The 115,343-nt window shown below is 58.6% G+C and carries 98 protein-coding genes and 6 pseudogenes (2 of these 104 running past the window's edge); 32 read left to right on the top strand and 72 right to left on the bottom strand.

Going from position 1 to position 115,343, the window contains the following annotated elements:
- From QM996_RS32785 to QM996_RS32700, 18 genes are all read right to left on the bottom strand, one after another.
- A protein-coding gene (locus QM996_RS32785) for a MerR family transcriptional regulator (protein WP_334141722.1) crosses the window boundary here: on the bottom strand, nt 1-5 show its 5' portion. 799 nt of this gene lie to the left of the window's left edge; the window shows 5 of its 804 coding nt (coding positions 1-5); the start codon lies at nt 3-5; its stop codon lies beyond the left edge, outside the window.
- Between the two features lie 115 nt (nt 6-120).
- Nucleotides 121-1,776: an electron transfer flavoprotein-ubiquinone oxidoreductase gene (locus QM996_RS32780; RefSeq protein ID WP_334141719.1), complete on the bottom strand. Its 1,656-nt coding sequence runs from the start codon at nt 1,774-1,776 to the stop codon at nt 121-123.
- Nucleotides 1,777-1,797: 21 nt separating this feature from the next.
- The gene (folD, locus tag QM996_RS32775) at nt 1,798-2,697 is read right to left on the bottom strand and encodes a bifunctional methylenetetrahydrofolate dehydrogenase/methenyltetrahydrofolate cyclohydrolase FolD (protein WP_334141716.1); all 900 of its coding nucleotides are present in this window, start codon (nt 2,695-2,697) and stop codon (nt 1,798-1,800) included.
- 6 nt (nt 2,698-2,703) lie between these two features.
- Complete coding sequence (gene purU, locus QM996_RS32770) at nt 2,704-3,594, bottom strand: formyltetrahydrofolate deformylase (RefSeq protein WP_334141713.1); 891 nt, start codon at nt 3,592-3,594, stop codon at nt 2,704-2,706.
- Between the two features lie 76 nt (nt 3,595-3,670).
- Nucleotides 3,671-4,603: an electron transfer flavoprotein subunit alpha/FixB family protein gene (locus QM996_RS32765; protein ID WP_334141710.1), complete on the bottom strand. Its 933-nt coding sequence runs from the start codon at nt 4,601-4,603 to the stop codon at nt 3,671-3,673.
- A gap of 112 nt (nt 4,604-4,715) precedes the next feature.
- Nucleotides 4,716-5,465, bottom strand: a complete 750-nt coding sequence (locus tag QM996_RS32760; protein ID WP_334141708.1) for an electron transfer flavoprotein subunit beta/FixA family protein — start codon at nt 5,463-5,465, stop codon at nt 4,716-4,718.
- 234 nt (nt 5,466-5,699) lie between these two features.
- Entirely contained in the window at nt 5,700-6,404 is a 705-nt protein-coding gene (locus tag QM996_RS32755) for a GntR family transcriptional regulator (protein WP_334141706.1), read from the bottom strand.
- A 122-nt stretch (nt 6,405-6,526) separates the two neighbouring features.
- Nucleotides 6,527-6,847 carry an FAD-binding oxidoreductase gene (locus QM996_RS32750; RefSeq protein ID WP_334142287.1) on the bottom strand — a complete coding sequence of 107 codons (321 nt, stop codon included), beginning with the start codon at nt 6,845-6,847 and terminating at the stop codon, nt 6,527-6,529.
- 234 nt (nt 6,848-7,081) lie between these two features.
- Nucleotides 7,082-7,525 carry a substrate-binding periplasmic protein gene (locus tag QM996_RS32745; RefSeq protein WP_334141704.1) on the bottom strand — a complete coding sequence of 148 codons (444 nt, stop codon included), beginning with the start codon at nt 7,523-7,525 and terminating at the stop codon, nt 7,082-7,084.
- A 485-nt stretch (nt 7,526-8,010) separates the two neighbouring features.
- The gene (locus QM996_RS32740; RefSeq protein ID WP_334141700.1) at nt 8,011-8,922 is read right to left on the bottom strand and encodes a dihydrodipicolinate synthase family protein; all 912 of its coding nucleotides are present in this window, start codon (nt 8,920-8,922) and stop codon (nt 8,011-8,013) included.
- A gap of 40 nt (nt 8,923-8,962) precedes the next feature.
- Nucleotides 8,963-9,382 carry a hypothetical protein gene (locus tag QM996_RS32735; RefSeq protein WP_500270541.1) on the bottom strand — a complete coding sequence of 140 codons (420 nt, stop codon included), beginning with the start codon at nt 9,380-9,382 and terminating at the stop codon, nt 8,963-8,965.
- 202 nt (nt 9,383-9,584) lie between these two features.
- Nucleotides 9,585-10,343: an ABC transporter permease gene (locus QM996_RS32730; protein ID WP_334141696.1), complete on the bottom strand. Its 759-nt coding sequence runs from the start codon at nt 10,341-10,343 to the stop codon at nt 9,585-9,587.
- Between the two features lie 40 nt (nt 10,344-10,383).
- Nucleotides 10,384-11,640, bottom strand: coding sequence for an ABC transporter permease (locus QM996_RS32725; protein WP_334141694.1), 1,257 nt, complete (start codon nt 11,638-11,640; stop codon nt 10,384-10,386).
- Between the two features lie 77 nt (nt 11,641-11,717).
- On the bottom strand, nt 11,718-12,755 hold the full coding sequence (locus tag QM996_RS32720) for an ABC transporter substrate-binding protein (RefSeq protein ID WP_500270540.1): 1,038 nt from the start codon (nt 12,753-12,755) through the stop codon (nt 11,718-11,720).
- 17 nt (nt 12,756-12,772) lie between these two features.
- On the bottom strand, nt 12,773-13,873 hold the full coding sequence (locus tag QM996_RS32715; protein WP_334141689.1) for an ABC transporter ATP-binding protein: 1,101 nt from the start codon (nt 13,871-13,873) through the stop codon (nt 12,773-12,775).
- A gap of 313 nt (nt 13,874-14,186) precedes the next feature.
- A complete protein-coding gene (locus tag QM996_RS32710; protein ID WP_334141687.1) occupies nt 14,187-14,561 on the bottom strand; it encodes a peptidase dimerization domain-containing protein in 375 nt (124 codons plus the stop codon).
- A 203-nt stretch (nt 14,562-14,764) separates the two neighbouring features.
- Nucleotides 14,765-15,004 (bottom strand): M20/M25/M40 family metallo-hydrolase, encoded by a 240-nt coding sequence (locus QM996_RS32705; protein ID WP_334141685.1) that lies wholly within the window; start codon nt 15,002-15,004, stop codon nt 14,765-14,767.
- 222 nt (nt 15,005-15,226) lie between these two features.
- Complete coding sequence (locus QM996_RS32700) at nt 15,227-16,696, bottom strand: purine-cytosine permease family protein (protein ID WP_334141683.1); 1,470 nt, start codon at nt 16,694-16,696, stop codon at nt 15,227-15,229.
- 1,263 nt (nt 16,697-17,959) lie between these two features.
- Here QM996_RS32700 and QM996_RS32695 point away from each other — a divergent pair.
- The 8 genes and pseudogenes from QM996_RS32695 to QM996_RS32660 all read left to right on the top strand — a co-directional run bounded on the left by QM996_RS32695 (nt 17,960) and on the right by QM996_RS32660 (nt 26,487).
- On the top strand, nt 17,960-18,745 hold the full coding sequence (locus tag QM996_RS32695) for an acetoacetate decarboxylase family protein (RefSeq protein ID WP_334141681.1): 786 nt from the start codon (nt 17,960-17,962) through the stop codon (nt 18,743-18,745).
- Nucleotides 18,746-18,881: 136 nt separating this feature from the next.
- Complete coding sequence (locus QM996_RS32690) at nt 18,882-20,138, top strand: MFS transporter (protein ID WP_334141679.1); 1,257 nt, start codon at nt 18,882-18,884, stop codon at nt 20,136-20,138.
- A 76-nt stretch (nt 20,139-20,214) separates the two neighbouring features.
- Nucleotides 20,215-21,732, top strand: a complete 1,518-nt coding sequence (locus QM996_RS32685; RefSeq protein ID WP_334141678.1) for an aldehyde dehydrogenase family protein — start codon at nt 20,215-20,217, stop codon at nt 21,730-21,732.
- 58 nt (nt 21,733-21,790) lie between these two features.
- Entirely contained in the window at nt 21,791-23,206 is a 1,416-nt protein-coding gene (locus QM996_RS32680) for an APC family permease (RefSeq protein ID WP_334141676.1), read from the top strand.
- A gap of 12 nt (nt 23,207-23,218) precedes the next feature.
- Nucleotides 23,219-24,022, top strand: a complete 804-nt coding sequence (locus QM996_RS32675; RefSeq protein ID WP_334141674.1) for an acetoacetate decarboxylase family protein — start codon at nt 23,219-23,221, stop codon at nt 24,020-24,022.
- Nucleotides 24,023-24,083: 61 nt separating this feature from the next.
- Nucleotides 24,084-24,416: a DMT family transporter gene (locus QM996_RS32670; RefSeq protein ID WP_334141671.1), complete on the top strand. Its 333-nt coding sequence runs from the start codon at nt 24,084-24,086 to the stop codon at nt 24,414-24,416.
- A 57-nt stretch (nt 24,417-24,473) separates the two neighbouring features.
- A pseudogene (locus tag QM996_RS32665) lies at nt 24,474-25,736 on the top strand (NAD(P)/FAD-dependent oxidoreductase).
- Nucleotides 25,737-25,857: 121 nt separating this feature from the next.
- Nucleotides 25,858-26,487 carry a helix-turn-helix domain-containing protein gene (locus QM996_RS32660; RefSeq protein WP_334141668.1) on the top strand — a complete coding sequence of 210 codons (630 nt, stop codon included), beginning with the start codon at nt 25,858-25,860 and terminating at the stop codon, nt 26,485-26,487.
- A gap of 268 nt (nt 26,488-26,755) precedes the next feature.
- Here the strand turns inward: QM996_RS32660 and QM996_RS32655 are convergent, their stop codons facing one another.
- Nucleotides 26,756-26,917, bottom strand: a complete 162-nt coding sequence (locus QM996_RS32655; RefSeq protein WP_334141666.1) for a hypothetical protein — start codon at nt 26,915-26,917, stop codon at nt 26,756-26,758.
- A 299-nt stretch (nt 26,918-27,216) separates the two neighbouring features.
- On the opposite strand from QM996_RS32655, the gene QM996_RS32650 reads away from it, so the two are divergent.
- Nucleotides 27,217-28,110: an MBL fold metallo-hydrolase gene (locus tag QM996_RS32650; RefSeq protein ID WP_334141664.1), complete on the top strand. Its 894-nt coding sequence runs from the start codon at nt 27,217-27,219 to the stop codon at nt 28,108-28,110.
- A 22-nt stretch (nt 28,111-28,132) separates the two neighbouring features.
- Here the strand turns inward: QM996_RS32650 and QM996_RS32645 are convergent, their stop codons facing one another.
- On the bottom strand, nt 28,133-28,381 hold the full coding sequence (locus tag QM996_RS32645) for a hypothetical protein (protein ID WP_500270575.1): 249 nt from the start codon (nt 28,379-28,381) through the stop codon (nt 28,133-28,135).
- On the opposite strand from QM996_RS32645, the gene QM996_RS32640 reads away from it, so the two are divergent.
- The 4 genes and pseudogenes from QM996_RS32640 to QM996_RS32625 form a co-directional block, all read left to right on the top strand.
- Complete coding sequence (locus QM996_RS32640; RefSeq protein ID WP_500270573.1) at nt 28,304-28,759, top strand: SDR family NAD(P)-dependent oxidoreductase; 456 nt, start codon at nt 28,304-28,306, stop codon at nt 28,757-28,759. The genes QM996_RS32645 and QM996_RS32640 overlap by 78 nt on opposite strands.
- 85 nt (nt 28,760-28,844) lie before the next feature.
- Nucleotides 28,845-29,591: an electron transfer flavoprotein subunit beta/FixA family protein gene (locus tag QM996_RS32635; RefSeq protein ID WP_334141661.1), complete on the top strand. Its 747-nt coding sequence runs from the start codon at nt 28,845-28,847 to the stop codon at nt 29,589-29,591.
- A 29-nt stretch (nt 29,592-29,620) separates the two neighbouring features.
- A pseudogene (locus QM996_RS32630) lies at nt 29,621-30,552 on the top strand (electron transfer flavoprotein subunit alpha/FixB family protein).
- A gap of 241 nt (nt 30,553-30,793) precedes the next feature.
- Nucleotides 30,794-30,949 (top strand): annotated as a pseudogene (locus tag QM996_RS32625) (methyl-accepting chemotaxis protein); the annotation flags it as partial.
- Between the two features lie 474 nt (nt 30,950-31,423).
- Here the strand turns inward: QM996_RS32625 and QM996_RS32620 are convergent.
- The 9 genes from QM996_RS32620 to iolG form a co-directional block, all read right to left on the bottom strand.
- Entirely contained in the window at nt 31,424-31,696 is a 273-nt protein-coding gene (locus QM996_RS32620; RefSeq protein WP_500270539.1) for a RidA family protein, read from the bottom strand.
- Between the two features lie 10 nt (nt 31,697-31,706).
- The gene (locus QM996_RS32615; protein WP_334141660.1) at nt 31,707-32,774 is read right to left on the bottom strand and encodes a DUF4392 domain-containing protein; all 1,068 of its coding nucleotides are present in this window, start codon (nt 32,772-32,774) and stop codon (nt 31,707-31,709) included.
- 12 nt (nt 32,775-32,786) lie between these two features.
- Nucleotides 32,787-33,791: a threonine/serine dehydratase family protein gene (locus QM996_RS32610; protein ID WP_334141658.1), complete on the bottom strand. Its 1,005-nt coding sequence runs from the start codon at nt 33,789-33,791 to the stop codon at nt 32,787-32,789.
- Nucleotides 33,792-33,895: 104 nt separating this feature from the next.
- Complete coding sequence (locus QM996_RS32605; protein ID WP_500270538.1) at nt 33,896-34,777, bottom strand: LysR family transcriptional regulator; 882 nt, start codon at nt 34,775-34,777, stop codon at nt 33,896-33,898.
- A gap of 539 nt (nt 34,778-35,316) precedes the next feature.
- A complete protein-coding gene (locus tag QM996_RS32600; RefSeq protein WP_334141651.1) occupies nt 35,317-36,753 on the bottom strand; it encodes an NAD(P)(+) transhydrogenase (Re/Si-specific) subunit beta in 1,437 nt (478 codons plus the stop codon).
- Nucleotides 36,754-36,772: 19 nt separating this feature from the next.
- Nucleotides 36,773-38,347: a Re/Si-specific NAD(P)(+) transhydrogenase subunit alpha gene (locus QM996_RS32595; RefSeq protein WP_334141650.1), complete on the bottom strand. Its 1,575-nt coding sequence runs from the start codon at nt 38,345-38,347 to the stop codon at nt 36,773-36,775.
- Between the two features lie 362 nt (nt 38,348-38,709).
- Nucleotides 38,710-39,924, bottom strand: a complete 1,215-nt coding sequence (locus tag QM996_RS32590) for an IS701 family transposase (protein ID WP_334141648.1) — start codon at nt 39,922-39,924, stop codon at nt 38,710-38,712.
- A gap of 45 nt (nt 39,925-39,969) precedes the next feature.
- Nucleotides 39,970-40,932: a Gfo/Idh/MocA family protein gene (locus tag QM996_RS32585; protein ID WP_334141646.1), complete on the bottom strand. Its 963-nt coding sequence runs from the start codon at nt 40,930-40,932 to the stop codon at nt 39,970-39,972.
- A gap of 45 nt (nt 40,933-40,977) precedes the next feature.
- Nucleotides 40,978-41,970 carry an inositol 2-dehydrogenase gene (gene iolG / locus QM996_RS32580; RefSeq protein ID WP_334142285.1) on the bottom strand — a complete coding sequence of 331 codons (993 nt, stop codon included), beginning with the start codon at nt 41,968-41,970 and terminating at the stop codon, nt 40,978-40,980.
- A gap of 438 nt (nt 41,971-42,408) precedes the next feature.
- Here iolG and QM996_RS32575 point away from each other — a divergent pair, with 438 nt between their 5' ends.
- Nucleotides 42,409-43,413 carry a glycosyltransferase family 2 protein gene (locus QM996_RS32575; protein ID WP_334141644.1) on the top strand — a complete coding sequence of 335 codons (1,005 nt, stop codon included), beginning with the start codon at nt 42,409-42,411 and terminating at the stop codon, nt 43,411-43,413.
- A 190-nt stretch (nt 43,414-43,603) separates the two neighbouring features.
- Here the strand turns inward: QM996_RS32575 and lipA are convergent, their stop codons facing one another.
- The 6 genes from lipA to bhcA all read right to left on the bottom strand — a co-directional run bounded on the left by lipA (nt 43,604) and on the right by bhcA (nt 50,174).
- On the bottom strand, nt 43,604-44,572 hold the full coding sequence (lipA, locus tag QM996_RS32570) for a lipoyl synthase (protein WP_334141641.1): 969 nt from the start codon (nt 44,570-44,572) through the stop codon (nt 43,604-43,606).
- Nucleotides 44,573-44,663: 91 nt separating this feature from the next.
- The gene (locus QM996_RS32565) at nt 44,664-45,650 is read right to left on the bottom strand and encodes a phosphate acyltransferase (protein ID WP_334141639.1); all 987 of its coding nucleotides are present in this window, start codon (nt 45,648-45,650) and stop codon (nt 44,664-44,666) included.
- 180 nt (nt 45,651-45,830) lie between these two features.
- On the bottom strand, nt 45,831-46,796 hold the full coding sequence (gene bhcD / locus QM996_RS32560) for an iminosuccinate reductase BhcD (RefSeq protein ID WP_334141636.1): 966 nt from the start codon (nt 46,794-46,796) through the stop codon (nt 45,831-45,833).
- Nucleotides 46,797-46,844: 48 nt separating this feature from the next.
- Nucleotides 46,845-48,008 (bottom strand): 3-hydroxy-D-aspartate aldolase BhcC, encoded by a 1,164-nt coding sequence (gene bhcC / locus QM996_RS32555; RefSeq protein WP_334141634.1) that lies wholly within the window; start codon nt 48,006-48,008, stop codon nt 46,845-46,847.
- Nucleotides 48,009-48,023: 15 nt separating this feature from the next.
- Nucleotides 48,024-48,971: a beta-hydroxyaspartate dehydratase BhcB gene (gene bhcB / locus QM996_RS32550; RefSeq protein WP_334142284.1), complete on the bottom strand. Its 948-nt coding sequence runs from the start codon at nt 48,969-48,971 to the stop codon at nt 48,024-48,026.
- Between the two features lie 12 nt (nt 48,972-48,983).
- A complete protein-coding gene (gene bhcA / locus QM996_RS32545; protein WP_334141632.1) occupies nt 48,984-50,174 on the bottom strand; it encodes an L-aspartate--glyoxylate aminotransferase BhcA in 1,191 nt (396 codons plus the stop codon).
- A 197-nt stretch (nt 50,175-50,371) separates the two neighbouring features.
- On the opposite strand from bhcA, the gene bhcR reads away from it, so the two are divergent.
- Complete coding sequence (gene bhcR / locus QM996_RS32540; RefSeq protein ID WP_334141630.1) at nt 50,372-51,181, top strand: HTH-type transcriptional regulator BhcR; 810 nt, start codon at nt 50,372-50,374, stop codon at nt 51,179-51,181.
- A gap of 10 nt (nt 51,182-51,191) precedes the next feature.
- Here the strand turns inward: bhcR and glcF are convergent, their stop codons facing one another.
- From glcF to QM996_RS32430, 22 genes are all read right to left on the bottom strand, one after another.
- Nucleotides 51,192-52,523 (bottom strand): glycolate oxidase subunit GlcF, encoded by a 1,332-nt coding sequence (glcF, locus tag QM996_RS32535; RefSeq protein ID WP_334141628.1) that lies wholly within the window; start codon nt 52,521-52,523, stop codon nt 51,192-51,194.
- 1 nt (nt 52,524) lies between these two features.
- Nucleotides 52,525-53,679: an FAD-binding protein gene (locus tag QM996_RS32530; protein WP_334141626.1), complete on the bottom strand. Its 1,155-nt coding sequence runs from the start codon at nt 53,677-53,679 to the stop codon at nt 52,525-52,527.
- The gene (locus tag QM996_RS32525; protein WP_334141624.1) at nt 53,676-55,133 is read right to left on the bottom strand and encodes an FAD-linked oxidase C-terminal domain-containing protein; all 1,458 of its coding nucleotides are present in this window, start codon (nt 55,131-55,133) and stop codon (nt 53,676-53,678) included. Before QM996_RS32525 ends, QM996_RS32530 begins: the two co-directional genes overlap by 4 nt.
- Nucleotides 55,134-55,248: 115 nt before the next feature.
- Nucleotides 55,249-55,968 (bottom strand): GntR family transcriptional regulator, encoded by a 720-nt coding sequence (locus QM996_RS32520; RefSeq protein WP_334141622.1) that lies wholly within the window; start codon nt 55,966-55,968, stop codon nt 55,249-55,251.
- Nucleotides 55,969-56,083: 115 nt separating this feature from the next.
- On the bottom strand, nt 56,084-57,793 hold the full coding sequence (locus QM996_RS32515) for an acetyl/propionyl/methylcrotonyl-CoA carboxylase subunit alpha (RefSeq protein ID WP_334141620.1): 1,710 nt from the start codon (nt 57,791-57,793) through the stop codon (nt 56,084-56,086).
- Nucleotides 57,790-59,385 carry a 5-oxoprolinase subunit B/C family protein gene (locus QM996_RS32510; RefSeq protein WP_334141618.1) on the bottom strand — a complete coding sequence of 532 codons (1,596 nt, stop codon included), beginning with the start codon at nt 59,383-59,385 and terminating at the stop codon, nt 57,790-57,792. Before QM996_RS32510 ends, QM996_RS32515 begins: the two co-directional genes overlap by 4 nt.
- Nucleotides 59,378-60,163, bottom strand: coding sequence for a LamB/YcsF family protein (locus tag QM996_RS32505; RefSeq protein WP_334141616.1), 786 nt, complete (start codon nt 60,161-60,163; stop codon nt 59,378-59,380). The genes QM996_RS32510 and QM996_RS32505 overlap by 8 nt, the downstream gene beginning before the upstream one ends.
- A 119-nt stretch (nt 60,164-60,282) precedes the next feature.
- Complete coding sequence (locus QM996_RS32500; RefSeq protein WP_334141614.1) at nt 60,283-61,821, bottom strand: sugar ABC transporter ATP-binding protein; 1,539 nt, start codon at nt 61,819-61,821, stop codon at nt 60,283-60,285.
- Between the two features lie 146 nt (nt 61,822-61,967).
- Nucleotides 61,968-62,954, bottom strand: coding sequence for a LacI family DNA-binding transcriptional regulator (locus tag QM996_RS32495; RefSeq protein ID WP_334141612.1), 987 nt, complete (start codon nt 62,952-62,954; stop codon nt 61,968-61,970).
- Between the two features lie 359 nt (nt 62,955-63,313).
- On the bottom strand, nt 63,314-64,300 hold the full coding sequence (locus QM996_RS32490; protein WP_334141610.1) for a LacI family DNA-binding transcriptional regulator: 987 nt from the start codon (nt 64,298-64,300) through the stop codon (nt 63,314-63,316).
- Between the two features lie 768 nt (nt 64,301-65,068).
- Entirely contained in the window at nt 65,069-65,362 is a 294-nt protein-coding gene (locus tag QM996_RS32485; RefSeq protein WP_334141609.1) for a putative quinol monooxygenase, read from the bottom strand.
- A 64-nt stretch (nt 65,363-65,426) separates the two neighbouring features.
- Entirely contained in the window at nt 65,427-65,876 is a 450-nt protein-coding gene (locus QM996_RS32480) for an OsmC family protein (protein WP_334141608.1), read from the bottom strand.
- Between the two features lie 64 nt (nt 65,877-65,940).
- Nucleotides 65,941-66,756 (bottom strand): putative hydro-lyase, encoded by an 816-nt coding sequence (locus QM996_RS32475; protein WP_334141605.1) that lies wholly within the window; start codon nt 66,754-66,756, stop codon nt 65,941-65,943.
- A 40-nt stretch (nt 66,757-66,796) separates the two neighbouring features.
- Nucleotides 66,797-67,207: a GlcG/HbpS family heme-binding protein gene (locus QM996_RS32470; protein WP_334141603.1), complete on the bottom strand. Its 411-nt coding sequence runs from the start codon at nt 67,205-67,207 to the stop codon at nt 66,797-66,799.
- A gap of 23 nt (nt 67,208-67,230) precedes the next feature.
- The gene (locus tag QM996_RS32465) at nt 67,231-67,986 is read right to left on the bottom strand and encodes an SDR family NAD(P)-dependent oxidoreductase (protein ID WP_334141600.1); all 756 of its coding nucleotides are present in this window, start codon (nt 67,984-67,986) and stop codon (nt 67,231-67,233) included.
- 65 nt (nt 67,987-68,051) lie between these two features.
- On the bottom strand, nt 68,052-69,170 hold the full coding sequence (locus QM996_RS32460; RefSeq protein ID WP_334141597.1) for an acetoin dehydrogenase dihydrolipoyllysine-residue acetyltransferase subunit: 1,119 nt from the start codon (nt 69,168-69,170) through the stop codon (nt 68,052-68,054).
- Nucleotides 69,171-69,175: 5 nt separating this feature from the next.
- Complete coding sequence (locus QM996_RS32455; RefSeq protein ID WP_334141594.1) at nt 69,176-70,183, bottom strand: alpha-ketoacid dehydrogenase subunit beta; 1,008 nt, start codon at nt 70,181-70,183, stop codon at nt 69,176-69,178.
- A 12-nt stretch (nt 70,184-70,195) separates the two neighbouring features.
- Nucleotides 70,196-71,173 carry a thiamine pyrophosphate-dependent dehydrogenase E1 component subunit alpha gene (locus tag QM996_RS32450; protein WP_334141591.1) on the bottom strand — a complete coding sequence of 326 codons (978 nt, stop codon included), beginning with the start codon at nt 71,171-71,173 and terminating at the stop codon, nt 70,196-70,198.
- Nucleotides 71,174-71,266: 93 nt separating this feature from the next.
- The gene (locus QM996_RS32445) at nt 71,267-72,313 is read right to left on the bottom strand and encodes an ABC transporter permease (RefSeq protein WP_334141588.1); all 1,047 of its coding nucleotides are present in this window, start codon (nt 72,311-72,313) and stop codon (nt 71,267-71,269) included.
- A gap of 132 nt (nt 72,314-72,445) precedes the next feature.
- Nucleotides 72,446-73,384: a substrate-binding domain-containing protein gene (locus QM996_RS32440; protein WP_334141586.1), complete on the bottom strand. Its 939-nt coding sequence runs from the start codon at nt 73,382-73,384 to the stop codon at nt 72,446-72,448.
- A gap of 126 nt (nt 73,385-73,510) precedes the next feature.
- Nucleotides 73,511-74,368 (bottom strand): sugar phosphate isomerase/epimerase family protein, encoded by an 858-nt coding sequence (locus tag QM996_RS32435; protein ID WP_334141583.1) that lies wholly within the window; start codon nt 74,366-74,368, stop codon nt 73,511-73,513.
- An 11-nt stretch (nt 74,369-74,379) separates the two neighbouring features.
- The gene (locus tag QM996_RS32430; protein WP_334141582.1) at nt 74,380-75,543 is read right to left on the bottom strand and encodes a Gfo/Idh/MocA family protein; all 1,164 of its coding nucleotides are present in this window, start codon (nt 75,541-75,543) and stop codon (nt 74,380-74,382) included.
- 576 nt (nt 75,544-76,119) lie between these two features.
- Here QM996_RS32430 and QM996_RS32425 point away from each other — a divergent pair.
- The 4 genes and pseudogenes from QM996_RS32425 (at nt 76,120) to QM996_RS32410 (ending at nt 79,432) form a co-directional block, all read left to right on the top strand.
- Nucleotides 76,120-77,140: pseudogene (locus QM996_RS32425) on the top strand (ABC transporter ATP-binding protein).
- Nucleotides 77,140-78,134, top strand: a pseudogene (locus tag QM996_RS32420) (carbohydrate kinase family protein). The pseudogenes QM996_RS32425 and QM996_RS32420 overlap by 1 nt, the downstream one beginning before the upstream one ends.
- Nucleotides 78,135-78,294: 160 nt before the next feature.
- Nucleotides 78,295-78,849 carry a hypothetical protein gene (locus QM996_RS32415; RefSeq protein ID WP_334141580.1) on the top strand — a complete coding sequence of 185 codons (555 nt, stop codon included), beginning with the start codon at nt 78,295-78,297 and terminating at the stop codon, nt 78,847-78,849.
- Nucleotides 78,842-79,432: a hypothetical protein gene (locus tag QM996_RS32410; protein WP_334141578.1), complete on the top strand. Its 591-nt coding sequence runs from the start codon at nt 78,842-78,844 to the stop codon at nt 79,430-79,432. Before QM996_RS32415 ends, QM996_RS32410 begins: the two co-directional genes overlap by 8 nt.
- A gap of 225 nt (nt 79,433-79,657) precedes the next feature.
- Here the strand turns inward: QM996_RS32410 and QM996_RS32405 are convergent.
- The 3 genes and pseudogenes from QM996_RS32405 to QM996_RS32395 form a co-directional block, all read right to left on the bottom strand.
- Nucleotides 79,658-79,812 (bottom strand): annotated as a pseudogene (locus QM996_RS32405) (acetoin dehydrogenase dihydrolipoyllysine-residue acetyltransferase subunit); the annotation flags it as partial.
- Between the two features lie 42 nt (nt 79,813-79,854).
- On the bottom strand, nt 79,855-82,791 hold the full coding sequence (locus QM996_RS32400; RefSeq protein ID WP_334141576.1) for a hybrid sensor histidine kinase/response regulator: 2,937 nt from the start codon (nt 82,789-82,791) through the stop codon (nt 79,855-79,857).
- 42 nt (nt 82,792-82,833) lie between these two features.
- A complete protein-coding gene (locus tag QM996_RS32395) occupies nt 82,834-84,483 on the bottom strand; it encodes a Glu/Leu/Phe/Val dehydrogenase dimerization domain-containing protein (protein WP_334141573.1) in 1,650 nt (549 codons plus the stop codon).
- Between the two features lie 713 nt (nt 84,484-85,196).
- On the opposite strand from QM996_RS32395, the gene QM996_RS32390 reads away from it, so the two are divergent.
- Nucleotides 85,197-86,132, top strand: coding sequence for a MurR/RpiR family transcriptional regulator (locus QM996_RS32390; protein WP_334141571.1), 936 nt, complete (start codon nt 85,197-85,199; stop codon nt 86,130-86,132).
- Between the two features lie 128 nt (nt 86,133-86,260).
- Here the strand turns inward: QM996_RS32390 and QM996_RS32385 are convergent, their stop codons facing one another.
- The 5 genes from QM996_RS32385 to gloA form a co-directional block, all read right to left on the bottom strand.
- Nucleotides 86,261-86,524 (bottom strand): hypothetical protein, encoded by a 264-nt coding sequence (locus QM996_RS32385; protein WP_500270537.1) that lies wholly within the window; start codon nt 86,522-86,524, stop codon nt 86,261-86,263.
- 48 nt (nt 86,525-86,572) lie between these two features.
- A complete protein-coding gene (locus QM996_RS32380) occupies nt 86,573-87,508 on the bottom strand; it encodes an electron transfer flavoprotein subunit alpha/FixB family protein (protein WP_334141567.1) in 936 nt (311 codons plus the stop codon).
- Between the two features lie 26 nt (nt 87,509-87,534).
- Nucleotides 87,535-88,284 carry an electron transfer flavoprotein subunit beta/FixA family protein gene (locus QM996_RS32375; RefSeq protein ID WP_334141565.1) on the bottom strand — a complete coding sequence of 250 codons (750 nt, stop codon included), beginning with the start codon at nt 88,282-88,284 and terminating at the stop codon, nt 87,535-87,537.
- A 337-nt stretch (nt 88,285-88,621) separates the two neighbouring features.
- Nucleotides 88,622-89,575, bottom strand: coding sequence for a C-terminal binding protein (locus QM996_RS32370; protein ID WP_334141562.1), 954 nt, complete (start codon nt 89,573-89,575; stop codon nt 88,622-88,624).
- Between the two features lie 143 nt (nt 89,576-89,718).
- Entirely contained in the window at nt 89,719-90,129 is a 411-nt protein-coding gene (gene gloA, locus QM996_RS32365) for a lactoylglutathione lyase (protein WP_334141559.1), read from the bottom strand.
- Nucleotides 90,130-91,214: 1,085 nt separating this feature from the next.
- Here gloA and QM996_RS32360 point away from each other — a divergent pair.
- From QM996_RS32360 to QM996_RS32340, 5 genes are all read left to right on the top strand, one after another.
- Complete coding sequence (locus tag QM996_RS32360) at nt 91,215-92,327, top strand: ABC transporter ATP-binding protein (protein WP_334141557.1); 1,113 nt, start codon at nt 91,215-91,217, stop codon at nt 92,325-92,327.
- Between the two features lie 32 nt (nt 92,328-92,359).
- Nucleotides 92,360-93,856 carry an extracellular solute-binding protein gene (locus tag QM996_RS32355; RefSeq protein ID WP_334141554.1) on the top strand — a complete coding sequence of 499 codons (1,497 nt, stop codon included), beginning with the start codon at nt 92,360-92,362 and terminating at the stop codon, nt 93,854-93,856.
- Nucleotides 93,853-94,818, top strand: coding sequence for a carbohydrate ABC transporter permease (locus QM996_RS32350; protein WP_500270536.1), 966 nt, complete (start codon nt 93,853-93,855; stop codon nt 94,816-94,818). The genes QM996_RS32355 and QM996_RS32350 overlap by 4 nt, the downstream gene beginning before the upstream one ends.
- 55 nt (nt 94,819-94,873) lie before the next feature.
- Nucleotides 94,874-95,743 (top strand): carbohydrate ABC transporter permease, encoded by an 870-nt coding sequence (locus tag QM996_RS32345; RefSeq protein WP_334141549.1) that lies wholly within the window; start codon nt 94,874-94,876, stop codon nt 95,741-95,743.
- A 543-nt stretch (nt 95,744-96,286) separates the two neighbouring features.
- Nucleotides 96,287-97,645, top strand: a complete 1,359-nt coding sequence (locus tag QM996_RS32340) for an IS5-like element ISRsp18 family transposase (RefSeq protein ID WP_334141523.1) — start codon at nt 96,287-96,289, stop codon at nt 97,643-97,645.
- Between the two features lie 145 nt (nt 97,646-97,790).
- Here QM996_RS32340 and QM996_RS32335 read toward each other — a convergent pair whose 3' ends face one another.
- The 7 genes from QM996_RS32335 to QM996_RS32305 all read right to left on the bottom strand — a co-directional run bounded on the left by QM996_RS32335 (nt 97,791) and on the right by QM996_RS32305 (nt 107,457).
- Nucleotides 97,791-98,723: a MurR/RpiR family transcriptional regulator gene (locus QM996_RS32335; RefSeq protein WP_334141547.1), complete on the bottom strand. Its 933-nt coding sequence runs from the start codon at nt 98,721-98,723 to the stop codon at nt 97,791-97,793.
- 193 nt (nt 98,724-98,916) lie between these two features.
- Nucleotides 98,917-99,804 carry a fumarylacetoacetate hydrolase family protein gene (locus tag QM996_RS32330; protein WP_334141544.1) on the bottom strand — a complete coding sequence of 296 codons (888 nt, stop codon included), beginning with the start codon at nt 99,802-99,804 and terminating at the stop codon, nt 98,917-98,919.
- Nucleotides 99,805-99,946: 142 nt separating this feature from the next.
- Complete coding sequence (locus QM996_RS32325; RefSeq protein ID WP_334141541.1) at nt 99,947-101,533, bottom strand: GMC family oxidoreductase; 1,587 nt, start codon at nt 101,531-101,533, stop codon at nt 99,947-99,949.
- Nucleotides 101,534-101,608: 75 nt separating this feature from the next.
- On the bottom strand, nt 101,609-102,028 hold the full coding sequence (locus QM996_RS32320) for a nuclear transport factor 2 family protein (RefSeq protein WP_334141538.1): 420 nt from the start codon (nt 102,026-102,028) through the stop codon (nt 101,609-101,611).
- A gap of 57 nt (nt 102,029-102,085) precedes the next feature.
- A complete protein-coding gene (locus QM996_RS32315; RefSeq protein WP_334141536.1) occupies nt 102,086-103,825 on the bottom strand; it encodes a hydantoinase B/oxoprolinase family protein in 1,740 nt (579 codons plus the stop codon).
- 112 nt (nt 103,826-103,937) lie between these two features.
- The gene (locus QM996_RS32310) at nt 103,938-106,013 is read right to left on the bottom strand and encodes a hydantoinase/oxoprolinase family protein (protein WP_334141531.1); all 2,076 of its coding nucleotides are present in this window, start codon (nt 106,011-106,013) and stop codon (nt 103,938-103,940) included.
- A gap of 73 nt (nt 106,014-106,086) precedes the next feature.
- Complete coding sequence (locus tag QM996_RS32305) at nt 106,087-107,457, bottom strand: aspartate aminotransferase family protein (protein WP_500270535.1); 1,371 nt, start codon at nt 107,455-107,457, stop codon at nt 106,087-106,089.
- Between the two features lie 319 nt (nt 107,458-107,776).
- Between QM996_RS32305 and QM996_RS32300 the strand changes: the two genes are divergently transcribed.
- The 7 genes from QM996_RS32300 to QM996_RS32270 all read left to right on the top strand — a co-directional run.
- A complete protein-coding gene (locus QM996_RS32300) occupies nt 107,777-108,109 on the top strand; it encodes a hypothetical protein (RefSeq protein ID WP_500270534.1) in 333 nt (110 codons plus the stop codon).
- 282 nt (nt 108,110-108,391) lie between these two features.
- Entirely contained in the window at nt 108,392-110,050 is a 1,659-nt protein-coding gene (locus tag QM996_RS32295) for a GMC family oxidoreductase (RefSeq protein ID WP_334141526.1), read from the top strand.
- 4 nt (nt 110,051-110,054) lie between these two features.
- Nucleotides 110,055-110,489, top strand: coding sequence for a hypothetical protein (locus QM996_RS32290; protein ID WP_334141524.1), 435 nt, complete (start codon nt 110,055-110,057; stop codon nt 110,487-110,489).
- A gap of 639 nt (nt 110,490-111,128) precedes the next feature.
- The gene (locus QM996_RS32285) at nt 111,129-112,487 is read left to right on the top strand and encodes an IS5-like element ISRsp18 family transposase (protein WP_334141523.1); all 1,359 of its coding nucleotides are present in this window, start codon (nt 111,129-111,131) and stop codon (nt 112,485-112,487) included.
- A gap of 205 nt (nt 112,488-112,692) precedes the next feature.
- Nucleotides 112,693-113,424, top strand: a complete 732-nt coding sequence (locus tag QM996_RS32280) for a helix-turn-helix transcriptional regulator (protein ID WP_334142282.1) — start codon at nt 112,693-112,695, stop codon at nt 113,422-113,424.
- Nucleotides 113,425-113,631: 207 nt separating this feature from the next.
- Complete coding sequence (locus QM996_RS32275) at nt 113,632-114,699, top strand: class I SAM-dependent methyltransferase (RefSeq protein ID WP_334142280.1); 1,068 nt, start codon at nt 113,632-113,634, stop codon at nt 114,697-114,699.
- 175 nt (nt 114,700-114,874) lie between these two features.
- Nucleotides 114,875-115,343: the 5' end (the start) of a hypothetical protein gene (locus QM996_RS32270; protein WP_500270572.1), read on the top strand. Its footprint extends 767 nt past the window's final position; only the first 469 of its 1,236 coding nucleotides appear in the window; it begins with the start codon at nt 114,875-114,877; its stop codon lies off the right edge, out of view.

Here is a 115,343-nt window from a genome sequence, read left to right as displayed (position 1 = left end):
CTCATCGCTTCTTTACTCGAAACCCACTCGCCCGAGAGCTACGAAACAATGCCAAAGACTTCAACTCCCTACTTGCGAGAGCACCGTCTTGCATTGTTTTCCAAGGATTGCAGCACAAAATCACATGTTTGGATAGACCGGGCCTTCGCCGCCCAGTGGCGGCACCCAATTGATGTTCTGGTTCGGATCCTTGATGTCGCAGGTCTTGCAATGGACGCAGTTCTGCGCGTTGATGACGAAGGTCGGCTTGCCGTCCTTCTCCACCCACTCGTAAACCCCGGCCGGACAGTAGCGCGTCGACGGACCGGCATAGATGTCGTACTCGGAGCGCTTCTGCAGCTCCATGTCCTTGACCTGCAGGTGGATCGGCTGGTCCTCCTCGTGATTGGTGTTCGACAGGAACACCGAGGACAGCCGGTCGAAGGTGAGAACACCATCGGGCTTCGGATAGTCGATCTTCTGGTGCTGCGATGCCGGCTCGAGCGACTGCGCATCGGTCTTGCCGTGCTTCAACGTGCCGAAGAAGGAGAAGCCGAAGAGCTGGTTGGTCCACATGTCCAAGCCGCCGAGTGCGACGCCCACCGCCGTGCCGAACTTCGACCACAGCGGCTTGACGTTGCGGACCCGTTTCAGGTCCTGGCCGATGGCGCTGTCGCGCCAGCCACGTTCGATCTCGATCGGCTCGTCATTGGCGCGACCGTTGGCGATCGCCGCCGCCAGCTTCTCGGCCGCGAGAATGCCCGACAGGACGGCGTTGTGGCTGCCCTTGATGCGCGGCACGTTGACGAAGCCAGCCGAACAGCCGATCAGTGCGCCACCCGGGAAGGAAAGCTTCGGCACCGACTGGTAGCCGCCCTCGGTGATCGCGCGCGCGCCGTAGGACAGCCGCTTGCCGCCTTCGAAAGTGCCGCGGATCGCCGGATGGGTCTTGAAGCGCTGGAACTCCTCGAACGGGTAGAGATAGGGGTTCTTGTAATTGAGGTGCACGACGAAGCCGACGGCGACGAGATTATCCTCGAGGTGGTAGAGGAACGAACCACCGCCGGTCTTCATGCCAAGCGGCCAGCCGAAGGAGTGCTGCACCAGGCCGGGCCGGTGGTTCTCGGGCTTGACCTGCCAGAGCTCCTTCAATCCGATGCCGAATTTCTGGACGTCACGACCTTCGTCGAGCTTGAACTTGGCGATCAGCTGCTTGGCGAGCGAGCCGCGCACGCCCTCGCCGATCAGCGTGTATTTGCCCAAGAGCGCCATGCCGCGGGCGAAGTTCGGGCCCGGCTCGCCGCTGCGCTCGATGCCCATGTCGCCGGTGGCGACACCGATGACCGCGCCTTCGTCGTTGTAAAGCACTTCGGTGGCCGCGAACCCTGGGTAGATCTCGACGCCGAGTTCCTCCGCCTTGGTGGCCAGCCAGCGACAGACATTGCCGAGCGAGACGATGTAGTTGCCGTGATTGTTCATCAGCGGCGGCATCAGGAAGTTCGGCAGGCGGATCGAGCCGGCGGGCCCCAGGAACAGGAAATGGTCGTCCGTCACTTCGGTCTTGAACGGATGATCAGCTTCCTCACGCCAGCCCGGCAGCAGCCGGTCGATGCCGATCGGATCGACGACCGCACCCGACAGGATGTGCGCGCCGACCTCGGCGCCCTTCTCGAGTACCACCACCGAAAGCTCCGGATTGACCTGCTTCAGCCGGATCGCAGCGGCCAGACCGGCCGGCCCCGCGCCGACGATCACGACGTCGAACTCCATGCTCTCGCGTTCGGGCAATTCGCTCATTTTACGCTAGCTCGATGCTTTCTAAAACTTGGGAGGCCTACGGCCGGCTTTGCGATAGGCGGCAATCACCGTGTTCGCCATCAACATTGCAATGGTCATCGGCCCCACCCCTCCGGGGACCGGAGTTATGACCCCCGCGACTTGCGCGACTTCCTCAAACGCGACATCCCCCACCAGCTTGAACTTCCCTTCGCCCCGCTCCGGGGCGGAAACCCGGTTGATACCAACGTCGATCACAGTGGCACCCGGTTTAACCCAGTCGGCCCTTAAGAGATCCGGGTGGCCGGCAGCCACAACGACAATGTCTGCAAGGCGACACAGGCTTGGAACGTCCCGGGTGCTTTTGTGCGCCGTCGTCACTGTCGCATTTGCCGCGAGCAGCAATGCAGACATTGGCTTGCCAAACAGGTTCGACCTTCCGATAACCAAGGCGTGCAATCCGGAGAGATCTTCGCCATGCACATCGCGCACAAAGACCATGGCCCCGGCCGGGGTGCACGAAATGAGACCGCCGTCGAGATTCCCAGTTACGACCTTGCCCGCGTTTGCGAAATGCAGACCGTCGACATCCTTCTCAGGCAAGATGGCCTGAACAATGGCGTCTGAATTCAAATGCGCCGGTAACGGCAACTGAATTAGGATCCCGTGCACGAGAGGGTCGCCGTTCAATTCGTCAACGAGGGCCGCGAGCTCATCCTGGGCAGTGTCTTGCGGGAGCTCGTGCTTGACGGATAGAAACCCGCATTCATTTGCCATTTTCGCTTTCGACGAGACATAGGCATGACTTGCGGGGTCGTTTCCAACGATTACGACAGCGATGCCGGGCCGGATTCCGGTCTCGGCAAGCAGCGCCTCGCCTGCGTTCTTCACCTTTGCGATCACAGAAGCGGCAACCTGTTTGCCGTCGATTACTGCGGTCATAGCTCCTCACCCCATCCTTTCTGATGCATAGCTGCCAGGGCTGGCGGGAAAAACCACCGTGCGATTGCCGTTGATGAATGTGCGATGGTGAATGTGGGCATGGATAGCCCGGGCGAGAACTTGGCTTTCGACGTCGCGGCCGATGGAAACATAGTCCTCAGCCGACTGAGCATGGGTGATTCGCGCCGTGTCCTGCTCGATGATTGGACCCTCATCGAGATCCGCTGTTACATAGTGCGCGGTGGCGCCGATAAGCTTGACCCCACGCTCGTAAGCTTGCTTGTAAGGATTCGCGCCTTTGAAGCTCGGCAGAAACGAGTGGTGGATATTGATGATCCGACCGGACATTTTCGCACAAAGCTGGTCGGACAGGATCTGCATGTAGCGGGCAAGGACAACGAGCTCCGTCCCCGTCTGCTCCACGATTTCCAGCATCCTCGCTTCCGCCTGGGACTTGTTTTCCTTCGTCACCTTGATGTGATGGAAGGGAATGTCGTGGTTCACCACGACCTTCTGATAGTCGAAATGGTTGGAGACCACACCGACGATGTCGATCGGAAGCGCGCCAATTCGCCAGCGATAGAGCAAGTCGTTGAGACAGTGACCAAAGCGGGATACCATCAGCAGGACTTTCGTCCGCTTGTCGCCGCGATGAAATTCGTAGTCCATCGAGAGGCTCTTCGCCACGTCCGCAAAACCTTCACGGATTTCGCGCTCGGATATGCCGGCCTCCGACATGAAGCCGATTCGCATAAAGAACTTTCCAGTCTCCATGTCGTCGAATTGTGAACTATCGACGATATTGCACCCCTTCTCCGCAAGGTATCCCGAAATTGCAGCCACAATGCCTCTGGTCGATTTGCAGGAAACGGTTAATACGAGATTGTCATTGGACACGTGCTACTCCATCAAACGGAAGTGGAACGGAAGCCGTCCATTCGGCACCCGTGACGTAGGATTTCTTGAATCTGCGCTACAGGGCCTTCTCAAGCTCCGGCAGAACTTCGAAGAGATCGGCGACGAGGCCGTAGTCGGCGATCTGGAAGATCGGTGCCTCTTCGTCCTTGTTGATCGCGACGATGACCTTGGAGTCCTTCATGCCAGCGAGATGCTGGATCGCACCGGAAATGCCGCAGGCGATGTAGAGATCGGGCGCGACCACCTTGCCGGTCTGGCCGACCTGCCAGTCGTTCGGGGCGTAACCGGCGTCGACCGCGGCACGCGATGCGCCGACGGCGGCACCGAGCTTGTCGGCGACCGGCAAGATCACTTCCTGGAACTTCTCCGAGGAACCGAGTGCGCGACCGCCGGAGATGATGATCTTTGCCGAGGTCAGCTCCGGACGATCGGACGACGACAGGGCGTCGCCGACGAACGTAGAGAGCTCGGAAGAAAGGGCTGCCACCGAGATAGGCTCGATGGCAGCAAGTGGGCCTTGAGAGGCCGGGGAGAAAGATGCGGTGCGCACGGTAATGACGCGCTTGGCTTCCGTCGTCTGCACCGTCTGGATGGCGTTGCCGGCATAGATCGGGCGCTTGAAGGTGTCGGCGGAGACGACCTCGATGATTTCCGAGACCTGGCTGACGTCGAGCAGGGCTGCGACGCGCGGCATGACGTTCTTGCCGACCGAGGTCGCGGCGGCAACGATCGTGTCGTAACTGCCGGCGAGCGAGACGATCAGCGCCGCTAAGGGTTCGGCGAGGTTGTTGGCAAGCGAGGCGTCGTCGGCGACGAGTACCTTCGATACGCCGGCAAGCTTGGCGGCCTGTTCGGCGGCCGTCTTGGCGCCGGCACCAGCAACCAGCACATGCACGTCGCCGCCGATCTTGGTGGCGGCGGTCAGCGCCTTGGCGGTCTGGTCGGAAAGGTGGTTGCTGTCGTGGTCAGCCAGAAGAAGAATGGCCATGATTTAATCTCCCTTTGGTTTGAGCTCAACGGTCCGTTCCGGACCGGAGCGCCAGGATTGTGGTTCATTCGTTTGACCGGAAACCGGTTCCCACTTTCCGGACGCATGAAACTTAGAGGACGCCGGCTTCGGTCTTGAGCTTTTCGACGAGCTCGGCGACCGACTTGACCTTGATGCCGGCCTTGCGGCCCGACGGCTCCTCGGTCTTCAGCACCTTGAGGCGGGCGGCGGTGTCGACGCCGAAGTCGGCCGGCGACTTCTTGTCGAGCGGCTTCTTCTTCGCCTTCATGATATTCGGCAGCGACGCATAGCGCGGCTCGTTCAGGCGCAGGTCGGTGGTAACGACCGCCGGCAACTTGATGTCGATCGTCTGCAGGCCGCCGTCGACTTCGCGTGCGATCCGCGCCTTGTCACTAGAAAGCTCAATAGCCGACGCAAACGTGCCCTGAGGCCAGCCGAGCAGAGCGGCCAGCATCTGGCCAGTCTGGTTCGAGTCGTCGTCGATCGCCTGCTTGCCGACGATGATCAGGCCCGGTTGTTCGGCCTCGGCAATTGCCTTGACGATCTTGGCGACGGCGAGCGGCTCGACATGATCTTCCGTTTCGACCAGGATGGCGCGATCGGCACCCATGGCGAGCGCGGTGCGTAACGTTTCTTCAGCCTTCGCTGGGCCGATCGAAACAACTACGACCTCGTGGGCGCCTCCCCCTTCCTTGATTCGAATAGCTTCCTCGACGGAAATCTCGTCGAACGGGTTCATAGACATCTTCACGCCACCGAGATCAACTCCGGAACCGTCCGCCAAGACGCGAACCTTCACATTGGAGTCAATCACTCGCTTCACAGGCACCAGAATTTTCATGAGCTAACCTCGTCGGGACAGAGCAGCGGCATGCGATACAAACCTTGCACGATTTCTGTAAATTCAAACCTTGCATAATTTCTGCAATGTTTGTAGTCAAGCGCTTTGTTGTAAATTTCGATTCACAATGTGGATTTTGATCAATGAGCCGCCCTTGATCACAAAGGCACGCAAAACCCAGGACTTCGACGCCTTGGATCAACATCGGATCAGCGGTTGGAGTGTGCAAGAAAGCTAGGTCGCCGTCCCGGCGAGACGAGGATCGGAATCATCTGCGAAGCTTCCATGAACGAGCAGGAATTCCAATCCCGAGCGTATGTCCCTCGATATCGCGGCGCTCGCACTGCGGGCATCCCGCGCCACAAGAGCATCGACGGCTTCCTCGCAATAGGAGGTCGCGCGAACCTTGCTGGGATCGGTGCTGAGGTGTCTCAGGAACGGACCACATTGCAGCCATAGCAACTCTATGTGTGACCGCAATGTCTCCGAGCTGCAGTACCGATAGATCCCAAACTTGAGCTTCTGGTTGAAATCCAGGTACCGCTCGAGATTGTTCTCTTCCAAAGCTCGTGCCAGGCCGTCTCGGGAACGGCGAAGTTCATCGAGACCATGATCGTCGATGCGATCGCACGCTTGGAACGTCGCGTGTCCTTCAAGCAATTCACGTAGCTCCATGACCTCTTGAAAACGCCGCCGCGTAGCGATCGGGACTGCAAAGGTCCCATTAGATTTCTGAACCAACGCTCTCTCAGCCAGTAGTCGTCCCAGGGCGGCGCGAGCCGGCATTTCGCTCGTTCCCAGAGCTTTGCCGACCATCCGACCACTGATCTTCTGGCCCGGCTCAAACCCGCCCCGCATCAGCACGGTGCGAAGCTGGTCGTAAACCTGATCATGCATCGATTGGAAATCAATCGGTTCTAGCGCAATTCCTGTTTTCATATTTTCCCAAATCAGACGTCTAAGTTAACGTTATAGCACCAACAAGTTTAGTCCGCCCGGTCAAGCCGAGCTTGCCCAGCCCGGCTTTTAGAACACGAATTTGGTCGATCAACGCTTTGCAATCAAGGTAACACTTTTCCGGGGTTCATGATGTGGCGCGGATCGAGTGCCCTCTTCAACGTCGCCATGGTATTGATAGCGTTTCCATGCTCCCACTCCATGTACTTTGTCTTTCCGTAGCCGATGCCGTGTTCACCGCTACACGTGCCACCGAGACTTAATGTCCGCTGGATTAGCCGGTCGTGGATTTCTTCGGCGAGTTCGAACTCTGCAGGAACGTCGGGATCGATCACCATGCCTAGATGGAAATTCCCATCGCCGACATGTCCGATAACGCTCACGAAAAATGGGACGCGCTCAAGATCCTCTCGCGTGAGCCTAATGCATTCCGCCAGTTTTGAAATTGGTACGCACGCATCCGTCCCGTAAACGCGCGAGTTGCTAGTACACCGGCAAGGACGATCACGATGAGCGTCAGCAAAACAGTGTTACCCAGTCCCTGCAACAAAACGAATCCGTAAGATCGGATCACATCAAGGTTCAAGAGTTCCATCTTGTTTCCCGTCGACTGATATCGACCGGACGTCGCCCGGCCGATATCGAGGTCGCTCCTTTAATCAGTTCACTTGCAGGGGAAAGACGAAGAGGTTTCGATCCGAGAGACCATTCTTCCGAAGGATCTCCGACATCGCGCCCGACGCCCTTACCTCTGCGAGTGATTGATTGAACGCCACGCGGAGGCTGCAGTCTTCCTTTCGGAGTCCAAAACGAGCGTAGCCGTAACCGTTCTTCAGCAGATCGTCAGGAATCGGGAAACTCGAAAGCACTTCGACCTTAGTGTTCGGGTTGGCTTTCTTGAATTCTGCCGCGAGCAGGTCGTACTCGACGTCAACTTTGTCCTGCTGGATGGCCGCGAACTCTTCCGCGTAGCTCTGGTAGCGGGTGGCCTCGACCCCCACTTTTTTCAGATACTCATCTGTGCCCGTCCCGAGCAACACGCCAACTCGGAGCTTCGAAAGATCGTCGAAGGACTTCACCTCCTTCGGGTTGCCGGGCTGCACCAGGACCGCCGGTCCATAAGGCGATCGTCTTCATGCGTCCCGGGGTCACGTGAAGGTCGGTGACAACCATGTTGATACGCTTCGAGAGCATTGAAGTTGAGAGAGTTGAATGCGCCCGCCTCGTAGGTGATTTTTGTGATGCCCATATGCTTCAGCACTTCGGCATGTAACTCGACATCGACTCCGATCGCCTTCCCGCTGGCCGGATCGATTCCCGACCATGGCATCGCAGCGGCGACACCAAGCTTGACCCCGCTGTCAACGGCACGCTGATAGGAGTCGTCCGAGCAAACGGGATATTCCGCCGGCAACTCGTAGTAGGGCTCGGCTGCATGCGCACCAAATCCGAGGCTCCTGCGAAGGCGACCGCAGCGCAAACGGCATGCACGTAGTTTGCTTTACGCGTCATTTCTCTCTCCAGTTGATTATGTTCCCAGTATTCTTCCCGGCAGGGTCGAATTTCGTATGTTGTTTGATCTGCGTGCCTACACGGCCAACGCCTTCTCGTATGCGAGAAGCTCGGTCAGTTGCTCTCGCATCGTGCTCACAAGTGCAGCGTCCGGAGCCTTGTTCGGAAGACGAACGGGACCGACGTCGAATCCTGTGAGAGCCTGTGCTGCCTTCATTGGGCCAGGGTTTGGCTCGGCATATACGGTGACGAGGAAATCGTGGAGACGAGCGATCTGCTGTTGAGCGAGCGCGAGCTCGCCGGCGCGTGCTGTCTCAAAAATTTGTACCCACGTCTTTGGCAGTAAGTTGGTTGATGCAAGAACGCCACCTACAGCGCCTAATGCGACTTGCACAGCGAAGAGATGCTCGTCCCCGGACATGATTGCGATCTTATCGCCAACCAGTTCGACAAGCCAGGTGAATGCCGCTTGATCAGGATTCGATGCCTTCATGGCAAAGATCGACCCATCGTCTGCGATCTCGCTAACAGTCTCGGGCTTGGTCGCCACCAGGGTCAGGTATGGGATGTCATACAACATCACCGCCCGCCCTACTCCGTCCGCCACGGCCTTGTAGTAGTCCCGAATGCCCGCTTGGCTGGGTGCCGTTCCATAAGGCGTGATGACCATGAGGCCTTTGGCTCCCGCTTCGAGACAAGCGCGGCCGAGTGCCAAGGTGTCCGGGAGGCCGGGCGTCGTGACTCCGGCAAGTACCGGAACCCGTCCTGCGACGGCCTCGACGGTAGCGCCTACTACATCCACGCGTTCCGATACCGAAAGGGCGGATGCTTCACCGGTGCCACCAACAGCCACGATTCCGGCGATGCCGGCGCGCAGTTGGCGATCAACCTGGGCGCCGATCGCCGACAGGTTCAGCTTTCCGTCCGAAGTCATTGGGGTAGTGGTGGCCGTATACAGGCCGCGGGTCGACTGCTTAGCCAGCGCCATTCGACTGATCTCCGATGGGGTTGGGTGCGGTACGCACGCGTCAGCGGGCTTCCGACGCCGCGATGAGCAATTTCAGAACCCATTCCCCGGACGATGTCAAGCGTGCGATCTGCGATCTGCGATCGCACTTTTGGGCGGCAAAATTTACGACGGCGTTGTTTTTGCGGGAAAAATACCCGTGCACCCTGTTCAACAAAATCGCATAAACGTTGAAACTTTTTAACACAGCGTTGCAACGCTGAAAGGTCAGGTCTCGGAACACATCAGTCAGAGCGGCATCGAAGAGTTGATCCAGCACTGTATGGCCGGAGCGCTTGGTGGCGCATCGGGGAGAAGCTATGCCCGTCCCTGCAGGCACAAACGGAGCCACACGAACGAATGACATCGGGATCGCGGCCAGTGCAATCCTTCGCGGCAGGCGCCAGGAGATCTGCTCAGCAAGATCATTGCGGCCCCCCACTATCGACGGCCGAAAGCGCCGGGGTGTTCTGCGCCATTTATGATTTTTGCGGAGCTCTTAGGCCGATCGATTTGAGTAACGAAACCATCGACAAGAAAACTGTTGAACCGGCCGAATTTTTCCGCTTTGGCCCAAGCTGCGCTTGGTACAGAAATCGCCTGCCGCCACCGTTTGATCGATACCCATGGGCTTTCGCGGCTGTCTATCTGTGCGTCCGTCGGAGAACTTGCACGCATGCGATTAGGGCGATGGCGAAGAGCGTCATCACCGAGGCTGCTGCTGCGATCGTTGGCGACAGATTCTCTCGAATCGCGGAGAACATCTCGCGCGGCAACGTTCGGTGCTCCGGTCCTCCTATGAGCATTACCACGACCACTTCGTCGAATGAGGTGGCGAACGCAAAGACGGCCCCAGAAAGAACACCAGGTGTAATGAGCGGAAGCATCACGCGACGGAACGCGTACAGGGGATTGGCGCCAAGACCGAGCGCGGCCCGCGTGAGATTCCTGTCGTAGGATGCCAACGCTGCGCCGACCGTGATCACTACGAATGGGCTCCCCAGCGCTGCGTGCGCGAGGATGATCGAGGTGTACGACCTCACGAGGCCCAAAGGCCCTAAGAATAGAGACAGACCGACGCCGAACACCACCACCGGAACGACCATCGGACTGAGCAGGAAGGCGGTTAGCAACGCCTTGCCCCGGAAATCAGTCCACCATAGTCCAAGCGCCGCGATCGTCCCAAGAATCGTGGCCACGATCGCTGCTGCCGAACCTATTAGGAGACTGTTCCAAATCGCGTGGGACCACTTGGGCGAAGAGATCAGCTCAGAGTACCACTGAGTGCTCGTCCCGCGCATCGGGTAAGCCAGGAACTGACTGCCATTGAACGATAGGGGCAAGATAGCCAGGATAGGCATTACCATGAAGAAGACGACGACCCCGGTGGCGACATAGAGCAATAGAGTCCAGCCTGCGGCTCGTCTGCGAATGGATGAAAGCCTATGCAAAGCTTGCCCCCTTCGTACCGGCGATCCTGGAGTAGAGCACGTAAAGGATCGAGGTCGCCACTAGGAGGACGAGTGCGAGTGCGCCTGCAAGCCCCCAGTTCACGGCTTCCGAGGTGTAGTAGGCGATGAAGTAGGAGACCATCTGGTCGCTCGCACCACCTACCAGCGCCGGCGTGATGTAGTAGCCGAGCGACATAATGAACACCAACAGGCAGCCGGCGGCTACTCCAGGTGCCGTTAGCGGCAGATAAATCCGCCTGAACACTAGGAAAGGCGTCGCGCCAAGTGACTCACCAGCTCTCATGTAATCTGGCTTGATCGTGGCCATCGTCGCGTAAAGCGGCAAGACCATGTAAGGCAATGACACGTGCACCATCGCGATGATCACTCCGGGTCTATGAAAGATCAAATGCAGTGGCTGGGACGTGAGATGGAGCCACTGCAGCGCTTGATTCAGGAGACCCTGATCCTGCAGCAGCACGACCCAGGCGGCGGTTCGAACGAGCAGTGACGTCCACAGCGGAAGCAATACCAGTCCCATGACCACGCTACGCCACGCCTTCGGACCGTTCGCAAGAAAATAGGCGACAGGGAAGGCGAGCAGTAGACTTACGAACGTGACAAGCGCGGCTATGCCGAATGTCCGCTGTAGTATCGCCAGGTACACGCTATTGTCCGCGGGCGCATGCACGACCTGGCCGTCGGCGTTCATCGCGCGGTCGAATGCGGCAAGTATATAGAAGCTCGATACCGGACCAGACGCCTGATAAAGCGCCTGCCATGTCTCAAGATCGCCCCAGGCCGGGTCGATCTGCAGAAACGTTTCTCGCCAGCCATTCGGGGGAACGTCGACGGCGGCAATCTTGCGAGCCGTTGAACTGATCAGCGTTCGTCCGCTCGGCAGCGCATAGTTGACGCGACGCGCGACCAACGGAGTCGTGCGGGCTTCCTGAGACGTTTTCATGTCCTGAGCAAGTGCTGAGAACATCCGCTCCGACGGAGGCGTCCGATCCCATCCACGCAGCTCGCTTGATACGTGGGGCCAGATGGGAGGCAGATCATCATCCTTGACGCTGAGAGACAAGATCTTCCCCAGTGGAACGATGAAAATAATCAGTAGGAAAATAAGCAGCGGCAGTACAAGCAGAATTGCCGTGAGGCTTTTCCGTCTCGGTCCTTGACGACCTTCACCGTCTCTCTTGGCATCGATCTTCTTCAAAGCGCTCATCCAGCCGGAAACGATTTTCATCCCTTATGCCCGGCCGCGCCGAATATTCGACCCGACCGGGCAGCCTTGGGAGGGCACGCCGCAAATAATTCAGGTTGTCACTTCGCTGACCAGGCTTGTAGGCGCTCGGTCAGTCTGTCGTTGTTCTCCAGCCAAAAATCGCTGTTTGGTGGGATCGAAACCTCGAGGTTTCTCGGGTTCGACGGAATGTCGACCAAACGTTCGGGCTTGATAGACGCGCTCGCTTCCCTGCGCACGACGCCGTAGGCGATCGCGTCTGGTAGCTTTGCCTGGTTTTCCGGCTGGTTGATATAGTTCAGAAACTGATAGCCCTTGTCCTTCCGAGGCGAGCCCTTAAGCATTACCCAGTAGTCGAAGGTCTGCATGCTTCCGTTCCAAACAAAGGCGAAGTTCCGCTTATCGTTGCGATTAGCGGCGTCGATACGACCGTTGTAAACCGTCGTCATGACCACCTCACCTGAGGCGAGGAGCTGCGCAGGTTGCGCGCCGGCCTTCCAGAAAATGAGGTCGCTCTTTATCGTGTCGAGCTTGGCAAACGCCCGATCAACGCCCTCCTTCGTCGAGAGCACCTTGTAGACGTCCTCAGGCTTCACCCCATCGGCAAGGAGGGCTCCTGGTAGCGCTACGTTCGGGGAAAGGCGAAGTGCGCGTTTTCCTGGAAACTTCGCGACGTCGAAGAAGTCCACCCAGCCCGTCGGAGCGGTCTTCAATTTGTCGCGGTCATAAGCAATGCCTTCGTTGTACAGGATCGCCCCAACGCCGCATTCTTCGGCGGCGCCGGGAATGTAGACGTCCTTCCCGCCAAGCTTCGACCAATCGATCGTCTCGAAGAGACCTTCTTCACACCCCAGCAGAATATCGCTGGTTTCGACCTGTATGACATCCCAACCTGGATCGGCTGAGGATGCGCGGGAACGAAGCACTCCAATCCCGCCATCCCAGGATTCGTCTGCAAGATCAGTGCCGGTGGCCTTTTTGAAAGGCTCGAAAAAGACCTTACGCTGAGCGTCCTGATAAGCGCCACCCCAGGACACTACTGTGAGGTCTCCAGCTTGCGCGCCGAACGCCATAAGTCCGACTACCATCGATGTCGAGAAAGCGAATTTTCTTAACATGTTGTTCCCTTTTGTTATCAACGCGATTTCAGTCCGATAGCGTCGCGCCTGCTCCAGCCGACAGACACGACGTCTCCAACGGTGGGCAATTCATAGGCCCTAGCGTTTGGAATTTTTGCGACGATCGGGCCAAGGGCCGCGTCGTCGAAGCAGACCCTGATGTGATCGCCGTGGTAGATGAGATCGGTGCACTCAGTATGAACCACCGTCGTATCGTCGGTAGTTGCTGGCTTAACGGCAACTCTCTCTGGGCGAACGGAAATGATTGCATTCCTATCCGACGATACGAGATCACCGGTCCGAACTGTGACCACTGTGCCGTTGCGCAATGCGATGTCGGAATGCTCCGCGCCCCAGCCGACCAATTCACCAGCGATCGTGTTATTCTCGCCAATAAACGAAGCAACGAACGCGTTGGTAGGCGCTTCGTAAAGTTGTTCCGGCGACGCCAACTGCTGTATTCTGCCCGAGCCGAAGACAGCGACACGGTCGGACATCGTGAGAGCTTCGCTTTGATCGTGGGTCACGTAGACCATCGTGATTCCGAGCTCACGATGAAGCGCGCGGATCTCTCGCTGCATGTGCTCCCGCAATTGCTTGTCGAGAGCCCCCAGAGGCTCGTCCATAAGAACGATGGTCGGTTCGAATATCAGTGCGCGTGCAAGCGCGACGCGCTGTTGTTGCCCACCGGATAGCTGGCCCGGCTTTCGGTCTTTAAGATGAGAGAGTTGAACAGTCTCCAGCGCCCGAACGACCAGTCTGTGCGTCTCGGCCTTCGCTAACTTTCGAACTTCGAGCGGAAATGCGAGGTTCTCACCAACGGTCATATGCGGAAAAAGCGCATAGTTCTGAAAGACCATGCCGATGCCCCGCCTATGTGCCGGTGTATGGGAAATAGGAGTGTCATCGAGATAGATTTCGCCGGACGTCGCCTGCTCAAAACCAGCCAACATCATAAGCGACGTGGTCTTCCCAGAACCCGAGGGTCCAAGCATCGTCAGGAACTCCCCTTTCGCGATCGAAAGGTCCAGATCTTCGACGATCAGGTTTACCCCGTCGTAGCTCTTGCTTACGCGTTCGAAACGAACAAATCCCGGCTGAAGCCCTCGAACGGACATTCCTAACTCCCGGAGCGCGCAGAACAAATCGCACGCCGGCTAGCTTAGTGCCGGTCGCCATCATCTGCCGCTTTTGTAAATCGAACACGAAGTTCGAGCCCTGTTCCCATTCGGCAATTCTATTAGCCGTTATGCAAACCTTACATACTTTCTGCAAGTCGTCAAGGACATTCGGCTGCTGTGGAAAGCCACGGTCGACGGCATCTACTAGGCGCTGCGGAGCGACACAGACAGCAGTCATCGCTTACCAGCGATGGCTGCTCAACTGGCTGAGGGCGCGCATCAACCTAAGTTAGCAGATCTATAGCCATGACTAGTGATGGCCGCCGCGCTCCTCGCGATACAAGCCTCGCCCGAATATGAGGGGCGCTTCGCCGAAGTGCTGTGTAAACGCCTCAGTCGCCCGCGTCACGAGACCCTCGTCATCCATTACACTCGGCACACCGCGGACGTAGTCTATGTCCACTGCGACGTTCAGTGTCTGCCCTGCGCCGTTGCAGATCGTTCGGAACGCGTCTTCGACGATATCTCTTGCCTCGGGGCTTCTGCATCGCACCGTTCCTTCGAAGATGCATGCGTCCGGGATGATGTTCTGCGTTCTACCACCATGAATTGACCCGACGGTTAGCACCGCTGAGTTTGCTGGATCGACTTGGCGCGATACAACGGTTTGGAGCTGCGCGACCATGTAGGCGGCGGCCACAATCGTGCCGCATGTCCCCAGACGCCGCGTACGACGACCTTGAATTCGTCGCTCGAAGCAGTACTGGCCCCGCGCGTGAGTTGCACCTGCCCCGCAGGAAGGTCCGGCATGTTGTGGAACCCGATGGCAAAGTCGGCACCTTCTGCTGCGCCGTCTCTGATCATCGCGACGGCGCCACTGTCGGCAATCTATTCCGCGGGCTGAAACATCAGCCGAACATTGCCGCGCAGGCGCGGCTTGAGTGCCAATAGGGCTTGGGCGGCTCCAAGCAACGAAGCTGTATGCAGATCATGCCCGCAGGCGTGCATGCTTCGTTGCACCGTCGATGCGAACGGCAGGCCAGTCGCCTCTTCGGTCGGCAGTGCATCCATATCGGCCCCGATAATCACGCACGGTCCCGGGTGTTGGCCAGCGATTTCAGCAATCACTCCGCTACGCCCGACGACCGTTTTTTACCTCCAGCCCCATCGCCGTCAGTTCGTCCGCTACGATCTGCGCAGTCCGCGTCGTCTCGAAGCCACGAAGCCTCGGGATGTGCGTGCAGGTCGCGCCGGATCTCGATCCCGAAAGGGGGTGCAGTTCACAGACATTGAACCAAGGCTTTCCATCATTCGCGCGGTCCTTTAATTTCTATATGCGCAACGCCGCCGTCAGGATACGGGATTTGCAAGCTCGTCGAGATCCCTGTCCGCAACGGCGATGATTGCAAACTCCCGCTTCAGGTCAAGGTTCAAGCAGAACAGCCAGTAGAGCACTGCCCCCACAGGAATCCCAACAAAGAACGCAAAGTCGACGCCACCGAGAGAGACCGCAACGGGCCCGTGGTAAAACGACAGATACATGAACGGGATCATGGAAATGAAGGCCAGTGTGTACGCTGCAATCCCGCGCCAGTTCCACCTGCCATAAATCCCCCTGGGATTGAAAATCTCGGTGATTGAGTATCGGCCCTTCCGTACGACGAAGTAGTCGACAAGGTTGACGGCCGTCCAGGGAGCCATGAGATAGGCGAGCACCGCGAGGATCGTGTAGAACGTCGTATTGATAAAGTCCGTGGGGAGCAGTACGCCGACGATCGTTGCAGTGATGCCAATGACGGCAATGGTTTTGATCCGAAGGCTACGGGTGGGAGACGTTGCGACGACGCTGTCCATCGAGGTGATTAGAGTAAGAGCTCCGCCGTATACACACATGCCGTTGAAGATCAGCAGCGCGAGTCCACCCACCACCAGGAGCACTGCTCCAAAACCCGGCATGACCTGATCGCCAGATTGTTGAAGAGCCAATGTGAGGCTGTCGTTGGGGAAGAGCGCGGCGCCCACGGCTCCTACGGCCTCCATCGCGAAAACGCCCGCACCCGCGCCGAAGGCCGTGTAGAGGATGATTGAGCGGTGACTGGTGGTCGGAGGCATATAGCGGGAATAATCCGACACGAAAAACGCCCAGGAGAGTTGGTAGGCGAGCGATGCAGAGACGACCATCAGAAAGGGCGTGAACTGGAAGGTCCCATTCATGCTCAATTGCTCTGGGGGAAAACCCACGCCGAAAACAATCCCAAGTGTAAAGATCGCGAGAACAACGAGAAGGATCACGGTGGTGTAGCGCTGACCGATGTGAAGCCAATGATATCCGAAAATCGCAAACACGATTGAGGCCATCCCGAGAACCATTCCGGACGTTCGGGCGGAACCTATTCCCAATTGTTCTGCCGTTGCGCCCATCAGGTTGACGTTAAGGACGACGTAGCCCCAATAAACCATCACCGCTACGAGCCAGATGAAAATGGCGCCGTAGCGCCCGAACTGCGGGCGCGTCTGCACCATTTGCGGTAGTCCGAGGTGCGGTCCCTGACTTGCATGAGCGGCGACCGGAATCGTTCCAAGCACGGTCCCTAGCAATAGGCCTATAAGCGTCCAAGTAAGGTTAAGTCCCAACGTGATGCCGATTGCGCCGGTCGCAAGACTCAACAATTGCGCACTCCCGGCAAACCAGATCGTCGCCTGATCCGAAAGCCGGCCGTGCCTTTCTGCTAGTGGCACGTAGTCGATAGATCTATGCTCGATCGCAAGTGCATTTCTTCCGATGCTCGACCTTTGAGCAGCTTCTGATTGTAGACTCACTTTATACCCCTCCCCTTCCCGCGCTTGGCGCGCAACAGCCTGCCAGCCGAGAAATTCATGTCTCTCCGGCCGCTAATGTTTCTGTCGAAAAAAACTGTTCCGCCTGGCACCCTATATTTGCACTTGTTTGCTAGGCAGCGGCGGCAACTTACGTCCGATTTTTTCAACATTCAATACGTTTTTTCAAACACCTTGAGGCGGATTACGCTCGGCTTATTCTCATAGCCGCGCACTTTCGCTTCAACTCACTAAAGAGCGGAGAGCGCCCGCTATCCTCTCTCCCCACAGCGCTAACTGGTCTCCGCATGTCCGGCCGTCGGCCTCAGCACCAGCCTCGTGGCTGGCCTTGGGGGGACTCCCCACCGTTTATCAAGTGGTGATTTTCGCATGAGTGAGGCGTTTAAGGGGTTCCGGTCTTGAGCATGACGCATGTGACGTTGAGGAGGCGGTCGGCGACGGATTGGGGCGGGCGACCATGACAGTGACCTCGACTCTCGGCTTTTGATGTCGTGCTGAACGGCCACGCGCCCAATGGTACATGGCGTTGGAAAGCGGTCGCGGCACGCCTGTCGCTCGCAGGATATGCAACTCTTGCCCGAGCTCTTGGCTACTGGCACGGCCCCTGTCAAACTGCGTAAAGCGCGACTGTATACCAGCCTCGGCCCTGCGGTTTGATATCGAAACCTTCCTCTGCAGCCAAAGTCTTCGCCAACCTGGAGGCCTCGACTGCGAAGAGGCGTTGCTTCCTCAAGTCCAAATCGACGCACGAGTTGCGCCACGCTGAGCTTGCTTGCGGGCATGTTCACAGATCCGCCGTGTCTCCCGGATGCGCCCCAACCTATCGAGCCAGCTTCGTGTACAGCAGCTTTGATGCCGTGGTCTCTCGCGAGATGTAGAGCCACCGGCCGGTGAAACCTCCTCCGATGATCGCCACCTCTGTGTTGACCGTCGATTGGAGATGCGCTCTGCCGGCCTACTTAGTAGTGGCCTCCCAGTAGGAAGGTCCCGCTTATCAAAGCGGTAGAGTGATTTGTCCGGTATCGTCAACACTGTTCGAAAAAATAGGTTGAATGTTCGAAATTTTTAACATAGCGTGATGAAGCTGGGCTGCTGCATTAAAAAATGACAAGGGAAAACGGCTCCTGGCAAAAGTCAAATTAAAGCAAATTGCCGTGTGCAGCGCGTACAAACGCGGTGCGAACTGGGGGGGCGAAGCTAGGTGCTTTTTCTCAGCGCGGCTCAGAGGATTAGAGGAGAAATGCAATGAGCTTCGTCAAAACAGCTGAGCAGGTCAGGGAGATCGAGGACCTGATGGCGCGAGGCCAGTTCACGACGGAATCGGTAACCGTCGAGTTCACAACAACCAAGGAATTCGTTCGTTCGGTCCTGGCCCCCTGCTTCGAGCCTGCCGACGAACCGATCGCCTATGCCAACGTGTCCCGCTGGCAGAGCGCACTTTGTGGAGAATTCGACTGCGGCATCATATACCTCAAGTGCAAGTACGGAGAGCATGAGGGCACGACCATGCTGACGCTCTTCGTCAGCGGGGACTCGCCGGTTACGATTGGCCGGGAGCTTTGGGGAGAAGGTAAGAAACTGGGGACCGCTCAGCTCTACTTCGACGGTCAACAGGCATACGGGTACTCGGAGAGGAATGGTGTTCGGCTCATCGAGATCAACGCGGAGTTTGGTCCGGACCTGGGTCCGTCGAAATCCAATGGCCTCCTTGACTTCGAACTGAAAGCCCAGCCCCATCCGTCTGGCCGAGGTTTCCAGAACGGCGTGAACCTCGTGTGCCTGGAAATCGAGGAAGACTACAGAGTTACGCGCGAAGGCACCGCAACCTTGAAGCTCGCTGGCAGCCAGTTTGACCCGCTCGACACGATCCCAATCGTCTCGGTCGGAAAGGCCTACTATGCGGAAGGCGGCTCTTGCTGGACCGTGCCTTTCGTGCACGAACTGGAAAATCCCGACGCTTACAAGCCGTTTATCTACGGCCAGAAATACGACGACTTCCGTCTCTTCCCGAAGGCCGCGCGCTTTAAGTAAGCGAGCCTCGGCAACTGCCCAAAATTTGAGGTTGGCGAGCGGCTTTCCCTGTGGCTAGCCGCGAGCCCCTTGGCGTGCCGAAAGGTAGCTTATCGCACCAGCGCTGCTGAACCATATCGCGGAGGAGGGTTCCTAAATGACAAATCTCAAACATAATACTGGAGCAGATCAGTGGGGCGCGCTTGCTCTCTGCTTCGCAGTTACCCTGGCGATTTTTATCCCTTACGTCGGGTACGCCACCCAGATTCCTGCGATGATGCAGGATCTCGGCATGACCTATACGATGGTTGGAACCCTTGCGTCCGCCTCGGCTCTGGCGGGAGGGATAGTGGTGGCCGTCGCCGGCGTGTTGGTCGACCGGTGGGGAGCAAAGAACGTCACGGTCCTGGGACTTGCAATCAATGTGTTCGGACAGATCGCATTTTCCTATGCGCCCACTTACGAAACGATGCTCCTTGCCCGACTTCTGCAGGGCGCCGGCATTCCTCTTCTGTTTCTTGGCCCCTACACTCTTGCCATGCGCTGGGCGGAAAGCTCCAATCGGCTCGGTATCTTTATGGGGGCAATGTTGGCTACAGACGGCATTGGCACGGTGGCCGCGCTTTATGGTTATGCGATCATTCTGCAAGATTATGGTTGGCGTAACGGATCACTGATCGGCGCGGCGATTCTCGCATTTGCTACCATCGTCGCTTTTGCGATGCTGAAGGAGCCCCCGGCTTACCAGCAGCCAAGCCCGGCACGAGCCGCTACTTTCGGTGAGACAGTGGCTAATTATGTCGGCGTAGTCAGCCACCGAAACGTTATCATTGCTGCCCTGTTTCTGACCGGTGTGTGGGGGACGTATTCGATCGCCATTTACTGGGTACCAACGATCCTCATGGAAGAGAACGGCTGGACGGAGCAGGCGTCCGGTATGGTGGGCTCACTTTACCCACTAGTCGGCATGATCTGCGCAGTCGGCTTCGGGCTGATCTCTGACCGGGTGGGACGCCGAAAGCCGCTGATCTTGATCTCAGGTATCGGGATGACCGCCTCTTTTGTTGGCGCAGCATTCGCACTTTGGTCGCATCAGTACTGGCTGCTCGCAACCATGCTTCCCATTTCGGGTCTTTTCGCCTATGGCGGCCTTCCATTGGCCTATTGCCTCGCGGCCGATTCCGTCGGCGTTGCCCTGGCCGCAACCGCCAATGGCTTCATAATGGGCGTTGGCTTCATTGTCGGCGGTGTCCTTTATCCCCTCGTTCTGGGTTATGTGAAGGATGTCACCTCGCTTTATACGGTCGGTTTTATCGCGGCGGCGGCATCACTGATCCTGCTGAACGTTGCCGCTGTTTTGGCTGCCAAAGATGCGAAGTCCGTGGGCACTGAGACGCCTCACGCACTCGCGTAATTACTATTTTTCCAAACAGAAAATGGCGCAAGCCAAAGGAAAAAATCCAGGAAGCTGGATTTCGAAAGGAGCATACATGACACTTCACCAGGAGTTCGACCGTCTTTCAGGGACACTCTACGTCGAGGGCGCCTATCTCCAGAGCCACTCATCGGAACGGATTTCGGTTATCGATCCTGCAACCGAAGACCGGATTGCGGAGATCGCGAACGCGGCGGAAACCGAAGTTGAGAACGTTATCGACATAGCCAACATCGCCCGCAAACGGTGGCTGTCGATCGACCCCCGCACGCGCTCCACGATGCTCCACGAAGTGGCTGCTCGCATCCGCCGCGACAAGGCGATCTACGGCTACTTTATGACGCGCGAAGAAGGTAAGCCGTTCAAGGAGTCCGTCGACGAAACGTCGTGGTGTGCGACGGCAATCGACTATTACGCGGAACTCGGTCGTCACGAAGTTGGTCGGATTGCGGGAGCTACTGTCCCTGGCCAATTTCATTTCTCGATCAAGGAACCGCTCGGAACGGTCGTCATCATTCTCCCTTTTAATTTCCCGCTCGTCCTGCTGTGCTGGGAACTTGCTGCTGCTCTTGCCGCCGGAAACTCGGTAATCATCAAGCCGCATGAGCAGACCAGCATCACAACGCTCAAGTTCATGGAGGTGTTCGCCGACCTGCCCAAGGGATTGGTCCAGGTTGTTACCGGCGGCCCGCGCGTTGCCCAGCAGTTGGTGAAAAGCAAGAAGACGCATTGCATCGCTTACACCGGTTCTGTTCCGATCGCGCAGGAAATCATGAAGGTGTGTGCAGAGACCTTCAAGCCCGCTCTGATCGAGGCTTCCGGCAACGACCCCTTCATTGTCATGCCATCGGCACCGCTCGATGTTGCCGTTCGTGCTGCTGCCTTCGCCGCCTATCTGAACTGCGGCCAGGTGTGCACTTCCGCCGAACGTTTTTACGTGCACGACAGCATTCACGACGAATTTGTCGAGCGTTTGGTTTCCGAAACGAAAAAGCTCCGCATTGGCAATGGGCTTGAGAACGTCGACATCGGTCCAATGGCAACCTTCCGCCAGAGGGATCGCTTCGAGGCGCTTCTCGCGCGCGCGCGGCAAGAAGGGGCAAAGTTCGCGACCGGCGGCGTTCGCCCTTCAGGTCTCAATCACGGCTGGTTCATCGAACCGGCTGTTCTGACAGATGTTTCACCGGACGCCGAGATCTTGAATGGCGAGTCGTTTGGTCCCGTCGCTCCGATCTGCAGGGTAAAGAGCTTTGACGAAGCTCTCGAACTTGCGAACCGGTCCGAATTTGGGCTCGGTGCAAACCTCTACTCGCGAGACATGAACGAGATGATGCGCGCGGTCAATGAGGTTGAATCGGGAATTCTTTGGATCAACGCTCCTGTTCTCGATAACGACGCGTTGCCGTTCGGCGGTCGGAAGCTCTCCGGTATCGGTCGCCAGCTCGGCCCGGAGGGCCTTGCCCAATTCCAAACCTCCAAGTTCGTGATGATCGATCCGGCTGCGGCGCCGCAGGATTTCTGGTGGTTCCCGTACAGTGAAGAAGAAGCATACGAGCACGCCAAGGCGAAGTAGTCGCCACACACGGCCAGTCGTCAACGGCTGGCCGTGTACGCGCAAGGGGGGTAAGACAATGAATGCTGATTCCACCGGACTGGCACAAGAGCTGCGTCAAGAGACTTTAGTGCCGGCCACCGCCAGCAAAGTCGGTGTCGCGAGTGTCGTTCTACTCGGATTGTCCGGTCAACAGATCATTCCGTCGGCGCTCATTGGCGCCGCCTACATGCCATTGGAAAGCGGGAACGGAGCATGGTTGTCGATGCTCCTGGCGATGTGCGCGACGCTGTGCGTAATGGCCGCTGTCAATATCTTCGCCCGCCGCTACGTCGTCACCGGTTCAATGATGTCATACGTCGGCCTGGCTTTTGGCCGCCGGCTGGAAAGGCTGGTCGCGGCTTCATACCTCATAGGGTTCCTCGTCGCGTGCGCCGCTGTCACGGCAAGTACAGTCATGTTCACGAGCAGCTTCCTGCACAGCATTGGCCTCGAGTACGCTAACGCAGGATGGTTCCAGGCGCTTTCTGCAATCACAATTGCTGCATTGGCGGGTTCTTGCGCGTGGCGTGGCCTGGACGCGTCGATTTCACTGACTGCGTGGCTCGCATTCCTGTCCCTCCCGCTCGTTCTAATCGCGACCATTGCATCGGCCGCCAATACAGGTTTCGACCTTCGTTCGCAATTCGCGCTGGCTGACACGGATTGGCATAGCGTCGTCCGAGGCGCAATTGTCGGGCTTGCCTATTTTGTCGGCGTCGACGCGCTTGCATCGCTCGCCGCGGAAACGAGAAATCCGAAGAAAAGTGTCCCCATCATCCTGAATAGCGTACTCCTTATAACTGGCGTCGCATATGTCGGCATCTTGTTAGTCTGCACGCCGATGATGAATGCACACGTTGCCGAGTTGAATGAAGGTATCTCTCCAACGGCAATCATCACCCAGGTCGCAGGAATGGCCTATCTTCAAAAACCAATTGATATCCTGCTGATCGGCGCAACCTTCGCGAGCCTTGTCGCTTTCCTTAACTATGGTAGTCGAGTTTTCGCGACAGCTGCGCAGAACGGGTTCTTGCCGCAGATTTTCTCAAGGATCCATCCGAAATTCGGCTCTCCGACGGGCGCGACGGTGTTGATGGCAGTACCTGCGGCGAGCGTTCCGGTCGCCCTCCAATACCTGGCGGCATCTCCTCCGCTACAGTCCACCGCGTACCTGTCGACACTCTACTCCTTGTTCTGGGTAGGTCCCTACATCATCCTGTGCGTCGGTGCCATTAAGGAGGTGTTCAGGGAGACGACGCGGGCGCCAATGCAGGTCGCCGTCGTGTTGATCGGAATGATCGTTTTCCTTTGTTTGTTCGTCGACAGCTTTATGTCCGGGGCCGAGGGCGTGATGCAATGGCTCCCCTACATCATGCTCGCGCTTACGATCGCCGGATACATCGTCTTCAACATGAACGAAGCTTTCACCTGCTCCCGAAAGCATAAGCAGTAAAGGAACCATCGCATGGGTTATGTTTGGACACCTGAGCAAATCGACCGGTACCGCAAGTACTATGACGACATCAGGACACATCACACCTACACCTATGTCAGGTTTCGGACCACAGAGCGCTTTGTGCGAAGCGTGCTGCCACCGTGCTTGGCACCAGCCGATGAACCCATCGCAACAATCGGCTTCATGTCTTTCATGGAATGGATCGAAGGTGTGTCGAACCGCGCGGGACGTGACCGCGCGATGATTATCGGTGTCAACGCAAAACATGGCGCTATTGAAGGCAGCTACTATCTCACGGTTCTCGAGACGGAGGAGGTCAATATCATCACGGGACGCGAGTTCTGGGGGATGCCAAAAAAACTTGGCACGGTAGACTTCTTTGATGATGGTGAGGAGTTTCACGGCTTCGCGTCCCGAAAGGACTTCAGCCTGGTCGAGTTAACAGCAAGTCTGGGTGATCAACTGCCGACGACGCCGGAAGACGAAAAAGAATACTACTTCGATCTGCGTGGTTATTTCGGTGTCAACGCATCGGATGTAACCAGGCCTCAGCTGGTCGTTTTCGAAAACTCGACGGCGACCAAGCGATCGCGCCAGATTACCGGAGCAAAGCTGAAGCTTAGTGGATCTTCCTGGGATCCCGGCGTTTCCACGATACCGCTTGGGGAGTTCATCGATGGCGGCCATCTTGGCGGCGAAACGTCCTACATCATCAAGGAGGTCGTCGAGCTTGAGAACGACGGCAACGACTACACACCGTACCTGATGGGCCGTCTGTACGACGACTGGCCGGACGTCCGTTCACCCCGATAACTTGATTGACGCAGACGTCGATGACAGTCGTCGACGTCTGCTGGACGTCCGAGGTCAAAATATGCCGCCGTATCTCGTTCTGTTTTTTGCAATTGCCGCTGAAGTCACCGCAACCACTGCTCTCAAATCCAGCGACGGTTTCAGGAACGTCTGGCCTTCGGTGATCGTCGTCATCGGATACTCCCTGTCGTTCTACCTCCTGTCCATCACGTTGAGGTCGATTCCCGTCGGCGTCGCCTACGCGATTTGGTCGGGCGTTGGGACTGTGCTGATCGTTTGCCTTGGATGGTTGGTTCACGGCCAACGGCTCGACAGCTACGCCTTAGCCGGTATCACGTTTATTTCAGCCGGAATGATTATGCTCAATCTGCTTTCGAGCTCTGGCAAGCACTAGTCTCGGATCTCTGGAGCACAGCCGTTTCGCGGGCAGTCAGACAGAAGTGGTCGTCTTATGTCAAATCATCACGTCGTTGTTGTCGGCGGCGGCTTCGCTGGCATTCAGCTTGTACAAAAACTGCGCAAAGTAAACGTGTAGATTACCCTTATCGACCGTCGCAATCATCATCTGTTCCAGCCACTACTCTATCAAGTCGCCACCACAATCCTTGCCACGTCGGAGATTGCGTGGCCAATTCGGCGACTGTTTGCTGCCAGCAGGAACGTCAAAACACTTTTAGGCGAGGTAGTGGCGGTCGATCGAAGCGAGAAATCCGTTCGGTTGAAGACAGGTCACACCGTAACCTACGATACCCTTGTCGTAGCGACAGGAGCGCGCCATGCATATTTTGGGCAAGATGACTGGGAATCCTTTGCACCTGGTCTAAAAACGCTCGAGGATGCCACGACCATTCGCCGTCGGCTGCTCCTGACCTTCGAACAGGCCGAGCTCGAATCCGATGAGGAACGGCAGCGGGCACTGTTAACTTTTTGTATCATCGGCGCAGGACCAACTGGAGTTGAGCTTGCTGGTATCATCGCCGAACTTGCTCATCGAACTCTCCAGCGAGAATTTCGCACGATTGATACCAAGAGTGCGAAGATCATTTTGGTTGAAGCAGGTACTCGTCCGCTCGCAACGTTTGCCCCTGAGCTTTCGCAATACACCGTAACTGCGCTGAACAAGCTTGGGGTAGAAGTTCGAACCGGAGACCCGGTCACCCAATGCGACGGTAATGGGATTGTCGTCGCCGGCGAGATTATCCCCTGCAGGACGATAGTATGGGCGGCCGGCGTTAAGGCGTCCGATGCGGCTATTTGGCTATCCGCTGATGCGGATCGAGCTGGCCGCGCAATCGTTGAGCCTGACCTCACGGTTAAAGGCGACGCAAACATATTCGTCATCGGGGACACCGCGCTGGTGCTGGATGCAGATGGCAAACCTGTCCCTGGGATTGCGCCCGCTGCGAAACAGCAGGGCGCTTACGTTGCGGACGTAATCCGCCGTCGACTGCACGGTCGACCTAAGGCGCCACCGTTTGCCTACAAGCATCTCGGAAACCTTGCGACTATTGGTCCTGGCGCAGCAGTCTTGGATTTTGGTTGGGTTAAGCTCCGCGGTAGCGCGGCTTGGTGGGTCTGGGGTACCGCCCACATCTTCTTCCTGATCGGTGTGCGCAACCGTTTTGCAGTCGCTCTCAGCTGGCTGTGGGTTTCTCTTCGGCGTCAGCACAGCGCTCGCCTGATCACGCAGAAAGAGACTTTGAAAGATGCGTGATCACGATGAGCGGAATTCTGATCGCCCCCCCCAACGATCGATTTTTTGAACACTCAACTTTTTTTCGTTGTCGCGACCTTATATAGGGATTCTCGTGAATAGATAGAAGCGGAGAATACTTGTGAAGGCACGTAAGGTCGCTAAAGGTCGCTCGGAGAGCGAAGAAACGACGGCCGCCAAGCCGCAACCAAAGAGTGAGGCGAACGAGCTTGCGGTCGGTGCGCGTTTGAAGGTGGTTCGGGAGCAGGCCGGTCTATCCCAGCGCGAGCTCGCCAAGCGGGCAAAGGTCACGAATTCGACGGTCTCGTTGATCGAGCAGGAGTCACACGCTCCATCGCTGGCTTCGTTGCACAAAATTCTCAACGCAATCCCGATCTCAATGGCGGATTTTTTTGCCCTGCCCGTGTCGAAGCAGAATGTCCTTTGCTACAACGCTGAAGATCTGGCCGTGATATCACGCGGAGAAGTTGATATGCGCGTCCTCGGCGGCGAACGGCGAGACAAAAAGCTTCAGATGTTCATAGAACACTATGCCCCCGGCACGGACACCGGGGAAACAGCAATCACTCACGACGGGGAGACCGCCGCGATCATTCTTGAGGGAACGGTTGAGCTGGAAACCAGCGAAGGCGTTCGAAAAATCGAGTCGGGCGGAGGCTTTCAACTTCTCGGGCCTGAACCGTATCGGCTCAAGAACATTGGAACGACGACCGCTGTTGTAGCGTGTGCTGTCACGCCGCCAATGATATGACCTGAAGCGTCCGCACTCACTAGCCCATTATCTTTGATCATCGACGGATCCTGTGTGCCCTCAGGTGGAGGGTGACATTGATCTCACTCATGAGACCGCCGCCGGCCATGTAGGTACGGTCTGCTGAAGACGCGAAGCATGTGGCTCAATTGAGCCACATGCTCACACAGTGGATTACGGAGCACTTCTGCTGAGGAGAAGGTTCCATGCTTCAGCCCTCTCACCTTGCTTGGCCTCCGAGGTGTCGACCTCAATGCCCCAGCAACTCTCAGCGGCCGTCGGTGTCGACGCCGACGCCGATGTGGGTGGCGACGAAGCGACTGCGCGGCGCATCTTCAGGCACATGGAATTGACCCGCGAGTCCGGCCGGCCGCCCTCGATCGGTCGAGCGAGAAAGCTGGCGCGCGCAGGTTCGCCATGTCGCGGTCATCGGTGGTTCCTTCGGATCAGGCTGGTGTGAACAATCAACCCTCAAGGAAGATCATCGATGACCACCGCTCCGCTGCTGTCGAGCAGGACCACCCTCGCAGAACAAGACTGAATATAGAGTTGCCCTCGCGCCTAGGTGTCGTTCACACGCGTATCACTGGGCTGTGTCCATACTTGAGGGATCGTGATTTTTTCTTCGCCGTTGCGAAAGCTACCACGTGGAGCCGTTTGAAAGTGCGCCACGATTTTACTGTAGCGCTCAAGCCGGCGCCCAATACCCGATCGAAATGGAAACACAGGATGATTTCACGACGCGATACACTCAAGCTAACAGTTGCGGGTTATCTCGCCGCCACCCCGATGACCCTGGCAATGGCTGCCAACAGCAGCGTCAGATGGCGGTACTTCCAAGCGGATGAGGCAGGATTTGGCCGGACGCCGGTGCTTCTGACGGGCGAACAGGAGGCCATTCTCATCGACGGCGGTTTCACACTGTCCCTCGGACGCGACATAGCGCGGGCGGTTGAGGCAACAGGAAAGCAGCTGACCACGATTTACATTAGCCGCAATGATCCAGACTATTACTTCAGCCTGCGACCGATTGTCGAGACCTTCCCAAATGCAAAAGTGATCGCGAAATCTGTTACCGTGGAGGCGATAAAAGCTAATGTCCAGAAGAAGCTGGAAATCTGGGCGCCTCACCTGAAGGAGAACGGTCCGCGGGTGCTGGCGGACGTAGTTATCCCTCTTGTCTCGGATGAGAGCTCACTTGATCTGGAGGGCAACCGCATCGAAATCGTTGAGGTCCCGAACATGCATGATCGCCGCTATCTCTGGGTGAATTCTCTCAAGGCAATCTTCGGCGGCCCGCTAATCAGTTCGGGCATCCATGTTTGGCTTGCTGACGCCCCGACAAGTGAAACGCGCGCAGCCTGGGTCAAGGCGCTTGACGCTATGCAGGCCCGCAAACCGAAGGTCGTCATCCCCGGCCATCAACGGGACGGTGCCGAACAGGGTACGGCGGCCATCACCTTTACCCGCAACTATCTTTTAGCCTTCGAAGAGGAAATGGGCCGGACAACGGACAGTGCATCGTTGGTCGCGGCAATGATCAAACGCTATCCCGACCTGGAGCGATTGGGTTCGCTTGAACTCGGGGCTAAGGTCGCGAAGGGCGAAATTAAGTGGGGCTGAACGCAGTTCGGTTCAAGAATAGTCACGCCACCGGACTGCCTAAAGTGAGCGGTCTGTGCCGCAAGTGGGCAAGGGAGTAGTGGTGCAGTGGCCTGTTGGCGATGAGATGAAGGTGCAGCAAGTTGAGGTTAGCGGCGATTTTCGCCGCACCTTTTCTGTAAATTTGCTGAGGTATGGGGTGATCCAGCAGCACATGGTGCATGTTGACCCATTGCAATGGCGAGAACAGCGACGAACCAATCGTGCAGGCCGGCGGCCAGATCAAATCCAAGAGCGCGGTCGTGACTATCTGGCGGTTCTCATCTTTGGCCCGAGTTCATTGACCCACGCCTACTGCGCAAGCAAACACGGAGTCGTGGGCCTGGTCAAATCCATGGCCTTGGATCATGGTCCAAACGGCGTTCGGTGCAATGCGATTTGCCCGGGATTTGTTGAAACCGCAATGTTGGAACAGCTCTTTGCGGATAACCCAGCCGATCGCGCCTTTTACGAGAAAACAGTGCCTCTTGGGCGATTTGCCCGACCTGAGGATGTTGCTGAGCTCGCGGCATTCATATCGTCACCAGCGGGATCTTGCCTAAACGGAGCTATCGTCGCACTCGATGGAGGCTCCACAGCTGGATATTTCAGCTCCGCTGGCGCGAGCTAACCAGAATGGGCACGCGTTCGCGTTTCGGGCCAGCCGTGGCTCACATGCTTACCAATTCCTTGCACCAATCAAAGGGAGAACCAAGTTGAAAATACTTGTGGCGGTGAAACGGGTTGTCGACTTCAACGTGAAGATCCGGGTGAAATCGGATGGTTCTGGTGTCGACCTTGCGAACGTCAAAATGTCTATGAACCCGTTTGACGAGATCTCGGTAGAGGAAGCGCTGCGGCTTAAGGAGGGCGGAAAGGTGACCGAGGTCATTGTCGTGTCGATTGGGCCTGCCAAGGCCGAGGAGACCCTGCGGACGGCGCTTGCGATGGGCGCGGACCGAGCGATCCTGGTCGAGAGCGAGGACGAGGTCGAACCGCTTGTGGTCGCCAAGATTATCAAGGGTGTGGCAGAAGCCGAACAGCCGGGACTGATTATCGTGGGTAAACAGGCGATCGATGACGATTCCAATCAGACGGGCCAAATGCTGTCGGCACTGCTCGGCTGGGCGCAAGGGACGTTCGCCTCCAAGGTCGAGATAGGCGACAATAAAGCTCAGGTGACGCGTGAGGTCGACGGCGGTCTTCAGATGATCGAGATCAAGCTGCCAGCGGTGGTGACGACGGATCTGCGCCTCAACGAGCCACGCTATGCGTCGCTGCCGAACATCGTGAAGGCGAAGAAGAAGCCGCTCGATAGGAAGAGCCCTGCCGATTTCGGCGTCTCCATCACCCCGCGTCTCAAGATTCTGAAGACCGCGGAGCCGTCCGGCCGCAAGGCGGGCGTCAAGGTCAAGACCGTCGCCGAGCTGGTCTCGAGCCTCAAGTCGGCCGGCGTCATCTGATCAACAGCAAGGGGAAAAGGAAAACGATCATGGCTATTCTTCTTGTTGCCGATCACGATAACGCAACGCTCTCCGACCAGACCGCCAAGGCGCTGACCGCAGCTAGCCAGATCGGCGGCGACGTCCATGTGCTCGTTGCCGGCCAGGGCGCCAAGGCTGCCGCTGATGCGGCTGCCACGCTCTCGGGTGTCTCCAAGGTGCTGCTCGCCGAATGCAAAGAGCTTGCCCACAATCTTGCCGAACCGCTCGCTGACCTGATCGTCTCGCTGTCTGGCGGCTATGACGCGATCATCGCCCCCGCAACCTCGACCGGCAAAGACGTCATGCCGCGCGTGGCAGCCCTGCTTGACGTCGCGCAGGTCTCGGAAATCATCGATGTGGTGTCATCAGACATCTTCAGGCGGCCGGTTTACGCAGGCAACGCCATCCAAACAGTACAGGCGACCGACACCAAGAAGGTGATCACCGTGCGCGCCACCTCCTTTTCCCCGGCCCCCCAAGGCCCAGCTGCTGCCGTTGTGGAGATCTCAACGGCAGCTCTTTCTTCCGCGCTGTCCGCCTTTGTTGCGGACGCCCGCTCCTCATCGGACCGGCCTGAGCTGACCTCTGCCAGGATCGTCATCTCCGGCGGCCGCGCGCTCGGCTCCGCTGAGGAGTTCCAGGAGGTGATCCTACCGGTTGCCGACAAGCTCGGTGCTGCCGTCGGCGCCTCGCGTGCGGCGTCGATGCGGGCTATGCCCCGAACGACTGGCAGGTCGGCCAGACCGGCAAGGTCGTCGCGCCGCAGCTCTATATCGCCTGCGGCATTTCCGGCGCCATCCAGCATCTGGCCGGCTTGAAGGACTCCAAGGTCATCGTCGCCATCAACAAGGACGGGGAAGCGCCGATCTTCCAGGTCGCAGATTACGGTCTCGTTGCCGATCTTTTCGAAGCCCTGCCGGAGCTCCAGACGGCGCTTTGAGGCGTTCCAACAGTGAAGACCGAGAAGGCCCGTCCTGCACAAGGAAATTGAACATGTGTACTAATGTGACCTTCTGGTCCGAGGGCGACCGACTTCGGGGCTGGTTCTATCGACCGCCAAACAGCGCGCCTCCCTTTCCGAGGGTGATTTTGACCCACGGATTCTCTGCCGTACCGACGAGGCCTGACAAACTGAGGCGATCGTTGGAAACGCTATTGCATCCATCGGGTCTATAAACCGGCCGTCGCAAGAAATTACCCGAATTTCCGGTGTGATAGACGAAATCGCTTTCCAAACAAACCTTCTGGCACTGAACGCGGGGGTCGAGGCTGCGCGCGCTGGGGAGGCTGGTAAGGGGTTTGCGGTCGTAGCCCAGGAAGTTCGGGAGCTGACCCAAGATGACGTCCCAGGGCGTGGTGTAGCAGGAAGGCGGCCATCAGCCATTGCCCGTCGCGCGCCGTCGCCGCCTCGGCACAGGTGACGATCCGACGCCTAGCGAGATCCTCCCGCAGGCGCGTCAAGGGGGGCGGCCCAGACGCCGTTCAACTGCGGCGGATGTTTTGTGTGATCGCGTCGTTGACCGTCGAGGATGCCTCCATGGTGTCGGCAGATCGATCGTCCCGAAGGCACGCATCGAACGCTGTCGCATGATTGGCCTGCTCTAGAGATGCACGGGCAACTATCGGATCTCAGCTATGGCCTCAATTTCGACCGCCATGCCCGACGGGAGCGCGTTTGTGCCAGACGCAATTCTCGAATGCTTTCCAGCCTCTCCCAGAACCTCACAAATGAGGTTCGAAGCTGCATTGAGAACGCGGGCCTGCTCCTCAAAGCCGTCGGCGCACCGCACAAGACCGGCGATACGGACTATTCAAACGATCCTATCCAGATTGCCATCGCATGCGTGACGAAGTTGTCCCAGCACGTTCAGTGCGCAAAGACGAGCTGCCGCCTCACCGTCTTCGACTGACAGATCTTTACCGACCACACCTTTGAAAACGAGCTGACCCTCTCGTCGCGGGCCTTGGCCAGCGACGAAAACCAAAGAGCCTGTTCGTGTATAGGACAGATAATTACCTTGCGGTGGGTTAACATGCGGAATTTCGATTCCAAGGTCGGCCAAGCGGCTCTCGGTCGCACTCATCGCATCCTCCTCACTTCAACTGCCGCCAATCTCCGCTATCGCCTTTCCAACCGACGACCCTTCCGGCCAGACGATCAAGCGTATTGCGAAGAGTATCAACGAGGCCCTCCCATTCGCGGGCAGAAATTCCGTCGACCGCCGGTTCCGGTCCCATGAACATCCCATCGACGCCGCCGAACGAGACGCATTGCTCGATGCACCTGCGCTCCAGCTGCCCGTCGTGGAAAACCGATGGCTTTTCGAGCAATGCCGATAGCGCAGCCACCAAGCCGGTCGCCCCCCAGTTCGAGACATTGGAGACGATTAGGTGATCTGCAGCAGTTGTCGCCGCCACACCACCGCGTCCAGGGTGCCCACTGTCTCTCGCCTTTGGCGAAAAGGACCTAAGATCCTCGGCGATAACACCCATTCCGAGCTCGTTCCCACCGTCGCCAATGCCGATGAACGGAACGCCCAGATCTTTAGCGCGCAAGAAGAACTGGTCGAGATCCGCGACCAAATTGTCCAAAGGGCGCCCGCCAAGACCATGGTAGAGCCCATGATCATTGCGTCCCGGGCGCTCAATCGAGATCACGAGCGAGGGCTTCGTCACATTAAGGAGCTCGTCCGTTACCGCTTTGCAGCCCGCATCGTCTTTCGGCACGCTGCGGATGTAGACTGGCCGAACGAAATCGATCGGCTTGATCTTACCGTCCGCGGGGAACGGGAGCGGCGCAAGTCCGGCGCCACGACATGTTCCCTCCATCATTGCGACCCAGTCGTCGTCCGTCAGGATTACGGTTTCAACACCCAGTCCAAGGAAAAGAGCCCTGGCGATGAGTGCCGCGCCGACAGGACCATCGGTCTCCGGCACCCCTGCGCCTTCAGGGAAACCCGTCGCAATGACGATCGGGCCGCCGTGCTCACGCACGCGGTCGACAATGATCTTGGCAGCCAACATGCAGGCAGGCCCAGGCTGACGCTTCTGGAGGGCGTCGCAGATCTTGCCGATAAGGCCTACGCCCGTAAGATCGAGCGTCATGAAGTGTTCTATTGTGTGGGCAATGTTCTTGCCCTTGGCGCTTTCTAGGTCAAGCATTGTCGACTCCGGTCAAACGGCTGTATTGATATATGAGGCGAACTTTTCCGCATCGACGTTTCCGCCACTAAGGAGAATGGCGACATCCTTGCCTTTGACGGCGATCTTACCCGCGAGTACGGCCGCCAAGGCAACCGCGCCGCCCGGTTCGACAACCAGTTTCAGCTCCCGATAGGCAAAGCGGATAGCCGCGACGACCTCTGCATCAGACACCGCCAACCCGCCAGCGAGATGGGCCCTGCAAACGGGATAAGTGAGCTCACCAGGAATCGGCACCAAAAGTGCGTCGCAGATCGAGCTGCCAATCGCTGTCGCCTTCCGGCGCTCGCCACTTTCAAGGGAGAGGGCCATCCCGTCGAAGTGTTCTGGCTCAACGCTGTAGACCGCGGTGCGAGGCATTTTGACGTGAATGCCGCACGCGGCACCAGCAGCCAAGCCACCTCCCGAGCAGGACACCAGTGCAAGATCAAGTTCGGAACCCTGCTCCTTGACCTGTTCGGCAATTTCGGCGCCCAATGTCGCCTGTCCAGTCATTACGAAAGGATCGTCATAGGGCGGAACGATCACCGCGCCTGATTCAGCCGCGATCTGCGCGCCGATCTCTTCTCGCACTTCCCGTGTCTTATCGTATAGGCGCACGGTCGCTCCATTCGCGCGCACACCCTCAATCTTGGTTTTCGGTGCTTCCTGAGGCATCAGGATAGTCGCCTTGATGCCGAGTTCCTTGGCTACGTAGGAAATGGCCAAACCGTGGTTACCCGACGACCATGCGACGATACCGCCTCGTAGCTCGGCCGGGTTGAACTGCAAGGCTCTGTTCAATGCGCCCCGCAGCTTGAAGGAACCAGAACGCTGCAGATTTTCGGCCTTGATGAAGACCCGGGCACCAACTAGGCGGTTCAGGGCGTCACTTTCTAGTATCGGAGTGCGAACGGCAAATCGTGCAATACGGGCCTGCGCTTCCGTGATCGCGCCTGAATCCGGCTCGAAGTGGTTCTGTTTCACGGTCTCAAGCAATTCAAATCTCCCCAAGGCTAGTCGGGAGATTGAAGCGCGACACGACATTAATGTGAAATTATATAAATGGATCAAAATCCATAAGAAAAACGAATACGAGGAGATTATCCGCCTCCAGACGCTACCTCTGACGCAATGTGTGCCAGCTGTTCGAACACCGTTCCCCGCACGCCAGCCTGAAAGTATGCGTAAAAGCTCAAGGGCTGGAGCTCGACGTCACTTTTCAGGATTCGAAGCTTGTCCAGTCCATGGCCACTCAATGTACCTTCCGCCACGAGTGCTACGCCCAGGCCATCCAGCGCCATCTTCTCGATGGTTGAGATGGAGGAGTTTGTGAAGATCCGCGGAATTCGACCGAGCTCCCTGAACATTGTCTCGCGGAGGTATGTGTAAGGATAGGTATTCCGCGGATATGTGATTATCGGCGTGGGTGGCACAGAGTCTAGGGAGAAGACATCATTGGGCACAAGATCAGGGATCGCGTAAAACTTCAGAGCGTAGTCTTTGAGTTTTATGCAACTGAAACCTTCGACGATTGTTGGGCCCAGCATCAAAGCCATGTCAATTTCACCATCCCGCAGAGCGTCGAGCATCGACGGCGTCACGTCCACCGTCATGTCGATGTCGAGCTTCGGGAAGTGGTGAGCCGCCTGCTCAAGAAACGCAGCGAGCCAAGTTTGTACAATTGTCTCAGAGACTCCAAGCCTAACGGTTCCCTCGAAACGGTTACTCAGTTCCAGGTCGCGTTCCATCGCTGCAACTTGCCGCAACAATAGCTCAGCGTGTCCGAACAAGGTTCGTCCAGTCGCAGTAAGTGCAATCGGTTTTGCGGAGCGGTCAAACAACGGCGAGCCAATCACGCCTTCCATCACCCCTATGCGCTGGGAAATGGTCGGTTGCGTCGTGTTCAGCTTATCAGCTGCGCGGGAAAAGCTGCGCAAATGTGCCGTCCAGTAAAACACTTCAAGGCTTCTAAAGCTGAACATCGCTACCATTTTCCGGTTGGTTTCAGCGCGCGGCCACCATGCGGTTCTACTAAAGTCCCTGGACGCCTGTCCACGGTCGCGGATTGCCTGTGTGCACGCAGTCGTCGCCGAATACCGCTTCGCACGGGGCCTACGAGCCGGAAGACGATCTGGCGAACGATACCACCTTATGCGTTGAACCAGGTCGGTTCAGCTGCTGACCGCGCTACCGCGACGCCGCGGCAACAAGGGTCTCCTCCTCGCCAGAACCTAAGATCTGTTCGCAGATGATCTGGCTGGCTTTCAGGTCGGCTCGTCGAGAGCTTGTTTCCAACTCATCGGGTTTTCTGCATTTAATACTCAACGCAGCCAAGACGTCTCTCAGGGCGAGCGGTCGATAGTGGCTGATGAGGTCCGGAGGTGCCTCGGTCGCGCTGGAAGTCTTACTCAAGATGAGTGCTCCTTGTTTTCTGTGGCTCGAACAACTCAAAATCCCAACGATCAACGTAGATCCTTAGCGCCGTTGCACGATCTCTTGCGACCGTAGTTTTTCCGAGCGACTAACTCGCGAGGGCGGGAAGCAATTGGTCGATGCTCTTCTTCGCGTCGCCATAGAACATCCGCGTGTTCTCCTTGAAGAAAAGCGGGTTCTCGATACCCGAATATCCGGTTCCCTGCCCGCGCTTCGAGACGAACACCTGCTTGGCCTTCCACACTTCAAGCACCGGCATGCCGGCGATCGGCGAGTTCGGATCTTCCTGGGCCGCCGGATTGACGATGTCATTGGAGCCGATGACAATGACGACATCCGTTTCGTGGAAGTCCTCGTTGATCTCGTCCATCTCGAGCACGATGTCGTAGGGCACCTTCGCCTCGGCCAAAAGCACGTTCATGTGGCCCGGCAACCGGCCGGCGACCGGATGAATGGCGAAGCGCACGTTCTTGCCGGCCGCGCGCAGCTTGCGGGTAAGCTCCGAGACCGACGCTTGAGCCTGCGCCACCGCCATGCCGTAGCCAGGCACGATGATGACGCTGTCGGCATCGTTGAGGGCTGCGGCCACGCCTTCGGCATCGATGGCGATCTGCTCACCGGTGATTTCCATTGCCGGACCGGTGGTTGCGCCGAAGCCACCGAGGATGACCGACAGGAACGAACGGTTCATCGCCTTGCACATGATGTAGGAGAGGATCGCGCCCGAGGAGCCGACCAGCGCGCCGGTGACGATCAGAAGGTCGTTGCCGAGCGTGAAGCCGATGGCGGCGGCCGCCCAGCCGGAATAGGAGTTCAGCATCGACACGACCACCGGCATGTCGGCGCCGCCGATGCCCATGATCAGGTGATAGCCGATGAAGAAGGCGGCGAGCGTCATGACAAGCAGTGTCCAGGTGCCGGCACCATTGACGTAGAGCACGAGTAGGGCCAACGAAAGCCCCAGAGCGCCAGCGTTGAGGAGATGCCCGCCCGGCAGCTTCTTTGCCTTGCCGTCGACCTTGCCGGCAAGCTTGCCGAAGGCGATGACGGAGCCGGTGAAGGTGACGGCGCCGATGAAGACGCCGAGGAAGACCTCGACCTTCATGATCGACAGTTCCACCGGTTCCTTGTGGGCGAGGATCGCGGCAAAGCCGGTGAGGGCAGAGCGGGCTGCCGCGTCGAGGCCGGCGACGTCTGCCGCTTCGATATGGGCGTTGAAGCCGATGAACACGGCCGCGAGACCGACGAAGGAATGGAGTGCCGCGACAAGCTGCGGCATCTCGGTCATCTGGACGCGGGAGGCGACGAAGTGGCCGAGCACAGCACCGCCGGCAATCATCAGCAGGATGACAAGCCAGTTGCCGACCTCAGGTCCAAAGACCGTGGCGACAATAGCCAATGCCATGCCGGTCATGCCGTACCAGACGGCGCGCTTGGCGCTTTCCTGACCCGAGAGCCCGCCGAGCGAGAGGATGAAGAGAACGGCTGCCGCGATATAGGCGGCCGATACGATACCGATCATCATAGTGATTACCCCTGCCCGATCAGGATTTCTGGAACATGGCGAGCATGCGCCGTGTGACGAGGAAGCCGCCGACGATGTTGATCGTGGCGATCAGTACCGAGAGCGCCGCAAGCAGCACCACCAGCCAGTTGCCAGACCCGATCTGCAGCAGAGCGCCGAGAATGACGATGCCGGAAACCGCATTGGTGACGGCCATCAGCGGGGTGTGCAGCGAATGGGATACGTTCCAGATGACCTGGAAGCCGACGAAGCAGGCGAGCACGAAGACGACGAAGTGGCTCATGAAGGCCGGCGGCGCAAAGGCGCCGACGAGCAGCAGCAGCGCCGTGCCGACGGCGAGCAGCGCCAACTGGCTCTTCGTCTGGGCCTTGAAGGCTGCGGCCTCGGTGGCGCGTTTTTCCTCCGGCGTCGGCTCCTTCACCTTTTCCTTTGGCTTCTGCGCTGCGATTGCGGCGATCTTCGGTGGCGGCGGCGGATAGGTGATCGCCCCCTCGAAGGTGACGGTCGCGCCACGGATGACGTCGTCTTCCATGTTGTGGACGAGCTTGCCATCCTTGCCCGGCGTCAGGTCGGTCAGCATGTGGCGGATGTTGGTGGCATAGAGCGTCGACGCCTGCGCAGCCATGCGGCTCGGGAAATCGGTGTAGCCGATGATGACGACGCCGTTGTCGGAAACGACGCGCTGATCGGCGACGGTGAGATCGCAGTTGCCGCCGCGTTCGGCGGCAAGGTCGACCACCACCGATCCCGGCTTCATCGCGGCCACCATGTCGGCAAGCCAGAGTTTCGGCGCTTCACGGCCGGGGATCAGCGCCGTCGTGATGACGATATCGATCTGCGGCGCAAGCTCGCGGAACCTGGCGAGTTGCTTCTCGCGGAACTCCGGCGACGACGGCGCCGCATAGCCGCCGGTGGCCGCACCGTCCTGCTGAGCGCCGTCGAAATCGAGGTAGACGAACTCGGCCCCCATGCTCTCGATCTGTTCGGCAACCTCAGGACGCACGTCGAAGGCATAGGTCTGGGCGCCAAGCGAGGTGGCGACGCCGATTGCCGCGAGACCGGCGACGCCTGCACCGATCACCAGCACCTTGGCCGGCGGCACCTTGCCGGCGGCCGTCACCTGGCCGGTGAAGAATCGGCCGAAATTGTTGCCCGCCTCGATCATCGCGCGGTAGCCGGCGATATTGGCCATCGACGACAGCGCATCCATCTTCTGCGCCCGCGAGATGCGCGGCACAACATCCATCGCGATGACATTGACGCCTTTCTCCCTCGCACGCTCTAACAGCGCGCCATTCTGGCCAGGGTAGAAAAATGAGATCAACGTCGTTCCCGCCGGCAACAGTTCGACTTCTTCAATCGTGGGCGGGCGCACCTTGACGATGATATCGGCAACTGCTGAAAGCGCGCTCGCGTCATTCATCACGGTCACGCCCGCGGCGCGATACGCTTCGTCTGAGATCCCAGCTTTCTCGCCAGCCCCTGCCTCGACAAAGCACTCGTGCCCCAGCTTCTGAAGCTGTATCGCACTGTCAGGCGTCATAGCCACGCGAGCTTCAGCCGCATGTACTTCTTTCGGAGTTGCTATTCTCATACGTGTCCTCTCGAGAACGAGACCTTAGAAGGGTTTCACTCGCGCGGATCCGACCCATCGGATTGAGCTCGGATGGCGCGTTTGTATTCAAAGGGTAAGCAGGGAGCGGATCGATGGAGTTGCGAACTAACCTTGCCGTTCGCCGTTCTTCGGCAAGAGAACGTCAACCCATCCCCGTCCGGACTGAGGTTAAGGAGCCTCGCCCTAGCATTACAGTTGCATTTTAGTTTTCAGATGCGCTCGTCGCGCGGCCGCCTGATGGGCGCGTCTCCAGCATGACCATGCGATGACGTAGGCGGGGGTTATGCGACGCTGGGCGAGTCTGATGGCGATGCGCCGGACTTCCTGGATAGACCAGCGGATCAAATCCTGATGGTCGGCATCCGCAGTCTTTTTGGGGGCGCCACGTCATTGGCGCGGTATCGGATCACCGCCATCATGGCGAAGGCGAGCATGACCAGGGAGACGTGGCGATGCCAGCCATGCCATGACCGGGTTTCGTTGTGATCGAGTCCGAGCTCGTTCTTGGCGGTCTCGAAGCTGTCTTCGATCGCCCAGCGATGGCCTTCAACGGAAACGAGCGTCTGGATGCCAGTCCCGGCCGGGCACCATGTGGTGAAGAAGGCGAGATCACCGTCGCTGATATTGCGACGGATTAGTAGGCCACGGGTCCAAAGCCCCGATTTCGTCTCGTTATATTCGTCGGCATCGAGATCGGCGAGTTCGCAGTAGGCCCAGTCATGAAGCCGCGCGCCTTTGGTGCCCTCACCGGCGGAAAGACGTTGCCATGCACTTGGATCGAGATCACGGGCGATCTCCTGCGCTGTGCCGGCGACCGGAGGCTTACCCGACCAGGAGCCGAAATGGTGGTCCGATTTAACCCCAAGAACGTAGCCTTTGCAGGCTCGGCGGAGAGTCCCTTCGACGTCCCCGACGCCATACACCGCATCTGCGGCCACCCATGAAAACGGCACATCGGCTGCCAGCGCACGCCGTATCATATCGACAGCCAGGCCTGGCTTGGTAGCGAAGGCTGTAGCCTGAGGAACATGGGCTGCTGCGAGTCTTGCCGGATCGCCGGTCCAGCTCTTGGGCAAGTACAGGGCTCGATCGATAAAGGCATGACCGCGAGCGGACACATAGGCGGCGAACACACCGATCTGGCAGTTCGTTATCTTGCCAGCCGAACCTGTATATTGACGGGCAACACCGCACGATGTCTTGCCCTGCTTGAGGAAGCCCGTCTCGTCGATGACCAGGACCGCGTCATCCGTGGCGAGGTTTTCTACGACATACTCTCGCACGATGTCGCGAAGTGCGTCCGCATCCCAGCGCCCGCGCCCCAGAATGGCTTGTTGCCGCCACGGGCCGGGATCACCGGCCGCCTCAGCACGCATCCAACCAGTCTTCCGCCGCTCGTCACCCAGCAAACCGTCCAGGAAAAGGTTCGCAGAGGCTGCAACGCGCTCCTGCGTAAACAGTCCGCGCATACGAGCCTTCACGTCACGCAGCGATGATGCCCAAAGCTCAAGCGTCGTCTCGATCGATGCACCTGCCATCCATGACCTCCGAATCATGGAGACCCATAGATTCAGACCATAGATAAATATGCAACTGTAATGCTAGGAATAGTTGATTTCTATCCGGCGTTTCTCCTGCAAGGACCTACGTGCTGCATCCAAAACAACCGCAGCATCGTACGCATCTTCGAGTGTAGAGAGTGGCGGACTCAAGCGTGCCAAGCAGTCGTTGAGGAAGTAGCTTTGGACCTGGAGGAAACTGTCCCAGTATGTCGCGTCATCCCAGAATGGGATGGACTCGCCATCGAACTTCGTAACGTCCCACGGGATGACGCCACTACCGTTCATACCGATAACCTTGAAGTAGCAGGACCATGGCTCACGGCTTCGGTCATCGGCCGAAAAGCTGCCCCAGAGATTGGCGATCTTACCGTCCGTGTACTCTGCCGTGATCATCAACTGGTCATCGGCGGACTTGTCAGTGAAGTGGACGTTGGTGCCAGTTGCGTATACGTGCGAAGGGCGCCCCAAAAAATAGAGCATGCAATAGGCATGGTGGACCATAAGCTCACGCATCGTCAGGTCCGGTTGACCGATCGATGCATCGTGGCGCTTATTGTAGATCGCCCAGAAGTTTACGATTGCTCCGAGGCGCCCAGCGTCAATGTGGGCCTTCAGACGCCGCATGCTTTCAGCATAGACGTAGTTATGGGAAGGCATGCAAACACGGTTGTGTGCCTTCGCGATCTCAGCAAGCTCTCTGATCTGCGAGGCGACCGGGGATAGTGGCTTTTCGAGAAGCACATGCTTTCCCGCCATCAACGCCCGCTTGGCATATTCAAAGTGCGAATCCGATCCGGTCGCAACGAGAACCGCATTGACTTCTTGATCATCCAGGAGGGCTTCTATCGAGGGATAGGCGATACCGCCGAAACGAGCGCAGAAGGCTTCAGCTTTGATAGCGGATCGGGACCATCCCCCGACTAATGTATGTGGAGCGAGTTGCCGAAGGGCCTCAACATGAAGCTCGGCGACCTTACCAAGCCCGATAATAGCTACGTTCATGACGCGTACCTGCAGAAAAAGGGGAAATCCAATTGCGACGAGTAGTTAGTCCTCTATTGGGATCGGTCTGCCCTCCCGCCAGGACGTTGTTGCGGCGTCAGCAATCATTTGTGCCCGTAGACCATCCTGGGCATCGGGAGTTGGTTTCGAACCACTTGTGACCGCGTCTACGAAGTGCATCATCTCGGCAAGATAAGCTGCGCCAAATCGCTCAAGGAAGAACGGCTGCGCCCGTGCTCTTTCAAAGCCCGCATTCCCGGCGCTTTCGACAAGGTTTTCGAGGACGTTCGAAACCCTTAACATGCCCTTAGAGCCGTGCACCTCAAGGCGCTTGTCATATCCGTAGGTCGATCTGCGAGAATTCGTGATTTGGCAAACTCGGCCATTTGGTGTTGTTAGGATCACGGCTGCAGTGTCGACATCGCCTGCCGCCCCGATAGACGGATCGACCAGATTTGAGCCAACTGCAAAAACCTGCGCAGGCTCTTCTCCCAGCACAAATCGGGCCATATCCAAATCGTGAATCATCATGTCTCGGAAAAGCCCGCCCGATCCTTCGATATAGCTCACTGGCGGAGGTGCAGGATCGCGAGAGGTGATACAAACTGTTTCGACATTCCCGATCTCCCCATTCACCACCCGCTCGCGGAGCGCAGCAAAATGCGGGTCGAAACGCTGATTGAAGGCGGTCATAAAGGGCACGCCAGATCGCTCGATCTCGTCGATACAAATCCGAACCCGTTCCGAAGAAAGGTCAATGGGTTTTTCGCAAAAGATCGCCTTTCTCGAAGCGCTCGCTGCGTGAATCATATCAAAGTGCGTTGCAGTCGAGGTCGCGATAACGACCGCATCGATGTCGCTTGCCGTTAAAATGTCTGCAACGCTGCGAACCTCGACGCCGAAACGTTGAGCCCCCGCTTCGGCTGCACTCACAGACGCATCGGCAACCGCGATGAGTTTGGCTCGCGAAATCTGCTGAATCGAGGAAGCGTGCACCTGTCCGATCCGACCACAGCCTAAAATTCCAATACGCAGCATCGTCTTTCCCATCGTAGAGGAACCGTTTCGTTGGATAATGTTATCGTATACAAACGGGAAACTGACATAATGTCAACGTTTACATAAGATAAAGAAGACGAATTCAGGAGGCGCGGCCGATCGTTGCATGTCCGCAGGGAAGTCGATCAAATGACCTCAAAACGGCAGGCCCAACCTAGAGGCACCCTTTAGCCCCCGTCATGCCTACCGGACGATCCCAGATCAAAATGACGCGTGGGCGACGACTAGCGGTCGGTTTGGTACCTGCAAAATGGTCGCCTTTGACGTGTTTGCGACATGATCCGGTGCCATTGTCCCCTCCGCGTGTGAGACCAGACGTGCCTGGATCGTCGCTGCGTCTCGCCTGTCGCCATCCTGCGAAGACGTCTGGTCGAACTCTTCGCGACAGATCAACTAGATTGGAAGCTGGAGCCCCTTATGACCGCAGCCGCCCCAACAGACGTCTGCATTATCATCGCGGCAAGGAATGCCGCCGACACGATCGCCAGAGCGATCTCCTCTGCACTTGCCGAGCCCGAGACCTCTGAAGTCGTTGTCGTCGATGACGGGTCGAGCGATGAAACCGTGGCGGTTGCGAGCGCGGCCGATGATGGGACCGGGCGGCTCAATGTCGTTCGTTTCGAAGCAAACCGCGGACCGTCTGCCGCTCGCAATCATGCAATTTCGATATCGCAGTCCCCCCTTCTTGCGCTATTGGACGCGGACGATTTCTTCCTTCCCGGCCGGCTGCGGCAACTGCTTTCGCAGGACTGTTGGGACTTGATCGCGGACAACATCGCCTTCATCGATGCCGGGGGAGCGGCGAGCGCGGCTGCTAAAGTTGAGCAGTTCACGCCGGGTCCGCGCCTCATCGATCTTGCCGGTTTCGTGGACGGGAACATCTCGCGGCGCGGCGCCCGCCGCGGTGAAATTGGCTTCCTGAAACCGATTATGCGACGCGCCTTCCTCGACGAGCACGGGCTTCGTTACGATGAGACGCTGCGCCTCGGTGAAGATTACAATCTTTATGCGCGGGCGCTCGCAAAGGGCGCGCGCTACAAGGTCATTAAAAGCTGCGGATACGCTGCCGTCGTGCGCGGTAACTCCCTGAGCGGGAGGCACAGCACGATCGACTTGAAGTGTCTCTATGAAGCCGACCGGGCAATGCTTGCTGAAGCCCGACTAGGCAGCGCCGGCGAGGCTGCGCTGCGCCGGCACGAACGCCATGTTCGAGACCGTTACGAATTGCGGCATTTTCTCGACCTCAAGAACCAGGACGGCTTTAGGAGCGCCATCGGCTACTCCTTGAAGCGACCCGGCGCCCTCCCGGCGATCGTCAGCGGCATCCTTGGAGACAAATCCGAACGCTTTCGGCGCCTGCGGTCACCGGCCCCGGTAGCCCTCGGCGGGACTGGAGAAATTCGCTATCTGCTGCAAGAATAGATAGACGTGAACCGCAGAGTTCGTCTTTTCAGTCCCGCGTCGCGAATTGCCGCATGCCAATGTGCCGACGCGATCGGCGAAACGATTGCCGTCGTCGACGTGTACGGATGAGCCTGCTCGACAATTGCCATCGCAATGACAGCTTGCATCCCGCTCACCCAGAGGGGATGCCCCAGTCGAGGCTGCCAAACTATCCTGCGGCCAGGAGCTTCTTCACCCGTGCCGCCCTTAGCTGAGCGAAATCGTCGCCGGCGTGATGCGACGAGCGTGTCAGCGGGCTCGATGAGACCATCAGGAAGCCCTTCGTGTAGGCGACCGTCTCGTAGGACTTGAATTCCTCGGGGGTCACGAATTTCTCGACCTTGTGGTGCTTGCGCGTCGGCTGCAGGTACTGGCCGATCGTCAGGAAGTCGACATCGGCGGTGCGGAGGTCGTCCATCAACTGCAGCACTTCGTTACGCTCTTCACCCAGGCCGACCATAATGCCGGACTTGGTGAACATCGTCGGGTCCAGTTCCTTCACGCGCTGCAACAGGCGCACGGAGTGGAAATAGCGCGCACCCGGGCGGACCGTCAGATAGTTGCCCGGCACGGTTTCCATGTTGTGGTTGAAGACGTCCGGTTTGGCGGCAACCACACGCTCCAGCGCGCCGGGTTTGCGCAGAAAATCGGGCGTCAGGACCTCGATGGTCGTTTCGGGAGAGGCCTCGCGGATCGCGAAGATCACCTTCACGAAGTGCTCGGCGCCACCGTCGTCCAGGTCATCGCGGTCGACGGAGGTGATGACGACGTGCCTGAGCCCCATCTGCTTGACCGCCTTGGCAATGTTGGCGGGCTCCTCCATATCGAGCGCATTCGGCTTGCCGGTCGAGACGTTGCAGAAAGCGCAAGCGCGCGTGCAGATCTCGCCCATGATCATGAAGGTCGCGTGCTTCTTGTCCCAACATTCGCCAATGTTCGGGCAGCCGGCTTCCTCGCAGACCGTGATGAGGTTGTTGCCCTTCACGATCGAGCGGGTTTCCATGTATCCCTTCGAGGTCGGCGCCTTTACCCGGATCCAGTCCGGCTTGCGCAGGACTTCCGTGTCGGGCTTGTGCGCCTTTTCCGGGTGGCGGACACGCTCGGCCCTATCCGAGACGGCGTCGAAAACCGTTACCATGTGTCTTCCTTCATCGTACGTGGCGCCCAGCCAAGCCGTGATTCACTGGAGCGATCAGAGGCATTTGCTCGCCTGATAATTGATACCAGCCTTATGCACCGCTGGAAACAGAGGCCCCCGCCAACGCTGCGATGTTAAGGAGGCCTCTTGATGTAATTGATGGCGTCACGATGTGCGCCTGATTGGCCATGCCCATCAGAATCGGCCCCACCTCCACCCCTCCCGATACTCTGAGCAGGATACCCCGAGTTGCCGCTGCAGCCTCTGCACTTGCAAAAATAAACACGTTGGCCTTTAAGCCGCTCCCCAAAGCGGCATCGATGCACGTCGGCCCCAAAATCGCAAATGACGTTGCCCGCGAACCAAGTATCTCGCGCGCGGTGGACATTATACGTTGCGGGCTGGTCGCCGACCCACAATTTTCAGTATTCGCGCACAGGGCGACCGTCGGTTCGAGCCCGAAACGGCGAACGTGACGCGCAGAAGCAAGGGCGATCTCGGCCAGTTCGTGTGGTGTGGGAGCGCTATTAACAAACGCGTCAGCAAGAAACAGCGGGCCATCATCCAGCATCATTACCGACAGTGCTCCAATTGCACGCCGACGAGATGAACCAAGGATGGATTTCACTTGAACGAGATGCCAGCTATATTGGCCGGAGGTTCCGCAAATCATACTGTCGGCTTTTCCGGAACTTACAAACCGCGCCGCTACTGCCGTAAAACGAGCCCGCATTAAATAACTGGGTCGATCGGAAGGCTCCCAGCCCTTCTCTTGTGCTGTGCGGTGCGCCAACCATTGATCCCGAAACTCATGATCGTCCTGTGGCTCCACGATCTCGAAATCAGTTCCCGGCCGCAACTTAAGATCAGCGCCGTCAATTAGCTCTGCAATCCGTTCGGTTCTGCCGACGACAGCGGGTAAGCCGCAACCTTCGTCGAGAACGGCTCGCACGGCATGTAGAACCCGCAGCTCTTCTCCCTCCGCGAAGACGACCTTCCGCTGGAGCTCACGGCCTGCCTCTAGCACTCCTTGCATGATGCCGCAGGTCCGGGACGTTTCTATCTGCAACCGTTCCATGTAGCCAATCTCGTCCCCTCTTCATCCTCGTCCGACCGGCGTCTCAACTCAATGTGGATCGCGAGATGATTCGTGACTTATCTTGTCACCGAAGCCCGAGGCGGTGTGACGGCTGAGTGCACTTTGCTCAGGAACCTCTTAATACTGTCCAGTTGTCCGGCAGGCCTCCAGATTGCCGTATCAGAAATCCACCTCGATCGCCGTCCCTTTCGAGAGCGCGAGCTCGACCGCAGCTGAAGCTACAGCTAGATCCTGGAGGCCTACGCCCGTCCCATCAAACAACGTGATCTCTTCTGGTGACGAACGGCCCGCATGGCGACCTGTGATGACCGCACCGATCTCGACAATGTCGTCCTCGCTGATCAGCCCCCTTTCAATCGCATGCTGGCATTCACCGATCGTGATGGCCTGAGCGACTTCATCGGTGAACACCGTTGCTGCAGCGATGAGTTCGGCGTCCATCTCCTGTTTGCCCTTTGTGTCCGTCCCCATGCAGGCGAGATGTGTACCGGGGCGAACCTGAGAGGCCTTGAGGATCGGGGCAAACGACGAGGTAATCGAAATGATCACGTCCGCTTCAGCACCCAGACGATCGAGATCGACGGTCTCGAAAGGAAGCTCCAGTTCCCTGGCGACTCCTTCGAGACGGCTCAGCATCTCGGGGTGCAGATTCCACGCGAGGACTTTCTCAAAAGGCCTCTGCTCGACCGCAGCGCGCAACTGGTACGTCGACTGATGCCCCGCGCCGATCATGCCAAGCACCTTCGCGTCCTTACGGGCAAGATACTTGATCGAGACAGCCGAGGCTGCCGCCGTCCGAAGCGCCGTGAGCAGATTGCCGCCAACCACGGCGCGGCACCTGCCGGTATCAGCGTCAAACAGGAAGACGGTCGATTGGTGGTTCGCCAACCCCTTCTCAACATTGTTCGGCCAGAAACCACCGGATTTAAGACCGAGAGCCAGGCTCTCGCGGTCGAACCCCGACTTGAAACCATAGAGCGCGTCCGCGTGGCCGATTGCCTCGCGAATAACACGGAAGTTGTAGGCTGACCTTTTGGCCATGGAGGCGAAGACCCTTTCGACCGCCACAAGGCAATCAGCGGGAGTAATCAGCCCGGCGATCTGATTTTCCGGTACGATAATCATTGTAACTTCCGATCGGCTGCGAAGTGGGGGCAACGCCCCCTTTGATGGTCAGTAGGCCTTACCACGGGCCGAGACCGGCCACAGCGTTTCAACCCGCCCGTTGCGCACGCCCACATACCAATCGTGAACATTGCAGGTCGGGTCGCAGTGGCCAGGAACCAAACGGAGCTTTTCATTGATCTTGAGCACGCCGTTCGGGTCCTCGATGACGCCATGCTCATCCGAGCATTTCACGTATTTGACGTCAGTGCGGCCATAGACGACCGGGAGTCCGGAATCGACCGACTGCGCTTTCAATCCGGCGTCGCAAATCGCCTTGTCCGATTTCGCGTGGCTCATTACGCTGGTGAGAATGAACAGGGCGTTTTCCCATTCGCCTTCGTCAATCCTGTTGCCACCCTGATCGCGGATGCGACCGTAATCAGCATCCATGAACGCGTAGCTGCCGCATTGCAGTTCGTTGTACACACCGGAATTGCTCTCGAAATAGTAGCTGCCAGTGCCGCCGCCGCTCACCAGTTCGGGCTCCATACCCTCGGCCTTCAAAGCCGCGACCGCATCCTTCACTTGGGCAATCGCAAGGTCGAGCTTTGCCTTGCGGTCTTCGTAGCTGTCGATGTGCTGCATGGCGCCTTGATAGGCCTGAATGCCAGCGAACCTGAGACCCGGAGCGCCGTCGATGGCTTTGGCAAGCGCCACAACCGCGGCGGCAGTACTCACGCCGCACCGGCCGGCGCCGCAATCGATTTCGACAAAGCACTCGAGCGTTGTCCCGTGCTTTTGTGCCGCTGCGGACAGTTCGGCGACATTGGCGATATCGTCGACGCAAACGATGATCCGTGCGTCCTGCCTGGCGAGGTGGGCCAGACGATCAATCTTCAGCGGATCGCGAACCTGGTTCGACACCAGCACGTCCTTGATTCCGCCACGCACGAACACCTCTGCCTCCGACACCTTCTGGCAGCACACACCGATCGCGCCACCCAGTTCCTGCTGGAGACGCAGAACATCGACCGACTTGTGCATCTTGCCGTGCGCCCTGTGGCGCATGTTGTGCGCCCTGGCATAGTCGCCCATCTTGCGGATGTTGCGCTCGAGGGCATCGAGATCGAGGATCAGGCACGGCGTCTGGATTTCATCGACGCTCATTCCAGGAAGAGCCGGTACATCGTAGCCGACTTCCATGCCTGCGAAATTCGCTTCCAGGTTCATATCTCTTTCTCTCCGCTATTGCCAAGGCAACTTGTCAAGATCGACGTTGCCGCCGGTGATGATGACGCCGATACGCTTCCCGGCGAACAGTTCCTTGTTCTTCAAGATGGTCGCGAGCGGCACGGCACTGGATGGCTCCATGACGATCTTCATTCGCTTCCAGATGAGCTTCATCGCGTCGACGATCTCTTCCTCCGAGGCGGTCAGGACGTCGGTGACGTGGTTCCGGACGAAGTGCCACGTGAGGTCCTTCAGAGGCACTTTCAGGCCGTCGGCAACAGTATTCGGCGCATCGTCCGCGATGATGTGCCCGGCTTTGAAGCTTCGGTATGCATCATCCGCCTGTTCCGGCTCGGCCGCGTAGATCTTGATATGCGGCGCCAGGTTCGACAGCGTGAGGCAGGTTCCCGAAACCATGCCGCCGCCGCCAATGGGAGCAATTACCGCTTCGAGACCGATGACCTGTTCGATCAGCTCTTTCGAACAGGTCGCCTGACCAGCGATGACGCGCGGATCGTTATAGGGATGCACGAATTCCGCGCCGGTCGCGGCGACGACTTCGGCAAAAACGGCCTCGCGGGAGGACGTTGACGGCTCACACTCAACAACCTTGGCACCGTACCCGCGGACCGCGTCTTTCTTGGCTTGCGGTGCCGTACGGGGCATGACAACGGTGCAAGGTATTCCACGCCGTCCCGCCGCATAGGCAAGGCAGGTTCCATGATTGCCCGAGGAATGGGTGGCAACACCCTTTGCCGCCTGCTCGTCGCTGAGCCCGAAAACTGCGTTCGAGGCGCCACGAGCCTTGAAGGCACCGGCCTTCTGCAGATTTTCGCACTTGAAGAAGAGCTCCGCCCCGGCAAGGGAGTTGATGAAACGCGAGGTGAGAACCGGCGTGCGATGAATGTGCGGCTTGATCCGCGCATGTGCGTCATTCATGTCGGAAAGGGTCGGGATATACATCGTCATAGCCTCTCAGGCGGCTCCCTGGCCCGCTGAAACGTGGTTGTTGCGGTAATATTCCTGGGCGGCGGCAACCCCCGAACCGAGCTTGATTGCGAGGCCGAGATCCGCCATGACCATCTCCGCCGTTGCAATTCCGGAAAGGGCCATCACATCCGTCAGGCTGCCGAGATGCCCGATGCGGAACACCTTGCCGGCGACCTCTCCCAGCCCAACACCGAAGGCGACGTCATACTTCTTCGCCGCGTGGGTAACGACGGACGTAGCGTCGAAGCCTTCAGGGGTTCGAATTGCGCTGACCGTGTCCGAGTAAAGGTCCTGGCTCCTCGCGCAGAGCTTCAGACCCCAGGCACGCACGGCCGCACGGATTCCCGTTGCTATGCGGTTGTGGCGCGCGAATACGTTCTCAAGGCCTTCCGCCAGCAGCATCTCCGTCGAGACCTTCAGGCCGTTCAGCAGGCCGATGGCGGGGGTATAGGGGTAGGCGTTGTTCTCATAACTCTTCGACATATCGCGAACGTCGAAGAAAGTGCGCGGCAGCTTCGCAGTTTCGAGCGCCGCCAAGGCTTTGGGAGAGAATGCGGTGATCGCCAGCCCGGCAGGCAGCATGAAGCCTTTCTGCGAGCCAGTCACAGCAACGTCGACGCCCCAATCGTCCATGCGAAATTCCATTGAAGCAATGGAGCTGACGCCGTCGACGAACAGCATGGCCGGATGGCGGGCTACATCGAGGGCGCGCCGAACCGCGGCGATATCCGACTTGACGCCCGTTGCGGTCTCGTTGTGCGTGACCAGGACGGCCTTGATCTGGTGCGCCTTGTCGGCCGTCAGTATTTCCTCATACCGATCGACCGGGGCGCCGCTGCCCCACGGCGTCTCGATGACACTAACGTCGAGGCCATGCCTCTGGCACATGTCGATCCAGCGATGGCTGAACATTCCATAGCGCGCCACGAGAACGCGGTCGCCGGGACTAAGCGTGTTTGTGATCGCCGTCTCCCATCCACCGGTGCCGGTGGCCGGGAAAACGAAAATCGAAGCAGCTTCGGACTTCACGACCTTTTTTACGCCGGCGAGTGCGGGCCGCAAAATCTCTCCGAACAGGGGCGAGCGATGGTCGATGGTCGGCATATCCGACGCCTTACGGAGCACCTCCGGCATATTGGTCGGACCTGGAATGAAGACCGGGTTTTGCAGATACATTGGGCGTGCCTCCTAGAGCTGGGAAAGAGTGGTAACACGCCGGCGGTTTTCGGTAAATTTTTTTGAAACTGTTTTTCAAAATAATGAGAAATCAAAATTTGATAAATTATATCATTTAGTTAGAATTTTTCATTCTGAGAATTGATTTTTCATGAGTGTCATTGGATGATGGCGATGACGTTGGCGAGGTGCAAAAAATGCAGGTAGTAAAGCGGCGAAGAGGTCGTCCGAAAGCATTTAATGCTCCAGAGTCCCCGAGCGTCATTCAGTCCCTCGATCGCGCTTTGGACGTCCTAGAGGCTTTGGCCTCGCCCGAGGGACTGACACTATCGGAACTTGCCGCCCATCTCGGTCAATCGGCCGCCACAATGCATCGGGTGCTCTCAACGCTGGAACGTCGTGAATTCGTCGAGATCAGCCCCGATCGGCAGGTCTGGCACATCGGCCCCGAGGCCTATCGGCTCGGCTCCGCGTTTCTTCGTCGTACCAACGTCGTCGAACGCAGCCGCCCGATCATGCGGGAGTTGATGCTGGAGACAGGAGAAACCTCGAACCTCGGGATCGAGAAGGACGGTCATGTCCTGTTCATCAGCCAGGTCGAAACGCATGAATCGATCAGGGCATTCTTCCCGCCAGGGACACTGTCTCCGATGCATGCCTCGGGCATTGGAAAGGCGTTGCTCAGCACCTATGACGACAGCCGCCTTGCGTCACTTTTCAAGAAAGCCACGCTGGAGCGCTTCACCGAAAATACGGTGCGGTCGCTCGCTCAATTGGAAGAAGAACTGCGCGTCACGAGAGGCAGAGGCTATGCGTTCGATGATGAGGAGCGAACCAAGGGAATGCGTTGTGTTGCAGCCCCGATCTTGAATGTGCACGGAGAGGCGGTGGCGGGCATTTCCGTTTCTGGTCCAACGCATAGAATGCCGGACAGGCAGGTGCCGCAGATCGGAGAACGAGTACGGAATGCTGCGACAAAAGTTTCGCGGCGTTTGGGAGCGCCATAGCCGGAAGCCTTCAATACCAAAACACTTGCGTCTTCCCGCATTTCCGCCGTGCAGAGGTGGCGATGCTACGAGGTTTCGGCCCACCTGTGGCCCAGTCGAGCAATTCGACGGTGTGAACAAGAGGTATCTCGGTCCCGGAGCCGATCTGCATCATGCAGCCGATGTTGCCGGCACTGATCACCTCAGGGTGGGTAGCTTCGATCGTAGCTAATTTTCGAGCCTTGAGTTCAGAAGATATCGCAGGCTGCATGAGATTGTAGGTCCCAGCAGATCCACAGCAGATATGACTGTCACGAGGCTCCACGACTTCGAAGCCTGCCGCCCGAAGCAGGTCTTTCGGGGCGGAACGAATCTGCTGGCCGTGCTGCAGCGAACAAGCAGCATGATAAGCCACGCGCAGCGGCTCGGCGTGGAATGGGTCGTTCAACCCGAGTTCGGACATGATTTCGGTTACATCTTTTGCGAGGGCCACCACACGAGCTGCGTCGTCGACGACTGGATCGTCTCGCAACATATGGGCATAATCCTTCACCGTCGTTCCGCAACCCGACGTGTTGATGACCACCGCATCAAGGCCTTCACCATCGAGTTCGCGGATAATCGCACGAATGTTCGCCACGGCCATTGCATGACTTTCCCCGACCTTGCCCATGTGGTGCGTCAGGGCACCACAGCAGCCGATGCCCTTCGGGATTACGACCTCGCAGCCATGGCGGCGCAGCAGCCTGATCGTGGCATCGTTGATATCCGTGTTCAGGGCACGCTGCGCACAGCCAATAAGCAGGGCAACTCGCTTGCGTCGCGAACCGATCGCCGGAAAGCTTTGAGGTCTGTCATTCTCGCTGGTCGGTGGAATACGATCAGGGGCCATCTCCAACATGGCCCTCAGGCGAGGGTCCGGGAGCAGTTTCCTGAAAGGGCGGGCGAGTCTGGCACTGATCAGCGCCAGCCGAAACCGGCCGGGGTACGGCAGAATTTTTGCCAAAAGCCAACGCAGAGCTCTTTCGTCCCACCGGCGTTTGTAGGTCTTCTCGATATACTCGCGCGCATGATCGATCAGATGCATGTAATGAACACCCGAAGGGCAGGTCGTCATGCAGCTCAGACAACTGAGGCAGCGGTCGATATGCGTTACTGTTCGCTCGTCAGGGACCTTGTTGTTTTCCAGCATGTCCTTGATCAGATAGATGCGGCCACGCGGACTATCGAGCTCGTCGCCAAGCACCTTGTATGTCGGGCACGTCGCTGTGCAGAAGCCGCAATGGACGCACGACCGCAGAATCTCGTTCGAACGTCTCGTGGCGGGATCGGCGAGCTGTGTATCGGTGAAGTTTGTCTGCATCTCATTTATCCATCAATCCGGGATTGAGAATTCCGGCGGGATCAAAAGTCCGGCGCAATGCAACTGAGAGCCGAGCTATGGAGTCTCCTTCGGGCGGAAAACTGTCACTGTTAGGCAGCGTGCCACGGCGCAGCAGCATAGCTTGCCCCATACCGGCTGCGTGGCGGACCGCAGAGCCATTGGCACTACTCTCAAACCAAATCAACCCGCCACCCCAATCCAGCGACATGTCCCCACCGAGTGCATGCAAACGGGCCGCAACTGCCGGAGCTTCGCTGGGCTTCACCAGAATCCGCCAGAGCGGTACGTTCGAGCCGGCGAAGTGGTGCAGATCGCGCAATCCACGCCAGAGCATCCGGCTTTCAGCCTCGCCCACTATGTCGATCTCCCGATCGCGGAAGAGGGCGGACAACCGCTCGCGACGATAGTCGACCTGCGGGGAAAGCCCCTCAATCCTTAGCCAGGCAGTGCCGGACCGAAAGGCGGCGCCGGACACCTCAAAGGGAGTGGCGAGTGCCGTCGCAAAGATCTCGGTTGCTCCTTTCACGGAAATGCCATGAAAGGCCAGCGTCTGTTGGCTTTCCGCGGCAGGCAACGTTTTCAGCGCCACCTCGGTCAACACGCCGAGGGTTCCGTGGGAGCCGCAGAGCAGTTTAGAAAGGTCCAGCCCGGTGACGTTCTTCATCACCCGGCCACCATTCTTGATGACCCGCCCTCTGCCATCAACGACCCGCACGCCAAGGAGATGGTCCCTACAAGCGCCCGCATGTATTCGGCGTGGGCCTGAGGCGTTGGCGGAAACCATGCCACCAACTGTTGGAATTCCCGTTGTGTCGAGTACCTTCCTGTGGTCCATCGGTTCGAATGCGAACGCCTGGCCTTCGGCCGCAAGTGCTGCCTCGATTTCCTCGATGGGCGTTCCTGCGCGCGCAATCAGCGTCAAAGCGCCGGGTTCATAGGTCACGATGCCGCTAAGCCGTCGTGAGGTAAGGGTCTGATCAGCCGAGACAGCCTCCGATTGGAGACGGGTACTTCCGCCGACCACACGCATAGGTGCGGCCCGTGCATAGTTTTCGGCAATAAAACCAGCCAGTTCCGCTTCGCTGGTAGGGGAAACGGCTGCCGCGTCGTTGGTTTGTTCGTAATTGAATTTCATGGATATCTCGCCGCAGCGTCACGATGTGGCTGACTGACTTCGAGTGGGAAGACCTTGGCTGGATTGAGCAACCAGGCGGGATCGAAGACGCTCTTGATTTCCATCTGAATGGCAAGGTCATCGGCCGTGTATTGTTTCGTCATGAGGTCGCGCTTCTCGATTCCGACCCCATGCTCGCCGGTCAGGCAGCCCCCTACGTCGACGCAAAGCCGAAGAATATCGGCACCGAATTCTTCGGCTCGCTCGAGTTCACCAGGCGCGTTCGCGTTGAACAGGATCAGCGGGTGCATGTTGCCGTCGCCTGCGTGGAAAACATTGGCGACCTCCAAGCCATAAGCTTTCGACAGCTCGCCAATACGCTTAAGTGTGTGGGGAAGTTTCGAGACAGGCACGGTTCCGTCGAGACACAGGTAATCGCCGAGCCGGCCCATCGCTCCGAATGCCGATTTGCGCCCCTTCCAAATCGCCAAGCTTTCCTCGGCAGTTCGGCTGGCACGGAACTCCACCGGATTCAGCTCCTCGGCGATCAAACGGATGCGCTCGATTTGATGGTCGATTTCCGCCGCGGACCCTTCCACCTCGACAATCAGTACGGCTGTGCAATTCGGATAGCCGGCCTTGACGAAGGCCTCGACCGCACGCAGGCAAACGTCGTCCATATATTCGATCGCGACGGGCAGCAGACCCGATCGGATAATGCGTCCTACGCACTCACCAGCCGTTTCGGCGCTATCGAAGCCGATCAGTACGGGCCGTGCGCCTTCAGGCTTTGGCACGATGCGGAGCGTCGCTTCGGTCACAATGGCGAGCTGGCCTTCCGACCCGCAGATCAAACCGATGAGGTCAAGCCCTGAGGTACCCAGGAACTGTCCGCCAAATTCGATGATCTCGCCCGTTGCCATGACGACGCGGGCACCCATCAGATTGTTCGTGGTAACACCATATTTGAGACAGTGGGCGCCGCCGGAATTCATCGCGATGTTGCCGGCAATTGTGCAGGCAAGCTGGGATGAGGGATCCGGAGCGTAGAAGAAGCCCTCGGTTTCCAGTTCGGCGCTGACGGCGAGGTTCGTTACGCCCGTCTGCACACGAATGAAGCGGTTGGCGGTGTCGACCTCGAGAATTTCGCGCAAACGCATGGTGCCGATGACCACGCTGTCGGCTGTCGGCAAAGCGCCGCCGGCAAGCGATGTCCCTGCTCCACGGGGCACGACGGGTACGCGCAGCTCATGGCAGACGCGCATGGCGGTCGCCACTTCCTCGGTTGTGCGCGGCAGCACAACGGCAAGAGGCGGACAGCGATACGCGGTTAACGCGTCGCATTCATAGGCCCGTGTTTCCTCCGGGCTCGAGATAACAGTCCCTGCCGGCAGCACAGACTTAAGCGTCGCTATGATTTGCGGCGCTCTCGCCAGTATCCCAACATCCGGTTCGGGCATGGCTATGGTCGACATGATGGGTTCTGCCCCGTGATCTTCAGGAAAGAAATGGGATGCCTTTGCTCCAGTGGTATGCGCCGCTGCCGTGAATGCAGGCGCATACGAGTTTTATGGTGCCGAGCAGTCATAATTACGCCTTCCGCGTGGAAGAACGACCGATGGAGTCAAGGCAAGCTCTCTCACTCTTGTTGCCGTTCTTCCTGCGCTGCAAACCCGCGAGAACTGCTCTCTCCGATTTGAGAAGATCCGCCTCCAGTTGATGCGTTGCTTCACCTATGTTTTCCACTTGGAGCAACGTAACGAGGGATGTGTTCCTCTCGATAGAGAGTTGATGCAGATAGGCCGTGTCTTCCAATTGGTGAAATACCAGCCGGAGTTCAGCCAGGACCTGATCGAAACACTCGCTCAGTTTTGGGCTGTCGCATAGCTCCACCATCGCACGATGGAATTCCAAATTGATCGCTCCCACCCGTTTCCAGTCGCCGGCCTTCGTGGCGGCGTCGGCCTCATCCGCGAGCGCCCCCATGCGCGCCAGCGCTGGATGGCCTGGACTTGCAGCCTGGACTGCGGCCTTCTGTATAACGCGGCGCACGCGATAGATGTCCATAACCATAGCTTCGTCCGGAGCGACGACAAAAACGCCGCGATTGGGAATATGCGTGAGCAGGCCCTGGCTGGCGAGCAGCCGGAAAACCTCTCGAAGCGTATTGCGCGAAATCTCAAGGTCGGCGGCTATTTGCTGCTCAGAAAGCTTTTCACCCGGAGCAAGCCTGCCCTCAATCAGCATTGTCCTGATCCGTGCTGCCATTTTTGCAGTAAGCGGCTCAGCGTCTGCTTCCACTGCTGTCATAGGCTTCATCACACGAGTTCACCATTCCGTCGCTATGGGCATTTCTCGATCAAACCAGCACTGTTGAAGCAATGTCGCCATCCGACGTCTGCGGCTTTGCTCCTCCACCGGATTATCAGACAATCGTAGCCAGTTCCGCTGCGAGGCTGACGACCGCGCCCGCTTCGGCCTTGATGCGGATACGGCCCGCCTTCGGCGCGAGGATACGGGTCTCCATCTTCATCGCTTCAATAACGGCAACAGCATCGCCTTCCGCGACTTCCGCTCCGTCATTGACCAACCATTGCTGTAACGTGCCAGGGATCGGCGCGGTGACGCTGCCGTCGCCTCTAGACGGTGTCGGCTGTTGCACGAGCTGCGGGGCGCCCAGACCGGAGAAAAGGGCGGCTGGCAGGCCGATCGCGTGGCGCTTTCCATCGATCTCGATGAAGCTGCGTATCAACCCACTTTCCGCTGGATCAACGCGGGGAGAAGGCTCCAAACCGCGGAACTCCGTTTCGATCCAGTTGGTGAAGACACGGAAGCCATCCTCGCCGGTGAAACCGCGCTCATTGAGCACGGCCCGGTGGAAAGGCAGCACGGAGGCGACCCCCTCAATGCGGAACTCGGCCAGCGCCCTTCGAGCCCGGACAAGCGCTTCCTCGCGCGTGGCGCCGGTGACGATCAGCTTTGCCATCATGGAATCGTAGAAGCCGGGGATCTCTGAGCCGGTCTCGACGCCGGCATCAATGCGCACGCCAGGCCCCGCGGGGGCGCGGAAGCGCGTGATGAGGCCCGGAGTGGGTAGGAAGCCCCGCCCGGGGTCCTCAGCATTGATGCGGAACTCGAAGGCATGGCAGCGCGGCTCGGGTGTGTCCGTGACCGAAAGCGGCAGGCCGTCAGCGATACGCAACTGCTCAATCACAATGTCGACACCGGTCGTCTCTTCGGTCACCGGATGCTCGACCTGGAGACGGGTGTTCACTTCGAGGAAAGAGATCACACCGTCCTGGGACAGCAGGAACTCCACCGTCCCTGCTCCGGTATAGCCGGCCTCGGTGCAGATGGCGCGAGCGGCGTCATGGATCCGCGCCCGCTGTTCGGCGGTGATGAATGGGGCTGGAGCTTCTTCCACGAGCTTCTGGTTACGCCGCTGAAGCGAGCAGTCGCGCGTCCCGAGGACAATGGTGTTGCCGTGGCTGTCGGCGATGACCTGCGCCTCGATGTGACGGGGCCGGTCGAGGAACTGCTCCGCATAGCATTCACCGCGGCCAAAGGCTTCCTTCGCCTCGCGCACAGCTGAATCGAACAGTTCACCGACCTCTTCCAGGCGCCGCGCGACCTTCATGCCGCGGCCCCCGCCGCCAAAAGCCGCCTTGATCGCGAGCGGCAGTCCGGCTTGCCTGGCAAAGTCGACCGCCGCGGCGGCCGAAGCCAGCGGGCCGTCCGAGCCTTTGACGAGCGGCGCGCCGACCTTGGCCGCGATGCGCCGAGCCTCAACCTTGTCTCCGAGCGCTGTTATGACCTGGGGTGCGGGGCCGACCCAAATGAGGCCTGCATCGATCACGGCTTGCGCGAATTCCGCGCGTTCCGACAGGAAGCCGTAACCGGGATGGACCGCGTCGGCCCCGGTGCGGCGGGCAATCTTGAGTATCTTTTTGATGTTGAGATAGGTCTCCGCAGGGCGCCCGGGACCGAGACCGTAGGCCTCATCGGCAAGCTCGGCATGGAGCGAACTCGCATCGGCATCTGAATAGATGGCAACCGAGGCGACGCCGTAATCGCGCGCGGCCCTGGCGATACGGATGGCGATTTCACCGCGATTGGCGATGAGCAGCTTTTTCATCGGTCGGTATCCTTCACATGCGGGTCGAAAGCGACGATCGGGTTGAAACGGATGCGCGCGCCGATTGGGATCTGACCGGCGAGGTCAAGGTGATGGGCCGCCACCACGCCGATCACCGGATAACCGCCGGTCAGGGGATGGTCGGCGAGGAAGAGCACCGGCTGGCCGCTGTGTGGCACCTGTATCGACCCGAGCGCCGTGCCTTCGGAGGGAAGCTCCGCCGCGTCGCGCCGTTCGAGTGGCGCGGACCCGGATAGGCGCACGCCGACGCGGCTCGATTCAGCGGTGACTTCCCACTCCTGCGAGAGAAACGTTTGCACGCCTTTCTCCGTAAACCAGTCGGTGCGCGGGCCGAGCACCACGTCGAGGGTCACCGTCTCCCCCGTTTGTGGCAGTTGCTTGGGCTCGGGGCCATCTGGGTCGACGGCGGCGGCCGGACGGTTTGCCGGTGCGAGCACATGGCCTGCAGCAATCGGCGGTGGCCCGACTTTCGCCAGCGTGTCGGTCGAGGCCGAGCCGAGCACGGGCTCGACAACGAAACCACTGCGCAGCGCCAGATAGCTGCGCATCCCTTCGCTCGGCACGCCGAGCGTCAGCGCGTCACCGGCGTCGAGTGCAAACGGCCGGGCGAAAGGGGCGGAGACTGTGCGGCCATCCGCGGTGCGAATCTCGAGCGGGCACGGCGCACCGGTCAGCGCCAGCGTGACGGGTCGGTCGGCGCTGAGTGCAAAGCCTCCGAAAGTGATCTCGATCGCAGCAGCATCCCCCGGATTGCCGACGCAGAGATTGGCCGCGCGCAATGCGGCGCGATCGAGTGCTCCGGATTCCGAAACGCCCTGATCCGCCTGACCCGGACGGCCGAGGTCCTGATAGAGCGCCGGCCGGTCGGTTCGGATGACGCGCAGGCCCTCTGCCGGCGGCGCGGTATCCGCCTGCCGTTCGGTCACGAAGGTCGGTACGATGGCGCCCTTGGCCATATCGCGAAAGCGCACGCGATCGCCGGGGGCAAGCAGCGCCGCCCGGGCACGGGCCGTATCCCACATACGAAGCGGCGTTGTGCCGAGGAGCTGCCAGCCGCCCGGACTGTCGGTAGGATAGATGCCTCCGAACTTGCCGGCGATCGCCACGGAACCGGCCGGGATGCGCACGCGCGGCGTCTTGCGGCGCGGCACGTCGAACGCGGCATCGTCGCAGGTCATGTAAGCGAAACCCGGCGCGAAACCGGTGAAGGCCACGGTATAGGTCGCCTCCGTGTGGCGGCGGATGAGTTCCTCGACCGACCAACCGAGAAATTCGGCAACCTCGCCGAGGTCCTCGCCGTCATAGGTCAAGGGGATGTCGAACGTCTCGCCCTGGCGCGCGCTCCGCAGCGAAAGATCGATCCGCGCAACGAATGCTGCGATCGTGGGGCGGTTGGTGACGAGCGGGTCGAAGCGGATCATCACGGTGCGAGCGGCGGGAACGAGCTCTTTCACCCCCTCCGGCGGGGCGGCCCGCAAACGGTCGAAGAACGTCAGCGTCGTTTCCAGATCGTCCAGTTCGACCAGGAGAGCATCACTACCGGCGGGCAGAAAACGTTGGCGCTCAGACATCAGCCTCGTCCCGGTCCGCTCCAGCGAAGGGCTTCAGTTCGACCCCATTGGCGATGAGCCTGTCACGCACCGTACGGGCGAGTGCCACCGCAGAGGGTGTGTCGCCGTGGATGCAGATGGATTGAGCTTCGAGGGCGATCTCGGTGCCGTCGATCGCGGTGATCCGATGCTCGCTGACCAGGCGCAGCATTCGATTCGCGACAACCTCCGGGTCGTGGATGACCGCGCCGGGCAGCCGACGGCTGACGAGGCTGCCGTCAGGATTGTAGGCGCGGTCGGCGAAGGCCTCGCACACGACCGTCAACCCGGCCGCGCGGGCCTGCTCGACAATCGGGGCGCCGGCGAGCGCCATCAGAACCAGCGTCGGGTCGACCGCCTTGATCCCGGTGATCACGTCGTCCGCCTGGCGGGCGTCGCTGGCGATCGTGTTGTAGAGCGCTCCGTGCGGCTTGACGTAGCGGACCGCGGTGCCGGCGGCCCTCGCCAGTCCCTGCAGCGCGCCGATCTGGTAGATCGTGTCGCCCACCAGCTCGGCGCTCGAGGGATCCATGTTGCGCCGGCCGAATCCGACCAGGTCCCGGTAGCCGATGTGGGCGCCAGCCGAGACACCACGTCGGGCGGCTTCGCGTAGAACGGCAAGGATGCCCGCCGGATCGCCGGCATGAAAGCCGCAGGCGATATTGGCGCTGGTGACGATGCCGAGCATCGAGGCATCGTCACCCATCGGCCAGGGGCCGAAGCTTTCACCGAGGTCGCTATTCAGGTCGACGCATGCCATGTCATTGCCTGTTCGAATGGTTGCTTGATGCGGTTGATTGATCACAGCTTGCGGCGTAGTTCACGAGCTGATGCTTTGGCGCGGCTTCTCTGCCGCTGCCGCACCTGCCTGGGTGGTCATCATTGTGCTGCGAGCTCCATGATTTTGACCTGGTCGGCATCGGCGCGATCCAGGATGCCGGACAAACGACCCTGCCGTATCGTCATGACCCGGTCGCTCATCCCGAGGATCTCGGGCATCTCGGAAGAAATCATGATCACCGCTAGACCTTCGCCGGCGAGATTTGAGATCATGCGATGGATTTCCGCCTTAGCGCCCACATCGATACCCCGGGTAGGTTCGTCGAGAATGAGGATGCGCGGTTTCGTCAACAGCCAGCGGGCGATCAGTACTTTCTGCTGGTTGCCTCCGGAAAGGTTCAGGATCAACTCTTCCATGCCCGGGGTCTTGACGCGAAGCGCGCTTGTCATGGCGTCACAGTCGCGGGACAGCCGTTTTTGATCGACGAAGCCGCGCCGGACGTAGCCGCTGCGTAGCGCCGCCATTTGCATGTTCTCCTGGATGTTCAAAAGCAGAAAACAGCCGGACTCCTTGCGCTCCTCGGTGAGGAATGCCATGCCGTGTTCCATGGCGACAGCCGGCGAGTCCACAACCACCTTCTTGCCGCCGATCTCAATGGTGCCCGAGGTCGCCGGCGTGACGCCAAAGATCGTCTCGGCAATATTGGACCGACCCGAACCAACGAGGCCCGCGATACCCAGGATCTCACCGGCCCGCAGATCGAACGAGATCCCGTCGAACACTCCGGCGAGCCCGAGATTGCGGACTTTCAGCACGACGTCGCCGATCGGGGCGGGTGTCTTCGGGAACATCTGCGAGAGCTCGCGGCCAACCATCATTCGAATGACGTCATCGCGGGTGACCTCGTTGGCGGCCTTCGTCGCGATGTGCCTGCCGTCACGAAAGATCGAGACCTCATCGGCGATCTCGAAAAGCTCGTTCATCTTGTGCGTTATGTAGATGATCCCCTTTCCAGCCTCCCTGAGTGTTCGGATGATCCGGAAAAGGTGCTCCACCTCGCGCTCGGTCAGAGTCGAGGTTGGCTCGTCCATGATCAGGACGTCTGATTCATAGGAAACCGCTTTTGCGATCTCGACCATTTGTCGGCTGGCGACGGAGAGCTTACCGACTTGCTCGTCCGGGTCTATATCGATCCCGAGTCGGTCGAAGAGCTCCAGCGTGCGGCTACGCAACTCGTCGTGGTCGATAAAGCCGAACCGGTTCTTCGGCTCGCGGCGAATCCATACATTCTCCGAGACCGTCATCGGCGCCATGAGGTTGAGCTCTTGGTGGATCATCGCGATGCCGTTGTCGAGCGCATCAAGCGGGCTGTTCAGCCGGATCGACTGGCCGCGCCATTTAAATTCCCCGGCATCTGGCGTGTAGATTCCGGCAATGATCTTCATCAATGTCGACTTGCCGGCGCCGTTCTCGCCCATGAGCGCATGCACGCTGCCGCGGCGGACCCGGAAAGACACATTGTCGAGCGCAACGACCCCCGCAAATTCCTTGCGGACGTTTTCGACCTCCAAGAGATACTCGGAGTTTGGCAGCGCACCGGTTTCGCGAACGACCTTGATGGTAGATGGTGACAGCATGCTGTTAGCCTTTCACGCTCCGCCCTTCGGCATTGGACTTGATGGAAATGATGCGCCGCAACGCGGGTACCCGCTGAATACCAATCGGCAGGTTGGTGATGTACTCACTGGCATTCATTTTATGCTCCCCCCTCCTTGCTGTTCCTCTAAGCAGACTGCCGGATCGTCAGTGAAAACGGCAGGATGACGGTCCGGCTGTGCTCGTTCGTGGCGGGCGGCTCGTTGATCAGCTCCGCAATGGCAGGGCCGAAGTCGAATGCCGGAACTTTGACCGTCGTGAGCCAGGGAGCGAGCCACTCGTTCACGCGATTGTCGTCGAATCCAAAGATGCTCAGGTCCTCGGGAATCCGCATGCTCTTCTCCATGGCGGCCCGATAGACGCCGTAGGCGATCATGTCGTTGGCGCAAAAAACTGAGTACCGACGGCTGCGGTCGGCCAGAAGGAGCGAGCCTCGTCGGTAGCCCGCCTCCATCGTGAAAGCGCACTCGAACTGGAGGACCTGGCGCATCTCGCCGACACCGGCGAGAAAGCCCTCAAGGCGTCGACTGCTTCCCGGATAGTGTCGCGGCCCGTGGATTGCGACGCAGTTCTCGTAGCCTTTCTCGATGAAATAGCGTCCTACCGCGAAGCCGGCGGCGAAGTTATCAATCCCGACATAGGGAGCGACAATACCGGGTGCGGGGCGGCGATTCACAAATATCAGGTTGTTTTGCCGCTCGGCCATCTCACGCAGGCGCGGAGTATCCATTGCGCCCTGTAGAACGATTGCTCGCGCCCGCAAGCCCTGCGCATCGGCAAGCAGGCCGTCCTGCTTTTGAGCGTCTTCAGCCGTGTTCGCGAGCACCAATGAAAGACCGATGCCCTTGAGCGCATTTTCGACCGACGCGGCAACATCGGCGGTAAAGAGATTGGTGGCATCAGGCACCAGCATCACCACCACCCGGCTGCTGGCCAAGCGGAGCGAGCGCCCGATCTCCGAAGGAGTGTAACCGAGCTCTTCTGCGGCGCTGCGCACACTCTCGAGCGTCTCAGGAGCAATCGCGCTCGTCTTCCCCGTGAAGAACCGCGAAACCGTGGCGGTCGAGACCCCCGAAAGGCGTGCCACATCACGGATGGTCGGCGGCTTGGCCATTTTCACTTGCCCAGATGTCCAAGGATGCACGAGATCATCCTACCTTGATTGCTAGTGCTAGCGTTTCCATAGGCGAGCACAGGCCTTGCCGATCGGTAAACGTTCACCTTTCAACCTCCCCTGCTATCGGACCACCCAATGTGCCATTGGCGTAAGCTCATGCATGAACATCACTTCGTAATGTAAACGTGTACACCATGCAAAACTGCGATGTCAACGATTACATAGGCGGATAATTCGAGAAAAAAGCGAATAATGAATTTGGCACGCCCAAAGCGCTCCGAGCGTAGCGATCCAACGGAGAGGACTGGTTTGGCCAGCAGAAGCGGCTAGCTGCTTTTGCGAGTCCCTGCTGTCTTTTAAGCAGACTTTCTGATCGTCAGCGAAAACGGAAGAATAACGTTCTTATTTGGATCGTCCGGGGCGATCGGCTCATGAATGAGCTTGGCAATTGCAGGGCCGAAGTCGAATGCCGGAACCCTCACTGTGGAGAGCCAAGGCGCGAGCCACTCGTTCAATCGATTGTCATCGAAGCCGAAGATTACAAGATCGTCGGGCACCCGCATGTTCTTCTCCATTGCGGCTCGATGGACCCCATAGGCAATCATGTCGTTGCCGCAGAAGACCGCGTATCGGCGGCTGTGATCGGCGAGCAGCAACTGACCTTGCCGGTAGCCCGCCTCCATGGTGTACGCGCTCTCAAACTGAAACACCGGGCGGACCTGCCCCAGGCCGGTGAGGAAGCCATCAAGCCGTTCAGTGCTACCTGAGTAATGGCGCGGTCCGTGGATCGCCACACAGTTCTCATAGCCGCACTCGACGAAATATTGCCCGACCGCACGACCCGCAGCGAAATTGTCGATGCCCACGTAAGGAGCGACGATTCCCGGAGCAGGACGACGATTGACGAAAATAAGGTTGTTCTGCCGCGAAGCCATGTCACGTAGTCGCGGCGTATCTATCGCGCCCTGGAGCACGATTGCCCGCGCCCGCAGACCTTGCGCGTCGGAAAGTAGCCGATCCTGCTGTTCCGCGTTTTCGGAGGCGTTTGCCAGCACCATCGAGAGTCCGAACTCTTTCAGCGCCTGTTCGACTGACGCCGCAACGTCCGCCGTAAATGGGTTCGTTGCGTCGGGGACCACCATCACGACCACGCGGCTACGGGCCAGGCGAAGCGAGCGCCCAATCTCTGACGGCGTATATCCAAGAGCCTCGACAGCGCTTCGTACATTCTCGATGGTTTCGGGCGAAATCGCATCCGTTTTCCCGGTAAAATATCGGGACACTGTGGCGGTCGATACGCCCGAGAGGCGTGCCACATCGCGGACAGTAGGCGGCTTGCTCATCTAAACTCGCTCAATCCAAGAGAAAATCCTCGCCGGAGCCACTTTCGGGGCTTATTAAGTGCCCTATACGTAGCATGGCATTTGATCAAGTAGATTGACCAGCGTCAACGCATGCGCAGCGGGTATCGAGCGCTGCGAGCAGGTGAGCTTAAGTTTGACCGATCGGGGTCAGAACGCGAGCAGAACAAGGCGCAACAAGGTCCCTTTCACCAGCAGCGCCATTAGAGCCAGAGAATTTTACCAATTAGTGGAACTCACAGGCAGGCATCACCTCTCTGCAAATGTTAACGTATACAACGCGTGATTTTCTGCAATAAGCTATTGCCGAGATTCGTTAGTGAGCGAAAGCGCTGCCGGAAGGGACCGGATCGCCGCCGCGTCTGGTTGCCGAAAGGTTTCAAACTGCTTGGTCGAAGAATGTGCCACCGGCGCCAGTTCTCGCCTTCGCATCGGGGGAGGTCAAACCGGTTTAGTATTCCTCTTACCGATGGAAATCTGGATGGCGTTGGGCTCCCGTCGCAACGGTGTTGGCTTCGCTTTTGCGGAACCAATGCTGCAAGCGGCAAGAATGGCCTTCAAGGCGATTGGGCGATAGTGCACCGAAAGATCGAGAGCTTCCTGATGGCCTTTATTCCTCTCGAAAGTCATCCGACACCTTTAGCCTGGCACATGCGGTAACGATTGCTGTCGCCCACCGATATCTCCGCCGTCCGGCCGAACAAGACCATATTCGCATTCGCGATCCAAGCCGATGAGGGTATCCCAGGCTTAAGAGATGCGCTTGTACTTATTGAGCGTAGCAGATTGGATCCATTGGCCCGCCTTTGCACCAAATGCTTTCATTGATTCCGTATTGTTGTGCAAATCAAGCAACTGCTCATCTTCCCAGATCTCATAAAAGATGAACTCTCCGGGACGCTCGAGCGACACATGCAGGTCGTACTGAACGAAGCCCGGCTCCGTCTTTGCGATGGAAACCAGCCCCAGCAGCCCCTCTCGAAGCTGATCCTCTTTGCCTGGATGGGCTACGACGGTAGCAATGACGACAAGTTTTTCCTTCATAATTCGCCTGTTTCCTTCACGAGATTTCGCACGGCTAATTGGATGTCAGATGCGGCAGAGCGCGTCAGTCCAGTTCGATCGAGACACTGCTCTTGATGGAGTTCGCGATGAAGCATCCTTTGTGCGCGCGATGATGCAGTCGCTCCAAGGTCTCCCGGTCCGGCTGTTTTTCAGAGCTGAAAGAAACCTTGGGCCGCAGGGTGATCGATGACACCGAGTAGAAACCTTCTGGGCTTTTCGATACCTTGCCGATGCCTTCGTCGGCGTAGCTGCTGACAGCGTAGCCACTACCTTCACAAATGGCGAGGAAGTACAACATGTGGCAACTCGCAAGTGCGGAAACGAGCAATTGTTCCGGATCGGCCAGTTCACTGTTGCCCAGATAATCCGGCGCGGCCGACACAGGAATCGTCACGTGGGGGCTGATGATCGCCTTATGGTCACGACTGTATGTACCAGTTTGCTTGCTATGTTCGGTTGCGGCCCATTCAAGGCGGATGCGGTGATCAGACATTAGGTGCTCTCCGGTTGGTTCCGTAAACGGCGGGCCCGTGTCGCCGCCGGCTCACTTCAGTTTCTCAAGGCTTTTTCACCGGGCATGCCGGAAGATCCCCTGGAAGATCGGTAACGAGCATGAAACCCGGCTCATGGGTAATTGCCAGATCAAGTTTCGCCTGCTGAAGCGCCAGTTGCGGTGTTACCCCACAGGCCCAGAAACCGAGTATGTCACCCGGTTCGATGACCGGGGGATCTCCGTAATCCGGCCTGTTGATGTCTTTGATGCCAATCTCAGCGGGATCGCCTATGTGAACGGGAGCGCCGTGCGCCAGCGGGTAGCGTTCGGACAAGACGATCGCCTGGATGACGTCGGCCGGCCGGAATGCCCGCATCGACACCACCATCGAACCGGCAAACGGCCCTGCGGGGCTGGTCGGCAGGTTCGTTGCGTACATCGGAACGTTGCGATTGGCACTGATGTGCCGGATGTCGATCCCAGCGCGAAGGATCGCGCTCTCGAACGAGAATGAGCAACCAAGCGCAAAGGTGACAAGATCGTCTCGCCAGATGTCAGAGAGGTTCTCTACTGTCTCCGTGTGCGCGCCGGAACGGTAGACGCGATATCGTGCCACATCCGTGCGAATGTCAATCGAGCCTAATTCGGGCAAGCTCGGATCACCCGGCTTGCCGACGCCGAGCAACGGGCAGCTTTTGGGATTGCGATCGCAAAACAAACGGAAGTCGGACGCGTGGCGTTTGGGCAAAATCACAAGATTGGCTTGCATGAAGCCGTCGGCAAAGCCGGTGGTCGGGACGCGAAGGCTCCCTTGGCGGATCAATTGTCGAACTTCGGAAGCCGACATGGATCCTTTTGTTGCAACTGACTCCATTGACATGCGAACCTCGTAGGCAGGAGAGGACAGACTAGGTTTAGTGCTACTGCAGCGCGGACACCATCGCCTCGGCGATCGCTACGTCCGCATCCACCGGCCCCCCCGAGACGCCAACACCCCCGATGACGGTTTTGCCGTCGTGGACCGGCAATCCGCCGCCGAAGACGACAAAAGGCCTGCGTCCGCCGAGCGCATCCAGCCCATAGAGCGCTGCGCCAGGCTGCACGATTTCGAGCCAGTTTCCCGAAGGCGAGCGCAAGGCCAGGGCGGTGTAGGCCTTGCCCTGCGCGATCTCGACCGTGGAAAGCGCTGCGTCGTCGACACGCAAGAACGCGATGAGGTTGCCGCCGGCATCGACAATCGCGAGAGAAGAAGGCTCGCCAATCTCCCGTGCTTTCGCCGCGCCGACCTCAATGGCTTCGAGCGCGGATTCATGTGTGATCATCTTCGCCATTTTTATACCTTCGCCTTTGACCGTTAGTTATAAATGCCGCCATCGACATTGATCGACTGGGCAGTGACGTACGAAGCCTCATCCGAGGCGAGATAGACAAACAACGGCGCGACCTCTTGCGGCGTGGCTTGACGCCCAAGCGGAATGACCGTCGGGACCAGGGCTTCCTGCTTGTCCCTGCCACCGATATAGTCGATAGCTGGCTGGTTGAACGGAGTATCGATCCAACCGGGGCACACAGCGTTTACGCGTATCCCATCGCGGGCCAGCTCAAGGGCAAGCGTTGTCGTCAACCCGATGACGGCGGCTTTTGATGCCGAATAGGCTAGCAAACCCGGAGCGCCGCGTTTGCCAGCCAGCGACGACATCATGACGATTGAGGATTTGCCGGCCTCGCGGAGATGCTTGATAGACTCGCGCGCAAATATGAAATTGGCGCGTACATTGATCGTGAAAACCTTGTCCCAATTGCTGGTACTAAAGTCTTCTACTTTGCCGGAGAGCTGTACGCCCGCATTCAGGCACAGTGTATCCATCCCCTTCATCCAGGTGACCGATTGAGCGATCGCGGATTTGATCTCATCTTCCTGCGAGATATCTGCTTTGACGAAGTGAACCCGGTCGCCAAACCGCTTCTCGACTTCGCTGCCCTTGGCTGCATCGATGTCGACCACAGAAACTATTGCGCCTTCAGCGACGAACGCCTCAAGTATGGCGAGACCAATATTCGCTACGCCTCCCGTCAAGAGAACACGCTTTCCCGACAAACGTTCGGACATGGATTTACTCCCAATTACGTCGTTACCGCTCAACTTACACTTACACACCGCGTCCTCCGCGATGCTCACTCGCCCTGGATTGTCTTCAGAATGGCTTCGTTGACCGTTGACGATGCCTCCATCTGCGGCATGTGCCCGACGCCGGGGATGATGCGCAGCCGAGCGTTGGCGGGCAATTCGGTGGACTGCGGAACTGGGACGATCGCATCCCGCTCGCCCCACAGGATCGTCACCGGGCACGGCAGGTCTTTGAGCTGGCCGCCGATCGACTGCAATTGACCATGGTCGTCGGCAATCGTGTCGGCGATCGCCGACAGTGCCTCCGGCACGCCCTCGAGCCGCTTGAAGCGAAGCGTTCCCTCGACCATGTCGCTGGTGATCTTTGACGGATCGGCGAACAGCCGCTCCAGCACGCCCAGCAGCGGGCGGCGGCGTTCCGCGGCAACGAAATCGACGAGGAATTCCCGGCTCATCTGCCGGCTCAGCCCGATCGGGGCGATCAGCGTCAGCGAACCGACGCGGGAGGGCTCGTGGGCGGCGATCGCCGCGGCGACAGCACCGCCGAAGGAGTGCGCGATGAGGTGAATCCTGCCGGGCGCAACGGCTTTTACCGCCGCTTCGACCGCAGAAACGATCTTCTGGAAGACATCATCGCCCAGGATCGGGGATGATGCACCGTGTCCGGGCAGATCGACCGCGACTGCCCGCATCCTTTCGGCGAGCGCCGTCTGGTTGAACAGCCAGGTCGAAAGATCGCCGCCAAACCCGTGCAGCAGCACCGCCGTCTCGTCGCTCTGCGGTCCCGTCTCGAGAAGGTTGACCACGCCACCATCGACAGCGATCGTCCGCGGCACGGCGGCGCCACCTTCGCCTTCGTCGCCCGCACCAAGCCGGTCCGCATAGCTTTCGATGAAGGCATCGATCTCTTCCGGCGTGGCCGCTTCGTCGGCGATCACCCCGGCCAGGGCACCGACCGGCGCCGTCGTCCCCTCGCCAAGGACGATGCGTCTCAGCGTTCCGCTGGCGGCGGCTTCGACGACATTGGTGACCTTGGTGGTTTCGATCTCCAGGATTTCCTGACCGCGAGCGACATGGGCACCCTCGCCGACGATCCACTGGGTGATCTTGCCCTCGGTCATCGTCATTCCCCATTTGGGAACGGTAACTGCCTCGATTGACGACATATGGTCTATCTCCTGATAATGGAGGTCGCGGCCTTCACCACGGCATCGGCCGAGGGGATATAGGCGTCCTCGAGATTGGGGGCATAGGGAACCGGCGCATGCGGCGCCGTCACCAACTTGATCGGCGCCTTCAGTGCATCGAAGCACTTGTCGGCAAGCAGTGCCGAAATATCGGTGGCGACACTGCAGCGCGGATTGGCTTCGTCGACGATGACGACACGTCCGATCGTCTCGGCGAACTCCAGCAGCGTGTCCTCGTCGAGCGGCGACGTGGTGCGCGGGTCGATGATGCAGGCGGAGATACCCTCCCCCGCCAGCTTGCGGGCGGCCTCTTCGGCGACCTGGACCATGCGGCCGATCGCGACGATCAGCACGTCCTTACCGTCACGCGCCACCCGCGCTTCGCCGAAGGGGATCGTGTAGGCGCCGTCCGGCACCTCCCCCACCGTGTCATAGAGCATCTTGTGCTCGAGGAAGATAACCGGATCGTCGTCGCGGATCGCCTGCAGCAGCAGGCCCTTCGCGTCATAGGGGGTGGAGGGAATGACGACCTTGAGACCGGGAATGTGGGTGAAGATCGGATAGAGCGCTTGGGTGTGCTGAGAGCCGGAGCGGCTGCCGGCGCCATAGGTGGCGCGGATGACGAGCGGAGTCTTGGCGCGACCGCCGAACATGTAGCGGAACTTCGCCGCCTGGTTCATGATCTGATCGAGGCAGACGCCGGCGAAATCAACGAACATGATTTCCGCGATCGGGCGCATACCGGTCAGCGCTGCCCCTGCAGCCGCCCCGATAAAAGCCGCCTCGCTGATCGGCGTGTCGCGAATGCGCTCTGGCCCGAAGGCGTCGAGCAGCCCGCGGGTCACGCCAAACGGACCACCCCAGGCATCCTTCACCCCGTTGGCGCCGGCGCCGCCGGTCAGATCCTCGCCCATCATGATGACGCGCGGATCGCGCCCCATCTCAAAATGAAGGGCTTCGTTCAAGGCCTGCCGAAAAGACTTCTGTGCCATTGTTCCGGCTCCTTACAAATACTTGACGTAAACATCCGTGGTGAGTGCGGCGAGCGGCGGGAACGGCGCTGCCCTGGCCGCACTGACGGCACGGTCGATCTCGGCTTCAACCTCGGCGTCGACGGCATCGAGCTCTGCCATCTCGACCAGCGACACCTCCTTGAGGCGTTTGCGGAAGTGGGTGAGGCAATCGCGCTCGCGACGCATCGCCGCCTTCTCTTCCGGGGTGCGGTAGGTGTCGGGATCGCCGCTGTAGTGGCCGTAATAGCGCGGCACATGGACGTGCAGCATCGTCGGGCCACCGCCCGCCCGGGCGCGCTCCACCGCCTCGCCCGCCGCGGCATAGACGCTGAAGACATCGGTTCCGTCGACCTCGATAGTCGGGATGTCGTAGCCTTCGGCACGGCGGGTGAAGCTGCCGGCCGAGACGTGGGCGTTCGCCGTCGCTTCGCCGAAGCCGTTGTCCTCGATGACGAAGATGATCGGCAGCATCCAGATCTTGGCGAGGTTGAAGCTTTCCGACATCACCCCCTCGTTCATTGCGCCGTCGCCGGCAAAGGCGACAGCCACCTGCTGCGTGCCGAGCAGCTTTGCGCTCAACGCCGCACCGCAGGTGATCGGCGCCCCTGCCGCGACGATGCCGTTCGCGCCCAGCATGCCCTTGCGCAGATCGGCAATGTGTTGTGACCCGCCCTTGCCACCACAGGTGCCGCTGGCGCGGCCGAACAGTTCAGCCATCATGCCATCGATGTCGCAGCCCTTTGCGATTGAATGGCCGTGACCGCGGTGGGTCGAAGAAATGTAATCGTCGTCGCGAAGTTGCAGGCAGACGCCGACGGCGCTCGCCTCCTGGCCGGCATAGAGATGGGTGTTGCCGGGGATGTCGCCGGTACCCATTTCCTGCATCACTCGTTCCTCGAACCGGCGGATCGTCCGCATGGTTCGATAGACGTTGATGAGCTCATCATGTGATAGCTGCAAAGCAGACATTTGTCCCTCACTGACTTTTCCGGTTCGGTGGCCCGCTTTATCAAGCGATTTCCGCGACCGACATGCATGTGGCTGCGGTTGCCTTCATTACCGTCAGACCCTTGTTTTGCGCGAGCGCCTGTACTGATCGATGATGACGGCGGCGACGATGATCATCCCCTTGATGATTTCCTGGTAATAGGAGCCGATCTTGAGGAAGGTGAAGCCTGAAGTGATGACACCGAGAATGATGGTGCCGATCACCGTGCCGGTGATGCGACCGACGCCGCCGGCAAGCGAGGTGCCGCCAATTACCGCGGCTGCGATGGCATCGAGCTCATAGGCAACTCCCATGGTGGGCTGGGCGGAGGCCGCACGTGCCGCGGTCACAACTCCGGCAAGGCCTGAAAGCAGGCCAGCAATGGCGTAGACCTTGATGAGATGGGAGCCAATATCAATGCCCGAAACTCGCGCTGCCTGCGGATTGGCGCCGACCGCATAGGTGAACTTGCCGTAACGCGTATAGCGCAGAGCGATATGCGCGATGGTTGCAACGGCAATGAAAATGATCACCGGCAGCGGCAAGGGAAAGCCCAGGATGAAAAAGCTCTTGCCGAGCCAGGTGAAGTCGGGATTCAACAGCCCGATAGGCTGACCAAGCGTATACCACTTTGCGACGCCGCGGGCGCAAACCATCATTCCCAAGGTGGCAATGAAAGGCGGAATATTAGTCTTGGCGATGATCAAGCCATTGATCAGACCGGCAAGCAAACCAACCAAAAGTCCGGCCAGAATTGGCCAGATCGGAAGCAGATCCGTCAGGCCAGGATAAAGCGCGCGCACATCTGTCGAGCTTTGGGCGAGGGAGGCTGCCACCATAGCAGCAAGCCCGACCACGGAGCCCGACGAAAGATCGATACCACTGGTGATAATCACCTGCGTTACGCCAACGGCGAGAATGCCGATGACGGAGACCTGAAGAATAATGATCGACAGCCGCTGCTGGTTGCCGAGGAATGAACTTCCAACAAAGATCCAGCCTAGCAGCTCGAACATGAGAGCGATTCCGACGAGCACAAGAGCCGTCGACATTTCGTTCCCGAACTTTCTTTTCGCTAACGGTTTTTCTGCCACGACCGTGGCTCCAGAGGGTGTTGTCATTGCGAAGAAACCTCCGCGTTAAGTGTCATTGGAGATAGCTTTTTCATTTTGGTCGGCCGTGCACCTTGCACATGACCAACTCGCCTGCCCGGATGCACCGCTGCTTGCGGCACATCCGTGATCAGCGGGTGATCAGTTCTTGTTGAGGTAGGTGTCGACGTTGGCCGCGTTCACCAGTTCGAACGGAATCCAAACCGGGGATTCGACTTTCTCGCCCTTGGCAAGCTTGATGGCAGCATCGACCGAACCGGCGCCCTGCCCCGTCGCATCCTGGAACACGGTGGCGTCGAGATCGCCGGTCTTCACGTAGTGCATCGCTTCCTTGGTGGCGTCGATGCCGGCGACGATTACATCCTTCATCTCCCAACCGGCAGCCTTGAGCGAATTGACGGCGCCCAACGCCATGTCGTCGTTGTTGGCGACAACCGCTACCGGCTTGTAGCCCGCCGTGATCCAGTTGGTCATCAAGTCCTGTGCCTTCACCGGATCCCAGTTTGCCGTCTGCTCGTCGATGATCTTCATGAAGTTGCATTCCGGCGTCGCAACGACGTCGTGAACCGCGCGGCTACGCTCTTCCGCAGCGTGTTGAGCGAGAATGCCCTGAATGATCAGGATGCCGGCATCCTCAGTCTTGCCCTCTTCCTTCAGCACCCGGCAGACTTCCTTGGCCTGCAGCGTGCCCGCGTCGATCTCCTTCGAACCGATGAAGGCCGCCTTCGGGCCGAGCTTGTCGAGGTCGCTCGGCGTGTTGTTGACATAGACCAGCGGAATGCCGGCGTCGGTCGCCATTTTCGTGATCGTCGGCGTGGCGGTGCTTTCCACGACGTTGACAATGATGGCGTCGACCTTCGCGGCAATGAAATTCTGGATCTGCGACAGCTGTTTGTTGACGTCGGAGTCGGCAAACTCGATCTGTAGAGGCTGGTTGGTCTTGGCGGCCTCGTCCTTCATCGCCTGAACCATCACCGCCAGGAACGTGTCGTTCGATGCAATGGTAACCCCGATATCGCCCGCGTAAGCAGACGACGCCGCGAGAAACACCGCCGTTGTACCAATGATCATTCGCTTCATATCACATTCCCCTTTTCTTAGACGGGTGTCCGGTAGCACCCATTTCCTCCGGACCGCCCTCTTCGGACGGATTCTTCAATGGCAACGTTTACATCACCAATCGCAAGGCGCTGGGTGGCGCCCAGCTCAGCGGTGCACCGCAGCGTTGGCTGCATCGACCAGCGGCTTGAGGTATTCGAGCGAGACGCGTGCCACCCAATCCGGCTCAATGCCTCGCTGGTGAAAGCCGCATTCCATCGACAGATAGCCGTCGAAGCCAGTTTCCTTCAGCGCGTCGATGAGCGCCGGGAAGTCGCCCCTGCCCCTGCCAGGAGGCAGGCGGTTATTGTCCGAAGCGTGGATATGGACCAGGTCCTTCCCCATCGCATAGACATAATCGCTCATCACCTCCTTCTCGGTGATGACATGGTGGCTGTCGAACATCAGCCGCACGTTCGGCTCACCGACGTCCTTCATCATGTCGATGGTATTGTCGCAGGTGTTGACGATGTTGCTGTCTTCGGGCGTAGGCTCAATCACGATCTCGACGCCGAAGTCCTGCGCGAAGCGGGCGATTTCCCTTACAGCTTGCGTCGCCCAGTCCCACGCCTGCCGATACGTGGTGCCGAAGATGTACCAGCCTGGCAGGCAGATCAGCCGCTTACCCCCCCAGTCTGCGGTGAGCTGGACCATGTCCTTGTAATGATCGATAGCCCAACGACGTTCCTCGGGAATCGGCGAGGCGACATTGTTGCCAGGCCCGCCGCCATGCGCCGGCAGCATCGCTGCCAGCTCCAATTCATAATCCTTGAGCATCTTGCCGAGGTCCTTGCGCCTTTGTGCGCTCAGAGTCGGCGGAAAGACATGCGGACTGGCCGCACCGATCTCGATAGCGTCGTAACCGATCTTCTTGATCCGCTTGATCGTCTCTTCAAGCGTATAGGCCGGCAACCACGTCGGGTTGCTCGCATAGGGCCACGTGTGCATTGCAAGCTTGATCGTCATGGGACGGCTCCTTAGGCAGCAGACTGCTCGATGTTTTCCCAGTTGCCGCTTTGGCCCGAGGCGAGAATGGCCTCGGCAATGCGCTCGATCTGCAGCCCATCCGCAAAGTTCGGAGCGGCCGACGTTTTATCGGCGATGGCCTTCAGAAAATTATACCACTCGATCGACTTGATATCGATGTATCCCTGCCCCATGCCCGCGACTGGCCACAGCTTGTCACCGAACGGCTGGTTGGGTCCCGAGTAGATCGTGCGGAAGCCGAAGGCATCTGCTGGATCGTCGGCGAAGGCCACCCGCAACTCGTTCAGGCGCTGGTAATCGAAAGCGATCGAGCCACGCGTTCCATGGATCTCGAAGCCCAGCTGATTGTGATGACCCCAGGCATTGCGGGTCACCTCGATCGTGCCGTAAACGCCGTTCGTGAACTGGATCATCGTCAATGCGGCATCATCGACGTCGACCTTGCCCATTTCCGACGAGGCCGCGCCGCTCGGCCCAAAGAAACGGCCTGCAGGAAGCGGGCGCTCAGGGATGAAGGTCTTTACGATCGCGTTCACCGACGCGAATTCGCCGACGAGCAGACGCGCCGCGTCGATCACGTGCGTGCCGATATCACCCAAGGTCCCCGAACCCGCTTGGGCCTTGTTAAAGCGCCACGAAAGCGGCTTACTTGGATCGGCACCCCAGTCCTGCAGATAGTAACCGCGGAACGTCAGGATATCGCCGATCCGTCCCTCGTCAATCAGGCGCTTGGCCATCTGCAGCGCCGGCGTGTGGCGATAGTTGTAGGACACCATCGTAACCACGCCGGTCTCGTTGGCGGCCGCCAGCATGGATTGGGCGTCAGCCACAGTCATCGCCATCGGCTTTTCGCACATCACATGTTTGCCCGCTTTGGCGGCAGCGATCGCGATCGGCGCGTGGGTATCGTTCGGCGTGCAGATATCGACGATGTCGATGTCCGGACGGGAGATCACCTCCCGCCAGTCGGTAGCGTACTCGGCAAAGCCGTACTGCTTCGCAGCATTACGGGCCAACTCCTCATCGATATCGACGATCACCTTGCGCTCGATCTCAATCGGCGCACCAAACAGGATCGGCACCACCGCAGTGGCGATTGAATGGGCCTTGCCCATGAAGCCTGTACCGATCAACGCAACGTTCAGCTTTTTCAACCTTCGTCTCCCCATTCGAGCCGGCCACTCGCCGGGCTAAAGCAAATTTCGATCGACCGACCGCCGATTTCTTCATGTAAACGTGTACACCACAAAATAATTGGCATGTCAACGATTACATGATAGAAGGTTGATTAAATTATTCGGGCAGGTTTGGCCAACCGGGACTGCCGTCAACAGAGGAGGGAAATAGCTGGATGGTCGCCATCTGCGGTCGTCGTGCGATGACTCCCTCAGGCCGACAAGAAACCTTGAGGGCCACATCCACGACCTTTTGGAATAACGGGAGGATTTAATGCATCAACAACACCGCACACGCCTCGGTAGCCGCATCGTGGTCGCCATTGTGATGTCCCTTTTATTGCTCCTGGGCGGGATGGTAAACTTTCAGCCAATAATCGCGACCGTGACTCACGAGCTCATTCGAATGAGCGAGATGAGGACACAGCTGGCCGAAGCGAAGCTGTCAGCTTTCAAATATTACCTGAACTTTTCCCACTAACATGGCACGGGGCTCTTGCCGTGCGAGACGATGTAATCGTTGCCACCCGCGCAGAAGAACCACTGCGATCACGGCTGCAACGATCCCTCAAGAACGTCGTCAAGAGCTTCGGCTCGTTCATCGGCGTGAAGGACATGACCCTCGACATTGTCGACGAAGAGTTCCTGGTACTCCTGGGCCCATCTGGCTGCGGAAAATGCGGATAATTGCTGGCCTTGAACACCTGACAGAAGGCGAGATCCGCATCGGTGGCGACTTGATGAACGACATCGACGCCCGTGACAGGGACATGGCCATGGTTTTCCAAGGGTATGCCTTTATCCGAATATGTCGATCTACGAGAACATCCGCTTTCCGCTGAGGATGCGTCAGGTGCCCAAGGCACAGCATGATGAACTCATTCGGCGCGCGGCTGAAATGGTCGAATTGGGTCCCTTCCTGGATCGCAAGCCCGGTGCGCTCTCGGGGGGACTACGGCAGCGCGCGGGGCTCGCGTGCGCAATCGTGCGTCACCCGCAGGTATTCCTCATGGACGAGCCCTTGTCCAATCTGGACGCGAAGCTGCGCGCCAGCATGCGCGTGCAGATCAAGCACATGCAGCGGGAACGGAAGGTAACCACTGTGTATGTCACCCACGACCAGATCGAGGCGATGACGCTGGCCGATCGCATCGTCATCATGCACAAGGGCCAGCAAATCGGTACGCCCGACGACATCTATTCAAACCCAGCCAACACCTTCGTGGCCGGCTTTATCGGTTCGCCGCCGATGAACCTCATTCCCACGGCACAGAATGGAACATTCTCCTCCGCCGGCGTTAGGGTTCCTTGTCCTGCAAATCTCTCCGGAAACATCACGCTTAGCATCCGTCCGGAGGACTGCCAGATTGGCGGAGATAACCTTGAGGGGCAAGTCTACGGCGTGGAGCCGACTGGCGACATCACCTATCTCACTGTGCCCACGGCGAACAAGAACATCGAGATCAAGGCGGGGCGTGAATTCCGCGCCCCAATCGACAGCGCCGTTGCGGTGGGTTTCGATACAAGTCGCCTCCACTTCTTCGGTGAAGACGGCTCTCGTGTGGGGGTGAACTGATGTCTACGACATTCGATCTCAGCTGCGTAGGCTTCTACACCTTCGACGCTCTCTGCCGGCCCGTCACCAACATACCGCCGGGAGGCCAGACATATTTCGTGGAGGATTACACGCTCGCGGTCTCGGGCGCGGCGGGATCTGCCGCCATCGTCGCCGCCAAATACGGCCTGCGCGTGCAGGCGGTCGGAGGTGTCGGGTACGGCGACATGGGAGATTGGGTCCGCGTGAAGCTCAGGTCATACGGGTGGACATCCGTATGATGCAGCGCTGCGAGGGCTTCTCGACCTCCTCCTCGATCGTGACCACGCGTCCGGACGGCACGCGTCCGGCTCTGCACAAACGGGGCGCCACGGACGCATTCTACGTATCGGATTCAGACATTGATGGTTTGCTGGACACAAAAATCCTGCATATCGGCGGCGTTGGCCTCATGAATCGCATGGACGACACTGGCAGGACGGCGGAACTGATGTCAGAGGCGCGCCGCCGGGGCGTGATCACCACTCTTGATGTATTTGCTTCAACGCCGGAAGACTTTCCGAAGGTGGAGGCCCTTCGTCCCTACACGGACTATTTCCTCCCATCCGAAGAGGAGGCCAAGGCGCTATCCGGATTGACGGAGAACCGCGATCTTGCCCATTTCCTGCTGAGCAGGGGTGCCGGGTGCGTTGTCCTGACGCTTGGTGCCGATGGAGCCTATTACCTCGACCAGACGGGACTCGAGTTCCATTCTCCAGCCTTCGAGGTCGAGGTAAAATGCACGTGCGGATGTGGAGATTGCTTCAATGGCGGATTTGCAACCGGCCTCGTCAAGGGCCTTTCTCCCTACTACGCCGTCGAGCTCGGCCAAGCGTCTTCGGCGCTTAACGCGACTGGTCTCGGAAGCCAGGCGGGCGTTGCAAGTTACGAGGCCACGCGACGATTTATAGAGTCCACTCCGGGACGCGGAGGAGCTATGTTGGCGGCAGCCGGTGTAGCGAAAGCGGTGCAATAATTCATGGGGGTAGGTCATGGGCGTGCGGCCACAATTCGCTCCAGACGCAGCGCAACTGAAGGACGCGCTGCGTGGATTGCGGTATGCTTTTAGGAGAGGATGTGACGCCGTGCAGGGGACGGCGCCGACGAAGCTTCCTCCCCCTGCCTCGAGGATAGCGTTGACAGCGCTTCGGGAAATGGGGCTACTCGCCCGCAGCGTCGACCAGATGGTAAGCAGCGTCGTACATACGGTTTTCGGCGAGGTGACACTTGGATCTCACAAGCTCCAGGACATGATGGCCTCCGGCGGGCAATCAGAGGAATTCTCCGCTGTCTTCTACGAAACGATGAAAATCGTCCTTAGCCACCTGGGCGCTAGCAGGGCGCTGGTCAGCCAGAGCGCCGGGCGAAAAGCCTTTGGCCAGGTCACGTCGCGCGATGCGCCCGAGCATTTTGCCGCGCAACTAGCCCTCCAGCTTCTCAGGGAAGAGCCTGTCCGGATCGATTATCTGGACGCCCATTCCCCCGTCTCGAAGGAAGCCGTCGCGCAGGTCGCCGTCTTTTCCGTCTTGCTGTACTTGCTATCGGACCGCGAGAACGAAGATTACGCGAAGATGATTCAGGCCGCGACCAATTTAGCGACCGCGCTTCAGGACGAGATTTCGCAAGCCTTCCGGACGCAGAACGGCGCTGTGCTGTCTTCGCTCTTTGAGAGGTACGCGGCCCATGTTTGATCTTTGCCAGTTGATTTCGCATCTTCCGCCGACGAACAAGCCCTTGCGGATCGCCGCGAGACAGCTCCATTGGTTCAGAACGGCGTTCGAGGCACACGCTGCATTGTGCGGCGAGCTCATGGGATGTCGCTTTCAGATCGACGAGTTGAAACTTGCGCGTGTCTTCGTCCGTTGGCTGAAAAACATAGAGCAACAAAGGCCGGCTCAGAAAACCGAACGCCGCGAGTTCTTCGAATTTGCTCCGTCGCTCATGCTGAGCGAACTCATTGCCGACATGCCGCTAAAAACAACGAAGCCTCCACAACAGGTTGTTCAAGGCTCCGCTGCTGAGTTCTGGCCTGAAGGCTATGTCGCCACGACATTCTGCCTGACGGTATACGCCGCGACGATGGACCAAGAGTTCCATACGCAGGTCGAAATCAACAAGGTGATCGATGACCTGCGAAGTTGGTGGTCTTTCCGGGAGAACGCCAACGAGGATACGAGCTATGCGGCGGGATTTTTTCAGAGGGTTCTCGGCCATGAGCCAAACTGGTCGATGCCCGCCAACTTCAGCGCTCGTTATCAACGCAACCTGATCTAAGCGGGCACCAACGAATTTCGTCGCCTCGCCTTTGGGGGGCTCACCGCTCGGCTCTGAATGTGAAGGTCACCGGAGATGACCGAAACCCTAGGACTACCAAAGCGCCTCGGAGATTTCGTTCGCGGTTTGGAGGAGGTGGCAGGCCCGGCGAAGTGCGGCAGGCATGCGCTCGGCGGACCCGATCGCAAGATCCGGATCAGGGCCGGGCTACACCGGTTTTACAGGTGCATCGAGGCGTTCCGGCATGGCGGCCTCATCACGATGGCGCCGGCCGGCGCACCAACCAGCGCCGTCATTCCCTCGCCAAGGATGATGCGCCTCAGCGTTCCCGTCGCAGTCGCTGACACGACATTGGTGACCTTGGTGGTTTCAGGGGAAAGGCGGTCACAAAATCTGTCCTGGTTGACTGCCACCGAAACGCTCTACTCGCCGTCTGACGTCGATCGCTTGAGCAGCAGCGGCTGCAAGCGATCCAGCTCCGCAGCCAGCGCACGCCGGCCTTCTTGAACGGGTGCGAGCTTGCCCTCGCGGCCTAAATCCGCGAGCCGTTGTGCCGCAACCCCCACCCCGTCCGCGCCGATCACCTCCGCCGAGCCTTTCAAGGTATGGGCTGCGCGCCGTAATTCCGCGGCATTGCCGCTGGCATGCGCCGCGTCGATTGCAGCTGTCAGTTTCGGGTATTCGGCAAGGAACATTGCCGCCAACTCGCGCAAGAGCGCCTCGTCGCCGTCAAGATTGCGCAGGGCGCCTTCCCAGTCCAGCACGGATACTTCTGCAGCCGCCAAATGCTCTGCGACAGCGGTTGATGGCCCGGCCGGAGCCGATGCCGGCGTTGGTTCGTACCGTTCGACGACGCGGAACAGATCGGTGGCGCGGAACGGCTTCGTCACGTAACCGTCCATTCCCGCCGCGAGACAGCGCTCGCGGTCGGCCGGCGTTGCGCTTGCGGTTAGCGCGATGATCGGCACACGGGCGCTCTCGGGCCGAGCCAGCGCGCGGATCGCAGCCGTGGCGGCAAGCCCATCCATCACCGGCATGTGCACATCCATCAGTACTAGGTCGTAACCGCCACGTTCGACCGCTTCGACCGCCTCTTGACCGTTTCCCACAGCTTCTACCCGATGGCCGCGCTTCGTCAAAAGATCGAACGCGACCTGCCGGTTGACCGCCCCGTCCTCGGCAAGCAGCACATTAAGCGGCGGTGCCGTCCTCGGGCGCGCAGGCCTGGCGGCGCCCTCGCCCGCGTCATCCCGCATCGAGACGCCAAGCGCGTTGGTGATGGCGTTCAGGAGATCGGACTGTTTGATCGGCTTCACCAGCAGCCTGGAGATACCCAGTTCGCGAAGCAGCGCCTCATCGCTCGGCCGGCCGGCGGACGACATCATCACGATCCGGATCTCCTTGAGATCCGGGCGCTGTCGAATGTGTGCCGCAAGTTCGAACCCATTCATCTCGGGCATCATCACATCGAGAAGAGCGAGATCCGGTAGGGCGCCGGCGGCCTGTTCCAGTGCACTCAGCGCCGCCGCCCCGTCGGAGGCGACGATCGGGATCATGCCCCAGTTGACGACGATCTCCTCGAGAATCTGGCGATTGGTGGCGTTGTCGTCGACCAGCAGTGCGCGCCGGCCGCGCAACTCCGCCTCGCGCGCCGGCTGTGCCTTCGCTGCCTCCGGCGCAAGCCCGAAATCGGCAGCGAAGGTGAAGACGCTGCCGACGCCCGGCTTGCTCTCGAGTTGCATCCGACCGCCCATCTTCTCGGCAAGTTGCGCAGCGATCGCCAGGCCGAGCCCGGTGCCGCCATATTGCCGCGTCGTCGAGGTATCGGCTTGGGCGAAAGCCTCGAAGATCCGCTCTTGCTGCGCCTTCGGGATGCCGATGCCCGTGTCGCGCACCCGGAACTCAAGGCGTGCCCCGTTCTCTGTCGGCCCTTCCAGTGTGACATCGACCACCACTTCGCCGGTCTCTGTGAACTTGATGGCATTGCCGATAAGATTGACGATGATCTGCCGCAGTCGCGTCGGGTCTCCGACCAAATGGTCCGGCACTTCGGGGGGAATGTGGCAGGCAAGTTCGAGGCCCTTGTCGGCGGCGCGTTTGGCAAGCGTCTGCAATGTGTCGCCCAATGTGTCGCGCAGCAGGAACGGGATCGTCTCGAGTTCCAACCGACCAGCCTCGATCTTCGAAAAGTCGAGAATGTCGTTGATCAGGTTCATCAGCGTGTCGGCGGAGTGGAGGATTATTGAGACGTATCTGTGCTGCTGTTCAGAAAGCTCGGTGCCTTCGAGCAGTTCGGCCATGCCGATCACGCCGTTCATGGGCGTGCGGATCTCGTGACTCATGTTCGCGAGGAACTCTCTTTTGGCAATGTTGGCCTGCTCGAGTTCCTCACGGGACTTGCGCAGTTGCTCCGTGCGCTGCTCCAGCTTGGCCGTGCGCTTGGCAACGAGTTCCTCGAGACGATGGCGGTGCTCCTCAAGTTCGGTGATATCGGAATACACGCATACCGTTCCCCCGTCACTTGTCTTGTACTCGCTTATGCGGATGGCCACGCCATCCTTGCGGACGATCTTGAAAGGGCCGATCGGGTTGCGGTGACGCCCCATGCGCCGCGCCACCCACTCGTCGACGGTCACGCCTCCCAGGTCCATCTCCCCGCTTTCCGAGAAAGCGCGGGCCAGGTCCTCAAACCGTGGTCCCGGTGTTTCAAGAATAGGCTCCTCAGGAAATAGGGCACGTCCCGGCCAGAACAGGTCTCGGTACCGCGAATTGTACACCACCAGCTGATCGTCGGCGTTGAAGAGAGCGAAGCCTTCCAACGCCGACTCTAAGGCGTCCAGAAGCTGCCTGCGGGCCGCTGTGGCGCGCGAAGTTGCGGCTTCTGTTGTCGCGACCAGGCGCTCGAGATGCTCGCGCTGCTCCTCAAGCTCGGTAATGTCGGTATAGGCGCCGACCATGCCGCCATCACGGGTCCGGCCTTCACTAATTCGAATCCACATACCGTTGTTGAGCCTGAGCTTGAACGGCGGACCGGGATTGCGGTGCCGCATCAGGCGTTGCGCGACCCACGCCTCTATGGTGAGTTCGCCCAATGGGACCAACTCCTTCTCTGCGGCAGAGCGGATCAGGTCCTCGAACCGCATTCCGATTTCCACCGTAAGACCCGCAGGGGCGAAGAGCTCCCTGAAGCGGGTGTTGAACGCGACCATGCGGTCGTCGGCATCATAGAGAACGAACCCCTCCAGCGCGGATTCGATCCCGTCCAGGAGCCTGTCGTGCGCCGCCTCTGCCAGCGTCTGTGCGGTCCGGGCAGCTTCGAGTTGCGCCGCAACTGGGTACTCGGCGCCGGTCTTGGTCATCAGTGGTCCCTCCTCGGCGGGATGGGATTTTTCCGGATGCCGTTATGGGAACAGGCCGCGCAGCAACTTGGCTTCGGTCACGCGGGCGATCCCCTCGATCAAGGCAGCCGTACGCAGATCCAGCTGTTCATCTTGCGCACGGCGACGCGTGCGCACGAACGCATCCAGCAAGATCGCCTTGAGCCGGTGATTGATCTCGTCGAGCTTCCAGGTCAGGTTCTGGAGACCCTGCACCCACTCGAAATAGGAAACGGTCACTCCGCCGGCATTTCCCAGAATATCGGGGATGATCTGCACTCCACGCTCGTTGAGGATCTCGTCAGCCTCCAGCGTCGTGGGGCCGTTGGCGCCTTCGGCGAGCAACCGGCACTTGATCCGCCCAGCGTTCTCGGCGGTTACCTGATTTTGCAGTGCCGCCAGAACCAAGACATCGCATTCCAATTCCAGAAGCTCGGCGTTCGAGATCGACTCCGCATCCGGAAAGCCCGCCAGCACTCGATTTTTGGCCACATATTCCAAAAGCGTGTCCACTGATAGGCCGGCGGGGTTGTAGAGCCCGGTGGAGACGTCGCTGATCGCGATGATCTTGACGCCCGCCTCGGCCAGAAACCGCGCCGCGAAGCTGCCGACATTGCCGAAGCCCTGCACCACGGCGGTCGATTGGGCTAAATCCAGCCCGATTGCCTCCGCCGCGGCTTCGATGACATAGACCAGTCCGCGCCCCGTCGCCTCCTTACGTCCAAGCGAGCCCCCGAGCACCACCGGTTTGCCTGTGACAACCGCCGGAACTGCATGGCCAACCTGCTGGCTGTAGGTGTCCATCACCCAGGCCATGACCTGCTCGTCGGTTCCCATGTCGGGTGCCGGGATGTCCTTGTCGGGTCCGATGATGTCGATGATTTCGGCAGTGTAGCGCCGGGTCAGCCGTTGCAGTTCGCCTTTCGAAAGAACGGTAGGGTCGACGCGCACACCGCCCTTAGCGCCGCCAAAAGGTAAGCGCATCAGGGCGCACTTCCAGGTCATCCAGGTCGCCAGAGCCGCGACATCGCCAAGATCGACATCTTCGTGATACCGAATGCCGCCCTTGGTCGGCCCCATGGTCAGGACATGCTGCACCCGATAGCCAAACACGGTTTCGACCTGTGCGCGGTCGTCGCGGAAGAACGGAAACGACACCATCTGGGTACGTTGTGGGAACAGCAGCCTTTGGCGGATGTTGTCGTCCAGATTCATGAACTGGGCGGCCTTCAGGAACTGCTGCTGGGCGAGGCGGAGCATCGGCGAGTCCCACTCGCCGCCGTGGGCGCGCTTGCGCGCCAGCGTGTAGCGGATAGCGCGGTCGAGCGCGACGCCGTTGAGCCTCGTCTTCAGCAGAAAGTCGCTGGCGCCGGCTTCGACCGCGCGTGCGGCCAGCTTCACATCGTCCATGCCGGTCAGGATCACCACAGGGACTTCAGGCGAGACCGAGCGGACTCTGAAAAGCGTCTCGAGTTCCTGGCTGTCCGGCAGGATCAAGTCGAGCAGCACCAGATCAATCACGCCCCGCTCGAGCTGTCCGAGCCCATCGGCCAGGCGGTCCACTGCCACCACCTCGCAGCGCAACTGCATTTCGGTGTTGAGCAGCCACTGGATCAACTTTGCGTGGAGCGGGTTGTCCTCGACAAGCAATATGCGCACTAGTTGATCGCTCATGCTTGGGCCTCCAGGTGACCGCCCTGAAAGTATATCAGGTTTTGCTGCGAACGCTGAATTTCGGCAGCTATGTCAGACGTTGCTTCCCGAAAGGAAGATCAAAGTGACCCTAATCGGGCCGAGCTGGCTACCAAACTACGACATCACGCGCGGCGTCCCGGCGGAGCCGTTGCCAATACGGCGGCGGATGCAAAGGGACGCAAACTCGTCGTCGGTCTCGATGAGATGGCCGCGAATTTAGCGACCCTGTTCAAAGGGAGTCGTGACGCCGCGATAGGGCGCCTGACGACGCTTGCCGCCGCTGCAACGTCCCGCTCTGCCGCAGCGACGAGATCAGCCCGCCACAGCGCCGATAACCCACCGACGTCGTTTGCCGGCAAAAGCCAGTAGTAAACTGGGGCCAGGTTCACGATGACGCCATGAACGATCGTGACTAATACCGAGACGCCAGCGTATTTGATGAGATCTTGAAGATCTGCCCCTGCGAACACGCATAGAACAGCGAGGAAACTGTAAGTCGCAGTCAAATGTCCGCGCCTTCGGGAGGTGGGGAAACGTTGCTCTGGACGAACACCACCTCAGTCGAGGACAAGAACCGTAGTAATTGCAGACAGTGCCCAAATATGGCAATCACTTACTGCTTCGCCCGGCTAACCACCGGTAATTAATCCGCCTCGAGAACGCGAGCACTCGCCGATCTGCCGGAGAGACCCATGACGAGACCAGACCTGATCGAGCAGATTAAGAAGAAATGCGTCGAACTCTCCGGACAAACGGTTGAGGCGGCCCACTACGTCATCAACAACGCAGAGGAAATTCCATTCTATTCTATGCGAGAGGTTGCGAGGCGGGCGAAGGTTCAACCCGTAAGCCTTGTCAGGCTGGCTCAAAAATTGGGTTTGGCGGGTTACGGCGAATTGCGGCAACAGTTCATCGATACAACGCCGGAACGCCCTCAACGAGATCGCCAGTCCATACACCGCAACGAGTTGAGCGCTCAAACGCTCATCGCCGAAATGGGCAAAAGCACTGGGCTCAAAGCTTTCGTCGATTCCTTCTTTGCAACCGAGCAAGCCGTCGTTGAACAGGCGAGAGCGCATCTGTCAGAGGAACGACTTGAGAGCGCCGTGGAACTGCTGGCCCGTGCCCCCAGCATCTATGTCATCGGCCGGCGAACCGCGTTCACGCCGGCCTACACCCTTGCATACACCCTGCGAAAAGCTCGTCCGAACATAGTTCTGCTGGATACTCCCGGAGGAGCGCCCGAAGGAGCGCTAGACGATATCCAGCCTGGTGACGCGTTCGTAGCGGTGACCTTTGCGCCTTTCAACCGTCTCGTACACACGTTGACCGAGAAGGCATCGCGTTCGGGGGCGCAAATTATTGCGATCACCGACAGCTTCGCGGCACCCATCAGCAAGTTTGCCGGGCCATTGCATTTCGTGGCGCAGACGTCCGGTCAGGCATTTCCAGAATCCACACTAGGCGCAATAGCGATCGCTAACATCCTTGCCGCCCTGACTATCAGCAGGCTTGGCGAGGTGGCACAAAGCCGAATTCGCGAGAATGAGCGCTTTCTAGTGAACTCCGGCGAGTATCTCCTGTCGAATCCTCCCAAAAGGCGCCGACGCCCCTCAAAAAGTAATTGAAACAACAATCAACTGATCTCCACTGACGATTGGATGCCTCCTGTCTTTTGGGTGATGTGAAGCATCGCCATCTTGGCACATGGCGGTGCCGGTCGGAGGGGCCTCCAACCCATTAGTGGAGGCAACACTCATTTGAATAGCGTGCCTTCATCCTCCACTATCTTCGGTTCGTGGTTCGTGCATATGGCGCTGCACATGGTCCCGTCTTCACGCCAACCCGGCAGCAGCCGGTCGATGCCGATGCGATCGACGACCGCGCCGCTGGGTCGCGACAGGGCAAGGAGAACGTTGCCCGCGGCGTTGATCAGGTCGCGCAGCGCGCAAGGTCGACGGACGCGTAGCGACATCCATGCACTATCGAACGAACCATCATATAGCCGATCTGCCTGCATGCTAATGCTTCGGTCACGTCATCTCCTCAAGCCGCTGGCCGGCAGCGATCAGAGCGCCTTCTCAAGCTCCGGCAGAACGTCGAACAGGTCGGCGACGAGGCCGTAGTCGGCGACCTGGAAGATCGGCGCCTCCTCGTCCTTGTTGATCGCGACGATCACCTTCGAATCCTTCATGCCGGCGAGATGCTGGATCGCCCCGGAGATGCCGCAGGCGATGTAGAGGTCGGGCGCGACGACCTTGCCGGTCTGGCCGACCTGCCAGTCGTTCGGGGCGTAACCGGCATCGACGGCGGCTCGGCTTGCGCCGACGGCGGCACCGAGCTTGTCGGCCACCGGCAGGATTACTTCCTTGAACTTCTCCGACGAGCCGAGCGCGCGGCCGCCGGAGATGATGATCTTCGCCGAGGTCAGTTCCGGACGGTCAGACGACGACAGCGCATCGGAAACATGCCTGGATAGATCGGAAGAAAAAGCTGTCGCCGAGATTTCTTCGACGACAGCTGAGGTGCTGCCTTGGGAGGCAGACGGGAAGGCTGTGGTTCGCACGGTGATGACGCGCTTGGCTTCGCTCGTCTGCACCGTTTGGATGGCATTGCCGGCATAGATCGGCCGCTTGAAGGTGTCCGCCGAGACGACCTCGATGATTTCCGAGACCTGGCTGACGTCGAGCAGCGCTGCGACGCGCGGCATGACGTTCTTGCCGACCGAGGTGGCGGCGGCGACGATGGTGTCGTAGCTGCCGGTGAGCGAGACGATCAGCGCCGCCAGCGGTTCGGCGAGGTTGTTGGCAAGCGAAGCGTCGTCGGCAACGAGCACCTTGGCGACGCCGGCGAGCTTCGCGGCCTCATCGGCCGCGGCCTGGTCGCCGCTGCCGGCGACCAGCACATGCACGTCGCCGCCGATCTTGGAAGCGGCGGTCAGCGCCTTGGCGGTCTGATCGGAAAGGTGGGTGTTGTCGTGGTCAGCCAGAAGCAGAATGGCCATGATGAATGTCTCCCTTTCCTTGAACTTTACAGCACGCCGGCTTCGGTCTTGAGCTTCTCGACCAGCTCGGCGACCGACTTGACCTTGATGCCGGCCTTGCGGCCGGACGGCTCCTCGGTCTTCAGCACCTTGAGGCGCGCCGTCGTGTCGACGCCGAAATCGGCCGGCGTCTTCTTGTCGAGCGGCTTCTTCTTCGCCTTCATGATGTTTGGCAGCGAGGCGTAGCGCGGCTCGTTCAGGCGCAGGTCGGTGGTGACCACCGCCGGCAGCTTGATGTCGATCGTCTGCAGGCCGCCGTCGACTTCGCGCGTCACGGTTGCCTTGCCGTCACCGATCTCGACCTTGGAGGCAAAGGTGCCTTGGGCCCAGCCAAGCAGCGCCGACAGCATCTGGCCGGTCTGGTTCGAATCGTCGTCGATCGCCTGCTTGCCGACGATGATCAGCCCCGGCTGTTCGGCTTGCGCCACACCCTTGACGATCTTGGCGACGGCGAGCGGCTCGACCTGGTCCTCGGTCTCGACGAGGATGGCGCGGTCGGCGCCCATGGCTAGCGCGGTCCTGAGCGTCTCTTCGGCCTTGGCCGGACCGATGGAGACGACGACCACCTCGTCCGCCTTGCCGGCTTCCTTCAATCTCAGCGCCTCTTCGACCGAGATTTCGTCGAACGGGTTCATCGACATCTTCACGTTGGCGAGCTCAACGCCCGAGCCGTCCGCCTTCACGCGGATCTTGACGTTGTAGTCAACCACCCGTTTCACCGTCACAAGTATTTTCATGAATCTCTTCCTTTTTACCGTGCGGGAACCGGTGTCTCGCTTTGACAGCCATAAAAATCCCGTTTGGTCTTTCAGCTAGTCGACCCACTTCATTGATCATCGGGATCGGGATACGGTTCACGCTGAAAGCCGGGAATCGTGAGCCATCATGTATTTGACCATTAACAGCAAATACATTCTCTCGGGTGCAACCACAGAAGAACTAGTTCCGCTATGAAGTCGCCACCTGTCGCGGCCGGGAACCCATGGTCTATAGCCCATTAAGCCCTAGCTTGTGACCTGCCGCCAAGCCATCATCGCGAAACTGCATCATGCTAGGTCCTTAGCCGAGCGAGCATCAGCCGGTCACAATATCCGGAAGCGTTTGACCTAGCAGAGCACGTCGCGCTCTCTCAACGGCTTGCTCTTGCAAAGCATCCAGAGAAGTGTTGGAGCGCCAGGCGACATGCGGCGTGAACACCGTATTGGGCGCGTCACGGAGTGGATGGTTGGCGGGCAATGGTTCCTGCGCAAATGTGTCTAGTCCTGCGCCGGCGATTACGCCGGCACGAAGAGCCGCCGCCAACGCTTCCTCATCAATCAGACCGCCACGCGAAACGTTCACTATCACTGCGTTGGACCGCATACGCTCCAGCACCTCGGCTGAAATGAGGTGGCGTGTTTGCTCACTGAGAGGCACGTGAAGAGAGACGACATCCGATTCCTCCAGGACTTGTTTCAACGTGACTGCAGGAACCTCCGAGAACGTCGCGAGAGGGTCGAATGCATGGACTTTCGCTCCGATAGCGGCCCACCATTTCGCGACCAGTCGTCCAATCCGGCCCATTCCGACAACACCAACCTGCAGGCGCGACAGTTTGGGCGTATCGAGACCAATGACTCCAGCCCACTCGCCCGCACGAATAGCCGACTGGCCCTGCGGAATCCGCCGCGCCAGATTCAATCCCATTGCGAGCGCATGCGACGCGACTTCCTCGGAAGCGGTGTCGGGAACAATTGTCACCGGCACCCCCACCCGCGATGCGGCTGCTACGTCAATGTTATCGTAGCCGACGCCATAACGCACAACGGCCTTACAGCGTCGTAACAACTTAAACTCCTCTACGGTCATCCTGGCATAGGGTGTGACCATTACCACCTCCGCCTCGGCCATGCGACTGCGGAATGACGCCTGATCCTCCGCGACCACCATCTCAAGTCCGAAGACCTCGGCCAGTGCACGTTCCCTGTTCAGGTTGGGGAAGCGGTGGGGGGCAACCAAAATAATCCCCGCCTCGTTTGCCACTTTCATCTTTCCAGATCTCCGATTTACGAGAGTTATTTGAACGCGAGCGCTTCGCCCGCTTGACACGCGAGGCGTCTCCGTCTTGCGCGCAGCAGCCGGTGTCCATGCACATCAGCTGGATTACTAGAACTGCTGAATCCGAACGACGACTAGCTCATGGTGTCGAGGTCGATCAGCTCAATCCTGTACCCGTCCGGATCCTCGACGAAGGCGATCACGGTGGTCCCGTGCTTCATCGGCCCGGCGGGACGGGGGATCCGAGCGCCATTCGCTTCCAACTCCTCACATATGCCGTAGATGTTCCTCACGCCAAGCGCGATGTGGCCGTAGCCGGAGCCGAGGTCGTAAGGAGTATCCTGATCCCAATTGTAGGTCAGCTCGATGACCGCATGGGTGTCTTCCGGACCGTAGCCCACAAAGGCGAGTGTGAATTTGCCTTCGGGATATTCCAACTTGCGCAACAACTGCATCCCCAGCAGACGCGTGTAGAAATCGATCGACCTTTCAAGGTCCTTCACCCGCACCATGGTATGCATGACACGGAATTTTGGCTCACTCATCGTCTTTCCTCTCCATGATCTGTCTCGCGCCCCGGCGCCGGGATGGCTTATGTGGGATTGCAGGGAGAGGCGGCACATCTCAGCATTTCCCCAGGCCGTCGACATGAACGATCCATCAGCCTTCACCATGCGCTGCACATGGCAGACCTGCCTGCAAATATTCGCCCCCCGATAAGAAGCCAGAAGCGGAGCGCCTGCAGATGGTTACCTCCAACAACATAGCTCTTAAGCCAAGAACCAACTTTTGTTGCTCTCGATCCAATCTCGATCAACGGTAATGAACACTATGATCCAACTTACTGTCAAGTGGATCATGTGATCCAGAAACGGGATTTTCGCTTTGATGCTGACCTAGATATCAGCAACGGCTGAATTCACCCCGATACAAATAGACCGCTTGGCGCTGGCTTTGCGCGATCGATCGACTATAAATCTGCGAGCACTTTCAACGGCACATCTACGCACCTCCTCGTATAAATATCTAACGACTACATCTCCCAGCCCGTCGGCGCGTCTGACGAGCGAAACCGTTGCTTCAGCCACACCCCCGCTTCGCAGGGGCAGATGCGAGTTTGCGGCGCGATTGTTCCGTCAGTGCTTTTTTCCGCTGATCGTCACGACCTCCTCGTCCAGATGTCAAACTTCGTTTGAACGCCGGCTTTCGCCGCCAGATAGTGCTCATTCATCAGATTTCGACCTGATCCACGGATCACCATACCGGCCAGCGGCTTCCGACAGACCGCAGTGCGCAAGCATCGCTCAAGACCTCATTGCGACGGGCCGCCATCCAGACGTGAAATCACCGCCCGCGGCGGGCCGCCAGATCGTAAGCGAAGCTGATTGGCAATTTCACAAACAACACAAAAATCATGCTTGGATCACATGATCCTCTTGACACTATTATGGATCATAATGTTCACTGCCATTAATCAAGAGCAGATGAGGGCGAGAAGCGCTGGGTCTTGGACAATATAGCGATGCACGGTGAGCACTCATCTGCAAGCGCTCCGGGAGTCACATTGCTCGTTGGTTCACGCAGTCTCATCTGCAAGACGAACATCTGCGTGACCACCGAAGGAGAGCTTATGACTTCCGTCACGTTTGAAAATGTCTGGAAGCAGTTTGGCAACTACAACGCTATCGAGGACCTGAATCTCGAAATCAAAGATGGTGAGTTCATGGTATTCGTCGGACCTTCGGGGTGCGGGAAAACTACGACCCTTCGAATGCTCGCTGGGCTAGAAACCCCGACATATGGCCAGATTCGGCTCGGGAATGAGGATGTCACGCTGACACCGCCCGGGCGCCGAAACGTTTCGATGGTTTTCCAAAGCTACGCACTTTATCCGCATATGACGGTCCGCCAGAATCTGGCCTTTGGTCCGGAGATTCGACATGAACCGAAACCTGATGTCGCCGCTAGTATTGAAAGGGTGGCGAGTCTTGTGGGGCTTCAATCGCTACTGAATCGCTATCCAAGCGAACTTTCGGGTGGACAGCGCCAGCGCGTGGCGCTGGCGCGCTCGATGATTCGTCGACCGCGCATCTTCCTTCTTGATGAGCCCTTGTCCAATCTCGATGCCAGTCTGCGGACTCAGATGCGCACTGAGATCGCCGAGTTGCAACGTAAGTTGGGCGTTACAGCTGTCTATGTCACGCATGACCAGGTTGAAGCCATGACGATGGGGCATCGGATCGCTGTTTTTGATCATGGCCGGATCCTCCAGGTTGCAGCACCGGCGGAACTTTATCGAGCACCAGCGAACAAGGTTGTCGGTACGTTCATCGGGTCTCCTCGAATGAATATCCTGCCGGCCAAGGTTAGCCTCGATGGCGACATGGTGAGAGTGCGCTGCTTTGGCACGACTTTCACCATGGAGGGACGTCACTTTGCTAGGGATCGACTTGCCGACAAGATCGAATTGGGCATTCGACCAGACGAAATTCAATGGGTGAAGGACGCCCCTTCAAGATGCACCGAAAAAATCACTGGCACCGTGACGTCACTTGAGACGACAGGCTCTGACACCTTCGTCCTAGTCGACGTCGAGGGAACTGAAGTGAATTCCAGATTTCCGAGCTTTGCTCCCGTAAAGCGCGGAGAGACGGTCGATTTGGTCTTTGATCCGACAGATCTCCACTTCTTCGATGCAGGGACTGGAGCGAGCCTGAAGACTTCGTCGGCAATCCACAACTAACCGGAACGCATAATAAACTGGGAGAAAAGTTTATGTCGGAATACCGAGTTGGAAATGCATCCCGTGATAAGCGGAAACCTGGACTTGGTGATCGTGCGACAGGAAATCGCGAGAGCATTTCACCGCGCCTTCGCTTGGGCGGACTGACGATTGCAAGAGCCGTCAATCGTTCGTTCCGCAACATTGCTTTGGCAGGCTTGCTTGCCGCAGCAGGATTTTCGGCCGCCTCAGTGCACACGGCCGAGGCCGCCAACATCAAAGTGGCCTTCAGTTTGAACTGGACTTTTGCCGATCCTAAGCTCGCCGAGAAATGGTTTGCGGATGTGAAGCAGCAGTTTGAAGCGGCTCATCCGGGCGATACGATGGAATTGATCCCGGTCCCCGGTACCTATGACGATTTCATCACCAAGCTCAGCCTCCTCTACAACTCGCCCGACACCAAACCGGACATCGTCCAGTATTTCGACATTAACGTCGGACAGTTTGCCGGCGGTGGTCTGCTCGAGCCGCTGGACGACAAGGTCGCAAATGCGCCATGGTGGAAGGGTACGCCAGACGCCGTGAAAGCATCCGGAAAGTATGACGGCCATGTTTACTCGGTTGCCCAGGGGATCAACACATACGGCATGCTTTTTGACCGGACTCTGACCGAGAAGGCCGGATTGCCGAAGGACTGGAGTCCCAAGAGTTGGAACGAAATTCTAGACGCCGCTCGCGCGATCAAGAAGTCGTCGCCTGACGCGTCACCGCTCTATGTCATCACCGGTACCGCGCAGGGAACCTTCGGCGTTGTCGCCGGCCCAGGCCTCCTCCTTTCCGCCTCAAGCACGCCGACGATCTATAACACGGAATCCAAAAAATGGGTTGTCGATAGCAAGGGTATTCGCGAGGTCCTCAATTTTTACAAGACCGCAGCAGCGGAAGGTCTCCTCGCGCCTACCTCACAGATCATGGATGCCAACGGTGCGACGCACCCGGCACAGGCCCTATTTGATCATAAATTCGGCATCACGCTTACCGGCAACTGGATACCGGTATTTTGGGGCAAGGATATCTGCGCACCCTGCTGGGACGACAAGGAAGAAACCATCGGTTTCGCCACGATACCGACATCCGAAGGCCAAGCTCCCGGAATTGGGGCAAGCTTCAACGGCGTGGTTCTGTCCATGTCCAAGGACCCTTCTGATCCGGATCTTGCCTGGTCGGCAATCGATATCATGCAGCAAGGCAAGAATCTCCTGAACATCGCAGCCTGGGTGGCGGTTGCACCGCCGACGACAGAGTTGAGCACCGATCCGGCTTATCTTTCTCTGAGTCGGCCGCCCTTCCAGAAGGCCTTTGCGGACCTGGGAGCAACTTCGCGAAGCATGCCTTCGCAGCCGGAGTTCCCGATCTGGGGTAACGCTTTCCAGCAGGCGACCCAGGCGATGATCCTGAAGCCTGAAACGACGATCGACGAAGGCGTCGAAATTCTGCGGTCCTACATGGCGACCCAGGTTGGAGAAGAGAACCTGGAGAAATTGCCTTGAGTTCTACGCTCTCATCAGGAGCCAACCAGGGGTCGGTTACAGCAACCGGCCCCCAGGGGCACGGTAATCCGGTCGCCCAGGTGACCGCGCGGGTACGCCTGGACCGGCCACGCGTGGATCCCATCAGCTTCGTATTGCTCTCGCCGGCCGCGATACTTCTTTGCACGCTTTTTTTGGGCCCCGTTCTGTATGCGATTTATCTCGGCTTCACCAATCTACAGTTAATTGGAATTCATGCCTTCAACTACCGCTTCACGGGTCTCGCCAATGTCGCCTTCCTCCTCAAGGACGCGGTCTTTTATAAATCGCTCTGGCTTACGGTCGTATTTGTCGTGGGGTCAGGTGCGATCGCTACCACACTGCTTGGTCTTGTCCTGTCCATCGCGCTTCAGGATTGTTTGGCTCCCATCAGGTGGTTCAGCAGCGCCATGGCTATCCTTGCCTGGACCCTGCCTCCGACAACAATTGCCTTTCTTTGGATGGCGACAAGCACGCAGTCCGGGCTTCTCGCAATGCTGACTGGCAACATGCGCCTCGATCTCTTGTACGACCACGCCATGCTGGTGGTCTCGACAGCCAACGCCTGGTCCCTGGCGGGCCTTGCCATGACCATGTTCTCGGCCGCGCTCCGCAATATTCCCGGCGATCTTACAGAAGCGGCAAAACTTGAGGGTGCATCCTCCGCTCAGACCCTGATGCGGATAACATTGCCGATGTTGAAGTCGACCATTGTGACCTGCGCCCTGCTGATGATGCTGATGACATTCGGCAACTTCACGTTGATATATCTGATGACAGGCGGGGGACCGGGCAACGACACTAACATCCTGCCGGTATACACGTATTTGCAGGGCTTCAAGTTCCATAACCTCGGATACGCGGCTCTCCTTGGCAATGTGATGGTGCTGCTGTCGGCGGTTCTCGGCGGCATGTTCGTGTGGGCTACCAAGTCCCGACGATAATATCGGCATCCCTCCGTGAATGCCTCCGAGACCTTACTTGAAGGATGTGATTGTAATGCAGACAGTATCAGCCGAGCGTGCTTCCAGTCCACCGCCTGGACTGAAGGTCAACAAACCCGCAAGCATCACCACTGGTCGGGTTATCAGTAATTCCACCGCCATCATCCTTGCCGCCTTTTTTGCGCTGCCGATGTTGTGGATGATCCTCGCCTCGGTCGACGGCAATGCGACCAACCAGTTGCAGGCGCCGAATTTCACGATCGCGCATTACGTGGAGGCCGTTGAGGCTGCCAATCTTGCCGCGTTTGGGAATAGTTTCATCATATCGATTGTCGCCACAGTGGTCGGAACGGCCGCGGCTTTCATAGCCGCATATGTGTTCTCAAAACACAACATCCCATTCAAGAATCCTCTGCTGCTGACAGTTCTGTTCCTGTCCGGGGTCCCGATCTCCATTCTCATCGTGCCGGTTTACAAGCTGTTCTCGATACTTGGATGGCTGTCCATTATTCCCACCGGTATTCTGCTCGCTGTGACCGCCATTCCGTTTCAGATCTATCAGTTGAAGAACTTTATCGACGCCATACCAACGGAGCTCGAGGAGGCAGCCTCGCTTGAACAGGCGAGCAATCTGCAGATTTTGCGCAAGGTGATTTTCCCGCTGACAAAACCTGGTCTTGCTTCAGCGGCGATCTTCGGGTTCGTCAACGCCTGGGGAAACTTCCTTTTGCCGGTCGTTCTGATCAACAGCCTCGCATACCAGCCCGCTCCAGTGCGCTTGTTCGGTTTCATGGGTTCAAACTCGATCGACTACGGAACGATTGCGGCCTACTCCATTATTTATTCACTGCCGGTCATTATCCTGTTCGTGGGTATGTCCCGCCAGTTTAGGGCAGGGTTCTCTCTGGGTGGTGCCGTCAAGTAGTCCTCATCAGGAGGAGCTTTCCCAGAGTGGCCCATCGGCCATACCCCATACGATCGCAGTTGCAACAGGGCTGTGACAATCGATAGGCCCGACACTCTCCGGTCAGACGTATGCAACCCTGCTCATTTGGGGAACTGCGGACGAGGTGGTCAGGCGGTCCCTGTTGCGTAGGCCTATAAGCATGGACCGGCACTGTCCCGTCAGCGCCAAAATCTGGTTCCCTCGAAGAGACGACGCGGCAACGACCATGACAATGCCATGGCCCAACGCGATCACATGCACGATCGGATCTGCACTAAGGGCTATGGTGTCACCCGGCAAATCGCCTCAAGGAGGCGCGGCAAGAAGCGGATGAGATGCCTTAGTCGGCCGTGAAGAACTCGGAAGCCGCTGATTTGACGTAGGAATCGAGGGATCTGCAGATCTTCTAATTGCAGGAAACGGCCGCCGAACAGGCTGTTTCCTTGCAATATCAGTTTGAGGTTTGCCTGGTTGGCGAAGCGTGATTCACTGGGTTTATCGCGGTGAATCGGAGAGCCAGGAATGGGTAAACCACGCGAACGGCGCCAAACGGGTGAACAGGATTTATTCCGATCCCGGCTCGACCAGATCATCAATATGAAGCACGAACTGGTGCGTCTGGCGCAGGCTATCGACTGGCCTGTGTTGGAAGCCCGCTTTGGGACGGTGTATTCGGACGGAGCGGGCATGCCGCCCTTGCCGACGCGGCTGATGGCGGGGCTGGCCATTCTGAAGCACACGTTCAACCTGTCGGACGAGGCGCTGTGCGAGCGCTGGGTGGAGAACCCCTACTTTCAGTACCTGTGCGGCGAGGAGTTCTTTCGGCACGAACTATCGTTCGACCGCTCCTCGATGACGCGCTGGCGGCAGCGCATGGGCGAGGCGCGGATCGGCGCGCTCTTGCAGGAGAGCCTGGCCGTGGCAGTCAAGACAGGCGCGATGAAGCCGCAGGATACGCGGCAGGTGACCGTCGACACGACCGTTCAACCGAAGAACGTCATGTTCCCGACGGATGCCAAGCTTATTCACCGGGCGCGCGAACGGCTGGTGCGGCTGGCGAAGAAAATGGGGCTCGACCTGCGCCAGACCTACATTCGGGTCGGTAAATTCGCCCTGATCCAGCACCAGCGCTACGCGCATGCGAAGCAATTCAAACGGGCCGGCAAGGCGCTGCGCAAGTTGAAGACCTATCTCGGCCGGACCGTTCGCGACATCGAGCGTCAGATCGCCGGCGACGAACAACTCGACGCGATCTTCAAATGGTCGCTCTATCAGGCAAAAACGGTCATCGCGCAGCGGCAACGTCAGCGTGGCCGCAAGATCTACAGCCTGCATGCCGACGAAGTCGAGTGCATTGGTAAAGGCAAGGCGCACAAGCCCTATGAGTTCGGAGTGAAGGTGTCCGTGGCCACGACACTGAACCGTTCAAAGGGCGGGCAGTTCGCCCTGCACGCGACCGCGCTGCCCGGCAATCCTTACGACGGCCACACGCTCGCGACCGTCATTCCGGATATGGAAAAGATGATCGGCAACGAGCTCTCCCGCATTTTGGCCGATGCTGGATACCGCGGCCATAATGCTCCCGAAAGTCACAAGCTGAGGGTCTTCACCAGCGGCCAGAAGCGCCGCATCACGCCCGCCATAAAACGCCAGATGCGACGACGATCGGCGGTCGAACCGGTCATTGGACACCTCAAGAGCGAACACAGAATGGACCGGAATTATCTCGCTGGCGAACAGGGCGATGCCGTCAATGCCGTTCTGGCCGCCGCCGGATACAACTTCTCCCTCCTGCTGCGATGGTTCAGGCAACTTTTGTGTCTGTTCGCCGCACTACTGTTCACGTTCCAGAGCCGACCAACACCGCAGCAAACTGCCTGAAAGCGAGTTCTTCACGATCGACGCCTTATTGGCGTATTTGGCGGTTGCCACCACGAAACCGGAAAAAGCCGGTTACGCAAACAGCCTGCACCGATTATCGAGATAAAGCTGCCGTTCCATTGCCCTCCGAACGGCACCATTTCAACTACTTTTTGAGGGGCGTCGGCGCCCTTTTGGGAGGATTCGACAGGAGATACTCGCCGGAGTTCACTAGAAAGCGCTCATTCTCGCGAATTCGGCTTTGTGCCACCTCGCCAAGCCTGCTGATAGTCAAGGCGGCAAGGATGTTAGCGATCGCTATTGCGCCTAGTGTAGATTCTGGGAATGCCTGACCGGATGTCTGCGCCACGAAATGCAATGGCCCGGCAAACTTGCTGATGGGTGCCGCGAAGCTGTCGGTGATCGCAATAATTTGCGCCCCCGAAAGCGATGCCTTCTCGGTCAACCTGTGCACGAGACGGTTGAAAGGCGCAAAGGTCACCGCTACGAACGCGTCACCAGGCTGGATATCGTCCAGCGCTCCTTCGGGCGCTCCTCCGGGAGTATCCAGCAGAACTATGTTCGGACGAGCTTTTCGCAGGGTGTATGCAAGGGTGTAGGCCGGCGTGAACGCGGTTCGCCGGCCGATGACATAGATGCTGGGGGCACGGGCCAGCAGTTCCACGGCGCTCTCAAGTCGTTCCTCTGACAGATGCGCTCTCGCCTGTTCAACGACGGCTTGCTCGGTTGCAAAGAAGGAATCGACGAAAGCTTTGAGCCCAGTGCTTTTGCCCATTTCGGCGATGAGCGTTTGCGCGCTCAACTCGTTGCGGTTTACGGACTGGCGATCGCGTTGCTGGCGCTCCTGTGCAACATTGATGAACTGCTGGCGTAACTCTCCGTAACCCGCAAGTCCCAACTTTTGAGCCAGCCTGACAAGGCTTACGGGTTGAACCTTCGCCCGCCTCGCAACTTCTCGCATAGAATAGAATGGAATTTCCTCTGCGTTGTTGATGACGTAGTGAGCTGCATCTACCGTCTGTCCCGAAAGCTCAACGCATATCTTCTTAACTCGCTCGATCACGTCTGGTTTAGTCATGGGTCTCTCTGGAACATCGACTGATGGCCGCGTTTTCAAGGCTAACCGGTCGCCGGGAATAACCCGGCGACGCAACGAATGATTCTCATATCTCCGCTACATCTGGAAATATTGGCCAGTAAGGTTCCGTGCTGCGGCCGGAGATTGTTTGTCATTCACCAGGTGTTATCGAGTGGCCACAATCACATGACCCTCAGCGGACAACGTTGCGCAGGACGCCCACATTTTGCAGCTCCACCTCGACTGTATCGCCGGGCTTCAACCACAATGGCGGCTGCCGCTTGGCGCCGATGCCCTGAGGGGTGCCCGTCGTAATGATATCGCCCGGAGAAAGGGTCAGGAAGAAGGAGATATAGCTCACCAATTCGCGCACAGGGAAAATCATGTAGCGCGTATTGGACGACTGGACTTGCGCTCCGTTGACGCGGGTCTGGATACTAAGCTCCTGCACATCTCCCACCTCGTCCAATGTGACGAGCGCTGGGCCGCATGGCGTGGAAGCATCAACGGCCTTGCCTGCTAGCCACTGCGTTCCCCTGTACTGAAGATCGCGTGCCGTGATGTCATTTAAGACCGTCACACCAGCTACAAAATCCAGCGCCTCTTCAGCCGTGACCCCGCGACATTCCTTTCCAATAACGATTGCAAGCTCACCTTCAAAATCCAAGTTCTGGGTGATGCCAGAACAGCGGATCTCGTCGAACGGACCGATCAAAGTGCTCGCGAATTTCGCGAAAATGTCGGGATGTGACGGCAGCGCTCGCCCGGTCTCCGCGACATGATCGTTGTAGTTGAGACCAATGCACAGGACTTTCGAAGGATCTGTGACAGGCGGGCCAAGCCGCACCTTGTCAAATGTTCCTACCACGGCTTGCGGTTTCAGGCGGGCGGCCACAGTGAGCCGCTCCGAGAGTTCCGCCAGCCCCGCGCCGTATTCGCGCAGCAATTCACTTACAGATGAGATTGGCCGCGCATTTTCGCCGCGGTTGCCCTTAAGGAGGGTGTCCACGTCAAAGACTGACGAATCTACCACAATACCTGGTCGCCAGGAGCCGGCTGAGTCATAGGAAACGAGTTTCATTAGTCCTCCCGCACCGCCTAAGGTGCTTTCGATTGAAGAATAAATGGCGACACCCGAACATCGGCGACGATCGCGACTGAAGACTAATTCGCTCTTCGCTGGCGAAGTGGGCCGACGTACGAAGTCCGTGCACAACTGGTAGTCAAATCCGGTTCCCTTTCATAAAGTCGGCAGCGCGCTCACCGATCATGATCGCCGGAGCATTTAGATTGCTCGATGAGACAAACGGCATGACGGAGGTATCGGCGACCCGAAGACCGTCGATGCCGTGGACACGCAACTGAGGATCGACTACGGCCAACTCGTCCGTTCCAATCTTGCAGGCACCGCTCAGATGATACGCCCCCTGCGTGTATTTCCTGACGAAAGCCTCGAACTCTGCGCGGGTTTTCAACGGCTTGGTAGGCAAATGTGACTCGCTGACGAACTTCTTCATCGATGGTTGCTCCATAATCTCCTGTCCAAGCCGGATCCCATCGATAAGCCGATCTACGTCATACTGATGACTGAGATAGTTGGGGTCCACGATTGGCGGAACACTCGGATCCGACGAGCGAAGAGCAATTCGGCCCCGCGATTTCGGCCGGCAGGCGTACACGTTCAGAGTGCATCCGCTACCGCTCGCCGTCGTTTCCACACCTTCCTCAATGCCGGCACCAGCCACGAAGTGGTATTGGAGATCCGGGGTGGGATCCGATTGGTCGCCCCACCAGAAGGCTCCGCCCTCGCAGATATTCGACGTAATCGGGCCGGTTCCGAAAAGTGCATATTGAGCCGCCGCGGCCAGCTGCCACCGCAGCTTCTTATACTTGTCGTAGCTCGTGTTTGACTTCAGGTTATAGATCAGGAAGCAATCGGTGTGGTCTTGCAGGTTCTGCCCAACGCCAGGAAGGTCGTGAACCACCGGAACGCCTGCGCTCTGAAGCTCGGCGGCCGGCCCTATACCTGAAAGCAAAAGGAGGCGCGGAGATCCCACCGCTCCGGAGGATATAACAACTTCGCGTTCGGCCCGCATCGTTTCAACGCGGCCATTCTCCACGTACTGAACGCCGACGGCGCGACCGCCCTCAATCAGGATCTTCGTGACCTGCTTGTCGGTTACAATGTTCAGGTTTCGGCGCTTTCGGGCCGGACGAAGATACGCGTCTGCCGAGCTGCACCGCCGACCATTCTTCGTGGTCAGCTGGTAAAGCCCCGCTCCCTTCAGCTCACCAGAATTGAAATCCGGATTGTAGGGCATTCCCGCCTCTTGGCAGGCCTTTACCCAGGCTTTGGTCAGCGGCAATGTATACTGCTGGTTCGAAACGCTCAAAGGCCCGTCCTGGCCATGAACGTCATTCGAATACACTTCGTTGTTTTCTGCCTTGCGGAAGTACGGGAGTACATCCTCGTAGCCCCAACCTTTTGCTCCATGATCGACCCAACGGTCGTAGTCCGATGGCGCGCCCCTCATATAAACCATGGCGTTGAGCGAGCTGCCACCACCTAAGACGCGCGCCTGTCCGACTTGCGGCTCGGTATCGTATTGATGCTTGAGCTTCTCGATCTTGTACCAGTGAAGCAAAGAGCTCTTGAAAGATTTGTAGAATGTTACCGGAAAGCGGATCCAGATGCTGCTGTCCCTAGGCCCGGCCTCAAACAGCGTCACCGATACATCCGGATCCTCGCTCAGCCGACCCGCAATAGCGCATCCCGCGGATCCCCCACCAACCACGATAAAATCGGGCATCGCACTATCCTAATCTGAGTAATGTACCGCAAACGGCCCGCACGCCGGTCTGCATGGTGCTGATGCTTTCGGCGCCTATCGGACGCCCTCGAAGAACGCATCAACTTCTGCCTGACGCATGTCGCAGAACCAGCACTCCACGATCTGCTCGTTTTCGAAACGATAAGCAGCGAGACGGTCTGTACGAACCTGCTTGTCACCTCGCGCCCAAATCTCATGCACCATGATCAGAATTGCCTCATCCGACTCTGCAATGAGTTCGTCATGCCCTGCCTCGCCGCCGACAATCCACTTGTCGGTATAGGCGGCGACCTTGTTCACCCAGCCTTCGACGAAACCGTTGGCTCCGTGGAAATCGCCGGAAAGAACGGGGTGCGTTCCTCCCATGTGCACGACAAGATTGTCTGCATAGTAGCTGCAGCCCTTTTCAACATCACCACTCGACCAGGCTTCGTGATACTCACGAAGAATTTCCTTCGCACGTTTCTTACTCATGCTACCCCCCTTAATCGTTATATGGGCGTTTCATCGCTTTGAACCGTAAAGAGAAACTTACGCTGTTTTCCGTCTTTCCTCGGTCGACAGAATCGATTTTCCATCGGCCGAGATCGCCACACCATAAGTCTCGAGTGCTGCCTGTCGGGATACGAGACCGTCGCGCACGTCACGCAGGACTGACGCGGGGTCACGCTGGTGCGGATGGCCCCAGCCACCTCCGGCCGTAGCCTCAATCACCAGACGAAACGGCTTGACCTGTTCAACGCCATAGGGCGGGCAATAGAGCTCTTCTCCGGTCGCCAGATCGAATGCTTTGATCGATCCCTTCTCACCCCAGTGTCCACCATTGACGCCCGCGCCAGTCTTCCTGCGCGCGCCTTCGCCCCGCAGCAGATGTTCCCCGCCCGCCAGGACATCGACCACGTAGTCGACACCGGTTCCGCCGCGGTATTCACCTGCACCACCCGTGTCGCAGCGCATCTCGTAGCGATGCACGCGGATTGGATAGGACTGCTCATACGTTTCGACATTCGGGATAAACATGCCGCCGAGCGTCATCTGATGGCTGGACGTTGGAAATCCGTCCCGCCCTTTGACCGCACCGCCGCCGGAACTGCCGTGCCAGTGATAAAGAACAAAGACATTCCCGTCAGGCTTCATGCCCGACGAAATGCCGAACACCGATTTACCCCAGCCCGCGCAGGCGCGTTCGGGATCAGCCTGGGCCAATGCTCCCCAGCACGCATTCATGATGTCGATCGCCGGGAACACCGTATTCATTGTCATCGGCGCCGGCGGCAGGGCGTTCACCACGCTGCCTTCGGGCGCGATGATCTTGACACAACGGTAGGTGCCTTCATTGTGCGGAATTGCAGGGTCCAGAAAGGCGGAAAGAGCGCAATAGACGGCCGAATGCGTGTTGGCGATTCCACTATTTTTGAAGCCTTTGATTTGCGGCGACGTACCCGTGAAATCAAAAGTGATCGTGTCCTCGTCGATGGTCATCTTTATACGTGTTTCGATATCGACAAGCTCGAAGCAGTCGGTATCGCTGAAGTCCGATGCATGCCATACCCCGTTCGGAAGCTCGGATATGGCCTGGCGCATCCGCCGTTCGCCATAGTCGAGAAGAGCATCGAGGTAGGCGCGGCCCTTCTTGACACCAAGTTGGGCGATGACGTCAACCAACCGCTGACCGCCGATCCGGGTCGAGCCGATCATCGCCCCAAGATCACCTTCCAGCAGGTCCGGGCAGCGCGAGTTCAGAAGCAGCATGCGCCACAGGTCGTCGCGCAGTTGGCCCTTCTCGATCAGCTTGAGAACGGGCAGGCGAATTCCTTCGTGGAAAATCTCGGTCGCCTTAGCATTGTAGGTACCGGCCGCGCCGCCACCGATATCGGACTGGTGGGCACGGTTGCTGCAGAAGCCGACCAGTTCGCCTTCTACGAAAACGGGGCGAATAAGGGTCCAGTCAGGCAGGTGATTGCCGCCGGCAGCATAGGGATCACTCAGAATAAAGACGTCTTCCGGCTCGATACGCCCAGAGAAATCCCGCAGGACCGCACGCACCGCAAATCCACCACTGCCGGAATGGATCGGCAAACCATCCGCCTGTGCGATCGTCTCGCCGTCCGCATTGCTCAAGAAGCATGAAAAATCATGGCTCTGACTGAAGATCGGACTGCGCGCTGTCCGAGTCATGATGGTTCCCATCTGCAGACTGATGTGATCCAGCTGTCTCTGCAGAATTGCAATGAGAACCGGATCGTATTCGGGAGACAAGACAGCGCTCATAGTTCGACCTCGTCAATTCTTGCAATGATCAACCTGTCTTGCAGGGCATTTGACGGCTTCCGCGCCAAAGGTGCGGCCGTCTTCAAATAGTGCCGAAGGATGCTTCGCTTGTTCATGCTGCCTCGCCCTGCAGGATGTCGACGTGATAGTTGCCTGCATCAGTCATTGTCAGCTTGTCACCGGCCCCGAGAATGAGCGTGGTCGTTGCTTCTTCGATGATGGCAGGTCCAGTCAGCCGCTGGCGTGGAGTCAGTGCCCTACCATCGTAGACAGGGGTTTCAACGAAGCCCAACTCCTTGTTGATCCATACCGGCCGGCGTGAAATGGCCACTGGATCGGAAACCGTAACGGAAGTCTTTGCGACTTCCATTGCATCCAGCTTGCCGATGGCCGCCAATCGCAGATTGACGATCTCAATTGCACCTGCGGGCTGCGTGTAACCGAAGAGCCGTTGATACACCTGCTCAAACGCTGCCCGTATGGTCGATGCATCCGTCGAGGAGCACTCCACCGGGATCGTCCATTGCTGGCCGAAATAGCGAAGGTCGTATGCACGCTTCAGAAGCGCCCTATCCCCCGTGAAGCCTTCGCGTGCCAGAACATCACCCGCTTCCGCCTGCATCTCGACAAAAGCGGCTTCGAGCTGATCCGGCCCCGAGTTCTCGATACTGTCCAGCTCTTTGAGCCAGCTTCGTACGTAGTCATGGCGAAGGTCGGAATTGCACATGCCAAATGCGCAAAACACACCCGCGAGCCGCGGAATATAGAGGCTTGAACAACCAAGCAACCTGGCGGTCGACGGGCCGTGCAAGGGCCCTGCTCCTCCGCAGGCTACGAGAGTAAACGACCTCGGATTGTAACCTTTCTCGAGCGAGGCTTGCTCCACCGCGTGGAGAATATTTTGCTCGACGAGCTGAATGATGCCGGCCGCCGCGTCGTTGACGCTGAGGCCAAGAGGCTTTGCGACATGTGTCTCAATCGCCACGACTGCCTTTTCCAGGCTCAAGGTGATGACACCGCCCGCATATGGACCTGGCTTGAGCCGGCCGAGCACGAGCTGCGCGTCTGTGACAGTCGGACGCGTGCCACCACGACCGTAACATGCGGGTCCGGGGGTCGAGCCCGCTCCCTCCGGCCCGGCTTTCAGCAGACCGGCACCGTCTACCGATGCGATCGTACCGCCGCCTGCCCCCACAGTGTGGATGTCGACGGACGGAATGTTCAAATGGTAGCCATCGACCACGATCTGGTCGGTCATTGAGACCATACCGTGCTCCATCAGCGTAACGTCGCAGCTCGTTCCACCGATCTCGATCGACACCAGATGCTCGGACCCGGTATCCTGACCGAAGAACTTCAACGAACCGACGCCGGCGGCCGGGCCTGACAGAACCAGACTGGCGGGCGCGTGTCCGATCTCATCGATGGAAATCGCTCCACCGTTCGACTGGATCATCAATAACTTGCGCTTCAATCCAAGCGACGACAGCCGTTGTGAAAGGCTTTCAAGATAAGGGACTACGCGACGAGCAACATAAGCGTTGACGACGGTCGTCGACGTGCGTTCATACTCACCGATCGTCGGAGCGATTTCCGACGAAGCGGTGATCCAGACATTTGGAAGAAGCTTCTTCAGCTCTGCCTTGGCAGCTCTTTCATGGGCTGGATTTGCGTAGGAATGCAGGAAGCAGATTGCAACGGCCTCGACGCCTTCGTCCTCGAAGACGCGCGCAGCGGCCGCAACGGAATCCGGATTGAAGGGTATCCTGACCGTGCCATCCTGCTCAAGACGTTCGACGACCGGGAGGCGCAGATAGCGGGGAACCAGAACTTCCGGAAACGGCTTTCGATGGTCCCAAACGTACTCACGCATGGATCGCCGGATTTCCAGCGAGTCGCGGAAACCCTCCGTGACCAGAAGCCCAACTTTCGCACCCTTCTTTTCCAGCAGCGTGTTTGTAGCGATGGTCGAGCCATGAACAAACAACTCAGTGTTGGAAAGGAAGGTTTCGACGTCGATTGCCAAGGCACCGGCCGCCAACCGAATCGCCGATAGTACGCCTTCCGTTGGATCGGAAGGCACGGAAGGAGCTTTGAACGCGCGCACGGACCCCTTGGCATCGACCATAACCAGATCGGTGAAGGTGCCGCCGATATCAACTCCGACGCGGTAAGGTGCAATTAGCATTGGCTGGTCCACTTATTTTGCTTCGGCTTTGCCATCTTGTTCAATTTTCGACAGGAGGCCCCCTCCGCCGCCGCTAGCCAACCGCGCCTTGACGGTCGCCGAGCTCGCTCGTGACGACATTTACAAGCTTGTCGGCTATAGAGAGAGCTTCAGCTTCCGTCATCGGCGTGGAAAGCGATCCTGAGCAGTTGGGCGTGAGCAGGACGTTTTCATTCAGCATCGCCAACTGAATGCGCCGGATGCGCTTGGCCGTCTCGGGATCCGCGAACGCGCTTCGGTAGCCAGTGACATCGCCTGCCCCGAGATGAAGCCGGAACAGTGACCCCATGCCGGTCACGGTTGCCGCCACTCCAGCCTTGGCGAACCCTTTGCGGAGTTCCCCGCGCAGTCTTTCGCCAAGTCCGTTCAACCGATCTACGACCGGTCGCGAGTAGTGCTCAAGCGATACCAGGCCCGCCGCCATGCTCAGCGGATTAGCACTGAACGTGCCGCCCATCGAAACCTTGGGCTTGCCAGCCGAATGATCGAACACGGACATGCGATCCGCCGGCCCTGAAACCGCGCCAATAGGCAGGCCACCTCCAATGATCTTCGCCGTGGTGATCAAGTCGGGCTCGAGACCGAAAAGCCGCGAAGCACCCTCATATGAGAGACGGAAGCTGATCACCTCGTCGGCGATCAACATTATTCCGTCCCGACGGCAGGCTTCCTGCACAACGGCAGCCGTTTCCTTCGACATCGCGACGGCCCCCGCCCTCGATGCATGAGGGTCGACGATCACGGCAGCCAGCGAATGCCCTTCTCGACGAAGGATATCAGCACAACGTTGAGGATCGTCATACGGAAGAATTACGGTCTCGCGCAGCACAGAGTCCGGCGTGCCAGCATTGCATCGGACCGATGCGGGGTTACCGTTTTCATCGTCCCAGTTGGAAGGCGCCGGATCGAGGCTCACTTCGACCCAATCATAGGCTCCGTGATAGCAACCCTCAAATTTGGCAATCCTTTCTCGGCCGGTTATTCCACGCGCACCCTTGATCGCAGCCAGAACTGCCTCGGTTCCGGAATTGCAAAAGCGTGTCTGCTCCATTCTCGGGTTTCTGGCGGCTAATGCTTCGGCAAGCAGGATCTCGCTTTCAGTCGGCATACCGAACGCCGTTCCTTTCACCATCACGTCGCGAACGGCGTCGAGAACGGGGCCAAAGGCATGGCCATGGATGAGCGAGAAGAAGTTGTTGGCGCAATCCAGCATTCGCCTTCCATCAATATCGACGACCCAGCAGCCTTCGCCACGCGCTGCATAGGGCGGATACGGCTGGAACCATGACGCTGCGCGCATTGACCCGCCCGGGACAACTTTCCGCTCCCGCAAGTAGGCAGCCTCCGAGTGCTTGGCGATGACGGAACCTGCTGCATCGCTGTTGTGCCCTAAGCCGAGATTCATTTTGCTCTCCATTCCGCTCTCGAGTGACTACTATAAACACTATGATCCAAATAACTGTCAACGGGATCATGTGATCCAGATACTTTTTTATTGTGCTATGCCTAAGCGCTACAGGTACCCATCTGACACGGAGAGCGGCCGACATTGTAGCTGACGTCCCAAGCCGGTGTGGTCGCGACCCGATGTTAGGCGAAGAAGCTCGGCCCGGATATGCAGCCCCGTCGCGGCGAAAACAGCCAAGCCCAAACGATGTGCGGCATCTGGACGAAAGGTTGCGACGATCGATGGCGCGCCGTCGATCAGCACGGATGTGTGCTTGATGAGATCGTCCAAACCCCGCAACACCAAGGCTGCCAAGCCCCTTATGATCCGGCTGATGACGAAGCAGGATGTTGCCGAGCGCACGGACAAGCTTTATCCCTATCGCGCTACGCGGAGTCAGATCATGCCGGCCATCGAGCCCGACCCCACAAGGGTCGAACAACCCGCGCCGAAAACTTTCTGCCTCTGGGAAAGCGGGAGCGCGCGATGCAAGCGTTTCACTCAGCAGGCGCTGCAACGCGTCGCCAGCGCCATTCTGCGGTCCGCAATCTCTTTTTCCCGCCTCGCTCGATCTGCTCGTTTGAATCCACCAAGTTCCCACCGCGATTGAAGAGCAACACAAATATCTTCTTCCGGATCACTTGATCCGCTTGACACATCACAGGATCATGATGTTCACTGCCCCTAATTAAGGGTGACAGAGGCGGTCGTGGGCCTTAGGTAATCTGGCAGGGTTATTCATTCGCAAGCACTCCGAGGCAGACCCTACGCAAGAGTGGAGAGTATTTGCGGGTGATCGCCATGGGCGGCGCACCGTGGAGGCTATGAGATGACATCTCCGAACAGCGCCACCCAGGAAACGCACTCCAAAAAAATACGAGGGTTCGAATAGATGACGAATGAAAGCCGACCGACCGTTTACGACGTGGTGATCGTCGGCGCCGGCCCATCCGGGGCGGTGGCCGCAAAGCGCTTGGCAGAAGCAGGAATGTCCGTCATCTGTCTTGAGCAAGGCAGCTACCCCGACTACACGAAGCTGCGACACTCTGGTCTTGAGTTCGAGCTCACAAAGCAGCAGTATTTTGCTGCAAATCCAAATCGGCGCAAGGCGCCCTCAGACTATCCGATCAACGTCAGCGATTCAGATATTGAGCCATTGATGTGGAACGGTGTCGGCGGGAGTTCAGTTCTCTATGCTGCCGCGTGGCATCGGCTGAAGCCGAGTGATTTCCGAGTGCGAACGGTTGACGGGATCGCGGACGACTGGCCTCTGAGTTATGCGGAGCTTGAACCTTTTTATGCACGGGTCGAGAACGATTTTGCAGTTTCCGGCGTAGGGGGCGATCCAGCCTATCCGCCAGGCTTCGACATCCCGCTACCACCGTTTCCTCTAGGAGCGATGGAACGGAAATTCGCGGCGGCCCATGACCGTCTTGGCTGGCATTGGTGGCCGGGCAGTAATTCGATTGCGACTGTAAAGCATAACGGGCTCTTGCCCTGCGTGCGACGTGGTGCATGCGTATGGGGTTGCTTCGATGGTGCGAAGGCTTCAGTCGACCGTACGCATTGGCCGACATGTATCAAGCTGGGTGTGAAACTCGTCCAGAATGCGCGAGTATTACGCGTCGAAACAGGATCCGACGGTCTTGCCACCGGCGTCACTTATGTGGATCGGGAAACAGGTATTACACATTTTCAGCCAGGTCGCATCGTCATTGTTTCGGCGAACGGCGTAGGCACGCCCAGGCTGCTTTTGAATTCCGCTTCGAACGAACATCCCAACGGGTTGGCGAATTCCTCTGGCCTGGTCGGCAAGCGGCTGATGATGCACCCCTATGGGACTGTGAGCGGCCTTTTCGACGACTTCTTTGAAAATTGGCAGGGACCCTACGGTCAGCGGGCTTACTCCCTGGAATTTGCTGAGACGCGGAAGGAAACAAATTTCTACCGAGGTGCAAAATGGCAACTCATGGGGATGGGAGGCCCGCTCGCATCTGTGGGCACCTGGCCATGGGGCAGTAACAGTGATGTGTGGGGTGAGAACTTCCATGCAACAGTGCAAAAGCGGTTCGGTCGTTCCGCATATTGGGGGATCATGGCAGAGGATCTTCCGAGTGAGGATAACATGGTCTCTCTTGACCCTGGCGTGAACGACGCCCAAGGGATGCCCGCCGTGAAAATCACGTACAAGGCATCTCAAAACACTATGGATCTCTTGGACTTTAACCTGGCGCGCGCTGCTGAGTCCATGAAGGAAGCAGGCGCATATGATGTCTCGGGGACGCCACTGATGCGGGAAACCGGTTGGCATATCTTAGGGACGGTGCGTATGGGCAACGATCCACGCACGTCCGTCGTTGACTCTTATGGCCGCTCGCACGACCTACCAAACCTCTTCATCATGGACGGAAGCGTGATGCCAACCTCCGGAGCGGTCAATCCAACCGGTACCGTTACCGCGCTGGCGCTGCGCAATTCCGAATCCATCATTGAACACAGGCGCTCACAGCCGGTCAGTGGGGCAGCTGAATCGCTAAAAGTAGGACTCTAAGCCCATGACTTACAATATTGATGACTTTCAAACTAGGATCGCGTGGGTCGCGGATGCTCTGATCCCATCAGACGCCAAGTCCGGGATGCCCTCTGCTCGGGAAGCCGGTGTGCCCGAACGTCTGCTGCCACGCGCCCTGAAAGAGCGCGATGATATGGCGCCGTCATTTTTTAGGGCATTGTCTCGCTTGCCGGAGACCCACCCAAATAACCCTTTAGATGCGATCCGCGCTTTGGGCGCAGATGATTTCTACGCGATTTCCTTCCTGATCGCGGGGGCCTATTTCCTTGACGAGGCTGTCACCCGAAAGTTGCGCTATCCGGGACAGGAAGCTCTTTACGAGACACCGGATTACGACGAAATAATGGAAACGATAGAGCGGGTTCAGTCAAGAGGACCGGTTTACGTTGACGTTCCGAATGGTCCCGGATCTGTGTAGGTTCTGGTGACAAAACGCGCCTGTCCATAGACGAACGGCGGCGAAGTAGACGAAGCGAGGTAGCTGCTGGACGTCCTGTCATAGCGGGTCGACAAACTGCACCAGTTGTTCAGCCTGTTAAGGCAACGCTCGATCTGTTCCGGAGAGCATAGATGCGGCCGTCGAGGACGCGGTGGCGATCCCGGGGCCGTCGGCCGACGCGGGCGCTATGTGAAATTGTGTGTTCCAGGTGATGCCAGCGATCTCCAGCCTTGCCATTGGTGGGGGCCAATTCGGCGGCGAACAAGGAGCCACATCGCCAAAGACAACGCCCTCATGTCTTGGGCATATGCGCAACGGATCAGCGCCTCACAATGAGCTTGTCCGGGACTCCCCGACGAGCTCACAGGACCTTCCGCAAGCGTTCGACATCAACGTTGCAACCGCAAATCAATGGGGCGGAGACGCCGCATACGATTTAGTCGGCCGTGAAGAACTCGGAAGCCGCTGATTTGACGTAGGAATCGAGGGGTCTGCAGATCTTCTAATTGCAGGAAACAGCCGCCGAACAAGCTGTTTCCTTGCAATATCAGTTTGAGGTTTGCGTGGTTGGCGAAGCGTGATTCACTGGGTTTATCGCGGTGAATCGGAGTGCCAGGAATGGGTAAACCACGCGAACGGCGCCAAACGGGTGAACAGGATTTATTCCGATCCCGGCTCGACCAGATCATCAATATGAAGCACGAACTGGTGCGTCTGGCGCAGGCTATCGACTGGCCTGTGTTGGAAGCCCGCTTTGGGACGGTGTATTCGGACGGAGCGGGCATGCCGCCCTTGCCGACGCGGCTGATGGCGGGGCTGGCCATTCTGAAGCACACGTTCAACCTGTCGGACGAGGCGCTGTGCGAGCGCTGGGTGGAGAACCCCTACTTTCAGTACCTGTGCGGCGAGGAGTTCTTTCGGCACGAACTATCGTTCGACCGCTCCTCGATGACGCGCTGGCGGCAGCGCATGGGCGAGGCGCGGATCGGCGCGCTCTTGCAGGAGAGCCTGGCCGTGGCAGTCAAGACAGGCGCGATGAAGCCGCAGGATACGCGGCAGGTGACCGTCGACACGACCGTTCAACCGAAGAACGTCATGTTCCCGACGGATGCCAAGCTTATTCACCGGGCGCGCGAACGGCTGGTGCGGCTGGCGAAGAAAATGGGGCTCGACCTGCGCCAGACCTACATTCGGGTCGGTAAATTCGCCCTGATCCAGCACCAGCGCTACGCGCATGCGAAGCAATTCAAACGGGCCGGCAAGGCGCTGCGCAAGTTGAAGACCTATCTCGGCCGGACCGTTCGCGACATCGAGCGTCAGATCGCCGGCGACGAACAACTCGACGCGATCTTCAAATGGTCGCTCTATCAGGCAAAAACGGTCATCGCGCAGCGGCAACGTCAGCGTGGCCGCAAGATCTACAGCCTGCATGCCGACGAAGTCGAGTGCATTGGTAAAGGCAAGGCGCACAAGCCCTATGAGTTCGGAGTGAAGGTGTCCGTGGCCACGACACTGAACCGTTCAAAGGGCGGGCAGTTCGCCCTGCACGCGACCGCGCTGCCCGGCAATCCTTACGACGGCCACACGCTCGCGACCGTCATTCCGGATATGGAAAAGATGATCGGCAACGAGCTCTCCCGCATTTTGGCCGATGCTGGATACCGCGGCCATAATGCTCCCGAAAGTCACAAGCTGAGGGTCTTCACCAGCGGCCAGAAGCGCCGCATCACGCCCGCCATAAAACGCCAGATGCGACGACGATCGGCGGTCGAACCCGTCATCGGACACCTCAAGAGCGAACACAGAATGGACCGGAATTATCTCGCTGGCGAACAGGGGGATGCCGTCAATGCCGTTCTGGCCGCCGCCGGATACAACTTCTCCCTCCTGCTGCGATGGTTCAGGCAACTTTTGTGTCTGTTCGCCGCACTACTGTTCACGTTCCAGAGCCGACCAACGCCGCAGCAAACTGCCTGAAAGCGAGTTCTTCACGATCGACGATTTAGCTGCGAAATCGAACCGTTGATTGAGAACGCGGCAGCGGGAGGCTCTGGGCGAGACACTATACCCACTCGTATTTCCTACAATTTCGCTGCCGGAGCACTGCCGTTAGGATCCGGTTCTCCGATATAGTCAGAATCGAATACAGCGCGAGATGGCAGCATACCGAAACATTCTCTCGATAGTCGATCACCGTAGACTGTCATTGTCCTTGAGGACGCTGCTGGCAGCAAAGCATAGCGAGGAGCTCTGCCCTGCACTGGAGGAACTTTGCGTGCGATACGGCCTATCGCACATGACATTCCTTGTGGTTTGCAGCGGAGGCAGGTCGGGCATGTACCCCTATTACTGTACGACCTATCCAGATACGTGGACTGAGATTTACGTCGACAAGCGCTACTTCGACATAGACCCGGTGATTAACGTCGTTCGCTCGGGTTTCATGCCGGTGGACTGGTCCTCTCTCCACCAGCGGTCAGCACAGACCTCCCGTCTATTCAAAGAAGCGTATTCCTACGACATCGGTCCTAGTGGCCTCACGATCCCGATCCGGGGGCCGAACGGCGAACGCTGTCTCTTTTCCGTGGCCTCGAACCTACCGAAGCGCGACTGGTCGCGGCTACGCGCTTCAAGCATTCACGAGTTGCAGATCCTTTCCCACTATCTTCATGAGACCGTGTTTTCTGCCACCGGCCTTCGAGAGATCGGCCGCTATCGGAACCTCTCCAGGCGCGAAAGCCAGTGCCTTCAGCTGCTTGCGACAGGTCGGATTTCCAAACAGATTGCGGCGGATCTCGGAATCTCAGAAAATTCCGTGAAGTTGTACCTGCGGTCGGGGAGGCTGAAACTCGGTGCCGCTACAAGTCATCACGCCGTCGCCAAGGCAAGCTTCCTCGAGTTGATTGAAATCTGACCGCGCGGTATCCTTTGCAATCCGTGTATCTCCTTCGACTTTCCGCAAGAGGTCAACCTACCGAATTCGGTAGATTGGCTGATCCTTCGCTTGGGTCCACAGATAGCATCCAGAAGCTCACGAACGGCAGACGCTGGCGGCACCTAACACATCTCGATGGAAGCTGAGATGAAGCGCGTCACCCGCCGGCCATATTGGGAGGCGGCTATGGTGGGTCGACTAACGATTGAACACTGGCGAAACGCTCCCAGGCTCACATCATTCGCAGCGTTCTTCGAAAGGACCGCAAGCGGACAGGTTGGGGCACCGGACCTTACCGAACCGCAACTCGACATGAGCTTGCTCGACTTCGATTTGGAGGGCGCAGTTTTCGCGGATACGCATCGGCGTCTTTGGGGCCATTTTGACAGCCATTACTTTGCCAGCATTCCCTATAGGCTCGAAGAGGAATGCCGCCTGGGTGCTGCGATATTTTCTTTTGCCTTGAGAACCTGGGCGCGGAGCGCCTCTCCAACGACGATCTACACGTTGGGCACGGGCACTGGCTGCCTTGCGCGCACGCTTGCCACGCTTGGCAATGGTCGCATCAAGGCGCTTTGCTGCAGTCCAACGGCAGCCAACCGAGCATCGTTCTTTGCAAACCGGGGAAGTGAGCACGCACACTTCTTCCACGGGCCGTTCTTTGAGTTGGACGAGGATCGCTACGCGACCGACGAGGATCTTCTTCCATTTCGGGGTGGCTTTGACGTGCTCTTCGAGGACACGACATTTCAAATGTACGATCGTGATCGCATAAAGCAACTGGAGTTCGTCGTCCCCCGTATACGGCCTGGCGGTCTCCTCGTGCAGGTGCAGAAGCTCGCGCATGAAGATCGCGACATCTATGAGGAACGCGAACGCCAAAAGGACGAGGTTTTTAAGTCCCGGTTTTTCTCGACAGATCACATCTCCAAGAAGAAGGATGAAGTTCTCAACACGATGACCGACCTTCAAGTCGATCTGGCGACGACTGTAACCGCACTGAGAGCGTTTTTCCGATACTCAGTGCTGACCTGGAACAGTGGGAATTTCTACACCATCGTGTCATCCAACTCGCGGGCTTCCGTGTTGGAACTGATTTCGCTGATGGTGAAGCCGGCAATTCCCCCAGGCTACTGCTACGAACAGTTGCCGGCCGCGATCGTCGATACCGAGGTAGAGGCGTTGGCCCCTGATCTGACGTGGCGCAGTGCGAACACCATGATGCTGCTCGCGCCCAGGCGCCTGGCATCGTGAAATGATGGAAAGCCCCAAGGCAGGCGAACATTGCAGCGCAGCCGACGTGCGACGGGCGCTGTCTACCTTGATGCCGTATATTGCCCGCTATTGGGAGCGTCCCCTGCGAGACTACGCTTCACTTGCCTACGACGTCGAGAAATTCCGTTCCGAGCACTCCGTGCGTCGTCATGCAATGGAGCTCCTCTGCCGCTGCATCGAACGGGCGGCGCGCAGGTCCGGTTACGACGTTGAGGAAGCTCGAAGCGCCAGCCTTCAGTTGATGGCGGCGCCGGTGCTGCAGACCGGTCCGCATTGCCTGCTGCTGATCGAACCGGATGCGTTCTACACGCATCTGTTCAGCTTGTTGGGCCTGAACGCCCATAGCCGCGAATGGTACATCACCTACCAAGCCTCGACCGTCAGCTTCTCCGAGAAGGCAAAGAAAGGTCCCGGCTGGCTCTGGCTTGAAGGTGAACCCCTAAACCTCTTCGGTCTGCCCCGGAGCCGAATGGATTCCTTCAGCGTCTGCGGCCTGAATGGCCCCTTTCGCTTTGCCCTCTCGAACGCGAAAGGCGATCCGGCTCCGAACGACGCTGCCGCGGCTCTCCTCGCTGAATTGCCCTCGGATGAATTTGCTTCAGCCGCCGAGGCAATCAGGGCGG

The organism is Sinorhizobium chiapasense (genome assembly GCF_045277575.1).
Lineage (GTDB): Bacteria > Pseudomonadota > Alphaproteobacteria > Rhizobiales > Rhizobiaceae > Ensifer > Ensifer chiapasense_A.
This window is presented reverse-complemented; position numbering and strand designations above follow the sequence as displayed.

Excerpts from the sequence above, each read along its gene's own strand:
- bhcA (WP_334141632.1), bottom strand. The coding sequence starts at position 50,174 with ATGTATCTGCAAAACCCGGTCTTCATTCCAGGTCCGACCAATATGCCG.
- QM996_RS32330 (WP_334141544.1), bottom strand. The coding sequence starts at position 99,804 with ATGAAACTCGTTTCCTATGACTCAGCCGGCTCCTGGCGACCAGGTATT.
- QM996_RS32500 (WP_334141614.1), bottom strand. The coding sequence starts at position 61,821 with ATGCTGTCACCATCTACCATCAAGGTCGTTCGCGAAACCGGTGCGCTG.
- QM996_RS32400 (WP_334141576.1), bottom strand. The coding sequence starts at position 82,791 with ATGACCAAGACCGGCGCCGAGTACCCAGTTGCGGCGCAACTCGAAGCT.
- bhcC (WP_334141634.1), bottom strand. The coding sequence starts at position 48,008 with ATGAACCTGGAAGCGAATTTCGCAGGCATGGAAGTCGGCTACGATGTA.
- QM996_RS32525 (WP_334141624.1), bottom strand. The coding sequence starts at position 55,133 with ATGTCGACCATAGCCATGCCCGAACCGGATGTTGGGATACTGGCGAGA.
- QM996_RS32300 (WP_500270534.1), top strand. The coding sequence starts at position 107,777 with ATGAGATCGTCCAAACCCCGCAACACCAAGGCTGCCAAGCCCCTTATG.
- QM996_RS32685 (WP_334141678.1), top strand. The coding sequence starts at position 20,215 with ATGACACTTCACCAGGAGTTCGACCGTCTTTCAGGGACACTCTACGTC.
- QM996_RS32455 (WP_334141594.1), bottom strand. The coding sequence starts at position 70,183 with ATGGCACAGAAGTCTTTTCGGCAGGCCTTGAACGAAGCCCTTCATTTT.
- QM996_RS32515 (WP_334141620.1), bottom strand. The coding sequence starts at position 57,793 with ATGAAAAAGCTGCTCATCGCCAATCGCGGTGAAATCGCCATCCGTATC.
- QM996_RS32395 (WP_334141573.1), bottom strand. The coding sequence starts at position 84,483 with ATGAGCGATCAACTAGTGCGCATATTGCTTGTCGAGGACAACCCGCTC.
- QM996_RS32380 (WP_334141567.1), bottom strand. The coding sequence starts at position 87,508 with ATGGCCATTCTGCTTCTGGCTGACCACGACAACACCCACCTTTCCGAT.
- QM996_RS32485 (WP_334141609.1), bottom strand. The coding sequence starts at position 65,362 with ATGAAGGAAAAACTTGTCGTCATTGCTACCGTCGTAGCCCATCCAGGC.
- QM996_RS32765 (WP_334141710.1), bottom strand. The coding sequence starts at position 4,603 with ATGGCCATTCTTCTTCTGGCTGACCACGACAGCAACCACCTTTCCGAC.
- QM996_RS32310 (WP_334141531.1), bottom strand. The coding sequence starts at position 106,013 with ATGCTAATTGCACCTTACCGCGTCGGAGTTGATATCGGCGGCACCTTC.
- QM996_RS32740 (WP_334141700.1), bottom strand. The coding sequence starts at position 8,922 with ATGGCGCTGGCTAAGCAGTCGACCCGCGGCCTGTATACGGCCACCACT.
- QM996_RS32585 (WP_334141646.1), bottom strand. The coding sequence starts at position 40,932 with ATGAACGTAGCTATTATCGGGCTTGGTAAGGTCGCCGAGCTTCATGTT.
- QM996_RS32505 (WP_334141616.1), bottom strand. The coding sequence starts at position 60,163 with ATGGCATGCGTCGACCTGAATAGCGACCTCGGTGAAAGCTTCGGCCCC.
- QM996_RS32315 (WP_334141536.1), bottom strand. The coding sequence starts at position 103,825 with ATGAGCGCTGTCTTGTCTCCCGAATACGATCCGGTTCTCATTGCAATT.
- QM996_RS32465 (WP_334141600.1), bottom strand. The coding sequence starts at position 67,986 with ATGTCCGAACGTTTGTCGGGAAAGCGTGTTCTCTTGACGGGAGGCGTA.
- QM996_RS32345 (WP_334141549.1), top strand. The coding sequence starts at position 94,874 with ATGCAGACAGTATCAGCCGAGCGTGCTTCCAGTCCACCGCCTGGACTG.
- QM996_RS32495 (WP_334141612.1), bottom strand. The coding sequence starts at position 62,954 with ATGGCCAAGCCGCCGACCATCCGTGATGTGGCACGCCTTTCGGGGGTC.
- QM996_RS32290 (WP_334141524.1), top strand. The coding sequence starts at position 110,055 with ATGACTTACAATATTGATGACTTTCAAACTAGGATCGCGTGGGTCGCG.
- QM996_RS32690 (WP_334141679.1), top strand. The coding sequence starts at position 18,882 with ATGACAAATCTCAAACATAATACTGGAGCAGATCAGTGGGGCGCGCTT.
- QM996_RS32360 (WP_334141557.1), top strand. The coding sequence starts at position 91,215 with ATGACTTCCGTCACGTTTGAAAATGTCTGGAAGCAGTTTGGCAACTAC.
- QM996_RS32640 (WP_500270573.1), top strand. The coding sequence starts at position 28,304 with ATGGTGCATGTTGACCCATTGCAATGGCGAGAACAGCGACGAACCAAT.
- QM996_RS32670 (WP_334141671.1), top strand. The coding sequence starts at position 24,084 with ATGCCGCCGTATCTCGTTCTGTTTTTTGCAATTGCCGCTGAAGTCACC.
- QM996_RS32275 (WP_334142280.1), top strand. The coding sequence starts at position 113,632 with ATGGTGGGTCGACTAACGATTGAACACTGGCGAAACGCTCCCAGGCTC.
- QM996_RS32375 (WP_334141565.1), bottom strand. The coding sequence starts at position 88,284 with ATGAAAATACTTGTGACGGTGAAACGGGTGGTTGACTACAACGTCAAG.
- QM996_RS32285 (WP_334141523.1), top strand. The coding sequence starts at position 111,129 with ATGGGTAAACCACGCGAACGGCGCCAAACGGGTGAACAGGATTTATTC.
- QM996_RS32760 (WP_334141708.1), bottom strand. The coding sequence starts at position 5,465 with ATGAAAATTCTGGTGCCTGTGAAGCGAGTGATTGACTCCAATGTGAAG.
- QM996_RS32480 (WP_334141608.1), bottom strand. The coding sequence starts at position 65,876 with ATGTCTGATCACCGCATCCGCCTTGAATGGGCCGCAACCGAACATAGC.
- QM996_RS32675 (WP_334141674.1), top strand. The coding sequence starts at position 23,219 with ATGGGTTATGTTTGGACACCTGAGCAAATCGACCGGTACCGCAAGTAC.
- QM996_RS32600 (WP_334141651.1), bottom strand. The coding sequence starts at position 36,753 with ATGATGATCGGTATCGTATCGGCCGCCTATATCGCGGCAGCCGTTCTC.
- bhcD (WP_334141636.1), bottom strand. The coding sequence starts at position 46,796 with ATGATTATCGTACCGGAAAATCAGATCGCCGGGCTGATTACTCCCGCT.
- QM996_RS32335 (WP_334141547.1), bottom strand. The coding sequence starts at position 98,723 with ATGACTAAACCAGACGTGATCGAGCGAGTTAAGAAGATATGCGTTGAG.
- lipA (WP_334141641.1), bottom strand. The coding sequence starts at position 44,572 with ATGGTAACGGTTTTCGACGCCGTCTCGGATAGGGCCGAGCGTGTCCGC.
- bhcB (WP_334142284.1), bottom strand. The coding sequence starts at position 48,971 with ATGTATATCCCGACCCTTTCCGACATGAATGACGCACATGCGCGGATC.
- QM996_RS32460 (WP_334141597.1), bottom strand. The coding sequence starts at position 69,170 with ATGTCGTCAATCGAGGCAGTTACCGTTCCCAAATGGGGAATGACGATG.
- QM996_RS32520 (WP_334141622.1), bottom strand. The coding sequence starts at position 55,968 with ATGACAGCAGTGGAAGCAGACGCTGAGCCGCTTACTGCAAAAATGGCA.
- QM996_RS32755 (WP_334141706.1), bottom strand. The coding sequence starts at position 6,404 with ATGAAAACAGGAATTGCGCTAGAACCGATTGATTTCCAATCGATGCAT.
- QM996_RS32720 (WP_500270540.1), bottom strand. The coding sequence starts at position 12,755 with ATGTTAAGAAAATTCGCTTTCTCGACATCGATGGTAGTCGGACTTATG.
- QM996_RS32320 (WP_334141538.1), bottom strand. The coding sequence starts at position 102,028 with ATGAGTAAGAAACGTGCGAAGGAAATTCTTCGTGAGTATCACGAAGCC.
- QM996_RS32655 (WP_334141666.1), bottom strand. The coding sequence starts at position 26,917 with ATGACCGCGACATGGCGAACCTGCGCGCGCCAGCTTTCTCGCTCGACC.
- QM996_RS32385 (WP_500270537.1), bottom strand. The coding sequence starts at position 86,524 with ATGCAGGCAGATCGGCTATATGATGGTTCGTTCGATAGTGCATGGATG.
- QM996_RS32295 (WP_334141526.1), top strand. The coding sequence starts at position 108,392 with ATGACGAATGAAAGCCGACCGACCGTTTACGACGTGGTGATCGTCGGC.
- bhcR (WP_334141630.1), top strand. The coding sequence starts at position 50,372 with ATGCAGGTAGTAAAGCGGCGAAGAGGTCGTCCGAAAGCATTTAATGCT.
- QM996_RS32445 (WP_334141588.1), bottom strand. The coding sequence starts at position 72,313 with ATGACAACACCCTCTGGAGCCACGGTCGTGGCAGAAAAACCGTTAGCG.
- QM996_RS32725 (WP_334141694.1), bottom strand. The coding sequence starts at position 11,640 with ATGAAAATCGTTTCCGGCTGGATGAGCGCTTTGAAGAAGATCGATGCC.
- QM996_RS32715 (WP_334141689.1), bottom strand. The coding sequence starts at position 13,873 with ATGTCCGTTCGAGGGCTTCAGCCGGGATTTGTTCGTTTCGAACGCGTA.
- QM996_RS32710 (WP_334141687.1), bottom strand. The coding sequence starts at position 14,561 with ATGGTCGCGCAGCTCCAAACCGTTGTATCGCGCCAAGTCGATCCAGCA.
- QM996_RS32510 (WP_334141618.1), bottom strand. The coding sequence starts at position 59,385 with ATGTCTGAGCGCCAACGTTTTCTGCCCGCCGGTAGTGATGCTCTCCTG.
- QM996_RS32305 (WP_500270535.1), bottom strand. The coding sequence starts at position 107,457 with ATGAATCTCGGCTTAGGGCACAACAGCGATGCAGCAGGTTCCGTCATC.
- QM996_RS32530 (WP_334141626.1), bottom strand. The coding sequence starts at position 53,679 with ATGAAATTCAATTACGAACAAACCAACGACGCGGCAGCCGTTTCCCCT.
- QM996_RS32650 (WP_334141664.1), top strand. The coding sequence starts at position 27,217 with ATGATTTCACGACGCGATACACTCAAGCTAACAGTTGCGGGTTATCTC.
- QM996_RS32340 (WP_334141523.1), top strand. The coding sequence starts at position 96,287 with ATGGGTAAACCACGCGAACGGCGCCAAACGGGTGAACAGGATTTATTC.
- QM996_RS32695 (WP_334141681.1), top strand. The coding sequence starts at position 17,960 with ATGAGCTTCGTCAAAACAGCTGAGCAGGTCAGGGAGATCGAGGACCTG.
- QM996_RS32615 (WP_334141660.1), bottom strand. The coding sequence starts at position 32,774 with ATGCTTGACCTAGAAAGCGCCAAGGGCAAGAACATTGCCCACACAATA.
- QM996_RS32410 (WP_334141578.1), top strand. The coding sequence starts at position 78,842 with ATGTTTGATCTTTGCCAGTTGATTTCGCATCTTCCGCCGACGAACAAG.
- gloA (WP_334141559.1), bottom strand. The coding sequence starts at position 90,129 with ATGAGTGAGCCAAAATTCCGTGTCATGCATACCATGGTGCGGGTGAAG.
- QM996_RS32325 (WP_334141541.1), bottom strand. The coding sequence starts at position 101,533 with ATGCCCGATTTTATCGTGGTTGGTGGGGGATCCGCGGGATGCGCTATT.
- QM996_RS32355 (WP_334141554.1), top strand. The coding sequence starts at position 92,360 with ATGTCGGAATACCGAGTTGGAAATGCATCCCGTGATAAGCGGAAACCT.
- QM996_RS32680 (WP_334141676.1), top strand. The coding sequence starts at position 21,791 with ATGAATGCTGATTCCACCGGACTGGCACAAGAGCTGCGTCAAGAGACT.
- QM996_RS32370 (WP_334141562.1), bottom strand. The coding sequence starts at position 89,575 with ATGAAAGTGGCAAACGAGGCGGGGATTATTTTGGTTGCCCCCCACCGC.
- glcF (WP_334141628.1), bottom strand. The coding sequence starts at position 52,523 with ATGCAGACAAACTTCACCGATACACAGCTCGCCGATCCCGCCACGAGA.
- QM996_RS32575 (WP_334141644.1), top strand. The coding sequence starts at position 42,409 with ATGACCGCAGCCGCCCCAACAGACGTCTGCATTATCATCGCGGCAAGG.
- QM996_RS32595 (WP_334141650.1), bottom strand. The coding sequence starts at position 38,347 with ATGAGAATAGCAACTCCGAAAGAAGTACATGCGGCTGAAGCTCGCGTG.
- QM996_RS32565 (WP_334141639.1), bottom strand. The coding sequence starts at position 45,650 with ATGGAACGGTTGCAGATAGAAACGTCCCGGACCTGCGGCATCATGCAA.
- QM996_RS32490 (WP_334141610.1), bottom strand. The coding sequence starts at position 64,300 with ATGAGCAAGCCGCCTACTGTCCGCGATGTGGCACGCCTCTCGGGCGTA.
- folD (WP_334141716.1), bottom strand. The coding sequence starts at position 2,697 with ATGACCGCAGTAATCGACGGCAAACAGGTTGCCGCTTCTGTGATCGCA.
- QM996_RS32780 (WP_334141719.1), bottom strand. The coding sequence starts at position 1,776 with ATGAGCGAATTGCCCGAACGCGAGAGCATGGAGTTCGACGTCGTGATC.
- QM996_RS32475 (WP_334141605.1), bottom strand. The coding sequence starts at position 66,756 with ATGTCAATGGAGTCAGTTGCAACAAAAGGATCCATGTCGGCTTCCGAA.
- iolG (WP_334142285.1), bottom strand. The coding sequence starts at position 41,970 with ATGCTGCGTATTGGAATTTTAGGCTGTGGTCGGATCGGACAGGTGCAC.
- QM996_RS32605 (WP_500270538.1), bottom strand. The coding sequence starts at position 34,777 with ATGTTCAGCTTTAGAAGCCTTGAAGTGTTTTACTGGACGGCACATTTG.
- QM996_RS32440 (WP_334141586.1), bottom strand. The coding sequence starts at position 73,384 with ATGAAGCGAATGATCATTGGTACAACGGCGGTGTTTCTCGCGGCGTCG.
- QM996_RS32620 (WP_500270539.1), bottom strand. The coding sequence starts at position 31,696 with ATGAGTGCGACCGAGAGCCGCTTGGCCGACCTTGGAATCGAAATTCCG.
- QM996_RS32390 (WP_334141571.1), top strand. The coding sequence starts at position 85,197 with ATGACGAGACCAGACCTGATCGAGCAGATTAAGAAGAAATGCGTCGAA.
- QM996_RS32435 (WP_334141583.1), bottom strand. The coding sequence starts at position 74,368 with ATGACGATCAAGCTTGCAATGCACACGTGGCCCTATGCGAGCAACCCG.
- QM996_RS32470 (WP_334141603.1), bottom strand. The coding sequence starts at position 67,207 with ATGGCGAAGATGATCACACATGAATCCGCGCTCGAAGCCATTGAGGTC.
- QM996_RS32590 (WP_334141648.1), bottom strand. The coding sequence starts at position 39,924 with ATGATTCGGAGGTCATGGATGGCAGGTGCATCGATCGAGACGACGCTT.
- QM996_RS32450 (WP_334141591.1), bottom strand. The coding sequence starts at position 71,173 with ATGTCTGCTTTGCAGCTATCACATGATGAGCTCATCAACGTCTATCGA.